The sequence below is a fragment of the Enterobacter sp. Li2LvB3 genome (genome assembly GCF_056156645.1).
This window is the reverse complement of the sequence record NZ_JBSICG010000008.1, coordinates 1-115,343: the sequence shown is the minus strand read 5'-3', so window position 1 is coordinate 115,343 and position 115,343 is coordinate 1. Positions and strand designations below refer to the sequence as shown.

The 115,343-nt window shown below is 54.0% G+C and carries 100 protein-coding genes, 1 pseudogene, 1 riboswitch and 1 other annotated feature (1 of these 103 running past the window's edge); of the genes and pseudogenes, 36 read left to right on the top strand and 65 right to left on the bottom strand.

Translation table 11 applies throughout. The features are described 5' to 3' along the window. The 22 genes from secA to leuO all read right to left on the bottom strand — a co-directional run. A protein-coding gene (gene secA, locus ACS603_RS08875; RefSeq protein ID WP_315687917.1) for a preprotein translocase subunit SecA crosses the window boundary here: on the bottom strand, nucleotides 1-2,545 show its 5' portion. 161 nt of this gene lie to the left of the window's left edge; the window shows 2,545 of its 2,706 coding nt (coding positions 1-2,545); it begins with the start codon at nucleotides 2,543-2,545; its stop codon lies off the left edge, out of view. Between the two features lie 60 nt (nucleotides 2,546-2,605). Continuing rightward, nucleotides 2,606-3,109 (bottom strand): secA translation cis-regulator SecM, encoded by a 504-nt coding sequence (gene secM, locus ACS603_RS08870; protein ID WP_182059583.1) that lies wholly within the window; start codon nucleotides 3,107-3,109, stop codon nucleotides 2,606-2,608. 277 nt (nucleotides 3,110-3,386) lie between these two features. Further along, a complete protein-coding gene (lpxC, locus tag ACS603_RS08865; RefSeq protein ID WP_182059582.1) occupies nucleotides 3,387-4,304 on the bottom strand; it encodes a UDP-3-O-acyl-N-acetylglucosamine deacetylase in 918 nt (305 codons plus the stop codon). 101 nt (nucleotides 4,305-4,405) lie between these two features. Further along, nucleotides 4,406-5,557 carry a cell division protein FtsZ gene (gene ftsZ / locus ACS603_RS08860; RefSeq protein WP_131633946.1) on the bottom strand — a complete coding sequence of 384 codons (1,152 nt, stop codon included), beginning with the start codon at nucleotides 5,555-5,557 and terminating at the stop codon, nucleotides 4,406-4,408. 63 nt (nucleotides 5,558-5,620) lie between these two features. Beyond that, complete coding sequence (gene ftsA / locus ACS603_RS08855) at nucleotides 5,621-6,877, bottom strand: cell division protein FtsA (RefSeq protein WP_010426970.1); 1,257 nt, start codon at nucleotides 6,875-6,877, stop codon at nucleotides 5,621-5,623. Next, entirely contained in the window at nucleotides 6,874-7,716 is an 843-nt protein-coding gene (ftsQ, locus tag ACS603_RS08850; RefSeq protein WP_182059581.1) for a cell division protein FtsQ, read from the bottom strand. The genes ftsA and ftsQ overlap by 4 nt, the downstream gene beginning before the upstream one ends. 1 nt (nucleotide 7,717) lies before the next feature. Further along, complete coding sequence (locus tag ACS603_RS08845; RefSeq protein WP_474944117.1) at nucleotides 7,718-8,638, bottom strand: D-alanine--D-alanine ligase; 921 nt, start codon at nucleotides 8,636-8,638, stop codon at nucleotides 7,718-7,720. Continuing rightward, nucleotides 8,631-10,106 carry a UDP-N-acetylmuramate--L-alanine ligase gene (murC, locus tag ACS603_RS08840; protein WP_474944116.1) on the bottom strand — a complete coding sequence of 492 codons (1,476 nt, stop codon included), beginning with the start codon at nucleotides 10,104-10,106 and terminating at the stop codon, nucleotides 8,631-8,633. Before murC ends, ACS603_RS08845 begins: the two co-directional genes overlap by 8 nt. Before the next feature lie 59 nt (nucleotides 10,107-10,165). After that, complete coding sequence (murG, locus tag ACS603_RS08835; protein WP_182059579.1) at nucleotides 10,166-11,230, bottom strand: undecaprenyldiphospho-muramoylpentapeptide beta-N-acetylglucosaminyltransferase; 1,065 nt, start codon at nucleotides 11,228-11,230, stop codon at nucleotides 10,166-10,168. Further along, nucleotides 11,227-12,471 carry a cell division protein FtsW gene (ftsW, locus tag ACS603_RS08830; protein ID WP_182059578.1) on the bottom strand — a complete coding sequence of 415 codons (1,245 nt, stop codon included), beginning with the start codon at nucleotides 12,469-12,471 and terminating at the stop codon, nucleotides 11,227-11,229. Before ftsW ends, murG begins: the two co-directional genes overlap by 4 nt. Then, a complete protein-coding gene (gene murD, locus ACS603_RS08825) occupies nucleotides 12,471-13,787 on the bottom strand; it encodes a UDP-N-acetylmuramoyl-L-alanine--D-glutamate ligase (RefSeq protein ID WP_474944115.1) in 1,317 nt (438 codons plus the stop codon). The genes ftsW and murD overlap by 1 nt, the downstream gene beginning before the upstream one ends. 2 nt (nucleotides 13,788-13,789) lie before the next feature. Next, entirely contained in the window at nucleotides 13,790-14,872 is a 1,083-nt protein-coding gene (gene mraY, locus ACS603_RS08820) for a phospho-N-acetylmuramoyl-pentapeptide-transferase (protein ID WP_008501985.1), read from the bottom strand. Next, nucleotides 14,866-16,224 (bottom strand): UDP-N-acetylmuramoyl-tripeptide--D-alanyl-D-alanine ligase, encoded by a 1,359-nt coding sequence (gene murF, locus ACS603_RS08815; RefSeq protein ID WP_474944114.1) that lies wholly within the window; start codon nucleotides 16,222-16,224, stop codon nucleotides 14,866-14,868. Before murF ends, mraY begins: the two co-directional genes overlap by 7 nt. Beyond that, complete coding sequence (gene murE / locus ACS603_RS08810) at nucleotides 16,221-17,708, bottom strand: UDP-N-acetylmuramoyl-L-alanyl-D-glutamate--2,6-diaminopimelate ligase (RefSeq protein WP_182059575.1); 1,488 nt, start codon at nucleotides 17,706-17,708, stop codon at nucleotides 16,221-16,223. The genes murF and murE overlap by 4 nt, the downstream gene beginning before the upstream one ends. Beyond that, nucleotides 17,695-19,461: a peptidoglycan glycosyltransferase FtsI gene (locus ACS603_RS08805; protein WP_182059574.1), complete on the bottom strand. Its 1,767-nt coding sequence runs from the start codon at nucleotides 19,459-19,461 to the stop codon at nucleotides 17,695-17,697. Before ACS603_RS08805 ends, murE begins: the two co-directional genes overlap by 14 nt. Nucleotides 19,462-19,476: 15 nt before the next feature. After that, a complete protein-coding gene (gene ftsL / locus ACS603_RS08800; RefSeq protein WP_182059573.1) occupies nucleotides 19,477-19,842 on the bottom strand; it encodes a cell division protein FtsL in 366 nt (121 codons plus the stop codon). Next, nucleotides 19,839-20,780 carry a 16S rRNA (cytosine(1402)-N(4))-methyltransferase RsmH gene (gene rsmH, locus ACS603_RS08795; RefSeq protein ID WP_182059572.1) on the bottom strand — a complete coding sequence of 314 codons (942 nt, stop codon included), beginning with the start codon at nucleotides 20,778-20,780 and terminating at the stop codon, nucleotides 19,839-19,841. Before rsmH ends, ftsL begins: the two co-directional genes overlap by 4 nt. Before the next feature lie 2 nt (nucleotides 20,781-20,782). Continuing rightward, nucleotides 20,783-21,241: a division/cell wall cluster transcriptional repressor MraZ gene (gene mraZ / locus ACS603_RS08790; protein WP_181622243.1), complete on the bottom strand. Its 459-nt coding sequence runs from the start codon at nucleotides 21,239-21,241 to the stop codon at nucleotides 20,783-20,785. Nucleotides 21,242-21,842: 601 nt separating this feature from the next. Continuing rightward, on the bottom strand, nucleotides 21,843-22,847 hold the full coding sequence (cra, locus tag ACS603_RS08785) for a catabolite repressor/activator (RefSeq protein WP_182059570.1): 1,005 nt from the start codon (nucleotides 22,845-22,847) through the stop codon (nucleotides 21,843-21,845). A gap of 179 nt (nucleotides 22,848-23,026) precedes the next feature. Continuing rightward, the gene (gene ilvN, locus ACS603_RS08780) at nucleotides 23,027-23,518 is read right to left on the bottom strand and encodes an acetolactate synthase small subunit (RefSeq protein WP_003856371.1); all 492 of its coding nucleotides are present in this window, start codon (nucleotides 23,516-23,518) and stop codon (nucleotides 23,027-23,029) included. Between the two features lies 1 nt (nucleotide 23,519). Further along, nucleotides 23,520-25,244, bottom strand: a complete 1,725-nt coding sequence (gene ilvI, locus ACS603_RS08775; RefSeq protein ID WP_182059569.1) for an acetolactate synthase 3 large subunit — start codon at nucleotides 25,242-25,244, stop codon at nucleotides 23,520-23,522. A gap of 377 nt (nucleotides 25,245-25,621) precedes the next feature. Next, complete coding sequence (gene leuO / locus ACS603_RS08770) at nucleotides 25,622-26,524, bottom strand: transcriptional regulator LeuO (protein ID WP_446492698.1); 903 nt, start codon at nucleotides 26,522-26,524, stop codon at nucleotides 25,622-25,624. 671 nt (nucleotides 26,525-27,195) lie between these two features. On the opposite strand from leuO, the gene leuL reads away from it, so the two are divergent. The 5 genes from leuL to leuD all read left to right on the top strand — a co-directional run bounded on the left by leuL (nucleotide 27,196) and on the right by leuD (nucleotide 32,055). Then, nucleotides 27,196-27,282: a leu operon leader peptide gene (leuL, locus tag ACS603_RS08765; protein ID WP_071530973.1), complete on the top strand. Its 87-nt coding sequence runs from the start codon at nucleotides 27,196-27,198 to the stop codon at nucleotides 27,280-27,282. A gap of 91 nt (nucleotides 27,283-27,373) precedes the next feature. Next, on the top strand, nucleotides 27,374-28,945 hold the full coding sequence (gene leuA / locus ACS603_RS08760) for a 2-isopropylmalate synthase (RefSeq protein ID WP_182059568.1): 1,572 nt from the start codon (nucleotides 27,374-27,376) through the stop codon (nucleotides 28,943-28,945). After that, entirely contained in the window at nucleotides 28,945-30,036 is a 1,092-nt protein-coding gene (gene leuB / locus ACS603_RS08755; protein WP_182059567.1) for a 3-isopropylmalate dehydrogenase, read from the top strand. Before leuA ends, leuB begins: the two co-directional genes overlap by 1 nt. Before the next feature lie 2 nt (nucleotides 30,037-30,038). After that, the gene (gene leuC, locus ACS603_RS08750; RefSeq protein WP_474944113.1) at nucleotides 30,039-31,439 is read left to right on the top strand and encodes a 3-isopropylmalate dehydratase large subunit; all 1,401 of its coding nucleotides are present in this window, start codon (nucleotides 30,039-30,041) and stop codon (nucleotides 31,437-31,439) included. A 10-nt stretch (nucleotides 31,440-31,449) separates the two neighbouring features. Then, nucleotides 31,450-32,055, top strand: coding sequence for a 3-isopropylmalate dehydratase small subunit (gene leuD, locus ACS603_RS08745; RefSeq protein ID WP_182059565.1), 606 nt, complete (start codon nucleotides 31,450-31,452; stop codon nucleotides 32,053-32,055). A gap of 91 nt (nucleotides 32,056-32,146) precedes the next feature. Here the strand turns inward: leuD and ACS603_RS08740 are convergent, their stop codons facing one another. The 3 genes from ACS603_RS08740 to sgrT all read right to left on the bottom strand — a co-directional run bounded on the left by ACS603_RS08740 (nucleotide 32,147) and on the right by sgrT (nucleotide 33,968). Beyond that, nucleotides 32,147-32,299 carry a Hok/Gef family protein gene (locus ACS603_RS08740; protein WP_182059564.1) on the bottom strand — a complete coding sequence of 51 codons (153 nt, stop codon included), beginning with the start codon at nucleotides 32,297-32,299 and terminating at the stop codon, nucleotides 32,147-32,149. A gap of 217 nt (nucleotides 32,300-32,516) precedes the next feature. Beyond that, nucleotides 32,517-33,695, bottom strand: coding sequence for a sugar efflux transporter (locus tag ACS603_RS08735; protein WP_182059563.1), 1,179 nt, complete (start codon nucleotides 33,693-33,695; stop codon nucleotides 32,517-32,519). A 120-nt stretch (nucleotides 33,696-33,815) separates the two neighbouring features. Continuing rightward, nucleotides 33,816-33,968 (bottom strand): glucose uptake inhibitor SgrT, encoded by a 153-nt coding sequence (sgrT, locus tag ACS603_RS08730; protein WP_014068881.1) that lies wholly within the window; start codon nucleotides 33,966-33,968, stop codon nucleotides 33,816-33,818. Between the two features lie 88 nt (nucleotides 33,969-34,056). Between sgrT and sgrR the strand changes: the two genes are divergently transcribed. The 4 genes from sgrR to thiQ all read left to right on the top strand — a co-directional run bounded on the left by sgrR (nucleotide 34,057) and on the right by thiQ (nucleotide 39,132). After that, nucleotides 34,057-35,712, top strand: a complete 1,656-nt coding sequence (gene sgrR / locus ACS603_RS08725) for an HTH-type transcriptional regulator SgrR (RefSeq protein ID WP_474944112.1) — start codon at nucleotides 34,057-34,059, stop codon at nucleotides 35,710-35,712. A gap of 36 nt (nucleotides 35,713-35,748) precedes the next feature. Then, nucleotides 35,749-35,849, top strand: a riboswitch (TPP riboswitch). A gap of 31 nt (nucleotides 35,850-35,880) precedes the next feature. Then, on the top strand, nucleotides 35,881-36,864 hold the full coding sequence (gene thiB, locus ACS603_RS08720; RefSeq protein ID WP_474944111.1) for a thiamine ABC transporter substrate binding subunit: 984 nt from the start codon (nucleotides 35,881-35,883) through the stop codon (nucleotides 36,862-36,864). Beyond that, nucleotides 36,840-38,450: a thiamine/thiamine pyrophosphate ABC transporter permease ThiP gene (gene thiP, locus ACS603_RS08715; protein WP_474944110.1), complete on the top strand. Its 1,611-nt coding sequence runs from the start codon at nucleotides 36,840-36,842 to the stop codon at nucleotides 38,448-38,450. Before thiB ends, thiP begins: the two co-directional genes overlap by 25 nt. Then, the gene (gene thiQ, locus ACS603_RS08710; RefSeq protein ID WP_182059559.1) at nucleotides 38,434-39,132 is read left to right on the top strand and encodes a thiamine ABC transporter ATP-binding protein ThiQ; all 699 of its coding nucleotides are present in this window, start codon (nucleotides 38,434-38,436) and stop codon (nucleotides 39,130-39,132) included. The genes thiP and thiQ overlap by 17 nt, the downstream gene beginning before the upstream one ends. Nucleotides 39,133-39,160: 28 nt before the next feature. Here thiQ and ACS603_RS08705 read toward each other — a convergent pair whose 3' ends face one another. After that, the gene (locus ACS603_RS08705; RefSeq protein WP_474944109.1) at nucleotides 39,161-39,928 is read right to left on the bottom strand and encodes a DedA family protein; all 768 of its coding nucleotides are present in this window, start codon (nucleotides 39,926-39,928) and stop codon (nucleotides 39,161-39,163) included. 128 nt (nucleotides 39,929-40,056) lie between these two features. Beyond that, nucleotides 40,057-40,902, bottom strand: a complete 846-nt coding sequence (gene araC / locus ACS603_RS08700) for an arabinose operon transcriptional regulator AraC (protein ID WP_182059557.1) — start codon at nucleotides 40,900-40,902, stop codon at nucleotides 40,057-40,059. Nucleotides 40,903-41,238: 336 nt separating this feature from the next. Between araC and araB the strand changes: the two genes are divergently transcribed. The 6 genes from araB (at nucleotide 41,239) to rluA (ending at nucleotide 51,347) form a co-directional block, all read left to right on the top strand. Beyond that, nucleotides 41,239-42,948, top strand: a complete 1,710-nt coding sequence (gene araB / locus ACS603_RS08695; RefSeq protein WP_474944108.1) for a ribulokinase — start codon at nucleotides 41,239-41,241, stop codon at nucleotides 42,946-42,948. 10 nt (nucleotides 42,949-42,958) lie between these two features. Continuing rightward, nucleotides 42,959-44,461, top strand: a complete 1,503-nt coding sequence (araA, locus tag ACS603_RS08690) for an L-arabinose isomerase (RefSeq protein WP_315687905.1) — start codon at nucleotides 42,959-42,961, stop codon at nucleotides 44,459-44,461. A gap of 52 nt (nucleotides 44,462-44,513) precedes the next feature. After that, complete coding sequence (gene araD / locus ACS603_RS08685; RefSeq protein WP_182059554.1) at nucleotides 44,514-45,209, top strand: L-ribulose-5-phosphate 4-epimerase; 696 nt, start codon at nucleotides 44,514-44,516, stop codon at nucleotides 45,207-45,209. 74 nt (nucleotides 45,210-45,283) lie between these two features. Next, entirely contained in the window at nucleotides 45,284-47,641 is a 2,358-nt protein-coding gene (gene polB / locus ACS603_RS08680; protein WP_474944107.1) for a DNA polymerase II, read from the top strand. 127 nt (nucleotides 47,642-47,768) lie between these two features. Continuing rightward, nucleotides 47,769-50,675: an RNA polymerase-associated protein RapA gene (rapA, locus tag ACS603_RS08675; RefSeq protein ID WP_182059552.1), complete on the top strand. Its 2,907-nt coding sequence runs from the start codon at nucleotides 47,769-47,771 to the stop codon at nucleotides 50,673-50,675. A gap of 12 nt (nucleotides 50,676-50,687) precedes the next feature. Continuing rightward, complete coding sequence (gene rluA / locus ACS603_RS08670; protein WP_014068869.1) at nucleotides 50,688-51,347, top strand: bifunctional tRNA pseudouridine(32) synthase/23S rRNA pseudouridine(746) synthase RluA; 660 nt, start codon at nucleotides 50,688-50,690, stop codon at nucleotides 51,345-51,347. A gap of 30 nt (nucleotides 51,348-51,377) precedes the next feature. Here the strand turns inward: rluA and djlA are convergent, their stop codons facing one another. Then, entirely contained in the window at nucleotides 51,378-52,199 is an 822-nt protein-coding gene (gene djlA / locus ACS603_RS08665) for a co-chaperone DjlA (protein WP_182059551.1), read from the bottom strand. 239 nt (nucleotides 52,200-52,438) lie between these two features. Here djlA and lptD point away from each other — a divergent pair, with 239 nt between their 5' ends. The 6 genes from lptD to apaH are packed head-to-tail and all read left to right on the top strand — an operon-like array spanning nucleotide 52,439 to nucleotide 59,192. Continuing rightward, complete coding sequence (gene lptD / locus ACS603_RS08660; RefSeq protein ID WP_474944106.1) at nucleotides 52,439-54,814, top strand: LPS assembly protein LptD; 2,376 nt, start codon at nucleotides 52,439-52,441, stop codon at nucleotides 54,812-54,814. A gap of 53 nt (nucleotides 54,815-54,867) precedes the next feature. Continuing rightward, the gene (gene surA / locus ACS603_RS08655) at nucleotides 54,868-56,154 is read left to right on the top strand and encodes a peptidylprolyl isomerase SurA (protein ID WP_474944105.1); all 1,287 of its coding nucleotides are present in this window, start codon (nucleotides 54,868-54,870) and stop codon (nucleotides 56,152-56,154) included. Continuing rightward, nucleotides 56,154-57,140, top strand: coding sequence for a 4-hydroxythreonine-4-phosphate dehydrogenase PdxA (gene pdxA / locus ACS603_RS08650; protein WP_315687901.1), 987 nt, complete (start codon nucleotides 56,154-56,156; stop codon nucleotides 57,138-57,140). The genes surA and pdxA overlap by 1 nt, the downstream gene beginning before the upstream one ends. After that, complete coding sequence (gene rsmA / locus ACS603_RS08645) at nucleotides 57,137-57,958, top strand: 16S rRNA (adenine(1518)-N(6)/adenine(1519)-N(6))-dimethyltransferase RsmA (RefSeq protein ID WP_166717860.1); 822 nt, start codon at nucleotides 57,137-57,139, stop codon at nucleotides 57,956-57,958. Before pdxA ends, rsmA begins: the two co-directional genes overlap by 4 nt. A 3-nt stretch (nucleotides 57,959-57,961) precedes the next feature. Further along, nucleotides 57,962-58,339, top strand: coding sequence for a Co2+/Mg2+ efflux protein ApaG (apaG, locus tag ACS603_RS08640; RefSeq protein ID WP_474944104.1), 378 nt, complete (start codon nucleotides 57,962-57,964; stop codon nucleotides 58,337-58,339). Nucleotides 58,340-58,343: 4 nt separating this feature from the next. After that, on the top strand, nucleotides 58,344-59,192 hold the full coding sequence (gene apaH / locus ACS603_RS08635) for a bis(5'-nucleosyl)-tetraphosphatase (symmetrical) ApaH (RefSeq protein WP_182059546.1): 849 nt from the start codon (nucleotides 58,344-58,346) through the stop codon (nucleotides 59,190-59,192). Between the two features lie 37 nt (nucleotides 59,193-59,229). Here the strand turns inward: apaH and folA are convergent, their stop codons facing one another. The 6 genes from folA to ACS603_RS08605 all read right to left on the bottom strand — a co-directional run bounded on the left by folA (nucleotide 59,230) and on the right by ACS603_RS08605 (nucleotide 65,759). After that, a complete protein-coding gene (folA, locus tag ACS603_RS08630) occupies nucleotides 59,230-59,709 on the bottom strand; it encodes a type 3 dihydrofolate reductase (RefSeq protein WP_008502023.1) in 480 nt (159 codons plus the stop codon). Nucleotides 59,710-59,823: 114 nt separating this feature from the next. Then, nucleotides 59,824-61,689, bottom strand: coding sequence for a glutathione-regulated potassium-efflux system protein KefC (gene kefC / locus ACS603_RS08625; RefSeq protein WP_182059544.1), 1,866 nt, complete (start codon nucleotides 61,687-61,689; stop codon nucleotides 59,824-59,826). Beyond that, a complete protein-coding gene (kefF, locus tag ACS603_RS08620) occupies nucleotides 61,682-62,212 on the bottom strand; it encodes a glutathione-regulated potassium-efflux system oxidoreductase KefF (RefSeq protein ID WP_014068860.1) in 531 nt (176 codons plus the stop codon). Before kefF ends, kefC begins: the two co-directional genes overlap by 8 nt. A gap of 96 nt (nucleotides 62,213-62,308) precedes the next feature. Then, nucleotides 62,309-63,613 (bottom strand): MFS transporter, encoded by a 1,305-nt coding sequence (locus tag ACS603_RS08615; protein ID WP_182059543.1) that lies wholly within the window; start codon nucleotides 63,611-63,613, stop codon nucleotides 62,309-62,311. A gap of 72 nt (nucleotides 63,614-63,685) precedes the next feature. Further along, nucleotides 63,686-64,633, bottom strand: a complete 948-nt coding sequence (locus ACS603_RS08610; protein WP_474944103.1) for a 2-hydroxyacid dehydrogenase — start codon at nucleotides 64,631-64,633, stop codon at nucleotides 63,686-63,688. A gap of 133 nt (nucleotides 64,634-64,766) precedes the next feature. Further along, complete coding sequence (locus ACS603_RS08605) at nucleotides 64,767-65,759, bottom strand: LacI family DNA-binding transcriptional regulator (RefSeq protein WP_182059541.1); 993 nt, start codon at nucleotides 65,757-65,759, stop codon at nucleotides 64,767-64,769. A gap of 244 nt (nucleotides 65,760-66,003) precedes the next feature. On the opposite strand from ACS603_RS08605, the gene idnO reads away from it, so the two are divergent. The 3 genes from idnO to ACS603_RS08590 are packed head-to-tail and all read left to right on the top strand — an operon-like array spanning nucleotide 66,004 to nucleotide 67,776. Continuing rightward, entirely contained in the window at nucleotides 66,004-66,768 is a 765-nt protein-coding gene (gene idnO, locus ACS603_RS08600) for a gluconate 5-dehydrogenase (protein ID WP_182059540.1), read from the top strand. Nucleotides 66,769-66,781: 13 nt separating this feature from the next. Beyond that, nucleotides 66,782-67,312, top strand: coding sequence for a gluconokinase (locus ACS603_RS08595; protein ID WP_474944102.1), 531 nt, complete (start codon nucleotides 66,782-66,784; stop codon nucleotides 67,310-67,312). Continuing rightward, nucleotides 67,309-67,776 (top strand): NanQ anomerase/TabA/YiaL family protein, encoded by a 468-nt coding sequence (locus ACS603_RS08590; protein WP_182059538.1) that lies wholly within the window; start codon nucleotides 67,309-67,311, stop codon nucleotides 67,774-67,776. Before ACS603_RS08595 ends, ACS603_RS08590 begins: the two co-directional genes overlap by 4 nt. Nucleotides 67,777-67,812: 36 nt before the next feature. Here the strand turns inward: ACS603_RS08590 and ACS603_RS08585 are convergent, their stop codons facing one another. The 10 genes and pseudogenes from ACS603_RS08585 to ACS603_RS08540 form a co-directional block, all read right to left on the bottom strand. Continuing rightward, the gene (locus ACS603_RS08585) at nucleotides 67,813-68,046 is read right to left on the bottom strand and encodes a YgdI/YgdR family lipoprotein (protein WP_182059537.1); all 234 of its coding nucleotides are present in this window, start codon (nucleotides 68,044-68,046) and stop codon (nucleotides 67,813-67,815) included. A gap of 139 nt (nucleotides 68,047-68,185) precedes the next feature. After that, a complete protein-coding gene (gene carB, locus ACS603_RS08580) occupies nucleotides 68,186-71,410 on the bottom strand; it encodes a carbamoyl-phosphate synthase large subunit (protein WP_182059536.1) in 3,225 nt (1,074 codons plus the stop codon). Nucleotides 71,411-71,428: 18 nt separating this feature from the next. Continuing rightward, entirely contained in the window at nucleotides 71,429-72,577 is a 1,149-nt protein-coding gene (gene carA, locus ACS603_RS08575; protein WP_474944101.1) for a glutamine-hydrolyzing carbamoyl-phosphate synthase small subunit, read from the bottom strand. A gap of 454 nt (nucleotides 72,578-73,031) precedes the next feature. Next, entirely contained in the window at nucleotides 73,032-73,853 is an 822-nt protein-coding gene (gene dapB, locus ACS603_RS08570; RefSeq protein ID WP_166717850.1) for a 4-hydroxy-tetrahydrodipicolinate reductase, read from the bottom strand. Nucleotides 73,854-74,058: 205 nt separating this feature from the next. After that, nucleotides 74,059-75,009, bottom strand: a complete 951-nt coding sequence (gene ispH / locus ACS603_RS08565) for a 4-hydroxy-3-methylbut-2-enyl diphosphate reductase (RefSeq protein ID WP_182059534.1) — start codon at nucleotides 75,007-75,009, stop codon at nucleotides 74,059-74,061. 1 nt (nucleotide 75,010) lies between these two features. Continuing rightward, the gene (fkpB, locus tag ACS603_RS08560; protein ID WP_014068848.1) at nucleotides 75,011-75,460 is read right to left on the bottom strand and encodes an FKBP-type peptidyl-prolyl cis-trans isomerase; all 450 of its coding nucleotides are present in this window, start codon (nucleotides 75,458-75,460) and stop codon (nucleotides 75,011-75,013) included. Between the two features lie 103 nt (nucleotides 75,461-75,563). Next, nucleotides 75,564-76,064, bottom strand: coding sequence for a signal peptidase II (gene lspA / locus ACS603_RS08555; RefSeq protein WP_182059533.1), 501 nt, complete (start codon nucleotides 76,062-76,064; stop codon nucleotides 75,564-75,566). Next, a complete protein-coding gene (ileS, locus tag ACS603_RS08550; protein ID WP_182059532.1) occupies nucleotides 76,064-78,880 on the bottom strand; it encodes an isoleucine--tRNA ligase in 2,817 nt (938 codons plus the stop codon). Before ileS ends, lspA begins: the two co-directional genes overlap by 1 nt. A 45-nt stretch (nucleotides 78,881-78,925) precedes the next feature. After that, nucleotides 78,926-79,852, bottom strand: a complete 927-nt coding sequence (gene ribF, locus ACS603_RS08545) for a bifunctional riboflavin kinase/FAD synthetase (RefSeq protein WP_315687883.1) — start codon at nucleotides 79,850-79,852, stop codon at nucleotides 78,926-78,928. Nucleotides 79,853-79,859: 7 nt separating this feature from the next. Then, a pseudogene (locus ACS603_RS08540) lies at nucleotides 79,860-80,078 on the bottom strand (DUF2575 domain-containing protein). A 101-nt stretch (nucleotides 80,079-80,179) separates the two neighbouring features. On the opposite strand from ACS603_RS08540, the gene rpsT reads away from it, so the two are divergent. After that, nucleotides 80,180-80,443 (top strand): 30S ribosomal protein S20, encoded by a 264-nt coding sequence (gene rpsT / locus ACS603_RS08535; protein ID WP_003856458.1) that lies wholly within the window; start codon nucleotides 80,180-80,182, stop codon nucleotides 80,441-80,443. A gap of 57 nt (nucleotides 80,444-80,500) precedes the next feature. On the opposite strand, the gene nhaR is transcribed toward rpsT, so the two are convergent. The 4 genes from nhaR to dnaK form a co-directional block, all read right to left on the bottom strand. Next, complete coding sequence (gene nhaR / locus ACS603_RS08530) at nucleotides 80,501-81,400, bottom strand: transcriptional activator NhaR (protein WP_182059530.1); 900 nt, start codon at nucleotides 81,398-81,400, stop codon at nucleotides 80,501-80,503. Nucleotides 81,401-81,458: 58 nt separating this feature from the next. Continuing rightward, nucleotides 81,459-82,634, bottom strand: coding sequence for a Na+/H+ antiporter NhaA (gene nhaA / locus ACS603_RS08525; RefSeq protein WP_182059529.1), 1,176 nt, complete (start codon nucleotides 82,632-82,634; stop codon nucleotides 81,459-81,461). 174 nt (nucleotides 82,635-82,808) lie between these two features. Continuing rightward, nucleotides 82,809-83,954: a molecular chaperone DnaJ gene (dnaJ, locus tag ACS603_RS08520; RefSeq protein WP_014068842.1), complete on the bottom strand. Its 1,146-nt coding sequence runs from the start codon at nucleotides 83,952-83,954 to the stop codon at nucleotides 82,809-82,811. Nucleotides 83,955-84,039: 85 nt separating this feature from the next. Continuing rightward, nucleotides 84,040-85,953: a molecular chaperone DnaK gene (gene dnaK / locus ACS603_RS08515; RefSeq protein WP_182059528.1), complete on the bottom strand. Its 1,914-nt coding sequence runs from the start codon at nucleotides 85,951-85,953 to the stop codon at nucleotides 84,040-84,042. A 296-nt stretch (nucleotides 85,954-86,249) separates the two neighbouring features. Here dnaK and satP point away from each other — a divergent pair, with 296 nt between their 5' ends. From satP to ACS603_RS08490, 5 genes are all read left to right on the top strand, one after another. Then, nucleotides 86,250-86,816, top strand: coding sequence for an acetate uptake transporter (gene satP / locus ACS603_RS08510; RefSeq protein WP_166717845.1), 567 nt, complete (start codon nucleotides 86,250-86,252; stop codon nucleotides 86,814-86,816). Between the two features lie 110 nt (nucleotides 86,817-86,926). Then, the gene (locus tag ACS603_RS08505) at nucleotides 86,927-88,186 is read left to right on the top strand and encodes a chloride channel protein (protein ID WP_474944100.1); all 1,260 of its coding nucleotides are present in this window, start codon (nucleotides 86,927-86,929) and stop codon (nucleotides 88,184-88,186) included. Nucleotides 88,187-88,367: 181 nt separating this feature from the next. After that, nucleotides 88,368-89,441 carry a FecCD family ABC transporter permease gene (locus ACS603_RS08500; protein ID WP_182059526.1) on the top strand — a complete coding sequence of 358 codons (1,074 nt, stop codon included), beginning with the start codon at nucleotides 88,368-88,370 and terminating at the stop codon, nucleotides 89,439-89,441. Beyond that, on the top strand, nucleotides 89,438-90,214 hold the full coding sequence (locus ACS603_RS08495; RefSeq protein WP_474944099.1) for an ABC transporter ATP-binding protein: 777 nt from the start codon (nucleotides 89,438-89,440) through the stop codon (nucleotides 90,212-90,214). Before ACS603_RS08500 ends, ACS603_RS08495 begins: the two co-directional genes overlap by 4 nt. Nucleotides 90,215-90,236: 22 nt before the next feature. Continuing rightward, nucleotides 90,237-91,370, top strand: coding sequence for an ABC transporter substrate-binding protein (locus ACS603_RS08490; protein WP_182059524.1), 1,134 nt, complete (start codon nucleotides 90,237-90,239; stop codon nucleotides 91,368-91,370). Here ACS603_RS08490 and ACS603_RS08485 read toward each other — a convergent pair. The 3 genes from ACS603_RS08485 to tal form a co-directional block, all read right to left on the bottom strand. After that, nucleotides 91,357-92,658, bottom strand: coding sequence for an MFS transporter (locus tag ACS603_RS08485; RefSeq protein ID WP_182059523.1), 1,302 nt, complete (start codon nucleotides 92,656-92,658; stop codon nucleotides 91,357-91,359). The genes ACS603_RS08490 and ACS603_RS08485 overlap by 14 nt on opposite strands. Before the next feature lie 122 nt (nucleotides 92,659-92,780). After that, on the bottom strand, nucleotides 92,781-93,368 hold the full coding sequence (gene mog, locus ACS603_RS08480) for a molybdopterin adenylyltransferase (protein WP_436354264.1): 588 nt from the start codon (nucleotides 93,366-93,368) through the stop codon (nucleotides 92,781-92,783). Nucleotides 93,369-93,478: 110 nt separating this feature from the next. Continuing rightward, nucleotides 93,479-94,432: a transaldolase gene (tal, locus tag ACS603_RS08475; RefSeq protein WP_182059521.1), complete on the bottom strand. Its 954-nt coding sequence runs from the start codon at nucleotides 94,430-94,432 to the stop codon at nucleotides 93,479-93,481. A 263-nt stretch (nucleotides 94,433-94,695) separates the two neighbouring features. Between tal and ACS603_RS08470 the strand changes: the two genes are divergently transcribed. Continuing rightward, nucleotides 94,696-96,126, top strand: coding sequence for an alanine/glycine:cation symporter family protein (locus ACS603_RS08470; protein WP_474944098.1), 1,431 nt, complete (start codon nucleotides 94,696-94,698; stop codon nucleotides 96,124-96,126). A 66-nt stretch (nucleotides 96,127-96,192) separates the two neighbouring features. Further along, nucleotides 96,193-96,966, top strand: a complete 774-nt coding sequence (gene yaaA / locus ACS603_RS08465; RefSeq protein ID WP_182059519.1) for a peroxide stress protein YaaA — start codon at nucleotides 96,193-96,195, stop codon at nucleotides 96,964-96,966. Nucleotides 96,967-97,000: 34 nt separating this feature from the next. On the opposite strand, the gene ACS603_RS08460 is transcribed toward yaaA, so the two are convergent. From ACS603_RS08460 to yjjY, 7 genes are all read right to left on the bottom strand, one after another. Next, nucleotides 97,001-97,315: a DUF2502 domain-containing protein gene (locus tag ACS603_RS08460; protein ID WP_182059518.1), complete on the bottom strand. Its 315-nt coding sequence runs from the start codon at nucleotides 97,313-97,315 to the stop codon at nucleotides 97,001-97,003. 293 nt (nucleotides 97,316-97,608) lie between these two features. After that, nucleotides 97,609-98,895 carry a threonine synthase gene (thrC, locus tag ACS603_RS08455; protein WP_446492129.1) on the bottom strand — a complete coding sequence of 429 codons (1,287 nt, stop codon included), beginning with the start codon at nucleotides 98,893-98,895 and terminating at the stop codon, nucleotides 97,609-97,611. A 3-nt stretch (nucleotides 98,896-98,898) separates the two neighbouring features. Next, entirely contained in the window at nucleotides 98,899-99,828 is a 930-nt protein-coding gene (gene thrB / locus ACS603_RS08450; protein ID WP_474944097.1) for a homoserine kinase, read from the bottom strand. A gap of 1 nt (nucleotide 99,829) precedes the next feature. Further along, entirely contained in the window at nucleotides 99,830-102,292 is a 2,463-nt protein-coding gene (gene thrA / locus ACS603_RS08445; protein ID WP_182059515.1) for a bifunctional aspartate kinase/homoserine dehydrogenase I, read from the bottom strand. A 24-nt stretch (nucleotides 102,293-102,316) separates the two neighbouring features. After that, nucleotides 102,317-102,434: a sequence feature (Thr leader region), on the bottom strand. Beyond that, a complete protein-coding gene (gene thrL, locus ACS603_RS08440; protein WP_015572623.1) occupies nucleotides 102,373-102,441 on the bottom strand; it encodes a thr operon leader peptide in 69 nt (22 codons plus the stop codon). (Overlaps the previous feature by 62 nt.) A 211-nt stretch (nucleotides 102,442-102,652) precedes the next feature. Next, the gene (locus ACS603_RS08435; protein WP_315687858.1) at nucleotides 102,653-103,339 is read right to left on the bottom strand and encodes a tRNA/rRNA methyltransferase; all 687 of its coding nucleotides are present in this window, start codon (nucleotides 103,337-103,339) and stop codon (nucleotides 102,653-102,655) included. 399 nt (nucleotides 103,340-103,738) lie between these two features. Continuing rightward, a complete protein-coding gene (yjjY, locus tag ACS603_RS08430) occupies nucleotides 103,739-103,879 on the bottom strand; it encodes a YjjY family protein (protein ID WP_001541509.1) in 141 nt (46 codons plus the stop codon). A gap of 95 nt (nucleotides 103,880-103,974) precedes the next feature. Here yjjY and arcA point away from each other — a divergent pair, with 95 nt between their 5' ends. After that, on the top strand, nucleotides 103,975-104,691 hold the full coding sequence (arcA, locus tag ACS603_RS08425) for a two-component system response regulator ArcA (protein ID WP_003856501.1): 717 nt from the start codon (nucleotides 103,975-103,977) through the stop codon (nucleotides 104,689-104,691). 47 nt (nucleotides 104,692-104,738) lie between these two features. Here arcA and creD read toward each other — a convergent pair whose 3' ends face one another. The 4 genes from creD to creA are packed head-to-tail and all read right to left on the bottom strand — an operon-like array spanning nucleotide 104,739 to nucleotide 108,746. After that, on the bottom strand, nucleotides 104,739-106,091 hold the full coding sequence (creD, locus tag ACS603_RS08420) for a cell envelope integrity protein CreD (RefSeq protein WP_474944096.1): 1,353 nt from the start codon (nucleotides 106,089-106,091) through the stop codon (nucleotides 104,739-104,741). A gap of 56 nt (nucleotides 106,092-106,147) precedes the next feature. Beyond that, nucleotides 106,148-107,572, bottom strand: coding sequence for a two-component system sensor histidine kinase CreC (gene creC, locus ACS603_RS08415; RefSeq protein ID WP_474944095.1), 1,425 nt, complete (start codon nucleotides 107,570-107,572; stop codon nucleotides 106,148-106,150). Next, nucleotides 107,572-108,261 carry a two-component system response regulator CreB gene (gene creB, locus ACS603_RS08410; protein ID WP_474944094.1) on the bottom strand — a complete coding sequence of 230 codons (690 nt, stop codon included), beginning with the start codon at nucleotides 108,259-108,261 and terminating at the stop codon, nucleotides 107,572-107,574. The genes creC and creB overlap by 1 nt, the downstream gene beginning before the upstream one ends. A 14-nt stretch (nucleotides 108,262-108,275) precedes the next feature. Further along, nucleotides 108,276-108,746 carry a protein CreA gene (creA, locus tag ACS603_RS08405; RefSeq protein ID WP_014068820.1) on the bottom strand — a complete coding sequence of 157 codons (471 nt, stop codon included), beginning with the start codon at nucleotides 108,744-108,746 and terminating at the stop codon, nucleotides 108,276-108,278. Nucleotides 108,747-108,957: 211 nt separating this feature from the next. Here creA and robA point away from each other — a divergent pair, with 211 nt between their 5' ends. After that, the gene (gene robA, locus ACS603_RS08400; RefSeq protein WP_182059510.1) at nucleotides 108,958-109,827 is read left to right on the top strand and encodes an MDR efflux pump AcrAB transcriptional activator RobA; all 870 of its coding nucleotides are present in this window, start codon (nucleotides 108,958-108,960) and stop codon (nucleotides 109,825-109,827) included. Here the strand turns inward: robA and gpmB are convergent. Beyond that, the gene (gpmB, locus tag ACS603_RS08395; protein ID WP_182059509.1) at nucleotides 109,824-110,471 is read right to left on the bottom strand and encodes a 2,3-diphosphoglycerate-dependent phosphoglycerate mutase GpmB; all 648 of its coding nucleotides are present in this window, start codon (nucleotides 110,469-110,471) and stop codon (nucleotides 109,824-109,826) included. The two genes, robA and gpmB, sit on opposite strands and share 4 nt — an antisense overlap. Nucleotides 110,472-110,520: 49 nt before the next feature. Between gpmB and yjjX the strand changes: the two genes are divergently transcribed. Further along, a complete protein-coding gene (yjjX, locus tag ACS603_RS08390; RefSeq protein ID WP_474944093.1) occupies nucleotides 110,521-111,036 on the top strand; it encodes an inosine/xanthosine triphosphatase in 516 nt (171 codons plus the stop codon). A 25-nt stretch (nucleotides 111,037-111,061) separates the two neighbouring features. Here yjjX and trpR read toward each other — a convergent pair whose 3' ends face one another. Both trpR and sltY read right to left on the bottom strand, forming a co-directional pair. Next, complete coding sequence (gene trpR / locus ACS603_RS08385) at nucleotides 111,062-111,391, bottom strand: trp operon repressor (RefSeq protein WP_182059507.1); 330 nt, start codon at nucleotides 111,389-111,391, stop codon at nucleotides 111,062-111,064. A gap of 55 nt (nucleotides 111,392-111,446) precedes the next feature. Beyond that, nucleotides 111,447-113,384, bottom strand: a complete 1,938-nt coding sequence (gene sltY, locus ACS603_RS08380) for a murein transglycosylase (RefSeq protein ID WP_474944092.1) — start codon at nucleotides 113,382-113,384, stop codon at nucleotides 111,447-111,449. Between the two features lie 227 nt (nucleotides 113,385-113,611). On the opposite strand from sltY, the gene ettA reads away from it, so the two are divergent. Continuing rightward, a complete protein-coding gene (ettA, locus tag ACS603_RS08375) occupies nucleotides 113,612-115,279 on the top strand; it encodes an energy-dependent translational throttle protein EttA (RefSeq protein WP_014068814.1) in 1,668 nt (555 codons plus the stop codon). Nucleotides 115,280-115,343: the final 64 nt, after the last annotated feature.

Sequence of the window (115,343 nt, the reverse complement as noted above, 5' to 3'; positions counted from 1 at the left end):
CAGCTTCTTCACGACGCTGCTGCTCCATCGCTTCTACTTCTTCCGGCATCCGCACCTGAACCTTGCTCAGGGTGCTAATCACTTCATATTTCAGTGACTCCAGCATGGAAGCAAACATGGCGAAGGATTCACGTTTGTATTCCTGTTTCGGATCCTTCTGCGCATAACCACGCAGGTGGATACCCTGGCGCAGATAATCCATCGCCGCCAGGTGCTCTTTCCACAGGGAGTCCAGCGTTTGCAGCATTACGCCTTTCTCAAAGTGACGCATCATCTCAGCGCCAACCACTTCTTCTTTACGTTTGTAAACATCCAGCGCGGTTTCGAAGATACGCTCGCGCAGGGTTTCTTCATGCAGTTCCGGCTCTTTGTCCAGCCACTCTTTGATTGGCAGTTCAAGGTCGAAGTCGTTTTTCAGACGTTCCTGCAAGCCTTCGATATCCCACATTTCTTCCAGAGACTGTGGAGGAATGTGGCCATCGATAGTCGCTTTGAACACATCTTCACGAATGCTGTTGATGGTTTCACTCACGTCGGACACGTCCAGCAGTTCGTTACGCTGGGTGTAAATAGCACGACGCTGATCGTTAGCCACATCATCATATTCCAGCAGTTGCTTACGAATATCGAAGTTACGGCTTTCAACTTTGCGCTGAGCGTTAGCAATCGCTTTAGTGACCCACGGGTGTTCAATCGCTTCGCCTGGCTTCATGCCCAGTTTACGCATCATGCCAGATACACGGTCAGAGGCGAAGATACGCATCAGCGCATCTTCCATAGACAGGTAGAAGCGGGAAGAACCGGCATCACCCTGACGACCCGCACGACCACGCAGCTGGTTATCGATACGACGAGATTCGTGACGTTCGGTACCAATGATGTGTAAACCACCGGAAGTCAGAACCGCGTCGTGACGCACCTGCCAGTCTGCCTTGATCTGAGCAATCTGTTCTGGCGTTGGGTTTTCCAGCTCAGCAACTTCTGCCTGCCAGCTACCACCGAGCATAATATCGGTACCACGACCCGCCATGTTGGTGGCGATGGTCACCGCCGCCGGGTAACCCGCCTGCGCAACGATATCTGCTTCTTTGGCGTGGAACTTGGCGTTCAGTACGTTGTGTTTAATACCCGCTTTGGTCAGCTCATTGGATACCACTTCGGATTTCTCGATGGAAATGGTACCCACCAGAACCGGCTGGCCGGCTGCGGTACGGTCACGAATATCTTCAATGATCGCCTGGATTTTTTCCGCTTCAGTCATGTAAACCAGGTCCGGCATATCCTTACGGATCATTGGACGGTTGGTTGGGACGACTACAGTATCCAGTTTGTAGATAGAGCTGAATTCAAACGCTTCGGTATCTGCGGTACCGGTCATCCCTGCCAGCTTCTCGTACAGACGGAAGTAGTTCTGGAAGGTGATAGATGCCAGCGTCTGGTTTTCATTTTGAATATCCACACCTTCTTTGGCTTCAACAGCCTGGTGCAGACCATCGGACCAGCGACGTCCCTGCATGGTACGACCGGTATGTTCATCAACGATGATAACTTCACCGTCTTTTACGATGTAATCCACGTCGCGGGTAAACAGTGCATGAGCACGCAGTGCCGCAGTCACGTGGTGCATCAGCATGATATTGCTCGGGGAGTACAGTGACTCGCCCTCTTCCATGATGCCCTGAGCAACCAGTAGCTCTTCAATTTGCACCAGGCCGCGCTCAGTCAGGTTAACCTGACGCGCTTTTTCATCCACGGAGAAGTGGCCTTCGCCCTGGAAAGTATCGGAGTCTTCTTTTTCCTGACGCAGCAAGTGCGGAATGATTTTGTCGACTTTACGGTACATCTCGGAGCTGTCTTCAGCCGGGCCAGAGATGATAAGCGGGGTTCGCGCTTCATCGATCAGAATGGAGTCCACCTCATCCACCAGCGCATAGTGCAGTTTACGCTGTACACGCTCTTCAGGGCTGAACGCCATATTGTCGCGCAGGTAGTCGAAGCCGTATTCGTTGTTGGTACCGTAGGTGATGTCCGCGTTATAGGCATCACGCTTGGCTGGTGCTGGCAGGCCGGACATGTTGATGCCCACGGTCATACCGAGGAATTCGAACAGTGGACGGTTGTTTTCGGCGTCACGCTGCGCCAGATAGTCGTTGACGGTAACAACGTGAACGCCTTTGCCAGACAGCGCGTTCAGGTAAGCAGGCAAGGTTGCGGTCAGGGTTTTACCTTCACCGGTACGCATTTCTGCGATGCAGCGTTCGTTCAGAACCATACCCCCCAGCAGCTGAACGTCGAAGTGGCGCATGCCAAACACACGCTTACTTGCTTCACGGACGACGGCAAAGGCTTCCGGGATCAGACTTTCTAAGGATTCGCCTTTTTCCAGACGCGCACGGAATTCCGTGGTTTTGGCTTTCAGCTCGTCATCGGAGAGCTTTTCCATCGCCGGTTCCATACCATTGATAACAGTGACAGCTTTGCGCATACGGCGCAGGGTACGATCGTTACGGCTACCGAAAACTTTGGTTAATAATTTGATTAGCATAATAAATTCTCAAACGCCCCATCGTGGGCAGATAAATTAAGGTATTGAAAAAGCGTTAATTTAGCTGAGGCGATGAGGCCCGGCACGGATACCCTGAACCTGGCTAATCCATGTTGAGACGATAAATGTCGCGGGAGGAACAAAACGGTTTTTTGTCTGCTGGCGAACGATAACTGGCGGCTGGCTGTCTTGCGTCAGCAGCGCATTGAGCGTGTTCAGCAGTGCGAGATGCTGGGCCTGAACCGGCAGCGTTTCTTCTGCCACAGGCATTGCCTGTGGCGCCATTGCAAACGAAAGATGACGGATAACCGTACGAATGGCGTGCTGATGCCAGTAATCAACCGAGAAATTTGGGCGGCGATTGGCTTCCAGCAACGCGAGGTTAGTAAAATTAACCCGCGTGGAGAGGTCATGTTTTGTGGTGGTGGTCTTTGTCGGAGTCGCCGCTTCAGCACTGTTGCTGAGCGCAGGCAAGCCGAGACTCGCCGCGACCATCCCTAATAAGAGATGCGGCCAGAAGTAGCGTCTGCCAAATTGTCGCCAGCGCGTCAGTATTCCGCTCACTTGCTCCACCACATAAGCCAGCCGTACAGGCTGAGTTCAGTTATTCTTTTTAGCGCCCAGATATTACCACTAAAGCCAAAGCACATCAGCAGGAATGACGTATTGCCGCGGGGAAAAACGGTCAAGAATGCAGCTAACGCACAGATTTTCAACGTATGGCAAAGGATTAAGCGGCTGGGGGCAAAATGAAGAAGGGTAAAAATAAAAACGACTGGTCTCCCTGGTCGGAGAGAGTACCAGGTTAACCAGTCGATTTTTTACGAAACGGCTTGAACCGTTACGCCAGAACCATGCTTGGTGCTTTGAACGCCAGAGGCAGTTCTGCGTCGTCTTTGAAGGTCACATATTCCCAGGCTTCCTGTTTTGCCAGGACTGCCTGCAACAGCTTGTTGTTCAGTGCATGACCGGATTTAAACGCGGTAAACGCACCAATGATGTTGTGACCACACATGAACAGGTCGCCAATTGCATCCAGCATTTTGTGACGAACGAATTCATCTTCAAAACGCAGACCGTCTTCGTTCAGTACGCGATAATCGTCAACAACGATGGCACAATCGAAGCTGCCGCCCAGGCACAGGCCGCGGGACTGCAAATATTCGATATCACGCATGAAGCCAAACGTGCGAGCACGACTGATCTGACGCATAAACGCATCAGCAGAGAAGTTCATCGCATAACGCTGAGTGCTTGCATCAATCGCCGGATGGTTAAAGTCGATGGTAAAGTCCAGCGAGAAACCATTGAACGGCTTGAATTCAGCCCATTTGTCGCCATCTTCGACACGAACGGTATCTTTGATGCGAACAAATTTCTTCGCGCAGTTCAGTTCTTCGATGCCGGCATCCAGCAGCAAATAAACGAACGGAGCAGCACTACCATCCATGATCGGGATTTCTGGCGCATCGACTTCAACAATGATGTTGTCGATACCCAGACCCGCCAGGGCGGCATTCAGGTGCTCTACGGTAGAAATCCGCACGTCATGCTCGTTCACCAGGCAAGTACAGAGCATAGTATCACGCACAGATTTGGCATCGGCCGGAAAATCTACCGGTGGATTCAAGTCGGTGCGACGATAGATGACCCCGGTATTGGCCGGCGCAGGGCGCAACGTCAGTGTGACTTTTTTGCCGGTATGTAAACCGACGCCAGTCGCCTGAACGATACGTTTAAGTGTCCTTTGTTTGATCATCGTATAATCTCGCCAAATTAACTATCCAACCGAGAGTGTATATCACTAACGGTGGGCCAGTTTAGCACAAAGAGCGAAAATCCCCAAATTCCAGCCAATTCCTAGTCAGCTTGCTTACGCAGGAACGCTGGGATATCCAGATAATCTGGTTCTTTCGCCGTTTGCGGAGTCGTGTCATTTACCACTTTCGCGGCCGGTTTCTGCTCTTGAGTCAGTGGAGCCATACCGTGCTGCTGGTAACGGTCCATCACTGGCTGCTGAGTCTGCTTGTTGGTCACCAGGGTAATCTCAGGACGCTTGTCCATACCGATACCGGTGGCAACAACAGTTACGCGCAGTTCGTCGTTCATTTCCGGGTCAAGGGAAGTACCGATTACCACAGTTGCGTTGTCAGAGGCGAACGCACGAATGGTATTACCCACCGTTTCGAACTCATCCAGACGCAGGTCAAAGCCAGCGGTAATGTTGACCAGCACGCCACGCGCACCAGACAGGTCGATATCTTCCAGCAGTGGAGAAGAGATAGCCATTTCAGCCGCTTCTTCTGCACGGTCTTCACCGCTCGCCACGCCAGAGCCCATCATCGCGTAGCCCATTTCGGACATCACGGTGCGAACGTCTGCAAAGTCAACGTTCATCAGACCAGGACGGGTAATCAGTTCAGCGATACCCTGAACCGCGCCTTTCAGCACGTCGTTTGCCGCGCCAAAAGCGTCCAGCAGGGAGATACCGCGACCCAGAACTTTCAACAGCTTGTCGTTCGGGATAGTGATCAGAGAGTCCACATGTTTGGACAGCTCAGTGATACCCTGCTCCGCGAATGCCATACGCTTCTTGCCTTCAAAATTGAAAGGCTTCGTCACGACAGCAACGGTCAGGATACCTAAATCTTTTGCCACTTCGGCAACAACAGGCGCCGCGCCGGTACCAGTACCACCGCCCATACCTGCTGCGATAAACACCATGTCTGCACCTTCCAGCGCAGCACGCAGTGCTTCACGATCTTCTTCAGCCGCGTTGCGACCAACTTCCGGGTTAGCCCCCGCACCCAGACCTTTGGTGATGCCACCACCGATCTGAATCGTCTGGCCTACAGCCGTCTTACGCAGTGCCTGTGCATCGGTGTTAACCGCAAAAAATTCAACGCCTTCGATACGCTCACGCACCATATGCTCTACAGCGTTACCGCCGCCACCACCGACGCCGATGACTTTAATCACCGCGTCGTTGGTCAGTTCCATAGGTTCAAACATAATTTCTCTCTCCGTTGTGCCTGTCGCCCGAGACCGCTAATTCTCTCCGGTCTCTTAAAAAAATTAAAACTCTTTTCGCAACCAGGTGTTGAGTCGTTTGACCCACGACCCCACTGATACGCGTTTTTCCACTTCCGCTTCACCACTCAAATGGGACTCTTTCCCGTAGTGCAGCAGGCCCACAGCCGTTGAATAGTACGGCTCCTGAGCGTAATCCGTTAAACCGGTGATATTCAGCGGTGCACCAATACGTACCTGGGTATGGAACACTCGCTGAGCGCAGGCCGCAAGACCTTCAATTTGCGCTGCTCCGCCGGTTAATACAATCCCCGCTGCAAGATGATGTTTAACACCCTGCTGGCGAAGCTGTTCCTGTAACTGCAAAATCTCTTCGTTGACCAGGTTGAGCAGCTCGGTATAACGCGGCTCAATGACCTCTGCCAACGTCTGGCGTTGCAGGCTACGCGGTGGACGACCACCTACGCTTGGCACTTCAACGCTCTCATCTTTGCCAACGATGGATCCCAGTGCACAGCCATGGCGCACTTTGATCGCCTCTGCATCGCTCGGCGGCGTACCAAAGGCATAAGCAATATCGCTGGTCACAACGTTCCCTGCGTAAGGGATCACTTTGGTGTGGCGCAGCGCGCCGCCGGTATAAACGGCCATGTCCATAGTACCACCACCAATATCGACCACACAGACGCCCAGTTCACGTTCGTCTTCGGTCAGCACGGAATAGCTTGCTGCCAGACCGGCGAAAATAAGTTGGTCAACTTTCAGGCCACAACGTTCAACGGCTTTAACGATGTTCTTCGCCATATCGTTGTGACATGTGATCAAGTGCACTTTTGCCTGCATTCGCACGCCGGAAAGACCGACGGGATTCTTGATCCCTTCCTGGTAGTCAATTGCATATTCCTGCGGGATGACGTGCAGCACGCGATGTTCATCGCGAACACGGACGGATTTCGCCGTATGCACGACGTTTTCAACGTCTTCCTGCGTCACTTCTTCTTCTGAGATAGGCACCATACCTATCTCGTTCTGGCAGCTGATGTGCTTACCAGAGAGGGCCAGATAGACAGATGAAATCTGGCAATCAGCCATCAATTCCGCCTGATCGATGGCGCGCTGTACGCACTTCACCACCGACTCAAGATCGTTTACCCCACCTTTATCCATACCACGGGACGGGCAGCTGCCCACGCCAATGATATTGACCATACCGTCGGGCAGAACTTCCCCTACTAAAGCGGCAACCTTCGCGGTGCCAATCTCCAGTCCAACTACCAGTTTTCTGTCCGTCGCCTTGATCATTGTTGTTCTGCCTGTACCTGTGCCTGATTCTGTTGCTGATTAGGTTCCTCGACCGGAGCCGGTACCCAACCGACTGCTGCGCCTGAGTCATAGCGCAAATCAACGTAGCTTATCCGTTTGCCGTCAGTCTGTGCCTGCTGCTGTAAAACCGGGTAAAGTTCTACAAAACGCGCCAGACGTTTCATCGTGTCGCCGCGGCCAAGGTTGAGCTTGATGCCGTTCGTTAACGTCAGTTGCCATGAACGACGCGCCGTCATTGCTGCATCTTTTAACGTAAACCGGTCCTTAGCCAGCACCTGCCCCATATCGCGAAAACCTTGCAAGACTTCGTTTTCACTGCCTTCCGGGCCATACAACATCGGTAAATTTTGCTTGTTGACACGATCGCCTGGGACGCTGAAGGAATTTCCATCTACGTCGACCATGTGCTGATCATTCCAACGCGCAATGGGCACATATTCAACCAGATGAATCTTCAATTCATCAGGCCATTGCTTTCTTACACTCGCCTGTTTTATCCACGGCAGACGTTCAATCTGGCTCTGGATAATATTAACGTCCTGAGTCATAAAGGTCCCAGGTGGGCCCAGTGCCAGAATCGACTGGCGAATATCGTCGTTACGCGTGTAGTGACGCTCACCCGTTACCGCCAGTTTCGACAGCGGTAAACGCTGCGCATCTTCCATCCAGCCCAGCACCATCCAGCCGCTGATAAACACGGTACACAGCACACCGAGCAGGAATATAATCCCTGCAAGACGCGTTCCATTACTCCGCCGGGAAGAAGAATATTCTTCTTCGTCATCGCGGTTGCGCGTGTTCAATGCAGCCTGAGACATATCAGCCCGCCTGGTCCAGAATACGTACGACTAATTGCGAGAAACTCATTCCCGCCTTACGCGCGGCCATCGGCACAAGGCTATGGCTGGTCATGCCAGGGGAGGTGTTTGCTTCCAGCAAGTAAAATTGCCCGTCGCTGTCGAGCATCACATCAATGCGTCCCCATCCCCGGCAGCCTAAAACATTCCAGGCTTTAAGCACCAGGGACTGTAAATCTGCTTCACGTTCAGCTTCAAGACCACTTGGGCAGAAATATTGCGTCTCATCAGAGAGATACTTCGCCTCATAATCATAGAAGGTTCCAGCAGGTTGGATACGAATTGACGGTAAAATTTCTTCACCAAGCATCGCAACGGTAAATTCCGGCCCGCTGAGCCATTTTTCTATCAGAACTTCTTCATCATGTTGAAATGCCAGCGCTAAAGCGGAAGATAAATCCTGCGCTTTGTCGACTTTCGACATCCCGACACTCGACCCTTCGCGGCTCGGCTTTACAATAACCGGTAACCCTAGTTCGGCAATGCGGGTATTAACGCTGTCTGACAGGCCCATTTCAAAATCACGACGCGTCAGCGCAACCCATGGCGCTACAGGAAGACCAGCTCCCTGCCACAGCAGTTTGCTGCGCAGTTTATCCATAGAAATCGCGGATGCCATCACGCCGCTACCGGTATACGGCATCCCGATTAAATCCAGAAGCCCTTGCAGGGTGCCGTCTTCGCCACCACGGCCATGCAACGCGATGAAGACTTTATCAAAGCCCATCGCTTTCAGTTGCGTCACATCCGTCTCTTTCGGATCGACCGGATGGGCATTGACGCCACCCTCACGCAGGCCCGCCAGTACGGCAGCGCCTGAATTCAGGGAGACTTCGCGCTCGGCGGAAGTGCCGCCAAACAGGACAGCAATCTTATCAGCCATGACGCTCGTCCTCCTGAGTTTGCGGCTTCAGTTTGATTTCAGCTAAGGTACGGGCGATTTTGCCGATATTTCCCGCGCCCTGAATCAGGATCAGATCATTACCCGTCAGAACCGGAGCCAAAATCTCCGCAGCCAGGGCAGGATCAGACACCAGAATAGGGTCAACTTTTCCGCGACCACGAATAGTGCGACACAATGAACGGCTGTCCGCACCCGGGATAGGCGTTTCGCCTGCGGAGTAAACATCCAGCATCAGCAGCGTATCTACCTGCGACAGCACGCTAGCGAAATCGTCATACAGATCGCGGGTACGCGTGAAGCGGTGCGGCTGGAAGATCATTACCAGATTCTTATCCGGCCAGCCCGCACGTGCTGCTTTGATGGTCGCGTCCACTTCCGTCGGATGATGCCCGTAATCATCCACCAGCATTGCAGAGCCTGTTTTACCGTTCACCTCTTCCAGCGGGAATTCACCCAGGAAGTCGAAACGGCGCCCGGTACCCTGGAAGCTCTCCAGCGCACGCAGGATTGCGTTGTCATCAATGCCTTCTTCAGTGGCTACCGCTACCGCTGCCGCCGCGTTCAGGGCGTTGTGGCGTCCTGGGGCATTGAGCGTAACGTGCAGCAGCTCTTTATCCTGACGCGCCAGAGTGAAATGCCCCTGGGCACCAATTTGCTTGTAATCTTCCACGCGAACATCAGCGTCTTCGCTGAAGCCATACGTGGTAATTTGACGACCCACACGCGGCAGCAACTCGCGAATAACCGGATCGTCAACACACATCACCGCACGGCCATAGAACGGCAGGTTGTGCAGGAAGTTGATAAAAGTCTGTTTTAAATTTTCGAAGTCGCCCTGGTAAGTATCCATGTGGTCAGCTTCGATGTTGGTGACAATCGCCACCATCGGCTGCAGGTGCAGGAACGATGCATCGCTTTCGTCTGCTTCAGCAATCAGGTAACGGCTGTGCCCCAGACGCGCATGTACACCGGCCGCTTTCACCAGACCACCGTTAACGAAGGTCGGATCAAGACCCGCTTCAGCATAAATACTGGAAACCATCGCCGTGGTGGTGGTTTTACCGTGTGTCCCGGCAATCGCAATACCGTGGCGGAAGCGCATTAACTCAGCCAGCATTTCCGCACGGCGGATCACCGGGATACGCGCTTCATGCGCGGCAACAATTTCCGGGTTATCCGCGGAGATTGCGCTGGACACCACAACAACGCTCGCATCGCGCACGTTTTCCGGGCGATGGTTGAAATAGATAGTCGCCCCAAGCGACGCCAGCTGCTGCGTAACAGGGTTTGGAGCCAGGTCGGAACCACTGATCTGGTAACCTTCGTTAGCTAACACTTCGGCAATACCGCCCATGCCAGCACCACCGATGCCAACGAAGTGAATGTGCCGGACGCGACGCATCTCGGGCACGATTGAACGCAGTTTCGCCAGTTGTTGTGTATTCATTCTCTAAACGCCATCGACTACTTCAAAAAAATCGTGCAGCGCAACACGCGCTGCGAGGGTTAAGCCTGAGCTGCCAGGCTCACTTCATTTGCCACCCGCTCCGTCGCATCGGGGATAGCGGTCGCGCGCGCGCGTTGTGCCATCTCCAGCAATGCGTCTCTGTTCCAGCCCGCCAGGGTGGTGGCGACCGCATCGGCGGTAAATTGTGGCTGCTCGAAAATTTTCGCGGCACCGGCTTTCTCAAGCGGTAACGCATTCCAGTACTGCTGCCTGTCTTTGTGCTGGAACGGCACAAACAGCGCTGGCAAACCCGCAGCGGCGATTTCACTCACGGTCAGCGCACCAGAGCGGCAGACAACGACATCAGCCCAGGCATAGGCTGCGGCCATGTCATCGATAAATTCGGTAACTTTATGCTGTGGCTGACCTGCGGCAACGTAATCCTGCTCTACGGTCTGCTGAGCGCCTTTTCCGCTCTGATGCCAGATAGTAACGGCATTACCCAGTTTTGCGGCAACCTGCGGCATCGTCTGGTTAAGAATGCGCGCGCCCTGGGAGCCGCCCACCACCAGCACACGTACCGGGCCTTCACGCCCAGTCAGGCGCGCATCGGGCAGCGGCAGAGCCAGCACATCGACGCGCACCGGGTTACCCACTACGTCAGCTTTCGGAAACGCGCCCGGAAATGCCTGCATCACTTTGGTGGCAATTTTTGCCAGCCATTTGTTGGTGAGCCCGGCAATCCCATTTTGTTCATGCAACACAACCGGGATACCCAGCGACCACGCAGCCAGCCCACCAGGACCAGAGACATAGCCGCCCATCCCCAGCACCACATCCGGCTTAAAGCGCTTCATAATGGTGCGGGCCTGACGCCAGGCGTTAAAAATCCGCACCGGCGCAAGAAGCTGAGCCTTAATGCCCTTGCCACGCAATCCTGAAATGCGGATGAAGTCGATCTCAATCCCGTGCTTCGGCACAAGGTCGGCTTCCATGCGGTCGGCGGTTCCAAGCCAGCGTACCTGCCAGCCCTGATCCATTAAATGGTGCGCAACCGCAAGCCCCGGGAACACATGTCCGCCGGTACCGCCTGCCATCACCATTAACCGCTTCGGTTGATTCATCGTGAACCTCGCGTAAACGCCTGGGCTTTTTCCAGACGCGTTTCATAATCTATGCGTAACAAAAACATGATGGCCGTCGACATGATTAACAGGCTGGAACCACCATAACTGATTAACGGCAACGTCAGGCCCTTGGTCGGCAGCATACCCGCTGCGGCCCCTACGTTTACCAGTGCCTGGAAGCTAAACCAAATACCAATTGAGCAGGCTAAGAAACCTGAGAAGCGGTGATCGATTTCCAGCGCTTTTCGGCCAATAGACATGGCACGGAAAGCGACGAAGAATACCATTAAAAGCGCGAGTACCACACCGATATAACCCAGTTCTTCCGCAATAATGGAGAAGATGAAGTCAGTATGCGCTTCGGGTAAATACTCCAGCTTTTGAACGGAATTACCCAGGCCTTGCCCCCAAACTTCACCACGGCCAAACGCCATCAGCGACTGGGTCAGCTGATAACCGCTGCCGAACGGGTCTTCCCACGGGTTCCAGAATGAGGTTACGCGGCGGATACGATAAGGCTCGGCGAGGATCAGCAGGACAACCGCAGAAATCCCCATGCCGATGATGGCGATGAACTGCCATAGCTTCGCTCCTGCCAGGAACAGCATCGCCAGCGTGGTGACAAACAGTACCACCACCGTACCGAGGTCTGGCTGTGCCAGCAGTAAAACCGCAAGAACCAGGATAACGCCCATTGGTTTTAAGAAGCCGCGCAGGTTATTACGCACTTCATCCACTTTACGGACCAGGTAGTTGGCCAGATAGCAGAACAGTGAAAGCTTAGTAAATTCAGCAGGCTGAATACGTAACGGGCCAAACGCAATCCAGCGTGATGCCCCGTTTACTGAGCTACCCACGACCAGTACGATCAGCAGCATAATGATCGAGGCGATCAACATTGCCGTGCTGTGGCGTTGCCAGAACTCCATCGGCAGACGTAAGGTCACCAGCGCCAGGCAGAACGCCAGAATGATGTACAGGCCATCACGCTTGGCAAACAGGAACGGATCGTTCGCCAGCCGCTGCCCCACGGGCATCGATGCTGACGTCACCATAATAAAACCGATCGCCGCCAGCCCCATGGTTAGCCAGAAGAGCGTGCGATCGTACATGATCAGGCTGTCGTTATCCTTCTGACGAGAGCCCATCACCCAGCCTTTAAGCGCCGCAAACAGCCACGCCAGGATCCCAAATCCTGGCAAGCGCGGCATTTTCAGGCGAGGGAGAGATAAACGCATCAGCCTAACTCCTTCGCCAGGCGGGTAAAGACATCACCACGCTGTTCGAAATTCTTAAACTGATCGAGGCTGGCACAGGCCGGAGAAAGCAGCACCATATCGCCCGGTTTCACGCGCGGAGCAATGAGACGCATTGCCTGTTCCATTGTCTCGGTCTGTTCAGCAATGTCCGGGCGCAGTTCAGCCAGTTCGCTACCGTCCCGGCCGAAGCAGTAAAGGCGAATATTATCACCTGAAAGATAACGCTTCAGCGAAGAGAAATCGGCCGATTTACCGTCTCCGCCAAGCAGCAGATGCAGCGTGCCATCAACGTGCAAACCGTTCAGCGCAGCTTCTGTGCTCCCAACGTTAGTGGCTTTGGAGTCGTTGATCCAGCGCACGCCATTATGCTCAAGCGCCAACTGGAAACGGTGCGCCAGGCCTGTGAAGGTGGTTAGCGCTTTCAGGCTGGAAGAGCGCGGTAAACCAACGGCGTCCGCCAGCGCCAGTGCTGCCAGCGCATTGGTGTAGTTGTGCTGACCGGAAAGTTTCATCTCTTTCACGTTCAACACTTTCTCACCTTTCACGCGCAGCCAGGTTTCGCCCAGCTGACGGTTCAGATGATAATCACCCATGGTGATACCAAAGCTGATGCAGCGCTCATCTGCACCCCGCACCGGCATCGTCAGTGCATCATCAGCATTGACGACGCACGCTTTGGCATTTTCATAAATGCGTAACTTAGCGGCACGGTACTGTTGCAGACCAAACGGATAGCGGTCCATATGATCTTCGGTCACGTTCAGGATGGTCGCAGCAGCAGCCTGGAGGCTCGAGGTGGTTTCCAGCTGGAAGCTGGAAAGTTCCAGAACATACAGCTCGCAGCCTCTATCCAGAAGCATCAGCGCAGGCAGGCCAATATTCCCACCAACGCCCACGTTCATGCCCGCCGCTTTCGCCATCTCGCCCACCAGCGTGGTCACGGTGCTTTTACCGTTAGAGCCGCTGATAGCAATAACAGGAGCCTGTGCCTCGCGGCAAAACAGCTCGATATCACCAACAATCTCAACACCCGCGTCGGCAGCAGCGCTCAGTGAAGGGTGCGCCAGCGCCATACCGGGACTTGCAACAATCAGATCGGCTGCCAGCAGCCAGTCATCATTCAGACCACCAAGGTGGCGTTCAACCTGTTCCGGCAGTTTGTCCAGACCCGGCGGAGAGACACGCGTATCCATCACGCGCGGCGTTACGCCACGTGCGAGGAAAAAGTCCACGCAGGAAAGGCCGGTAAGGCCCAACCCGATGATAACGACTTTTTTGCCCTGGTAATCTGCCATGATTAACGTACCTTCAGCGTTGCCAGGCCAATCAGCACCAGCATCAGCGAAATAATCCAGAAGCGCACAATGACGCGCGGCTCTGGCCAGCCTTTCAGTTCATAGTGGTGGTGGATCGGCGCCATACGGAAGATGCGTTGACCACGCAGCTTGAACGAACCGACCTGCAAAATCACCGACAGGGTTTCAACCACAAACACACCGCCCATGATAACCAGCAAGAACTCCTGACGCAGCAGCACGGCAATAATGCCCAGAGCACCGCCAAGCGCCAGAGAACCGACATCACCCATAAAGACCTGAGCCGGGTAGGTGTTAAACCACAAGAAGCCCAGACCCGCTCCGACAATCGCCGTACAGACGATCACCAGCTCACCCGCATGACGCAGATAAGGAATGTGCAGGTAGTTAGCAAAATTCATGTTACCGGTCGCCCACGCCACCAGCGCGAAACCGGCAGCCACGAAGACGGTTGGCATAATCGCCAGGCCGTCCAGGCCATCGGTCAGGTTAACGGCGTTACCGGTGCCAACAATTACGAAATACGCCAGCAGGATGTAGAACAGGCCCAGTTGCGGCATCACGTCTTTAAAGAACGGAACAACCAGCTCAGTGGCTGGCGTGTCTTTTCCTGCAAGGTACAGCGCAAAGGCCACGCCCAGCGCAATCACTGACATCCAGAAGTACTTCCAGCGGGCGATCAGGCCTTTAGTGTCTTTACGTACCACTTTGCGGTAGTCATCAACAAAGCCGATGATCCCGTACCCTACCAGCACGGTCAGAACACACCACACATACGGGTTAGACGGGTACGCCCACAGCAACACCGAAACCACAATGGCGGTCAGGATCATAATCCCGCCCATGGTTGGGGTGCCACGCTTGCTAAAGTGCGACTCCGGACCATCGTTACGTACGACCTGGCCGAAAGAGAGTTTTTGTAAACGGGCAATCATGCGCGGGCCCATCCACAATGAGATGAACAGCGCGGTCAGCAGGCTGACAATGGCGCGAAACGTCAGATAGGAAAAGACGTTAAAGCCTGAGTAATATTTGACCAAATGTTCGGCCAGCCAAACTAACATGTTCCGTTCTCCTGTAATGCGTGCACAACCTCTTCCATGGCGGCACTACGTGAACCTTTCACAAGCACTGTCACAATTTGTTTTTCTGCAATCAACGATTTAAGACGTTCAATCAGCGGCGTTTTATCGGCAAAATGTTCGCCCACGCCGCTGGCATGGCTAATCGCCTGGCTGAGTTTTCCTGCGCTCAACACGCAGTCAATGCCTGCCGCTTTCGCCGCTTCACCCACCTGAATGTGGCAGGCTTCACTTTCATCACCCAGCTCAGCCATATCGCCAACAACCAGCACACGATAGCCCGGCATCTCTGACAACACCTGGACCGCTGCGGTCATCGAACCCACGTTCGCGTTGTACGAGTCGTCCAGCAGCAGTTTGTTCTCAGCCAACTGGACAGGGAACAGACGTCCCGGCACGGCTTTCAGATTCGCCAGCCCGGTTTTAATCGCTTCGTGAGTTGCACCCACCGCCGTAGACAACGCGGCAGCGGCAAGCGCATTAGCGATGTTATGGCGACCCGGCAGCGGCAGCAGCACATCAATGCCGCCCGTAGGGGTATTGAGTGTGAACTCCGTACCATGCGAGGTCACATGGATATTCGTTGCGGTAAAATCACTGTTGGCTGCGTTCGGTGAGAAGCGCCAGGTTTTACGTGAACCAATAATGCTCTGCCAGTTCAGCCAGTCATTGTTATCTGCATTCATAATGGCAATGCCATCAGCCGGCAGACCGGTGTAGATCTCGCCTTTCGCTTTCGCGACACCTTCCAGAGAGCCAAAGCCTTCCAGGTGTGCAGCCGCCAGGTTATTGACCAGCGCTGCTTCCGGGCGAGTCAAACTCACGGTCCAGGCGATTTCGCCCTGGTGGTTTGCCCCTAACTCGATAACGGCAAATTCATGCTCTTTGGTCAGGCGAAGTAATGTCATCGGCACGCCAATGTCATTATTTAGATTGCCTGCCGTATAAAGCGTATTACCGCACTGGCTCAGGATGGCAGCCGTCATCTCTTTTACTGACGTTTTGCCAGAGGATCCCGTCAGCGCCACGATGCGAGCCGGGACCTGCTGACGAACCCATGCCGCCAGTTCGCCAAATGCCAGACGCGTATCACTCACCACAATCTGCGGCAGATCGGTATCCAGTTTGCGGCTCACCAGCAGCGCGCCGGCCCCACTCTCTTTTGCCTGTTCGGCAAAGTCGTGCGCGTCAAAACGTTCGCCCTTCAGCGCGACGAACAGGCAGCCGGAAGTTACCTTGCGGGTATCCGTTGTCACGGCATCAATGGTCAGATCCTGACCATGCAGCGTCCCTTGTAAGACCTGAGCGGCCTGGCTTAGCGTTATGCTAATCATGCCACCACTCCCAGTAGACGTGCTGCGGTCACGCGGTCTGAATAATCCAGACGACGAGCCCCGACAATCTGATAATCTTCATGGCCTTTACCGGCCAGCAGGACTACGTCGTTCTCATGGGCCTGCATAATCGTATTCGTCACCGCTTCGGCACGACCTTCAACAACACGTGCACGACCTGCATCCAGCATTCCGGCCAGAATGTCATTGATGATGGCGCGCGGCTCTTCAGTACGCGGGTTGTCATCGGTCACAACCGGAATATCCGCGAACTGTTCAGCAATGGCACCCATCAGCGGGCGTTTGCCTTTGTCACGATCGCCGCCACAGCCAAAGACGCACCAGAGTTTACCGGCACAGTGCAGACGGGCCGCTTCCAGCGCTTTTTCCAGCGCATCCGGCGTATGAGCATAATCCACGACCACGGTCGGTTTACCTGGCGCACTGAACACTTCCATGCGGCCGCAAACCGGTTGCAGACGTTCAGCAGTGTTCACCAGCTCTGCCAGCGGATAGCCCAGCGCCAGTAACGTTGCCAGTGCCAGCAACAAATTGCTGACGTTAAATGCCCCCATCAGGCGGCTTTCAATCTCACCGTCACCCCATGAAGAGGTAAAGCGAATGGTAGCCCCGCTGTCGTGATAGTTCACCTCAACCGCCTTCAGCCAGCGGCCGTGACAGTTAGGGTTGATATGATCTTCCATGGATACCGCAACCGCATCCGGCAGCTTAGCCAGCCAGCGGCGGCCCACTTCGTCATCGGCGTTGATGATCGCCTGCCCACAGTGATGCGTGGAGTAAAGCAGCCATTTTGCCGCTTCGTAATGCTCCATATCCCCGTGATAGTCGAGGTGATCGCGGCTCAGATTGGTAAACACGGAAGCGGCAAATTTCAGTGCCGCCACGCGGTGCTGTACCAGCCCGTGTGAGGAGACTTCCATTGCGGCAAACGTTGCGCCCTGCCCTGCCAGACCCGCCAGCACATGCTGCACGTCTACTGCAGAACCGGTGGTATTTTCCGTTGGGTTCACTTTGCCCAGCAGGCCATTGCCCACGGTACCCATCACCGCACCGGTTTCACCCAGCAGTTGCGCCCACTGCGCCATTAACTGCGTGGTCGTGGTTTTACCGTTAGTACCGGTCACGCCAATCAGGCGTAACTGGTCAGAAGGTTCATGATAGAAACGCCCTGCCAGTGCGGAAAGGCGTTCGCTTAACTGGCTGAGATAGATGACCGGCACACCATGCATTTCACGGATTTCACCGTCGGTTGCTTCATCTTTTGCCTCAGCAATAATGGCAGCTACACCTTGCGCAATCGCCTGCGGGATATATCGACGCCCGTCCGCCTGATGACCGACCACCGCTACAAAAAGATCGCCAGAAGCAGCCATACGGCTGTCCAGTACCATCTCCCGCAGTGCTCGCTCCGGTGCATTTGGCACCCACGGAGCGAGAAGGTCGCGCAAATTACGATCTGCCACCTGTACCCTCGCCTTGATTAATTACAAATTCACTTTTTTCGCCCGTCGCCAGCGCATCCGGTTCAATGTTCATGGTGCGTAACACGCCGCCCATGATAGCCCCGAACACAGGCGCGGAGACGGCGCCGCCGTAGTATTTACCCGCCTGTGGATCGTTAATGACGACCACCAGCGCAAAACGCGGATTGCTTGCAGGCGCTACGCCTGCGGTATAGGCAATGTATTTGTTGATATAACGGCCATCTGGCCCTACTTTTTTCGCCGTACCGGTTTTAATGGCGATGCGATAGCCTTTGATCGCCGCCTTCACGCCACCGCCACCAGGCAGTGCCACGCTTTCCATCATGTGAACAACGGTACGAACGATAGGTTCGGGGAAGATACGCTCACCCGGAACCGGTGGATCAACTTTGGTAATCGACAGCGGACGATAAACGCCATAGCTGCCAATCGTTGCGTAGACTCGCGCTAACTGTAACGGGGTTACCATTAGCCCGTAGCCGAAAGAGAAGGTGGCCCTCTCTATGTCAGACCACCGTTGTTTTTGAGGATATAAGCCACTGCGTTCTCCGACCAACCCCAAATTGGTCGCCTTTCCTAGCCCAAAACGTGAGTAAGTCTCTACTAACGCTGAGGACGGCATCGCTAACGCCAGTTTTGAAACACCGACGTTACTCGACTTCTGCAAAACCCCGGTCAGGGTCAATTCGCTGTAACGCGCCACGTCTTTGATTTCGTGACCGTTAATTCGGTAAGGGATCGTATTCAGAACCGTACTTTCATTCACGATGCCGCGCTGGAGCGCAGTCATCACTACCATGGGTTTGACTGTGGAACCTGGCTCGAATACGTCAGTGATCGCCCGGTTACGCATCGCATCTTTCGCGGTGCCAGTAAAGTTGTTCGGGTTATAGGACGGGCTATTCGCCATTGCCAGGACTTCGCCCGTGCTCACATCCACCAGCACGGCGCTTCCTGACTCTGCTTTGTTAAAGGCCACGGCGTTATTCAGTTCGCGATAAACCAGCGCCTGCAAACGCTCATCAATACTCAGCGCAAGGTTGTGCGCCGCCTGGCTGTCGGTTGAAGAGATGTCTTCAATAACGCGGCCGTAGCGGTCTTTACGCACAATACGCTCGCCTGGCTGACCGGTGAGCCATTTATCAAAGCTTTTTTCTACGCCCTCGATCCCCTGGCTATCGACGTTGGTGAAGCCGATGAGGTGAGCGGTTACTTCGCCGGAAGGATAATAACGACGTGATTCCTCACGCAGATGTATCCCCGGAAGCTTCAGTTTTCTGATGTAGTCGGCCATATCAGGGTTCACCTGACGCGCCAGATAGATAAAGCGTCCTTTCGGGTTTGCGTTAACACGTGACGCTAGCTGGTCCAGCGGCATTTTCAGCGCATCTGAAAGCGCTTTCCACCGGTTATCGAGCGTGATTCCGCCCGCGTCATGAAGCTCTTTAGGATCCGCCCAGATTGCCTTAACCGGCACGCTCACCGCCAGCGGACGGCCGGAGCGATCGGTAATCATCCCGCGAGAAGTCGAGACTTCCTGTACGCGCAGGGAACGCATATCCCCCTGGCGCACCAGCATGTCAGGCGCGACGATTTGTAGCCATGCTACACGCCCCAGCAGGAAAGTCAGCGCCAGTAAAATGCAGCCGCACAGCAACGCAAAACGCCAACTGATAAAGTTGGCCTGCTCTTCCTGACGTTTTGGTTTTTGCGTTTTTGCCGCTACTCTCATGCGTCGCGTTTTCCCTTATTTTTGTACTACGATATTTTCCTGAGAAGGATCAACATGCTGCAATTGCAGCTTTTCCGTTGCGATCCGTTCAACCCGGCTGTGATCGCCGAGCGCGTTTTCTTCAAGGATCAGATTTCGCCATTCAATATCCAGCGCATCGCGTTCCAGTACCATCTGCTCGCGTTGCGCCGTTAATAAACGGGTATGGTGGGCCGTTGTAACCACCGTTACAGCCGTCACAATGATGCAAATGAACAAGCAGAGTGGCAGCTTCCCAAACCGCAAAAGATCGTCGCCGATCACGCCAGGCAAGGCATGGCGCTCGTTGCTTCCTAACGATCCCTTAACTTTGCTTAGGGTCTCTGCCACTCTGCTGATCATGCGTTCGTCCTTTCTGCAACACGCAGCACTGAACTACGGGCACGTGGATTCTCTGCCACCTCTTCTTCGCCCGGCATCAACTTGCCTAATGCTCGCAACTGACGGCCACCCAGTTTCCTGAGTTGCTCTTCCGTCATCGGCAGGCCCGCTGGAACTTGTGGACCGCGGCTTTGCTCACGCATAAATCGCTTCACAATGCGATCTTCCAGCGAATGGAAGCTGATGATGGATAACCGCCCACCCGGGGCCAGCACGTCGAGCGAGCTTTTTAGCGCCAGCTCTATTTCCTCCAGTTCACTGTTTACCCAGATACGAACCGCCTGGAAGGTACGGGTCGCGGGATGTTTGTGTTTGTCCTTCACCGGAGTGGCTGCGGCGATGACTTCAGCCAGCTCTTTGGTGCGGGTCATAGGTTCAATACGGTTACGCTCAACAATGGCGCGCGCAATACGCTTGCCAAAACGCTCTTCGCCGAAGGTTTTTATCACCCAGGCGATATCCGCTTCGTCAGCAGTTTGTAGCCATTCAGCTGCAGATTGACCGCGAGTCGGGTCCATGCGCATGTCCAGCGGGCCATCACGCATAAAGGAGAAGCCACGCTCTGCGTCGTCAAGTTGAGGTGATGAAACGCCAAGATCGAGAAGAATTCCGTCGATCTTGCCCGTCAGTCCGCGCTCGGCCACGTAATCAGCAAGCGCAGAGAAAGGTCCATGCACGATGGAAAAGCGCGGGTCATCTATGGCCTGCGCAACGGCAATCGCCTGTGGATCGCGATCGATTGCCAGCAGGCGTCCTTCCGCTCCAAGTTGGGAGAGGATCAAACGCGAGTGACCACCGCGACCAAAAGTGCCATCAATGTAGATGCCGTCCGGACGAATGTTCAGGCCATTAACGGCCTCATCCAGCAACACCGTTGTATGTTTATAATTTTCCATCATATTTATAGAGACAAGTCCTGCAATCGTTCCGACAATGTTGCGGAATCAGATTGCTCAGCGTCGATATCTTCCTTGACCTGTTGATACCAGGTCGTTTCATCCCACAGTTCAAACTTGTTGAACTGGCCGACCAGCATCACTTCTTTTGTCAGACCGGCATGTTGCCGCAACACAGGCGCAATCAGTAATCGCCCCGCGTTATCCATCTGACACTCACTGGCATGTCCCAATAACAGCCGCTGCACGCGGCGTTCCTGCGGGTTCATGCTCGACAGTCGCGACAGCTTTTGCTCAATAATTTCCCATTCAGGCAAGGGGTAAAGCAGCAGGCAGGGGTGGTTGATGTCAATGGTGCAAACCATTTGACCTGAAGCGTTCTCAATCAGCTGGTCGCGGTATCGTGTTGGAACCGATAAACGCCCTTTGCTGTCGAGATTGACTAACGTTGCTCCACGGAACATGCCAGCCTCACCCCTCCTCACCACTTTAACCCACAAATTCCCACCTAAAGGAGTTTACGGAGCGAGGGAAAAGCTTGTCAAGCCAGGACTATCGCTATATTGGCCCGAAAGCCCTCGATTTGCAGATATATCCCGACCTGATTAATAACTGAACAACTGGCGAGGCAAAATTAACGTTATGAATATTTGTAAGAAAAAAACCGAATATGCACACTAGCGTTAAAAATCACTCAATATCATCGCAGGGAAATATAAAGTGTCAGTTTGCGACGCGGGCAGCATTTTAAGACATATTCTCAGGGGATAACAGCGCCAGATTCAACAAGGTGTCATGCGGGCGTGCAGGCAGGCTTACGGGCTGGTGTGCAGGCTGGAAAAACGTCTGATAATTCATCGCCCGAATGGCCTTTGTAACAAAATAATACAAAGCCAGCATTTAAAAAGCCTGGAAATGTTCTTTTAAAGGCAATTTAAAAGCCAAAATGAATTAAGAAAAATAGCAGGCTATGATTCCTAAGGAATTATCCTAAATTTTATCCGGGAATTATTCTTCTCATTAATTTGTCAAAAACGGGGCCGTTTTCACGGCCCGGCTAATTCATTAGTGACGACTCAGAATTCCACGACGATAGAGATTACGTTTGATTCGGGACAGACCTGGTTTCGGCTTACGTGGCTCATCAAGGCTTGCCAGGACTATCTCAAGTACGCGCTCTGCCACATCACGGTGGCGCTGAGCCACAGCAAGAACAGGACACTGAAGGAAGTCGAGAAGCTCGTTGTCACCAAAAGTCGCAATGGCCAGATCAGAAGGCAGCTTTCCGTCACGACGCAAGGTCACGTCCATCACACCCTGCAACAGCGCAAACGAGGTGGTGAACAGCGCTTGTGGCATCGGGTGCGTTTCGAGCCATTTTTCGAATAACTGGGCTGCTGCTTCGCGCTCATAGCTGTTGGCATAGAGGTAATGCACCTCGCGAGGGTCATCTTTCCAGGCTGTGCGGAACCCCTGCTCACGCAGGAAGCTCACTGAAAGCTCAGGTAAGGCACCCAGGTACAGCACAGTGTCGGCCGGAAAGGTGCGTAGCTCAGCAGCCAGCATTTCAGCATCGTCCTGATCAGCACCCACCACACTGGTGAAGTGTTCCCGGTCAAGCGCACGGTCAAGCGCGACGATGGGGAACGGATCATTTGCCCAGCGCTGATAGAATGGATGCTCTGGTGGTAAAGAAGTTGAGACGATGATCGCATCTACCTGCCGTTGCAGAAGGTGTTCAATGCAACGCATCTCGTTATCTGGCTGATCTTCCGAGCAGGCAATCAACAACTGATAACCACGCTGACGCGCCTGGCGTTCAAGGTAGTTGGCGATACGGGTATAGCTGGTGTTTTCCAGGTCTGGGATCACCAGGCCAATGGAGCGGGTGCGCCCGGCGCGTAGGCCGGCTGCGACAGCATTCGGATGGTAGTTATGTTCACGAACCACCGCCATAACTTTTTCAACGGTCTTATCGCTGACACGGTACTGCTTTGCTTTACCGTTAATCACATAGCTCGCCGTAGTTCGTGACACGCCGGCGAGCCGGGCGATTTCATCCAGTTTCACAATTGCCCCTTAAAAAAAGAAAAGAGTCCATGGCCCTGTCAAGGTTATGGTTAAATCTTTTAACATCTAAACGCAGAATAGCCCTCGCGGCAACCGCTTTTATCTGCGTTGGCGGTCGATTACGCAAAAAAAAGCCCGGCTTTGGTGACCGGGCAGAAAGAGGCGAACCTTTTTGACAACTAACGCATGATTTTGTCGCCGCGGGAAAGCCCCACGACGCCTGAGCGCGCTACCTCAACAATTTTTGCTACATCGCGAACGGACGCCAGGAAAGCATCCAGTTTATCGCTCGTTCCTGCAAGCTGAACCGTATATATAGAAGGTGTTACATCAATAATTTGCCCACGGAAGATGTCTGTATTGCGTTTGACCTCTTCGCGGCCGTAACCGCTAGCCTGAATTTTCACCAGCATAACTTCACGTTCAACATAGGCCCCTTGCCCCAACTCGCTCACTCGCAGCACATCAACCAGCTTATGCAGTTGCTTTTCGATCTGCTCCAGGACTTTGGCATCGCCAACGGTCTGGATAGTCATACGTGAAAGCGTTGGATCGTCGGTTGGCGCAACGGTGAGACTTTCAATGTTATAGCCGCGCTGCGCAAACAGCCCAATGACGCGAGACAATGCGCCCGACTCGTTTTCCAGTAATACAGATAATATCCGGCGCATATCAGGTTCTCTCCGTTTTGCTTAACCACATTTCATCCATACCGCCACCGCGAATGTGCATCGGGTAAACGTGCTCTGCACCGTCCACAACGACATCCACAAAAACAAGGCGGTTGTTTTTCACGTGCTCAAGCGCTTCGCCGAGTTTCGTTTCCAGCTCAGCCGGATCGGACACACGCATTCCAACATGGCCGTAAGCCTCGGCCAGGCGAACAAAGTCTGGCAGCGAGGTCATGTACGACTGAGAGTGACGGCCGGAATAGATCATATCCTGCCACTGTTTCACCATGCCGAGATAACCGTTGTTAAGGTTCAGCACCAGGACAGGAAGCTCATATTGCAGGGCGGTGGAGAGCTCCTGAATGTTCATCTGGATACTGCCATCGCCCGTCACGCAAATGACGGTTTCATTTGGCAGCGCCAGTTTCACCCCCAGCGCGGCGGGCAGGCCAAAGCCCATCGTCCCCAAACCGCCTGAGTTTATCCAGTGGCGCGGTTTGTCGAACGGGTAATAAAGCGCAGCAAACATCTGGTGTTGACCGACATCGGAGGTGACATACGCCTCGCCTTTCGTCAGTCGCCAAATCGTTTCGATAACCGCCTGCGGCTTAATGTTCTCACTGCGTGTGTCGTACTTCAGGCACTGACGCGCACGCCACTGCTCAATTTGCTGCCACCAGTCGCGGATGTCATCCAGGGGTTGCGTAGCCGTTTCTTGTGCCAGCAGTTCCAGCATTTGTTCCAGAACCTGACGCGCATCACCCACAATCGGCACATCTGCCGGAACCGTTTTAGAGATAGATGTTGGGTCAATGTCGATGTGCAGCACGGTCGCATTGGGGCAATATTTTGCCAGGTTATTCGTCGTACGGTCGTCAAATCGCACGCCAACGGCGAAGATGACATCGGAATTATGCATTGTCATGTTGGCTTCATACGTACCATGCATACCCAACATGCCGAGCGCCTGACGGTGCGTAGCAGGAAATGCCCCCAGCCCCATCAATGAAGAGGCCACCGGGAGATTTAATTTTTCAATCAACGCGCGGAGCTGCTCTTCACAGGCAGAGTTGACCGCACCGCCACCCACATAGACAACCGGCTTTTTCGCGGCAAGCAGCGTCTGTAAGGCACGCTTAATCTGGCCTTTGTGCCCCTGAGTGGTGGGATTGTAGGAACGCATACTGACGGAATCAGGCCAGACATAAGGCAGCTTGTTTGCCGGGTTCAGGATATCTTTTGGCAGGTCAACAACAACCGGGCCTGGGCGCCCGCTGGATGCCAACCAGAACGCTTTTTTCAGCACTCCGGGGATGTCTTCAGTCTGTTTAACCAGGAAACTGTGCTTAACGACAGGACGGGAGATCCCCACCATGTCGCACTCCTGAAAGGCATCATAACCAATCAGCGAGGTAGCAACCTGCCCGGAGAGGATCACCAGCGGGATAGAATCCATATACGCGGTGGCAATACCGGTGATGGCGTTGGTCGCCCCAGGGCCAGACGTCACCAGCACGACGCCCACTTCACCGGTTGCGCGTGCCAGTCCATCAGCCATGTGCACGGCGGCCTGTTCATGACGTACCAGCACATGGTCAATGCCACCCACCGTATGCAGCGCATCATAAATATCGAGGACAGCGCCCCCAGGATAGCCGAATACTTGCTTCACGCCCTGATCGATAAGCGATCGGACAACCATTTCCGCGCCAGACAACATCTCCATGCTTTGCCTCCAGGCTTTGTTATAGACAGACCGCAGAATTCATTTCCGCGCCGTCTTCTGACTGGGCTAGCCCAATCTTATATTTTGCAGAGTGTCATTTACCTTAACCGCTCGCTATGAGGCAGGCAATTACCAAACCGAGAGCCTCAAATGGAGATTAAAGCAGAAAAAACAGGCATTACGAGAGGATATGGTGAATTCATCTGGAATAAGTGAACACAATACTTATTCATCGTTTAAAAATGAACAGAATCAGGAATTCATCTATTTTTGAGAGCGTAACGGCATGTATGAAAAAATCGAACAGAACAAAACTCCATATAAACAAAATAAATCGGGATAAATCACATGCGAAATGATGATTTATCCCGATGAGCTTATCGGCGGCAAACGCTGATAAGCAACTCTTCCATCCACTGATGACCTTTATCCCGACCAGCAGCTTCATGCCATGAAAGGTAGCAAGTCCGGCTATTTAGTTTCAGCGGCAATGGCAGAATCTGAAGTTCAAGCTGCTCTGCAAATTCTTCCGCTAACCAGCGAGGAGCAATAGCAACCAGCTGTGTCTGAGAGACGATATTTAAAACGCTTACCATTGCCATTCCCTGATAGGCAACACATGCTTGCTTATCAACGGTGTCATACCACGGCTGGCTAAAAGAGGCATATCTGTCGAGGGAAACAACCGCGTGTTGTTCACTATAAACATCGGCTTCACGTAGTGGTGAATTCATTCGCGGGTGTTTTTTACAAGCGACTAACACCATTTCATCTTTAAACAGAGGAACACAGGAAAATTCAGGACGCCGAAATTCTTCATAACCCAGAACAAACTCAGTTTCCTGATAACGCAGCTGATGCTCGGTGTTTTGATTCAGTGATGATTTAAATGCCAGATGAATATTGGGTGCGATCTCTTCAACCTTATTGTATATCACCGATGTCAAATAATTATCTAACGGGCTACAGACACACAGGTTAAAAACGCGCTCACTGCTCAGGGGTTCAAACCCCGAACCTGGCAACTCATTCTGAACTAACTGGAGTGCCTGGCGAATAGAGCCAAACAGCTGATATGCTCGTGCAGTGGGCTGGATCCCTCTGCCGTAGCGAACAAAAAGTTCGTCGTTAAACATTACCTTAAGTCTGGCAACGGCATTACTTACCGCAGGCTGAGACATACCCAGAGAGCTAGCAGCCCGAGTGATATTCTGCTCCTGCATCACCGCATCAAATACGGTTAACAGATTGAGATCTACTGTGCGTAACTGAGGTTTCATCCCATCGTGAACTTGAGATTGTTTAATATTATTTTTTGACACTTTTAACTCCACTGTCACGCTAATATCCCTTAATCAAAATGTTGCAAGAACATCGAAAAATATGATTTACCATGCATATAGAACCAGCGAAAGAGAAATATTTAAAAATCAGAATAAATAAAGAATTCGCCATCACAAATGATTGTATTGGGTTCCCAATCCTGATGAGATAAAAATCAGTTCAATTGATACGAATAACATTAGGATTGAGATGAAACCATAAACCACACCAATAAACAATCACATCTCTGGTTAATGATGACTTAAGTATTATTAAACTATTAATCACCCCCACTAAAAAATGATTAACAACCTATCATCATCGCGTAAAACATCATCATTGAAGAATTATTTAACCCAATGAAACGAAAAGAATTTATGCTTAAAATTTGACAAAATAAATTATATGTTTAATTGCTACGAATTATTATTAAATCATTCGCCAAGCGAATACTCAGTCCAAAACAAGACAATTAACCTGGTCTGAAAAGAGAAAACCAGCACAATAAGCTAAAGTACACATTCTCTTTTACGCCTGGATCACTACCCTTTTTCCCTGTAAGGGGTTGACATGAATCGTCGTATCCAGTACCACTAAAGGCATATCGTTTTTATCTGGAGCACGATTCATGATTCGCACCATTCGTTTCACCGGTCTACTACTACTAAACGCATCCACTGTGCGCGGTAGACTGGCGGGCGAAATTCAGCGTTGAATCGTCACCAGTAATACAAGAAACCCGCGCCACTGCGCGGGTTTTTTTATGCTCGTAGCAAGGCGCCCTAAGACAGACAAGGACCTAACCCATGAGCCAGCAAGTCATTATTTTCGATACAACGTTGCGTGACGGTGAACAGGCATTACAGGCAAGCCTGAGTGTAAAAGAAAAACTCCAGATTGCGCTGGCCCTCGAACGTATGGGTGTTGACGTCATGGAGGTCGGTTTCCCTGTCTCTTCTCCAGGTGACTTCGAATCTGTACAAACCATCGCGCGCACCATCAAAAACAGCCGTGTGTGTGGCCTGGCGCGCTGCGTTGAGAAAGATATCGACGTAGCTGCCGAATCGCTGAAAGTGGCGGAAGCCTTCCGTATTCATACCTTTATTGCCACCTCGCCAATGCACATTGCCACCAAGTTGCGCAGCACGCTGGACGAGGTTATCGAACGCGCCGTGTACATGGTTAAACGTGCACGCAATTACACGGACGACGTTGAATTTTCCTGTGAAGATGCTGGACGTACGCCAATTGAAGACTTGGCACGCGTGGTTGAAGCGGCAATCAATGCCGGTGCCAGAACCATCAACATCCCGGACACCGTCGGCTACACCATGCCGTTTGAGTTCTCCAATATCATCACTGGCCTGTATGACCGCGTGCCAAACATTGATAAAGCGATTATCTCTGTCCATACACACGACGATTTAGGTCTGGCCGTCGGCAATGCCATTGCGGCCGTCCACGCCGGTGCGCGTCAGGTAGAAGGTGCGATGAACGGTATCGGCGAGCGTGCGGGTAACTGTTCGCTGGAAGAAGTGATCATGGCGATTAAAGTGCGCAAAGACATTATGAACGTGAACACGCGCATTAATCACAATGAAATCTGGCGCACCAGCCAGACCGTCAGCCAGATTTGCAACATGCCAATCCCGGCAAACAAAGCGATTGTGGGCACGGGCGCGTTCGCACACTCCTCCGGTATTCACCAGGATGGGGTCATCAAGAACCGCGAAAACTACGAAATCATGACCCCGGAATCCATCGGTCTGAACCAGGTACAGCTGAACCTGACTTCCCGCTCTGGCCGTGCGGCTGTGAAACACCGCATGGAAGAGATGGGTTACAAAGACAACGATTACAATATGGACCAGCTGTACGACGCATTCCTGAAGCTGGCAGACAAAAAAGGCCAGGTCTTCGATTACGATCTGGAAGCTCTGGCTTTCATCAACAAACAGCAGGAAGAGCCAGAGCATTTCCGCCTGGATTACTTCAGCGTGCAGTCCGGCTCCAGCGACATCGCAACGGCCTCCGTCAAACTGGCCTGCGGGGATGAAATCAAAGCCGAAGCCGCTAACGGCAACGGACCAGTTGATGCTATTTACCAGGCTATCAATCGCGTCACTGAATATGACGTCGAGTTGGTTAAATATGACCTGACGGCCAAAGGTCAGGGTAAAAATGCCCTGGGTCAGGTGGATATCGTTGTCACTTATAACGGACGTCGTTTCCACGGCGTAGGTCTGGCGACCGATATCGTTGAATCCTCCGCAAAAGCAATGGTTCACGTCCTGAACAACATCTGGCGTGCCGCTGAAGTCGAAAAAGAATTGCAACGTAAAGCTCAGAATAAAGAGAACAATAAGGAAACCGTGTAATGTCGAAGAATTACCATATTGCTGTGTTACCGGGTGATGGAATTGGCCCGGAAGTAATGGCACAGGCGCTGAAAGTACTGGAAGCCGTTCGTTCGCGTTTTGCGATGAAAATTTCCACCAGCCACTACGATGTAGGCGGCATTGCTATCGATAACCACGGCACGCCATTGCCAAAAGCAACCGTTGAAGGCTGCGAAAATGCAGATGCTGTACTGTTCGGCTCCGTTGGCGGCCCAAAATGGGAACACCTGCCACCGGCAGAGCAACCGGAGCGTGGCGCACTGCTGCCGCTGCGTAAGCATTTTAAGCTGTTCAGCAACCTGCGTCCGGCGAAGCTGTATCAGGGGCTGGAAGAGTTCTGCCCGCTGCGTGCTGACATCGCCGCTAATGGCTTCGACATTCTGTGCGTGCGTGAACTGACCGGCGGGATCTATTTTGGTCAGCCGAAAGGCCGTGAAGGCAGCGGTCAGCATGAGAAAGCCTTTGATACCGAGGTGTATCACCGTTTTGAAATTGAACGTATCGCCCATATCGCTTTTGAGTCCGCGCGCAAACGCCGTCATAAAGTGACCTCTATTGATAAAGCGAACGTGTTGCAGTCTTCTATTTTGTGGCGTGAAATCGTCAGCGAAATCGCAAAAGAGTACCCGGACGTTGAGCTGTCGCACATGTACATCGACAACGCCACTATGCAGTTGATCAAAGATCCTTCCCAGTTTGATGTGCTGCTGTGCTCCAACCTGTTCGGCGACATCCTGTCGGATGAGTGCGCGATGATCACCGGCTCTATGGGGATGTTGCCTTCCGCAAGCCTCAATGAAGAAGGCTTTGGTCTGTACGAACCGGCTGGCGGCTCTGCACCGGATATCGCAGGCAAAAACATCGCCAACCCTATTGCGCAGATCCTGTCTCTGGCATTACTGCTGCGTTACAGCCTGGATGCGGGCGATGCCGCAACAGCAATTGAAAACGCCATTAACCGTGCGTTGGAAGAAGGCGTCCGTACCGGTGATTTAGCACGTGGCACGGCGGCAGTCAGTACCGATGAAATGGGCGATATCATTGCCCGCTATGTCGCTGAAGGGGTGTAATCATGGCGAAGACGTTATACGAAAAGTTGTTTGATGCTCACGTGGTTTATGAGGCACCCAACGAAACACCACTGTTGTACATCGACCGTCATCTGGTGCACGAAGTGACCTCTCCGCAGGCCTTTGACGGCCTGCGCGCGCACAAGCGCCCGGTACGCCAGCCAGGTAAAACCTTCGCTACCATGGATCACAACGTTTCCACTCAGACCAAAGACATCAATGCGTCGGGTGAGATGGCGCGTATCCAGATGCAGGAACTGATTAAGAACTGCAACGAATTTGGTGTTGAGCTGTATGACCTGAACCACCCGTATCAGGGCATTGTGCACGTTATGGGGCCGGAACAGGGCATCACCCTGCCGGGTATGACCATTGTCTGTGGCGACTCCCATACCGCGACACACGGCGCATTTGGTGCACTGGCCTTCGGTATTGGTACGTCTGAAGTCGAACACGTGCTGGCCACGCAGACCCTGAAACAGGGCCGTGCCAAAACCATGAAGATTGAAGTGAAGGGTAAAGCCTCGCCAGGCATTACCGCTAAAGACATCGTGCTGGCCATTATCGGTAAAACCGGTAGCGCGGGCGGCACGGGCCACGTTGTCGAGTTCTGCGGCGACGCTATCCAGGCGTTAAGCATGGAAGGCCGTATGACCCTGTGCAATATGGCCATTGAGATGGGTGCCAAAGCCGGTCTGGTCGCGCCAGACGAAACCACCTTCAACTATGTGAAGGGTCGTTTGCACGCACCAAAAGATCAGGATTTTGCCAGTGCCGTTGAATACTGGAAAACCCTGAGCACCGACGACGGCGCAACCTTTGATACGGTTGTCACTCTCCAGGCAGAAGACATTGCTCCGCAGGTCACCTGGGGGACGAACCCAGGCCAGGTGATTTCCGTCAATGACACTATTCCTGACCCGGCATCGTTCGCCGACCCGGTTGAGCGCGCCAGCGCAGAAAAAGCACTGGCCTACATGGGGTTGAAACCCGGCGTCCCTCTGACAGACGTTGCAATCGACAAAGTGTTTATTGGCTCTTGCACCAACTCCCGTATTGAAGACTTGCGTGCAGCCGCTGAAATCGCCAAAGGCCGTAAAGTCGCGCCAGGCGTTCAGGCGCTGGTCGTGCCTGGTTCTGGCCCGGTTAAAGCCCAGGCAGAAGCAGAAGGCCTGGACAAAATCTTTATCGAAGCCGGTTTTGAGTGGCGCTTGCCGGGCTGCTCTATGTGCCTGGCGATGAACAACGACCGTCTGAATCCAGGCGAGCGCTGTGCTTCTACCAGTAACCGTAACTTTGAAGGCCGTCAGGGCCGTGGTGGGCGCACCCACCTGGTCAGCCCGGCTATGGCCGCCGCTGCAGCAGTTACCGGCCATTTCGCCGACATTCGCAGCCTGAAATAAGGAGACAATCATGGCAGAGAAATTTACCCAACATACGGGCCTGGTTGTCCCACTGGACGCGGCCAACGTCGATACTGACGCCATCATTCCTAAGCAGTTTTTACAGAAAGTGACTCGCACTGGTTTTGGCGCTCACCTGTTTAATGACTGGCGTTTTCTGGACGATAAAGGCGAAGTCCCTAACCCGGAATTCGTGCTGAACTTCCCGGAATATAAGGGTGCATCGATTCTTCTGGCCCGGGAAAACTTTGGCTGCGGTTCATCGCGTGAACACGCCCCCTGGGCGCTTACGGACTACGGCTTTAAGGTCGTTATCGCACCGAGCTTTGCCGATATCTTCTACGGCAACAGTTTTAACAACCAGTTGCTGCCTGTAACGCTCAGCGATGAGCAGGTTGATGAGTTGTTCAACCTGGTTCAGGCGAACCCAGGCATTTCATTTGAAGTGGATCTGGAAGCCGAAGTGGTTAAAGCTGGTGATAAAACCTACAGCTTTAGTATTGATACATTCCGTCGCCATTGTATGTTGAACGGCCTGGACAGTATTGGTCTGACGTTACAGCATGAAGACGCAATTTCCGCTTACGAGAAAAAACAGCCTGCGTTTATGCGTTAAAGGCAATGGCCCGCAGCGCGCGGGCCATTGATAAGGGTGCGTTGAGGCTCAACCACTCTGGAGAGGCGGGGAAGCATCCCCGCCAATACCGCTAACGCCTTGCTTCGTAAGCCAACACTGCCGCCAGCTCTGTTTTCTCCTGTCTGAAATGCAGCTCACACAGCGAGTCGCGCACCATCCAGGTGAAGATCAACAGCGTCGTACAGATCAGAAATAAGCTTAACAGCAGAGTACGTTTTGGCATTCCAGCCTCCTTATTGCTTTTCGGCAATGAAGAGACTAACCTCGCAATGTGGGTTGTGAAGTTAGCCTCCCCATCAGTTTTATTGATGTGGGACTCTCCACTGTTTGCCTCTTGCGAAAGCCTGAGGCAAACAGCCTCAAGCACCCGCCACGCACTCTATTCGCCTTATTAGCATCTGTCAGAAAGTCGTTTCATTTCATGAAGCCGCCTTCCAGAATCAGACATCCTTAACCCGGCATGTCAGCCCCAGCGTCACCACCGATATCGCAGCAATCATCCAGTACACCGCCCAATGCCCGTAGCTTTGCGAAAGCGCCCCCTGAATCACCCCTGCCAGAATCACACCGGTTGAAATACTGTTCGTAAACAACGTCGTAGCCGAACCCGCGCGCCCAGGCATTAAATCCTGGAACCAGAGCATCCCTATCCCGGCAACAATCCCGATGAACACGGCATTGAACAACTGCAACGCCAGCAGCGCCTCGCGCGAATGAAAGAAGATAAGCCCCAGATAGAACAACACCCCTGCCGCTACGGCAACAATCATCATCGGGCGTTTTCCGAAGCGCTTAACGTAGTAACCCGCCAGAATCATCGCCGGGATCTCAAGCCCTGCGGCCGTCCCCATCAGGATGCCCGCAAGTTTGTCCGGTAAACCCAGCTCACTACTGATCCACAAAGGCATATCGATGATGTACATGGTGTTGCAGGTCCACATCAGCGTGGAGGCGATAAACAGCATCCGGACATTTTTATCTTTCCAGCCGCTGACCTGAGCAACCAGTTTGTCTGGCGTTTGCTCAACCCTTGCAACCGAAGGCAGTGCAAAGGCAATCAGTACAAGGCTGATGGCAAAAATCCCTGCCGCAATCGAAAACATGACCGTAAAGCCATAACTCAGCGCCAGCATGAATGCCAGCGGCGGGCCAATAACCCACGCGAGAGAGAGCTGCGCACGCATTACCGAGCTGAACATCACCACTTCGCGGGCAGAACTGTCCGCATACTCACGGGCCAGCGCAAACAGCTGCGGCATGGCGGTATTGGCCAGCGCCGCCAGCAGCACGCCGCAGGTGAGCAGCGTCATATAGTGGCGATTAAAGGCAAACAGCAAGGCATTACCGATGGCCATGGCGCAACAAAAGAGGATCAATTTTCGGCGATCGCCCTGGCTGTCGGAACGCTTAGCAAGCCACAGGCTGACCAGGATCCCGGCAATGGCGTTGACGGTGTAAAACAGGCCAACCCAGAACGGCTGCGCCCCTACTTCGCGGCTGAGAAACAGGCTCAGCGTAGGCGCCTGGAGCGCCCCGGCCACACCCATCATAAAAGCCACCAGCATAAATGCGGCATACACGCCATTCAGGCGTCGCCCCATCGTCATCAACCAGAGCATACGCAAATCCTTGTGAAAGCAGTTTGAAATTGGGTGAAATAGTAAACGAAAAAAGCCAGCAAAAACATTTTGCTGGCGGGTGATTAGCACCAATACTCAGTCACACATGATCGAGGCGAGTTAGCGAGAAGAGGTCGATTTCGTAACATCCCACTGCATCAATTCTTCCAAAATTTTCAGTCGTTGCTCTGCACACTGGCGGGCCAGCCAGGACACTCCCTTTGTCGCTGAAAAGTACTGCTGATAAAACTGACGTGCGGTAGACCTCTTCATAATTTACCTCCTCGCTTCATCGGGAAGAATTATTGGCTTAATATAGGGATAAATAAATTGCTGATTTTTTGTCAGGAGTTCCCCTTTTATGCCTTCTGGTCGTCTGCAACAACAATTTATCCGCCTCTGGCAATGCTGCGAGGGGCAATCCCAGGACACCACGCTAAATGAGCTGGCCGATCTACTGAACTGCTCTCGCCGTCATATGCGTACCCTGCTCAACACCATGCAGCAACAGGGCTGGCTGAACTGGGAAGCAGAGGCCGGACGTGGCAAACGTTCACGCCTGAGCTTCCTCTACACCGGCCTTGCGCTGCAACAGCAGCGCGCAGAAGACCTGCTGGAGCAGGACCGGATCGATCAGCTGGTGCAACTGGTGGGCGATAAGGCTGCCGTACGTCAGATGCTGGTTTCACATCTCGGGCGGAGCTTTCGCCAGGGGCGGCATATTCTGCGGGTGCTCTACTATCGTCCAATGAAAAATCTGTTACCCGGCACGGCGTTACGGCGTTCAGAAACCCATATGGCGCGACAAATCTTCAGCGGCCTGACGCGCATAAATGAGGAAAACGGGGAACTGGAAGCGGATATCGCTCACCACTGGCAGCAACTTTCCCCTCTCCACTGGCGATTTTTTTTACGCCCCGGTATTCATTTCCACCACGGACGTGAGCTGGAAATGGCCGATGTTATCGCTTCGCTGGATCGCGCCCGTAAGCTTCCGCTCTACTCACACATCATCCACATCCATTCGCCGACCGCCTGGACGCTGGATATTGAGCTGTCGCAGCCAGACAAATGGCTCCCCTGGCTTCTGGGCTATGTGCCGTCGATGATCTTGCCCGGCGAATGGAGTTCCCTGAATAATTTTGCCAGCCAGCCGATTGGCACCGGGCCTTACGCCGTTTCACGCAACAATAATAACCAGCTTAAGATCCGCGCTTTTGATGACTATTTTGGCTACCGGGCGCTGATCGACGAAGTGAACGTCTGGGTATTGCCGGATATCAGCGAAGAGCTGAGCGTTGGCCTGACGCTCGAGGGCCCCACCACAGGTGAGAAAGCGGTCGAAAGCCGTCTTGAAGAGGGCTGCTACTATCTGCTGTTTGACAGCCGCACCCATCGCGGCGCAAATCAGGAGGTTCGTAAGTGGATAAGCCATGTACTCGCCCCATCTAACCTGATTTACCACGCGGAAGAACAGTATCAGACCTACTGGTTCCCGGCGTATGGGCTGCTGCCACGCTGGCACCACGCGCGTCCGGTGCCATGCGAAAAACCCGCTGGGCTAGAGTCCATCACCCTGACCTTCTACCGCGAACACGTAGAGCACCGCTTTATTGCCAGAATCATGGCGAAACTGCTGGCAACCGTTGGGGTGACGCTGGAGATCCAGGAGGTTGATTATGACGAGTGGCACCGCGGCGATGTGGTGAGTGACATCTGGCTGAACAGTGCTAACTTCACCCTGCCGCTCGATTTCTCGCTCTTTTCACACCTGTACGAGGTGCCGTTGATCCAGCACTGTATCGACCGGGACTGGCAGCAAGACGCCGCCCAGTGGCGCGCAGGCGAGATGAATCTGGCTTCGTGGTGCCAGCAATTACTGGCTCAGCAGGCCATTGTGCCGTTGATCCACCACTGGCTGATGATTCAGGGGCAACGCAGTATGCGCGGCTTACGCATGAACACACTGGGCTGGTTTGACTTTAAATCGGCCTGGTTTGCACCGCCTGAGCCATAACACTTTCGCAATATTCACCAAATCATTACAATACCGCCGTTCTCAACGGGGTGCTGCATCACTGATGTGCGCTGAGATAATACCCGTCGAACCTGATCCGGATAACGCCGGCGAAGGGATTTGAGGCTGTCGCTCAAAATCCTTTGCCACTCAACTATGAGGTGCAAAGTGTTAAAAAAAGTTCTTCCTCTGCTGGTGCTGATTGCACTGCCTGCTGCTGCTAAGCCTGTTCTGACAGTCTACACCTACGACTCTTTCTCGGCCGACTGGGGCCCGGGCCCGGTGGTAAAAAAAGCCTTTGAAGCCGACTGTAACTGCGAGCTGAAATTTGTCGCGCTGGAAGATGGCGTTTCGCTGCTTAACCGTCTGCGCATGGAAGGGAAAAACAGCAAAGCCGACGTGGTGCTTGGCCTTGATAACAACCTGCTGGACGCTGCCACACAAACTAAGCTGTTTGCCAAAAGCGGCGTGTCAACCGATGCCGTCAGCGTGCCTGGCGGCTGGAAAAACGACATCTTCGTTCCCTTTGATTACGGCTACTTTGCCTTTGTTTATGACAAAAACAAGCTGAAGAACCCGCCCAAAAGCCTGAAAGAGCTGGTTGAAAGCGATCAGAAATGGCGCGTGATTTACGAAGACCCGCGTACCAGTACCCCGGGTCTTGGCCTGCTGCTGTGGATGCAAAAAGTCTATGGCGATAAAGCGCCGGAAGCCTGGCAGAAGCTGGCTGCGAAAACCGTCACCGTCACGAAGGGCTGGAGTGAAGCCTATGGTCTGTTCCTGAAAGGGGAAAGCGACCTGGTGCTGAGCTACACCACTTCTCCGGCTTACCACATTATTGCCGAGAAGAAAGACAACTACGCGGCTGCAAACTTTGCAGAAGGCCACTACTTGCAGGTTGAAGTGGCTGCACGTACCGCCGCCAGCAAGCAGCCGGAGCTGGCAGAGAAGTTCCTGAAATTTATGGTTTCTCCTGCGTTCCAGAATGCTATCCCGACGGGCAACTGGATGTATCCGGTCACCAGCGTTGCGCTGCCGGCAGGCTTTGATCAGCTTTCTAAACCGCAAACCTCACTGGAGTTTACGCCGCAGCAGGTGGCTGCACAGCGCACAGCATGGGTAAGCGAATGGCAACGCGCCGTCAGCCGTTAATTGCAGGCTGGTTACTCCCCGGACTGCTCGCCGCCATCCTGATGGTTGCGGTAAGTCTGGGGGCATTTCTTGCGTTATGGTTAAACGCGCCAGAGAGCGATCTGCTCTCTCTCTGGCACGATAGCTATCTCTGGCACGTCATTCGTTTCTCTTTCTGGCAGGCGTTTCTCTCGGCGCTGCTGTCGGTTATTCCTGCCATTTTTCTGGCGCGAGCACTTTACCGAAGACGATTTCCTGGCAGACAGGCATTGTTGCGCCTGTGCGCCATGACGCTGATCCTGCCCGTGCTGGTTGCCGTTTTCGGTATTCTCAGCGTCTATGGCCGTCAGGGCTGGCTGGCCTCGCTCTTTACCCTGCTTGGCCTGGAGTGGACCTTCTCCCCTTATGGATTGAAAGGCATTCTGCTGGCGCACATTTTTTTCAACATGCCGATGGCCACGCGGCTCTTTTTACAGGCGCTGGAGAACATCCCCGGCGAACAGCGTCAGCTTGCTGCCCAGCTGGATATGCGCGGATGGTCGTTCTTCCGTTTCGTCGAATGGCCCTGGCTGCGTCGGCAAATTCCACCGGTCGCCGCCCTGATCTTTATGCTCTGCTTTGCCAGCTTCGCAACCGTGCTCTCGCTTGGCGGTGGCCCGCAGGCCACAACGATTGAGCTGGCTATCTATCAGGCCCTGAGCTACGACTACGATCCGGGGCGCGCGGCGCTACTGGCGATCGTACAGATGTTCTGCTGCCTGGTGCTGGTATTACTGAGCCAGCGTCTGAGTAAAGCCATCCCGCCTGGGGCGAATCAGATTTCAGGCTGGCGCGACCCGCAGGATAGCCTGCACAGCCGCCTCACCGATTTCGCACTCATTGCGCTGGCGCTCTTACTTCTGCTGCCGCCGCTTCTGGCGGTGGTGGTGGATGGCCTGAACCTGAATATCCTGTCCGTATTACGACAGCCCGTGCTCTGGCAGGTGACCTTTACCTCATTACGAATAGCGCTGGCGGCAGGGCTGCTGTGCGTTATCCTGACCATGATGTTGCTCTGGAGTAGCCGCGAGCTTTATGCCCGCCAGGCCCGTAAAGCCGGACAAGCCCTGGAACTGACCGGTATGCTGATTCTGGCGATGCCCGGTATTGTGCTGGCTACAGGTTTCTTTTTACTCTTCAACACCACCGTTGGCCTGCCCGCAAGCGCAGACGGCATTGTGATTTTCACCAACGCGCTGATGGCTATCCCCTACGCACTCAAAGTGCTGGAAAACCCCATGCGCGATATCAACAGTCGCTACAGTTTGTTGTGTCAGTCACTGGGAATGCAGGGCTGGCAGCGTCTGAAGGCCGTAGAACTCCGCGCACTGAAGCGTCCGCTGGCGCAGGCATTAGCCTTCGCCAGCGTATTGTCGATTGGTGATTTTGGCGTTGTGGCGTTATTTGGTAATGATGATTTCCGCACGCTACCGTTCTGGCTGTATCAGCAAATTGGCTCATATCGCAGTCAGGATGGCGCCGTGACGGCACTGTTACTTCTGCTGCTGTGCTTTGCCTTATTTACCGTTATCGAAAAACTCCCGGGGCGAGATGTTAAAACTGATTGATGTCACCTGGCTTTACCAGCATCTGCCAATGCGCTTCACCCTTTCCGCGCGTCAGGGTGAGATGATTGCCGTTCTTGGCCCAAGCGGAGCCGGAAAGAGTACGTTGCTTAATCTGGTTGCCGGTTTTCTGCAACCGGCAAGCGGGTCGATTCTCATTGAAGGTCAGGATCATACCTACACGCCGCCGGCACGACGCCCGGTGTCGATGTTGTTTCAGGAAAACAACCTGTTTACCCATCTGACGGTGTGGCAAAACATCGCGCTGGGGATGAACCCGGGGCTGAAACTCAACGCTGCACAGCGTCAGAAGCTGGACACCATTGCCGTGCAGATGGGCTTAACAGCATTTATCGACAGGCTGCCGGGCGAGCTGTCTGGCGGCCAGCGCCAGCGCGTTGCCCTGGCCCGTTGCCTGGTACGCGAACAGCCGGTGTTGCTGCTTGATGAACCGTTTTCGGCACTCGACCCGGCGCTGCGTCAGGAGATGCTCACCCTGGTGCAGGACGTCTGCAAACACCAGCAGCTCACCATGCTGATGGTTTCTCACAGCATCGAAGATGCCGCGCGCATTGCGCCGCGATCGGTGGTGATCGCGGAGGGACGTATTATGTGGGATGGCGAAACAGAAGCCCTGGTAAACGGAAAAGTCACCGCTTCAGAACTACTGGGAATAAAACCGTAGGCCGGGCAAACGCAGTGCCGCCCGGCAGTTAGCGGCTCACCACTTTCAGTAATATTTCCGCATAGACCGGCATCAGCGGATGGCGAATCAGTGCGACCAGCGCCACAACCGCAATGCCGAGCATCAGGGGAGACAGCCAGATTAACCGCTGGCGAGGAAGGTAGTGCGTCAAACGATCCACACCCGCTTTACCACTGCGCCACAGGCGCCAGCACAGCCAGACCGCCAGCCACAGCAGCAGCGCCGTTGCCAGCAACAGCCATTTGAATTGCCCGCTTTGCATATCAGCAGGAATATCAATCGCCGCGCCGGCCAGGATCCCCGGCAGGAAGTAAAACGGCGGCCAGAACACGCAGCCGATAATATTCGGCACCACGAATTTGGTCACGGGCAGATCCAGCATCCCGGCCACCATAGGCACTATCGGACGGGTTGGCCCGACAAAACGCCCGACCAGGATGGTGAACATACTGTGCTGATGCAGCGCCTGCTCGGTCTTATCCAGCAGCGCTTTATTCTTTTTCATGAACGACCAGCGATGCAGCGGCTTCTTAAAGCGCCAGCCCAGCCAGAAAGAGATCCAGTCCCCGAGCAAGCACCCCACAATCCCGGCCAGCCATGCCTGCCAGAAGTTGACCTCACCGCTACCGATTAACGCACCAAGCCCCGCCATCATCACGGTGCCAGGTAAAATCAGCCCGACAAGCGCCAGCGATTCCAGGAACGCCACCAGCGCAACGGCGATGAGCGAATACATAACGGACTGGGTAATAAAATGTTCCAGCAATGCCTGCATAACTATTCCGGTCAGAAAACGAAGCAGGGATTTTGCAAAGAGCCCCTCACCACGTCAAGACAACAATTGTCTGAATAGTTTACTGGCAGTCATCAAACTTCACCTGAACGTTTATCTTATTTTACGTTTCATTCACATCCGGCACGGAATTCACTCGGGCTTGCCCCGGTACATTTTTTAAAGACGCGCGAGAAATAGAGCTGATCTTCAAAGCCCACATTGCGCCCTACGGTGGCAATAGGCATCCGGGTTGTACTGAGCAACAGTTTAGCCTGACTGATACGTTGATCTTCGCGCCAGCTCAGCACGCTCACCCCAAGCTGCTGGCGGAACAGGTGTGATAATCGGGACGGCGACAGGCACACGTGTTGAGCAACGCTGGCAATATCAAACTGGCTGTCTGCAAGGTGATCGCTGATGTACTGACAGGCATCGCGTACGCGATTATCAAGTGGCGGGTTAAGCGATTCATTAATCGCTTCCATGCGTCGTAACAGCACCTGTTCCAGCAGGTTAATGGCCAGGAGTTCGGCGTAGCGCCCTCCGGCCTGCCCCGCATCAATAATCTGCGCAAACAGTTCCCGGAATAAGGACTGATGGACATCATCCGGGCGATAGAAACCGGTATGGGCAAAAATGGCAGGCCATGAGAGCCACTCCTGCCAGTACGCCCGCGGGCGGAAGTAAACCCACTGGTGATACCACTCTTTCGCATCAGGGTGACGTCCGTAGTGGTGGATCTCCCCCGGCGGGAACAACAGCATATCGCCAGGGCGGCAGATAAACTGCTGATCGTTATTTTTAATCACCCCTTCCCCCCGCACGGTGAGGTTCAAAATAAATCCTTTCATCCCCAGCGGTCGGTCAACGTAAAAATCGAGATAACCCTCGGCCTCGATAGGGGTCAGTCCCGCTACCAGATGGGCGTTAAACGAGTAGCCCGGCAGTAAGGGGTCGCTTTGCGTTTCGGCCATAGATTCAGTACTCCCAACGGTCTTTAAGGAAACCAATTGTCCATATCGATAAAAGCAGTATAAAAACGGCCCGTGAAAAGATCCAAAAAGCATCACACTTCTTTTACGTCCGCCCAATTTCAGCTTTTGCCCCTGATTTTTCCGTCGTCACGTGCGGATAAGCAGTAACAAAAGTGTCTATAAGTGCGGCAGAAATGTCCACATTGAATATTTGCACAGCGTCACACTTTCAATCGCAACAGCAATTTAGTCCATAAGATTAGCGGATCCTGCCTGACGATTTTTCCCCTCAATCTCTAATGTTCTTTCATACCTGTTTTTTGATGGAGCAACACCATGGCAATTGCGATTGGCCTCGATTTTGGCAGCGACTCGGTTCGTGCACTGGCAGTGGACTGTACGACTGGCCAGGAAATAGCAACCAGCGTTGAGTGGTACCCGCGCTGGCAAGAGGGGCGCTACTGCGATGCGCCAAACAACCAGTTCCGTCACCATCCACGTGACTACATCGAATCAATGGAAGCGGCGATCAAAACCGTGCTGGCCGAGCTGAGCGATGCTCAGCGCGCGCAAATTGTCGGTATTGGCGTCGACAGCACTGGCTCAACGCCAGCCCCGGTGGATGCTGAAGGCCGCGTACTGGCGCTGCGTCCTGAATTTGCCGACAACCCGAATGCCATGTTTGTGCTGTGGAAAGACCATACCGCCGTCGAAGAAGCCGAAGCCATCACCCGTCTGTGCCATCAGTCAGGTAAAACCGACTACTCGCGCTATATCGGCGGAATTTATTCGAGCGAATGGTTCTGGGCGAAGATTTTACACGTGACGCGTGCTGACCGTGCTGTCGCACAGGCTGCAGTGTCATGGATTGAGCTGTGTGATTGGGTTCCTGCCCTTCTGTCTGGCACAACGCGCCCGCAGGATATTCGCCGTGGCCGCTGTAGCGCCGGGCATAAATCACTGTGGCACGAAAGCTGGGGTGGCCTGCCGCCAGCGGCGTTCTTTGATGAACTCGATCCGGTCATCAACCAGAACCTGAAATACCCGTTGTTTACCGACACCTATACCGCCGATATCCCGGTGGGCACCCTCAGTGAAGAGTGGGCGAAGCGCCTGGGTCTGCCGCAAAACGTGGCAATTTCCGGCGGCGCATTTGACTGCCATATGGGCGCCGTGGGTGCAGGTGCGCAACCGAACACGCTGGTGAAAGTCATCGGCACATCGACCTGCGATATCCTGACTGCGGATAAAGCCAGCGTAGGCGATCGCGCAGTGAAAGGCATCTGCGGCCAGGTTGACGGCAGCGTAGTGCCTGATTTCATCGGCCTGGAGGCCGGTCAGTCTGCATTTGGAGATATCTACGCCTGGTTTGGTCGCGTGCTCGGCTGGCCACTGGATCAACTGGCTGCCACACACCCGGAACTGAAAGCACAGATTGCCGAAAGCAAAAAGCAACTGCTGCCACAACTCACCGACGCCTGGGCGAAAAATCCGTCCCTTGATCACCTTCCGGTGGTGCTCGACTGGTTTAACGGCCGCCGTACGCCGTTTGCCAACCAGCGCCTGAAAGGGGTGATTACCGATCTCAACCTGGCCACCGATGCCCCTGCTCTGTTTGGCGGCCTGATTGCGGCAACCGCTTTCGGTGCGCGCGCCATTATGGAATGTTTCACCGAGCAAGGTATCGACGTTAACAACGTGATGGCGCTGGGCGGTATTGCCCGTAAAAACCCGGTGATCATGCAGGCCTGCTGTGATGTCTTAAACCGTCCGCTGCAAATTGTGGCGTCCGATCAGTGCTGTGCCCTCGGCGCTGCGATTTTCGCCGCCGTGGCCGCAGGGGTTCACGCCGATATCCCGACTGCCCAGCAACATATGGCCAGCGCCGTCGAAAACACACTTCAACCGCGCGCCCAGCAGGCTCAACGCTTTGAACAACTTTATCAGCGCTACCAACAATGGGCGAAAAGCGCCGAACTCCACTATCTCCCTGTCGCCGCCCCGGCCAAACACACCGCGGACACTACGGCAACCCTGACACATTAAGGACACGATAATGACCATTTTTAATAATTATGAAGTGTGGTTTGTCATTGGCAGCCAGCATCTTTATGGGCCGGAAGCGCTGCAACAGGTAACGAAACACGCAGAACACGTGGTTAACGCGATGAACGCAGAGGCCAAACTGCCCTGCAAACTGGTGCTGAAACCACTGGGCACCACGCCAGATGAAATTACCAACATCTGCCGCGATGCAAACTACGACGACAAATGTGCCGGGATGGTGGTGTGGCTGCATACCTTCTCGCCAGCCAAAATGTGGATCAACGGCCTGGCTATCCTCAACAAACCACTGTTGCAGTTCCATACCCAGTACAACGCTTCCCTGCCGTGGGACAGCATTGATATGGACTTTATGAACCTGAACCAGACCGCACATGGCGGCCGCGAGTTCGGCTTCATTGGCGCGCGTATGCGCCAGCAACACGCGGTGGTAACCGGTCACTGGCAGGATCAGCACGCGCAAAAACGTATCGGCTCCTGGATGCGCCAGGCAGTCTCTAAACAAGATACCCGTCACCTGAAAGTGGTGCGTTTTGGCGACAACATGCGTGAAGTGGCCGTCACTGATGGTGATAAAGTCGCCGCACAGATCAAGTTTGGCTTCTCCGTGAATACCTGGGCGGTGGGTGACCTGGTGCAGGTTGTCAACGGAATCAGCGATGGCGACGTGAGCGCGCTGGTTGATGAATACGAAAGCAGCTATCGCCTGACGGCGGCAGCGCAAATCCACGGCGACAAACGCCAGAACGTGCTGGATGCAGCGCGCATTGAACTGGGGATGAAACGCTTCCTGGAACAAGGCGGCTTCCATGCCTTCACCACCACATTTGAAGATCTTCACGGCCTGAAACAACTGCCAGGTCTGGCTGTACAACGCCTGATGCAGCAGGGCTACGGCTTTGCTGGCGAAGGCGACTGGAAAACCGCCGCCCTGCTTCGCATCATGAAAGTGATGTCAACCGGTCTGCAGGGCGGCACCTCCTTTATGGAGGACTACACCTACCACTTCGAGAACGGCAACGATCTGGTGCTCGGCTCTCACATGCTGGAAGTGTGTCCTTCGATCGCCGTTGATGAGAAACCGATCCTCGACGTTCAGTACCTCGGCATCGGTGGCAAAGCCGATCCAGCACGCCTGATCTTCAACACCCGCACCGGTCCGGCCATTAACGCCAGCCTGATCGACCTGGGCGATCGTTTCCGTCTGCTGGTGAACTGCGTGGATGCCGTCGAAACACCACACTCGCTGCCAAAACTCCCGGTCGCCAACGCACTGTGGAAAGCACAGCCGGATCTGCCAACGGCGTCAGAGGCCTGGATCGTTGCCGGTGGTGCGCACCATACCGTGTTCAGCCATGCGCTGGATCTGAATGACATGCGCCAGTTCGCTGAACTGCACGACATCGAACTGACCGTTATCGATAACGACACCCGCCTGCCAGCGTTCAAAGACGCGCTGCGCTGGAACGAAGTGTATTACGGTTCAAAACGTTAACAGGGGAACCTTTGGCCTGCCGCAGGGCAGGCCTCTTTTCCTGGAGGATTGCATGTTAGAAGAACTCAAACGTCAGGTACTTGAAGCCAACCTGGCGCTGCCGAAACATAATCTTGTCACCCTGACCTGGGGTAACGTCAGCGCCGTTGACCGTGATAAAGGCGTGTTTGTTATCAAACCTTCCGGCGTTGATTACAGCGTGATGACGGCAGAGGATATGGTGGTGGTCAGTATTGCCACCGGTGAAGTGGTTGAAGGGAAGAAAAAGCCCTCTTCCGACACACCAACCCACCGCCTGTTGTACCAGTCATTCCCGACTATTGGCGGTATTGTGCACACCCATTCACGCCACGCCACTATCTGGGCACAGGCGGGTCAGTCCATCCCGGCAACCGGCACAACGCACGCAGATTACTTTTACGGTGCCATTCCCTGCACCCGGTTAATGACCGATGCAGAAATTAATGGTGAGTATGAGTGGGAAACCGGCAACGTTATCGTTGAAACCTTCGAAAAACAGGGAATCGATGCGGCACAGATGCCCGGCGTGCTAGTGCACTCCCACGGCCCGTTTGCCTGGGGCAAAAACGCCGAAGACGCGGTACATAACGCTATCGTTCTGGAAGAAGTCGCCTACATGGGGATCTTCTGTCGCCAGCTGGCACCGCAGTTGCCGGATATGCAGCAAACCCTGCTGGATAAACATTACCTGCGTAAGCACGGCGCGAAAGCCTATTACGGCCAATAAACTGTATATATACCCAGCACAAAACACGCAACCAGGCTATACTCACGCCTGGTTTTGTTTTATGGGATATCGGCGTGGCGCAGGCGCAAGAAGGCTTTTTACTGACCCGACACTGGCGGGATACACCTCAGGGGACGGAAGTTGAGTTCTGGCTGGCGACGGATAACGGCCCGCTGAACGTCACGCTGCCGCCGCAAGAGTCCGTAGCCTTTATCCCCGAACCCCACGTTGAAAAAGCCAGGCAACTGCTGCGAGGCGAAAACGGCTGGCGTCTCACCCCACTTGAACTCAAAGATTTCCACCGTCAGCCGGTTTACGGCCTTTATTGCCGCGCCCATCGTCAGCTGATGCGCTATGAAAAATTGCTGCGCGAGGCCGGTGTTACGCTATATGAAGCTGACGTTCGCCCGCCCGAACGCTTTCTGATGGAACGCTTTATTACCGCGCCGGTCTGGGTCGATGGCGCCCTGCAAGGCGACAGGCTGGTAAACGCCCGCCTGAAACCCAACCCGCACTATCGCCCGCCGCTCAAATGGGTGTCGCTGGATATCGAAACCACTCGTCATGGCGAACTGTACTGCATCGGCCTTGAAGGCTGCGGGCAGCGGGTTGTCTATATGCTCGGGCCGCCAAATGGCGATGCCTCCGCGCTGGATTTTCAGCTTGAGTACGTTAACAGCCGCCCTCAGCTGCTGGAAAAACTGAATCAGTGGTTTGCCGAGCACGACCCCGATGTGCTGATCGGCTGGAACGTGGTGCAGTTTGACCTGCGGGTGTTGCAAAAACACGCCGAACGCTACCGAACTCCGCTGATGCTGGGGCGTGGCAACACTGAAATCGAATGGCGCGAACATGGTTTTAAAAACGGCGTATTCTTCGCCCAGGCCAACGGACGCCTGATTATCGACGGCATCGAAGCCCTGAAATCCGCCTTCTGGAATTTCTCCTCTTTCTCGCTGGAATCGGTGGCGCAGGAGCTGCTCGGTGAAGGTAAATCCATCGATAACCCGTGGGACAGGATGGACGAGATTGACCGGCGCTTTAACGAAAACAAACCGGCGCTCGCCACCTACAACCTGAAAGATTGTAAGCTGGTCACGCAGATTTTCCACAAAACGGAGATCATGCCTTTCCTGCTGGAGCGCGCCACGGTGAACGGTCTGGCCGTCGACCGGCACGGCGGTTCGGTTGCGGCGTTTGGTCACCTCTATTTTCCCCGGATGCACCGGGCGGGCTATGTTGCGCCAAACCTCGGAGAGATCCCCCCACAGGCAAGCCCTGGCGGCTATGTGATGGATTCCCGACCGGGACTATACGACTCGGTGCTGGTGCTGGACTATAAAAGCCTGTACCCGTCCATTATCCGCACGTTTCTTATCGATCCTGTGGGGCTGGTCGAGGGCATGGCGCAACCGGATGAAGTGCACAGTACTGAAGGCTTTCTCGGAGCGCATTTCTCACGCGAGAACCACTGTCTGCCGGACATTGTGGGGCAAATCTGGCACGGGCGCGACGAGGCCAAACGCCATGGCAACAAACCCCTTTCCCAGGCGCTAAAAATCATCATGAATGCCTTTTATGGCGTACTGGGCACCAGCGCCTGCCGCTTCTTTGATCCCCGCCTGGCGTCGTCTATCACCATGCGCGGGCACGAAATTATGCGTCAGACCAAAGCGCTGATTGAATCCCGGGGGTATGACGTCATCTATGGCGATACTGACTCCACCTTCGTGTGGCTAAAAGGGGCACACTCAGAGGACGATGCCTCGCAGATTGGCAACGCGCTGGTCGCTTTCGTAAACGACTGGTGGCAAACCCATTTGCAAAAAGAGCGGTTAACCAGCGCGCTAGAGCTGGAATTTGAAACCCATTTCAGCCGTTTTTTGATGCCGACCATTCGCGGTACCGACCAGGGCAGCAAGAAGCGTTATGCGGGGTTGATCCAGGAAGGTGAAAAACAGCGCATGGTGTTTAAAGGGCTGGAGACAGTACGCACCGACTGGACGCCACTGGCGCAACAGTTCCAGCAAACGCTCTATCTGCGGGTGTTTCGCAATGAGCCCTATCAGGACTATGTGCGAGAAACGATAGCCCGTCTGATGGCCGGCGAGCTGGATGACCAGTTGGTGTATCGCAAGCGCCTGCGCCGCCCGCTGGCGGAGTATCAGCGTAACGTGCCGCCACATGTTCGTGCGGCGCGTCTGGCCGACGAAGAAAACGTCCGCCGCGGGCGTGCTCAGCAATATCAAAATCGGGGAACCATTAAATATGTCTGGACCACCAGCGGCCCTGAACCCGTGGATTATCAGCAATCGCCTCTTGACTACGACCATTACCTGACTCGTCAGCTTCAACCCGTTGCGGAAGGAATTTTGCCCTTTATCGACGACGATTTTGCTACACTAGTGACAGGGCAACTTGGCCTATTTTGACGCGTGACGAAATCGCTGCCATCCAGTACCATAGCGCCCTTTCCATTCCCGGACCCATTTTTCGATGACTGTCTTTTTGACGGTGGTCGAACTATTGCCTGCAATTAAAGATTAGAGCCGAACACATATGCCTTTTACACTTGGTCAACGCTGGATAAGCGATACAGAAAGCGAACTTGGATTGGGAACCGTGGTTGCAATAGATCCACGCATGGTCACCCTCCTCTTCCCTGCAACTGGTGAAAACCGCCTGTACGCTCGCAATGACTCCCCTGTTACCCGCGTGATGTTTAATCCGGGCGACACCGTTACCAGCCACGATGGCTGGCAGCTGAAGGTTGAAGACGTAAAAGAAGAGAATGGACTGCTCGCCTACATTGGCACCCGTCTGGACACTGACGAAGCCAATGTCATCCTGCGCGAAGTGCTGCTCGACAGCAAACTGGTCTTCAGTAAGCCACAAGACCGCCTGTTCGCCGGGCAAATCGACCGCATGGATCGCTTTTCACTGCGCTATCGCGCCCGTAAGTTCCAGAGTGAACAATACCGGATGCCGTGGAGCGGCCTGCGTGGCCAGCGCACCAGTCTTATCCCGCACCAGCTGAATATCGCCCATGACGTAGGTCGTCGTCATGCGCCGCGCGTACTGCTGGCAGATGAAGTCGGTCTGGGTAAAACCATTGAAGCCGGGATGATCCTGCATCAACAGCTGCTCTCTGGCGCAGCCGAGCGCGTGCTGATCGTCGTTCCTGAAACGCTGCAGCATCAGTGGCTGGTTGAGATGCTGCGCCGCTTTAACCTGCGTTTCTCGCTGTTCGACGACGAGCGCTATGCTGAAGCCCAGCATGATGCTGATAACCCGTTTGAAACTGAGCAACTGGTGATTTGCTCGCTGGACTTCGTGCGCCGCAGCAAGCAACGCCTTGAGCACCTGTGTGATGCCGAATGGGATCTGATGGTGGTCGATGAAGCGCACCACCTGGTCTGGAGCGAAGATGCACCAAGCCGTGAATATATGGCGATTGAACAGCTCGCCGAGCGCGTGCCTGGCGTGCTGCTGCTGACCGCAACGCCGGAACAGCTGGGCCTTGAAAGCCACTTTGCCCGTCTGCGTCTGCTCGATCCAAACCGTTTCCACGATTTCGAGCAGTTCGTTGAAGAACAGAAAAACTATCGCCCGGTCGCCGATGCCGTGGCGTTGCTGTTGGCTGGTAAACACCTTTCTAACGACGAGCTGAACACGCTGAGCGACCTGATTGGCGAGCAGGATATCGAACCACTGTTACAGGCCGCGAATAGCGACAGCGACAATGCCGGGTCGGCGCGTCAGGAATTGATCGACATGCTGATGGACCGCCACGGCACCAGCCGCGTGCTGTTCCGTAACACCCGTAACGGTGTGAAAGGGTTCCCGAAACGCGAACTGCATACCATCAAGCTGCCGCTGCCAACCCAGTACCAGACGGCTATCAAAGTGTCCGGAATTATGGGCGCGCGTAAAACTGCGGAAGAGCGCGCACGCGACATGCTCTACCCAGAACAGATCTACCAGGAATTTGAAGGCGATACCGGCACATGGTGGAACTTCGACCCGCGCGTTGAGTGGCTGATGGGGTATTTGACTGCGCACCGTTCGCAAAAGGTTCTGGTTATTTGCGCCAAAGCGGCAACCGCGCTCCAGCTGGAGCAAGTGCTGCGCGAGCGCGAAGGGATCCGGGCTGCGGTATTCCACGAAGGCATGTCCATCGTTGAGCGTGACCGTGCGGCAGCCTGGTTTGGCGAAGAGGACAGTGGCGCGCAGGTTCTGCTGTGTTCCGAAATCGGTTCTGAAGGCCGTAACTTCCAGTTCGCCAGCAGCCTGGTGATGTTCGATCTGCCGTTCAACCCGGATCTGCTGGAGCAGCGTATTGGCCGTCTGGATCGTATCGGCCAGGCGCACGATATTCAGATCCACGTCCCTTATCTGGAAAAAACCGCGCAGTCCGTACTGGTGCAGTGGTTCCACGAAGGTCTGGATGCCTTCGAGCATACCTGCCCGACGGGTCGTACCATTTACGATCAGGTTCATACCGATTTGATCGGTTATCTGGCCGCGCCAGAAGTGACGGAAGGTTTTGACGATCTGATCAAATCCTGCCGTGAAAAACATGACGCCCTGAAAGCCCAGCTGGAACAAGGCCGCGACCGTCTGCTGGAGATCCACTCCAACGGCGGCGAGAAAGCACAGGCTCTCGCTGAGAGTATCGAAGAGCAGGATGACGACACCAGCCTGATCAGCTTCTCCATGAACCTGTTCGACATCGTTGGGATCAACCAGGACGATCGCGGTGAGAACATGATCGTCCTGACGCCGTCCGATCACATGCTGGTCCCTGATTTCCCGGGTCTGCCGGAAGATGGCTGCACCATCACCTTTGAGCGTGATGTTGCCCTGTCCCGCGAAGATGCGCAGTTCATTACCTGGGAACACCCGCTTATCCGCAATGGTCTGGATCTGATCCTCTCTGGCGATACCGGCAGCAGCACTATTTCCTTGTTGAAAAACAAGGCGCTGCCAGTGGGTACACTGCTGGTAGAGCTTATCTACGTTGTTGAAGCGCAGGCGCCAAAACAGCTTCAGCTCACCCGCTTCCTGCCGCCAACGCCTGTGCGTCTGCTGCTGGACAAAAACGGCACCAACCTGGCCGCACAGGTCGAGTTCGAGAGCTTTAACCGCCAGTTGAGTGCAGTGAACCGCCATACCGGCAGCAAGCTGGTTAATGCGGTGCAGCAGGACGTGCACAGCATTCTGCAACTGGGTGAAAGCCAGATAGAGAAAGCGGCCAGAACGCTGATTGATGCTGCGCGCAGCGAAGCTGACGAAAAGCTGTCTGCTGAACTTTCCCGTCTGGAAGCACTGAAAGCGGTGAACCCAAACATCCGTGACGATGAACTTGCAGCGATTGAAAGCAACCGCCAGCAGGTCATGGAAAGCCTGGATCAGGCGAGCTGGCGTCTGGATGCCCTGCGTCTCATCGTTGTGACGCATCAGTAAACGGAGCGCAAAATGGTAATGGAGCCCTACAATCCACCAACGGAGCCCTGGCTGGTCATTCTGTATCAGGATGAACACATCATGGTGGTCAACAAGCCAAGCGGCTTGTTGTCCGTGCCGGGCCGTCTTGATGAGCACAAAGACAGCGTAATGACGCGTATCCAGCGTGATTATCCGCAGGCTGAGTCCGTACATCGTCTGGACATGGCAACCAGCGGCGTGATTGTGGTGGCGCTTAACAAGGAAGCGGAGCGCGAGTTAAAACGACAGTTCCGCGAGCGCGAGCCGAAAAAGCAGTACGTGGCGCGCGTCTGGGGTCACCCGGCGCAGGAAGAAGGACTGGTTGATTTACCGCTGATTTGCGACTGGCCGAACCGGCCAAAACAGAAAGTGTGTTATGAAACCGGCAAAGCCGCGCAAACCGAGTACGAAGTGCTGGAGTACGCGCCGGATAATACCGCGCGCGTCTTGTTAAAGCCGATTACCGGGCGCTCTCACCAGTTGCGCGTGCATATGCTCGCCATGGGACATCCGATTCTGGGTGACCGATTCTACGCGCCGCCAGAAGCGCTGGCGATGGCTCCACGTCTGCAACTCCATGCCCAGACGCTGACCATTACCCATCCGGTTTTCGGCAATGCCATGACGTTTAAAGCTCCGGTAGACTTCTAAAAAAATGGCCCGACACTGTCGGGCCATTTTTTATTTAAATCCTTTCTGCTCTTTAATGAGCTCGTACGCCTTCTGGATTTCCTGTGCTTTTTGCTTTGCCATCTCCATCATCTCTGGCGGCAGGCCTTTGGCGACCAGTTTATCCGGGTGGTGCTCACTCATCAGCTTGCGATACGCGCGTTTAATGGTCGTCGCGTCGTCCGTAGATTTCACGCCCAGCACGTTGCAGGCATCTTCAAGCGTTGGGCCGCGCTGCGCCTGTTGCCAGCCACCACCACCCGCGGACTGTTGCTGCTGATACCCCCCGCCAAACTGCGCACCACCCTGCATCATGCGCAGGAACTGGTCGAACTGAACGCGGGAAATCCCCAACTCTTCCGCAATGACATAAAGAACGTCACGCTCATTAGGATGCAGGGAGCCGTCAGCGAAGGCCGCCTGGATCTGGATCTCCAGAAACATCCGAATTAAATCAAAACGCCCGAAACAGATGCTGCGGAACTGACGCATTTTTTCGCGTAGCGGATAGTTGTCCGCCTTACCGACGCGAAACGCGTTTTGCGCCGCCAGGCGAGACTCACCGTGCAGACTCATGCGGTCCATAAACACGCTGGCTATCTGGATATCCGCTTCTGTCACACGCCCTTTTGATTTGGTTAAGTGACCCATAACCTCAAACGTGGTGGAGAAAAAGAGTGACTGGCGCTCGCGCTGGTTAGCAAACCAGGCCATTTTGCGGCTGCGCGCCTTATCAAACATATGACCAATAATGAGGCCGAGAACGATACCCCAGAACCCTGCGCCCATCATTATTGCGAACGCAACGCCGATTATTTTACCCCAATACTGCATATACTCCCCGAATAGTCATGTTCCTGGTTTGACGTAACTCCATCATTACAGTGGTCGAGCCACGGTCAATTGAGGGACATCGCCTATAATTTGCATTATCATACTCGTCATTCGATAGCGAGCCTAACACTCTGGCGCGCAAACGGGCAGGATTAACGCTGGTACTGCGCTGATGAGTAAGATAGTCTCTGAGCGTTTGTAAGCCGTAGCCACTGATGACGGAACAATAAATACAACGTATGAAAAAACGTATCCCCACCCTCCTGGCCACAATGATTGGCACCGCCCTGTATAGCCACCAGGGGCTGGCCGCCGATCTCGCCTCGCAGTGTATGCTTGGCGTCCCAAGTTATAATCGCCCACTGGTGAAGGGCGATACGAATAGCTTGCCGGTAACCATTACTGCCGACAGCTCAAAAGGTACTTACCCCGACAATGCCACGTTTACGGGCAATGTGGATATTAACCAGGGTAACAGCCGTTTGCAGGCAGATGAAGTGCAATTGCATCAGAAGCAGCCAGAAGGTGCGGCAGAGCCCGTACGTACGGTGGATGCACTGGGTAATGTGCACTACGACGACAATCAGGTCATCCTGAAAGGTCCGAAAGCCTGGTCAAACCTGAATACCAAAGATACTAACGTCTGGGAAGGTGACTACCAGATGGTAGGACGTCAGGGGCGTGGTGACGCAGACCTGATGAAACAGCGCGGCGAAAACCGCTACACCATTCTGGAAAACGGGTCCTTTACCTCGTGTCTGCCAGGTTCAAACACCTGGAGCGTTGTGGGCAGTGAAGTTATCCACGACCGCGAAGAGCAGGTTGCAGAGATCTGGAACGCACGTTTCAAACTCGGCCCGGTTCCTGTTTTCTATAGCCCATATCTGCAATTACCGGTTGGCGACAAACGCCGTTCAGGCTTCCTGATCCCGAATGCCAAATACAGCACCACGAACTACTTTGAGTTCTACCTGCCGTATTACTGGAACATTGCGCCAAACATGGACGCCACGATCACTCCGCACTATATCCACAAGCGCGGTAACATTCAGTGGCAGAACGAATTCCGTTATCTGACCCAGGCAGGCACAGGCCTGATGGAGTTTGATTACCTGCCGTCGGATAATGTCTACAAAGACGACAGTGTCAAAAACCCGTCGGGTGACGATCGCCACCGCTGGTTGTTCTACTGGCGTCATGCCGGGGTGATGGATCAGGTCTGGCGTTTCAACGTTGATTATACCAAGGTCAGCGACTCTTATTATTTCAACGACTTCGATTCCAAGTACGGTTCAAGTACCGATGGCTACGCAACGCAGAAATTCAGTGCGGGTTATGCCATTGAGAACTTCAACGCCACCGTATCGACTAAACAGTTCCAGGTATTCTCGAACCAGACAAACAGCACCTACGGCGCAGAGCCGCAGCTTGATGTTAACTGGTACCAGAACGACGTTGGGCCTTTCGATACCCACGTTTACGCCCAGGCTGTGCATTTCGTGAATACCAGTTCCAATATGCCGGAAGCCACGCGTGTTCACTTAGAGCCGACAGTCAGCCTGCCGTGGTCCAACGACTGGGCGAGCCTGAACACCGAAGCCAAGCTGATGGCGACCCACTATCAGCAGAAAAATATTGATGATTACAACACGAGCAATGGTACGCATCTTGAAGAGTCAGTAAACCGTACGCTGCCGCAATTCAAGATGGACGGTAAACTCATCTTCGAACGCGATATGAACCTGACGGAGGGTTACACCCAGACCCTCGAGCCGCGTATGCAGTATCTGTACGTGCCATATCGTGACCAAAGTAACATCAACAACTATGACTCCTCGCTGCTGCAATCTGACTACAGCGGCCTGTTCCGTGACCGTACCTATGGTGGTCTTGACCGTATCGCTTCGGCTAACCAGCTCACCACGGGTGTGACAACGCGTGTATATGATGACGCAGCAGTTGAACGTTTTAACGTTTCTGTTGGTCAAATCTACTATTTCACCGAGTCACGTACAGGAGATGCGCAAAACATTCAGTGGGAGAATAATGACAAAACTGGTTCTGTCGTCTGGGCTGGTGATACTTACTGGCGTATGACTGACCGCTGGGGCCTGCGCGGTGGTGTGCAGTATGATACCCGTCTGGATAATATCGCCAACAGTACTGCCACTATCGAGTACCGTCGTGATGAAGACCGACTGATTCAGCTGAACTATCGTTATGCCAGTCCTGAGTACATTCAGGCGACACTGCCGAAAAACAGCAGTGATACGACCTGGACTAAACCTCAGTATAAAGACGGTATTTCGCAGGTGGGTGCAGTCGCAAGCTGGCCTATCGCCGACCGCTGGTCTATTGTCGGGGCGTACTACTTCGATACCAATGCGAATAAAGCAGCAGACCAGATGTTAGGGCTGCAATACAACTCCTGCTGTTACGCACTGCGTGTCGGTTACGAACGCAAACTTAACGGTTGGGATACCAAAAATAATCAAAGCGAATACGATAACGTGTTTGGCTTCAATATCGAGTTGCGCGGCCTGAGCTCTAACTATGGCCTCGGCACACAGCAGATGCTGCGCTCGAACATTCTGCCGTACCGTACTTCTTTGTAATGTGCTTGATTTACCACGTAATCCGCTATGCGGTTAATTGAAATGGAAAAAGTATGAAGAACTGGAAAACGCTGCTGCTCGGTATCGCTATGGTTGCGAATACCAGCTTCGCAGCCCCCCAGGTTGTCGATAAAGTCGCTGCTGTGGTTAACAACGGCGTCGTGCTTGAAAGTGACGTTGACGGTTTGATGAAATCTGTGAAACTCAACTCGGGTGAAGCAGGTCAGCAGCTTCCTGATGATGCCACGCTGCGCCACCAGATCCTGGAACGTCTGATCATGGATCAGATTATCGTACAGATGGGTCAGAAAATGGGCGTGAAGATCACTGACGAGCAGCTCGATCAGGCGATTGCGAACATTGCTAAGCAGAACAACATGTCCATGGATCAGATGCGCAGTCGTCTGGCCTACGATGGTATTAACTACCCAACTTACCGTAACCAGATCCGCAAAGAGATGCTGATTTCGGAAGTGCGTAACAACGAAGTTCGCCGCCGCGTTACCATCCTGCCTCAGGAAGTGGATGCCCTGGCGAAGCAGGTTGGTAATCAGAACGATGCCAGCACCGAGCTGAACCTGAGCCACATCCTGATCCCACTGCCAGAAAACCCAACTTCCGATCAGGCAGCTGAAGCGGAAAGCCAGGCGCGTTCTATCGTTGAACAGGCACGTAACGGCGGTGATTTCGGTAAACTGGCGATCACTTATTCTGCCGACCAGCAGGCGCTGAAAGGCGGCCAGATGGGTTGGGGGCGTATTCAGGAACTGCCATCTATCTTTGCTCAGGCGCTGAGCACGGCGAAGAAAGGCGATATCATCGGTCCAATCCGTTCAGGTGTGGGTTTCCACATCCTGAAAGTTAACGATCTGCGTGGCCAGAGCCAGAGCCTTTCCGTAACGGAAGTGCACGCGCGCCATATTCTCCTGAAACCGTCACCGATCATGACCGACGATCAGGCTCGCGCAAAACTGGAACAAATCGCAGCAGATATTAAGAGCGGTAAAACCTCGTTTGCTAACGCGGCGAAAGAGTTCTCCCAGGATCCTGGCTCTGCTAACCAGGGCGGCGATCTTGGCTGGGCGGCTGCGGATATCTACGATCCTGCGTTCCGCGATGCGCTGATGAAGCTCAGCAAAGGCCAGATGAGCGCCCCTGTGCATTCATCCTTTGGCTGGCACCTGATCGAACTGCTGGATACCCGCAACGTGGATAAAACCGATGCGGCGCAGAAAGACAAAGCTTACCGTATGCTGTTTAACCGCAAATTCTCTGAAGAAGCGGCAACCTGGATGCAGGAACAACGCGCCAGCGCTTACGTGAAAATACTGAGCAACTAATGAAACAACATCGTGTTGTTATCACTCCCGGCGAACCCGCCGGGATTGGTCCCGACCTCGTCGTCCAGTTGGCTCAACGCAGTTGGCCGGTTGAACTGGTCGTCTGTGCTGATGCAACACTGTTACAAGACCGGGCAACATTGCTCGGTCTGCCTTTAACTCTGCTCCCCTACGTTGAAGGCCAACAGCCAGCACCGCAACAAGCCGGTACCTTAACCCTTCTTTCTGTTCCCCTTCGTACACCCGTTACCCCAGGCCAGCTCAGCACTGAAAACGGCCACTATGTTGTCGAGACGCTGGCACGTGCCTGTGATGGCTGCATGAAGGGTGAATTTGCCGCATTAATCACCGGCCCCGTGCACAAGGGTGTTATCAACGAAGCAGGTATTCCTTTTACCGGGCATACCGAGTTCTTCGAAGAGCGCTCGCACAGCTCAAAAGTGGTTATGATGCTGGCAACCGAAGAGATGCGGGTTGCACTGGTGACAACGCATCTGCCCATCAAGGCTATCCCTGACGCCATTACCCCTGAACTCTTACGCGAGATCATCGGGATTTTGCATCATGACCTGCAAACGAAATTTGGGATCAAACAGCCACACGTCCTGGTTTGCGGGCTAAATCCACATGCCGGAGAAGGTGGGCATATGGGCACGGAAGAGATAGACACTATCATTCCTGTGCTCGAAGAAATGCGTGCAAAAGGGATGAATCTTAGCGGGCCGTTGCCTGCGGATACCCTTTTTCAGCCCAAATACCTGGATAATGCCGATGCCGTGCTCGCGATGTACCACGATCAGGGCTTGCCCGTGCTAAAATACCAGGGCTTTGGCCGTGGCGTGAATATCACCCTCGGTTTACCCTTTATTCGAACGTCCGTTGACCACGGTACTGCGCTGGATCTGGCAGGCCAGGGAAAAGCGGATGTCGGCAGTTTTATTACGGCGCTTAATCTCGCCATCAAAATGATTGTTAATACTCAATGACTAATCGAGTCCATCAGGGCCACTTAGCCCGTAAACGCTTCGGGCAAAACTTTCTCAACGATCAGTTTGTGATCGAAAGTATCGTTTCTGCCATTAATCCGCAGAAAGGCCAGGCTATGGTCGAAATCGGCCCGGGCCTTGCCGCACTGACCGAACCAGTAGGCGAGCGTCTTGACGAACTGACCGTTATCGAACTTGACCGCGACCTGGCGGCACGTCTGCAAACGCACCCGTTCCTGGGGCCAAAGCTGACCATTTATCAGCAAGATGCCATGACCATGAACTTTGGCGAGCTGTCAGAAAAAATGGGGCAGCCGCTGCGCGTGTTTGGTAACCTGCCTTACAACATCTCTACGCCGTTGATGTTCCACCTGTTTAGCTATACTGATGCCATTGCCGACATGCACTTCATGTTGCAAAAAGAGGTTGTGAATCGTCTGGTTGCGGGGCCGAACAGTAAAGCGTATGGTCGTTTAAGCGTAATGGCACAATATTTCTGCAACGTGATCCCGGTGCTCGAAGTACCGCCATCCGCCTTTACGCCACCGCCGAAAGTGGATTCAGCAGTTGTACGCCTTGTCCCGCATAAAGTGAAACCGTATCCGGTCAAAGAGTTGCGCGTGCTGAGCCGTATTACCACTGAAGCTTTTAACCAGCGCCGTAAAACGATCCGTAACAGCCTGAGCAACTCGTTTAGCGTTGAGGTGTTAGCTGAGCTAGGGATCGACCCGGCAATGCGTGCGGAGAACATCTCCGTAGAGCAGTATTGCAAGCTGGCTAATTACATCAGCGAAAATGCCCCGCCGAAGGAGAGTTAAGCCATGATTGATTCGCCCCGCGTCTGTGTTCATGTACAAAGCGTCTATATCGAGTCCCAGTCCACACCGGATGAAGAGCGTTTTGTCTTTGCCTACACGGTAACCATTCGCAATCTGGGGCGGATGCCTGTGCAACTGCTTGGGCGCTACTGGCTTATCACTAACGGCAATGGCCGCAAAATCGAAGTCCAGGGCGAAGGTGTGGTGGGTGAACAACCGCACATCGATCCTGGCGAAGAGTATCAGTACACCAGTGGTGCGGTTATTGAAACACCGCTGGGTACCATGGAAGGCCATTACGAAATGGTCGACGCCGAGGGTAATGCCTTCCGCATTGCTATTCCTGTGTTCCGTCTTGCCGTTACAACACTCATTCACTAATCCAATGTCTACATATCTGATTGGCGACGTTCACGGTTGCTACGATGAACTGATCGCATTGTTAAAACAGGTCGACTTTACGCCTGGTCAGGACACACTCTGGCTAACGGGTGACCTGGTGGCACGCGGTCCTGGTTCACTTGACGTTCTGCGCTTTGTAAAATCTCTGGGCGACAATGTACGGATGGTGCTGGGCAACCACGATCTGCATCTTCTGGCGGTATATGCCGGGATCAGCCGTAATAAGCCGAAAGACAGGATTACCCCTCTGCTCGAGGCACCAGACGCCGATGACCTGATCAACTGGCTTCGTCGTCAGCCGCTGCTGCAAATCGATGAAGAGAAAAAACTGCTCATGGCGCACGCCGGGATAACCCCGCAATGGGATCTCGAAACGGCTAAAGCCTGTGCGCGCGACGTTGAAGCAGTGCTGGCAAGCGACTCGTATCCGTTCTTCCTTGATGCCATGTACGGCGATATGCCGAACCACTGGAGTGAAGATCTCAGCGGGCTGGCGCGTTTGCGTTTTATTACTAATGCCTTCACGCGTATGCGCTTCTGCTTCCCGAACGGGCAGCTGGATATGTACTCCAAAGAGACACCGGAGAGTGCGCCTGCGCCGCTCAAACCCTGGTTTGCCATTCCTGGACCGGTAACCAACGAGTACAGCGTGGTGTTCGGGCATTGGGCTTCACTTGAGGGTAAAGGCACGCCTGAAGGCGTCTACGGTCTGGATACGGGATGTTGCTGGGGCGGGGTGTTGACCTGTTTACGCTGGGAAGATAAAGCTTACTTTGTGCAGCCATCTAACCGACAGCGTGACTTAGGGGAAGATGAGGCCGTCGCCTCCTGAGGATAATTCCCTCTCCCGGTGGGAGAGGGAAAAACACTTAACGACGTTCCAGAATTTCGAAGCAGTAGCTGTGTGAGTTCTGCGCATCAGCGTCGTGGAATTCGCTGAACACGGATTCCCACTCGTCAGGATCGTAATCCGGGAAATGCGTATCCCCTTCCACTTCCGCATCAATATGCGTCAGATACAGCTTCTGCGCTTTTGGCAGGAACTGTTCGTACACACGACCGCCACCGATAACCATGATCTCTTCGGCGTTACCGCAGGCTGCAATGGCCTCGTCTACGGATTTCACCCATTCAACACGATCATCAGTGCCCGGCTGGCTACTGATAACGATATTCTTACGGCCAGGTAATGGACGACCAATCGACTCCCAGGTCAGGCGGCCCATCACTACCGGCTTGTTTAACGTAGTACGCTTAAACCATGCGAGATCGGCAGGCAGGTTCCACGGCATGGCGTTTTCCATACCGATAACGCGGTCTACCGCCAGCGCTGCAATCAGACTGATCATTGAAAATTTCCCGGATGCAAAAAATTGCCGCCACTATACGGAAAGCTTAATCTTTCGTCGACTGGCGGCAGGGTAAAGAAACAGAAATTTTTTAATATTGCTGGCAACACCACTTCACGCTGAAGGTTTACTCTCAGGTTCGTCTTCCGGGTTACCGGTATGTTTACCCTCTTCCGTTCCTTGCCAGCCATGACGCTGCACCAGCGACAGATGATTACGGTCTTCATTAATGATTTCCGTCAGCATCGCACTGGTGCGTTTAAAGACCGCCGCCCGCTCGGATGCCGTGCTGCCCGCCATTGCCACCATCTCTTCCACCATGTCGGTGTTGAAACGACGGAACAGGTCTGCACGCTCGCGGGCCTCATACGCCCCCAGTCCCAGGCTTTCCAGCGCCATTCGGCCAGATTTAAGTGCCCCTTCGAATGTTTCACGTTCCGGCGCTTCAACCCCTGCCTGGCGCAGCTGGATGTAATGATCCACATCGCGTGCACGCGAGATGATCGTCAGATTCGGGAAATGTTCTTTCACCAGCTCGACCATCTCCATGCTGGCCTGCGGATCGTCAATGGCGTTAATCAGCACTTCGGCCTTTGCCGCACCTGCGGACTCCAGCAGATCGACACGGGTCGCATCGCCGTAAAAGACTTTCATGTCGAATTTACGCAGAGTATCCACGTGGTCAGGATCGTGGTCGAGGATCACCATTTTCACCCCACTGGAAAGCAACAAACGACCGGTTATCTGCCCGAAACGCCCGAATCCGGCGATGATAACGCGCGGTTGTTCTTCATCTATTTCATCGGCTTCGCGCTCTTGCTCACTGCCTGATTTTTCCAGACGCGTCAGCACGACCAGCAGAACCGGCGTCGCCGCCATCGACAGTGCCACCGCAAGGGTTAACGCTTTCGCCCACTCCGGGTCGAGCACATTTGCCATTTGCGCGGCGCCAAAGACCACAAAGGCGAATTCACTTCCCTGCCCCAGCAGCACCGCAAACCAGCGACGCTGTTTATTCGGCACCTTCAGCGGGCGGGCAATCAGCCACAGCATCCCCATTTTGATAACCAGGAAGCCCACCAGCAGAAGGATTATCCGCAGCGGGTGCGTGGCCAGCGTGCCAAAGTCGATAGACATCCCCACGCCGATGAAAAAGAGCCCCAGTAACAGTCCTTTAAACGGCTCGATATCGCTTTCCAGTGCATGACGGTATTCAGAGCTTGCCAGCAGTACGCCCGCCAGGAATGCCCCCATCGCCATCGAGAGTCCGGCCTCTTCCAGCAGTAAACCGAAGCCAAATACCAGGAACAACGCCACGGCACTGAAGACTTCACGCAGGCCTGAACGGGCGACAAACCGCAGCAATGGACGCGTAACATAACGTCCTAACAAAATAACCAGCGCCAGCGCACCCACCACTTTTAACGCCGACAGCGCAAAGGCGCCGAGCGTCGTTGAAGAGCCGCTTGCCGCCAGTAGCGGGATCATCGCAACCAACGGAATGGCGGCAATATCCTGGAACAGCAGCACCGAAAACGCACTGCGGCCCATCTGAGAGACGGTCAGGTTACGTTCGTTCATCGCCTGCATGGCAATGGCAGTAGAAGAAAGCGCCAGCGTCATGCCGATAAGCTCGGCTACTTTCCAGTCCATGCCCAGCAAAATGCAGAAGCCGCCCAGCAGCACACCGCAGGCCACCATTTGTAACGCACCGCCGCCAAAGACCGAGGCGCGAAGCTTCCATAGCCGCTGGGGATCAAGCTCAAGGCCAATCACAAACAGCATCAGCACAACGCCAATCTCAGCGAAATGGAGAATCGCCTCGGCATCCGTGACCAGACGCAGGCCCCACGGCCCGATGACACACCCGGCAATCAGATAGCCAAGCACAGAACCCAGCCCCAGACGCACCGCTACCGGCACAATCAGTGCCGCCGCGCCAAGGTAAATCAGCGCCTGTATAAGCGTATGACTATCCATTGTGCGTCTCCTGCCACTCAATTAAGCGTTGTTTATAGTGACGCGCCTGCGCCTGTAACGTTTCATCGTCACACACAAAGGTGCAGTGCATCGCAAAAGGAGGCACCCAGTTGAGCCCGCAATAGAGCGCGGTTGCCTGTAAAGGCTGGGCCAGCACGTCAAATCCCGGGAAGGAGCCGATATCAAAGTGGCTTTCACCGCCGCCGGTGGTCACGGCCCACATCAGGCTTTTACCCTTCAGTGCCTTGCCGTTGTGACCATAGGCCCAGCCGTGAGAAAAGACCTTGTCGATCCACAGTTTAAGTAGCGGAGGGGTGCTGTACCACTGCATCGGATGCTGCCAGATAATCAGGTCAGCACGAGAGAGCGCCGCCTGTTCGGCGGCGATGTCGATATTAAAGTCGGGGTAGAGTTGATAAAGAGAGCGGATTTCCACTCCGTCGAGCGTCCCTGCCTGTTCAAGCATCCGTTTATTCGCATGAGAGTGCTGCGGATAAGGATGCGCATAAATTATCAGAATCATTTATTTGCCTGTCTTTACGCATATTGCCTTTCAGCAAGAGTGTAGACAGTTAATCGAACCGGTTACAATGATAACTGTTATTTATGTATCCAGCGCTCAGGCACTGCGCGGCTCTTTGCTGACGGCTTCATCCGCCACCTGTGTGGCAAGGTCGCATTTTTTCGGCAGCAGGAAGGTCATGGTTCCGGCTATCAACAGCGATCCGGCCAGTGCGCACACGGCAACATTTTGACCATATAGATACATCATCACCCCAACCAGATACGGACCACAGAATCCCCCGAGATTGCCCAGGCCGTTGATGACCCCACGGGCGCTACCGGCCACTTCAGGTGCGGCAATCCGCCCCGGCATGGACCAGAACGGGCTGGTCGCCGCTTTCAGGAAGAACCCGCAGATAACCAGCGCGATATAGGCGGCTACCACATGCTCACGCAGCACCACAGACGCAATCAGCGCAGCAGCGAAACAGTACAGTGAAAAGCGAACCCACAGGCGGCGTTTTCCGCTGCGGTCGCTGAAAAGTGAAATAACATAAATCCCGGCAAGCGTTGCCACGAACGGCAGAACCGCAAGGAACCCCACACTCGCCATGTTGCCACCCGTCAGCCCTTTAAGGATGGTCGGCAGCCAGAGGGTGTAGCCGTAATCACCGGTCTGGTAGAAGAAGTTAAGAATAACTAGTTTCATCAGACCCGGGTTTCGGAAGACATCCTTCACTGGTGCCTTGCTCACAGGTGCTTCGGCCAGTTTTGCCGCCCGTTCCGCCGCGAGGGTTTTCACCAGATACTCCCGTTCAGCCTGCGGTAACCAGCGTGCTTCTTCCGGGCGATCGCTAATCATAAACCACCACACTGCCAGTACTACCAGCGACAGCAGGCCTTCGATGATAAACAGCCAGCGCCAGTCGAGTGCGGCAATGATGGCGCCCGAAACGGGGGCGGTCAGCATCCCGCCCAGTGGCGCAAACATCATCACAAACGCGTTGGCGCGCCCGAGCTCTTTCTCAGGGAACCAGTTACTGACCATCGTCAGCACTACAGGCAGCATCCCACCTTCAGACACCCCCAAAATAAAGCGCAGTACCAGCAGCTGATATTCATGGGTGACAAAACCCGTTGCGACCGACACTATCGCCCATGCCACCAGCGACCAGGCAATAAAGCGCTTACCGCTGCCATTTACGGCAATCCGTCCCCCCGGTATTTGCAGGAATAGATAACCAATAAAAAATATACCGCTGGCAACACCCGCCATCTGGCTGGTAATACCTAAATCAGCTTCCATTCCTCCGGGCAGGGCGAAACTAATATTAACCCGATCCATAAACGAAATAATGCAGGCAATTAATACCGGCGTAATAATACGCAACCAACGGGTGCTGGGAATGTTATCGTTCATATTTCGTACTCTCTATGCAGAGGTTATTGTTGTCATTACATGAGAACCAGGTACAGAGATAAAACGTGAGTATTAATTAATCGCGTTAGGTAATTTTGTACCCGCAAAATAAGCCGTCACGTTGGCAAATACCACGTCACTCATTTTTTGGCGGGTTTCATGAGTGGCACTGGCGATATGCGGTTGCAAAACTACATTCTCTAGTGCGATCAGTTCAGCCGGGACATGCGGCTCATCTTCAAAAACATCCAGAGCAGCCCCGGCGATAACACCGTTTTGTAACGCCTTAATCAGCGCCTGCTCATCCACCAGCGAGCCACGAGCGATGTTGATCAACCATGCGTGTGTCGGCATCACATTCAGTACCGGGGCATCGATGATCCCCCGGTTAGCCTCGCCACCGGATGCGGCAATCACCAGGAAGTCGCTCTGATGCGCCAGGGTATGCAGGTCCGCGCACCACTGATACCCAAGCCCCTCGACAGGTTTACGGTCGTGGTACAGCACCTGCATATCAAAACCCGCGGCACGGCGGGCAATGGCCTGGCCGATATTCCCCATCCCCAGCAGGCCAATCCGCTTGCCACTCACCTGGGTTGCCAGCGGCAGGCCACCGTTAAGCCAGCGCCCTTCCCGGACAAAACGATCGCCCTGACACAGCTGGCGTGCGCCACTGAGCAACAGCCCCATTGCCAGATCGGCGACATCATTAGTTAACACGCCAGACGTTATCGAGACGGCAATCTGGCGGGAGCGCACATAGTCCAGATCCACCGCATCGGTCCCCACGCCAAAGATAGCCACCAGCCCCACGTGCGGCAGCAGCTCCAGAACGCTGTTTTGCACCCCCACGTCGCCCCGCGTAACCACGGCGGCAATGTTCTCCCCCTGTTCACGCAGCAACGCGATGGGATCATCTTGTTCATACAGGCGAAACAGCGGGAACTCAGCGGCAAGCTGGGCTTGCAGGCTATCAATAACGGGAGCCACCAGAAGGACGGCGCGAGAAAGAGTATTCATGGGATCACCTGTTTGAAGTTCATAACGACAGTGGTCACTATCAAACGGGTTTTTTGTAGGGTTTTTTGCGATCTTCGTCACGCTGAATCGTGTTAAAAAGCGCTGTTACAGGCTCCGTGATCGGTAAGACAAATTAGATGGTTTCGCCCATCGACAGGCGGTAGTGCAGATCGACCTTCTCGATAGTCGGTAGCCCTTTGATTTTCTTGATCAGGATTTCAGTGGCGACTTTGCCCATTTCAGCGCGCGGCGTCAGCACGCTTGCCAGACGCGGGGAGACAACCTGGCCTATCTCCAGCCCGTGAAAACCGGCGATTGCCAGCGTCTGCGGGACGCGAATACCCGATGCCAGGCACTCCTGTAACACGCCAACGGCGAGGTCGTCGTTGGTACACAGAATACCGTCCATATCGGCGTACATCTGGCGCGCCAGCGTCATCATGCCCGTCCCGATAGAGACAGACGAAACCTTGTTGGGCGCAATGCGCCCTACCCTCAGGCCTGCCGCTTCCATCGCCTCGCAATACCCCGCGTAACGCTGTTCATCACGAACGTCCGACATCGATCCAAAATAGACGATGTGCCGCTTTCCGCTTGCCAGCAGCATGTTGGTCATATCCAGGCCCGCTTTGAAATTGTCAAAACCCACGTTGATGCGCCCGGGGTTTTCCGACAGACCCATCACTTCCGCAACGGGGATTTTCGCGGCGTTGAGGTACTTTTCTGCCCGCAGGGTATGCACTGACTCGGTCAATAACAGGCCTTTGACATTAAACGCCAGCACTGCCGCGATCTGCTCTTCTTCACGCTGGCGGTCGTAGTCGTAGTTCACCACCAGCGTCTGATAGCCGTGCGCCGCCGTAACCGACTCAATACCGGCTAACAGATCGGCAAATATTTGATTATGGAAAGAAGGAATGAGTACGCCAATGCGCGGCACCACGGTACTGCTCATGGCAGGATTATCCGGATCTGGCTCGTAACCAATTTCGGCAATCACGCTGGCAATACGCTCGGCGGTTTCGGGTTTCACTTTATCTGGCGTGCGTAAATAGCGGCTGACGGTCATCTTCGTTACGCCAGCCAGCTCAGCGATATCATTAAGCGTAATACGTTGTGCCTTCATCAGTTAACCCGTCAATAACCGCTACCACATCAGGCCATTATGCCTGCCAGAGCAGGAAAAGAGAATCGCGCGAGGCTGCTATCACCCTCTCCTGGCGCGGGATTTACCGCCCCGCCTCACGTTTAACGTAACCCCTTTTCGTAACACGACTTGAAGTGATCTTCATCACAGTTTCACCTGCCGAAAATCCGTGAGATAGAACCCACAACGTTTTCCGTTTTCAGCCGTTAATCAGGATATAAAGATGAAAGATCTTTTCAGCTTACAAGGTAAACGCATTTTAATTACAGGCGCAGGTCAGGGAATTGGCTTTGTGATGGCTCAGGGCCTGGCGCAATATGGCGCAGAAATTATCATTAATGATATTTCTGAAACCCGGGCGAACGATGCGGTCATGAAATTACGCGATGAAGGCGCGACGGCATATCCTGCCGTATTTAATGTCACGGATGCGGACTGCGTAGAAAATGCCATTAGCCAGATTGAAAAAGAAATAGGTGCCATCGACGTATTATTTAATAACGCCGGTATTCAGCGCCGCCATCCTTTTACTGAATTCCCGGTTCAGGAATGGAATGACGTTATTTCCGTGAATCAGACGGCGGTATTTTTAGTGTCGCAGGCCGTTGCTAAACGGATGATCACCCGCCAGCAGGGCAAAATCGTCAACATCTGCTCCATGCAAAGTGAGCTGGGTCGCGACACCATCACCCCTTACGCCGCTGCTAAAGGGGCGGTCAAAATGCTGACGCGCGGTATGTGCGTTGAGCTGGCGCGCCATAACATTCAGGTTAACGGTATCGCGCCAGGCTACTTCAAAACGGCGATGACGCAGACGCTGGTCGATGATAAAGCTTTTACCGACTGGCTGTGCAAACGTACTCCGGCGGCGCGCTGGGGCAATCCGCAGGAGCTGGTTGGCGCAGCGGTGTTTCTCTCTTCCAGTGCCTCTAACTTCGTCAACGGCCATCTGTTGTTCGTAGATGGCGGCATGTTGGTAGCAGTGTGAATCCGGAGGCGCTATGACGGGGCAATGTATCATCCTGATGGGCGTTTCTGGCACCGGGAAAACAACGGTAGGACACGCTATCGCGCAGCAGATGGGGGCAAAATTCATCGATGGCGATGACCTTCACCCACGGCAGAATATTGTCAAAATGGCGGCCAGTCAGCCGCTTGATGATAACGATCGTCAGCCGTGGCTGGAGCGTATTTCTGACGTTATTTTTAGCCTTGAGCAGAAGAATGAATCCGGCGTGCTGGTCTGTTCCGCGCTCAAAAAGCGCTATCGCGACCAGCTGCGTAAAGGAAGTAACAAAGTTCGCTTTCTCTGGCTGACGGGCGATTACGACTGCATTCTGGCCCGAATGCAGCAACGCAAAGGGCATTTTATGCCAGAAGCATTACTGCGCAGCCAGTTTGCCGCGCTGGAAGCCCCCGACAGCAGCGAAACCGATATTGTCGCCATTGATATCGCCCCGACGGTGGAACAGATCGTGGCGAACGCCTTAACGTTACTCGAACAAGCGCACTCCAGGGAGGTGCTGGCATGATTATCGATACCTTAGCCGCAGCGGCTAAAAATGCACTCTATCCGCCGGTTATCCGTACCGCGTTACAGGCAGTTATCGCTCAGGATCCGCGCAGCCTGCCTGCGGGTAAATATACCGTTGATGGCGATAATATCTTTTTTACCGTCGTCGAAGGCGAAACGCGCCCGCTGGCCGAACAGCGCCCGGAGTACCATCATCAGTACATTGATATTCATATCGTTCTGACAGGGGAAGAGATTATTGGCGCAGGTAATAAGGGACTGACCATCACATCCGATGGCCCGTTTAGTACGGCTCACGACATTGGTTTTTGCGAACACATCAGCAGTGAATCGCTGATCCATCTCCATCCTTTTGAGCTGGCTATCCTGTTCCCGGGCGAGTTACACCGTCCGATGAGTGCCCTTGATGCTGGCGCACCGCTGCGCAAGATTGTTGTCAAAATCAATAACGACCTGCTCTAAAGCACAACGCTGGCCCTCACGGGCCAGCGTCATCAATCAGTTATCCAGCTCATCCATCGATTTCACCTGGTCACGATTAATCTGCTCCGTTTTACCGGTTTCAGCATTTTTGTAAGACACCATACCGGTATCTTCATCGACCTGCGGTTTCCCGTCAGTGACGATGGTTTTGCCATCGGTGGTTTTTAATGCCTGATTAGAGGAACAGCCCGCGACGGTGAACAGCGCTGCGGCAGCAAAGACAGAAGTGATAAGTAATTTATTTTGCATGGTGTTTTCCCCTGCATTCAGTTGGATTTCGTTATCGACCTAACCATTTTAGGCTAACTGACTGAAAGAGGATGGAAAACCAGAAGGTTCTGAAGGTGGGGATAATGCCCGGCCGCGGAATGCCGCCGGGCATTTTTACTTACTTGTTAATCTGCGCGTGCATTTCCTGCACCGAAATCACCTTCTCGGTCGCATCCGCGTTCAGCGCCATAGCTGTTGCGAAACCGCCGTTCAGGGTGGTGTCGTAGTGCACCTTGTATTGCAGCGCGCTGCGGCGAATCAGCTTAGAGTCTTCAATCGCCTGGCGGCCCGCCGTGGTGTTGATGATGTAGGTGTATTCGCCATTCTTGATACGGTCCTGAATGTGCGGACGACCTTCATGCACCTTGTTCACCAGACGTGGATTGATACCCGCTTCACCCAGCACAATCGCCGTGCCGTGGGTTGCATCCAGCTCGAAGCCCTGTTTCAGCAGCTTGGCGGCCAGGTCAACCACGCGCTCTTTATCACCTTCGCGCACAGAGAGCAGCGCACGGCCTGATTTTCTCATGGTGGAGCTACTGCCCAGTTGCGCTTTCGCGAACGCTTCTGCGAAGGTGCGGCCCACGCCCATCACTTCCCCGGTAGAGCGCATTTCTGGCCCTAACAGTGGGTCAACGCCCGGGAATTTGTTGAACGGCAGTACCACTTCTTTCACCGAGTAGTACGGTGGAATGATTTCTTTCGTCACGCCCTGCTGAGCCAGCGTCTGGCCTGCCATCACGCGCGCCGCCACTTTCGCCAGCGGAACGCCGGTCGCTTTGGAGACGAACGGTACGGTACGTGCCGCACGCGGGTTCACTTCAATCAGGTACACTTCGTTGTTTTTTACAGCGAACTGGACGTTCATCAGACCACGAACCTGCAACTCGAAGGCCAGTTTCTGCACCTGCTGGCGCATCACGTCCTGAATTTCCTGGCTCAGCGTATACGCTGGCAGAGAACATGCAGAGTCACCGGAGTGCACGCCCGCCTGTTCGATGTGCTCCATGATGCCGCCAATCAGCACCATTTCGCCGTCGCAGATGGCGTCCACGTCCACTTCTACAGCATCGTCCAGGAAGCGGTCGAGCAGCACTGGCGCATCGTTAGAGACGCTTACCGCAGTCTGGAAGTAGCGACGCAGGTCGGCTTCGTCGTAGACGATTTCCATTGCGCGGCCACCGAGTACGTAGGAAGGACGCACCACCAGCGGATAACCGATATCTTTTGCCTTCTCAACGGCCATCTCAATCGCGGTGACGGTGGCGTTTGCCGGTTGTTTCAGCTTCAGACGGTCAACCGCCTGCTGGAAACGCTCACGGTCTTCGGCACGGTCAATCGCATCCGGGCTTGTCCCGATAACCGGTACACCGGCTGCTTCCAGCGCACGCGCCAGTTTCAGCGGGGTCTGGCCGCCGTACTGCACGATGACGCCTTTCGGCTTCTCGATACGTACGATTTCCAGCACGTCTTCCAGCGTTACCGGCTCAAAGTACAGACGGTCAGAAGTGTCGTAGTCAGTCGATACGGTTTCTGGGTTACAGTTAACCATGATGGTTTCGTAACCGTCTTCACGCAGCGCCAGAGAGGCGTGTACGCAGCAGTAATCGAACTCGATGCCCTGGCCGATACGGTTTGGCCCGCCGCCCAGTACCATAATCTTGTCGCGGTCGACAGACGGGTTCGCTTCGCACTCATCTTCATACGTGGAGTACATGTACGCGGTGTCGGTCGCAAACTCTGCTGCACAGGTATCTACACGTTTGTAAACCGGGTGCAGGTTGTACTGGTCACGCAGCTTGCGGATTTCCGCTTCGCGTACGCCCGCCAGTTTTGCCAGACGCGCATCGGCAAAGCCTTTACGCTTCAGCACGCGCAGGAAATCAGCGTCAAGGCCGGTGATGCCCAGCTCCGCCACTTGCTCTTCCAGACGAACCAGCTCTTCAATCTGCACCAGGAACCAGCGGTCGATGTTGGTCAGGTTGAACACGCCATCTACGGACAGACCAGCACGGAAGGCATCGGCGATGTACCAGATACGCTCTGCGCCTGCATCTTTCAGCTCGCGGCGAATTTTGGTCAGCGCTTCCGGGTCATCCAGGCTCACTTTCGGGTCAAAACCGGTCGCGCCCACTTCCAGGCCACGCAGCGCTTTCTGCATGGATTCCTGCTGGGTGCGGCCAATTGCCATCACTTCGCCCACGGATTTCATCTGGGTTGTCAGACGGTCGTTTGCGCCAGCAAATTTCTCGAAGTTGAAGCGAGGGATTTTCGTCACAACGTAGTCGATAGACGGTTCGAAGGACGCAGGGGTGCGGCCGCCGGTGATGTCGTTCATCAGCTCGTCGAGGGTGTAACCCACCGCCAGTTTCGCGGCGATTTTGGCAATCGGGAAGCCGGTTGCTTTTGAAGCCAGCGCTGAGGAACGGGATACACGCGGGTTCATTTCGATAACAATCAGGCGGCCGGTTTTCGGGTTCACCGAGAACTGAACGTTAGAACCACCGGTTTCAACGCCGATTTCACGCAGTACCGCCATCGAGGCGTTACGCATGATTTGATACTCTTTATCGGTCAGCGTCTGGGCTGGCGCTACCGTGATAGAGTCGCCGGTGTGAATACCCATCGCATCGAAGTTTTCGATGGAGCAGACGATGATGCAGTTGTCGTTTTTATCACGCACCACTTCCATCTCGTACTCTTTCCAGCCAATCAGCGATTCATCAATCAGCAGCTCTTTGGTTGGGGAGAGGTCCAGACCACGTTCGCAAATCTCTTCGAACTCTTCACGGTTGTAAGCGATACCGCCGCCGGTGCCGCCCATGGTGAAGGAAGGACGGATGATGCACGGATAACCTACGTCGGCCGCAACAGCCAGCGCTTCTTCCATATTGTGTGCAATACCGGAACGCGCGGTGTCGAGGCCGATTTTTTTCATCGCCACGTCGAAGCGACGACGGTCTTCTGCTTTATCAATCGCATCGGCGGTGGCACCAATCATGGTCACACCAAACTCTGCCAGCACGCCCTGACGCTCAAGCTCCAGCGCACAGTTCAGTGCAGTCTGGCCGCCCATCGTTGGCAGCACCGCATCCGGGCGCTCTTTTTCGATGATTTTGCGAACCACTTCCCAGTGAATCGGCTCGATGTAAGTTGCATCAGCCATTTCCGGGTCGGTCATGATGGTTGCCGGGTTAGAGTTCACCAGAATGACGCGGTAGCCCTCTTCACGCAGCGCTTTACACGCCTGCGCACCGGAGTAGTCGAATTCACAGGCCTGGCCGATAACGATCGGGCCAGCGCCAAGGATCAGGATGCTTTTTATGTCTGTACGTTTTGGCATTGTCTTCTCGGCTCCTGATTATTTAGCGGTCTTACGGTAAAGCTCAATAAGTTCGATGAAGTGATCGAACAGCGGCGCAGCATCGTGTGGGCCAGGGCTGGCTTCCGGGTGACCCTGGAAGCTAAACGCAGGCTTATCGGTACGGTGGATACCTTGCAGGGTGCCATCGAACAGCGATTTGTGCGTTACGCGAAGGCTGGCAGGCATGGAAGCCTCATCCACCGCGAAGCCGTGGTTCTGCGCCGTAATCATTACGGTGTTGTTGTCGATATCTTTCACCGGGTGGTTACCACCGTGGTGACCGAACTTCATCTTAACGGTGTTCGCACCGCTCGCCAGTGCCAGCAACTGATGGCCGAGGCAGATGCCGAAGACCGGGATATCGGTTTCCAGGAAGGACTTAATCGCGTCGATAGCGTAATCGCACGGCGCCGGGTCACCTGGGCCGTTTGAGAGGAAGATACCGTCCGGGTTCATCTTCAACACGTCTTCAGCCGAGGTTTTCGCCGGAACCACGGTCAGGCGGCAGCCACGGTCAACCAACATGCGCAGGATATTGCGCTTGGCACCGAAATCGTATGCAACAACGTGGAACGGCAGCTCGCTTTCTGATTTCGCTTCCGGCAGGTCGCCTTCCAGCATCCAGCTCCCCTGCGTCCAGCTGTAGGCTTCGGCTGTCGTCACTTCTTTCGCCAGGTCCATACCGTTCAGACCCGGGAAGGCTTTCGCTTTTTCAAGCGCCAGTGCCGCATCCAGGTTATCACCTGCGATGATGCAGCCGTTCTGTGCACCCTTCTCGCGCAGCAGACGCGTTAACTTACGGGTATCGATATCGGCAATCGCCACGATGTTATGGCGTTTCAGGTAAGAAGAGAGGTCTTCAGTATTGCGGAAGTTGCTGGCAATCAGCGGCAGGTCACGAATGACCAGGCCTTGCGCATGTACCTGAGAGGATTCTTCGTCAGCAGCATTGGTGCCGACATTGCCGATATGAGGATAAGTAAGAGTAACGATTTGGCGAGAATAGGAAGGATCAGTGAGGATTTCTTGATAACCGGTCATTGAAGTATTGAAAACGACTTCCCCAACCGCCGAACCCGTTGCCCCTATGGCCCGACCGATAAACTGGGTTCCGTCTTCCAGAACCAATAGCGCTGACTTAATCAAAACACCCTCCAGAGAATATTCACTCACTTTATTTGCATATTAATTCATAACCACGTCATGAAGCAATGCAAATGTGTTGCCAGCGGATTTTTGGCAAACGGCGGCATTTTGGGTATTCAGAGGGTGAAAGTCAACTTAAAACGGATATTTTGTTTATTCTTTTGCAAGCCTGGTGGCGGGAATGTGCTTTAAGCGACAAAAAGATCAAGTAAATCACATCGGAAAACGCTTGCGCGGCAAGTTTAATGGAAATCTGCGTCCTGACACAATAAAAAGTAGACCAGATGGTCAAAATTTACATTACCGCAACACAAAACCAGAGGAAGACTGCAATATTTAAGCGCTTTGACAGTAAAAATATGAAAGATAGATAAAATAAAAGGGCAATAAATTATTGCCCTATGCAATCAATACATTACGACTGCAATAACCACATCACGATGGGTAATAAATCTTACAAATTGTTAAGATCGAGCACATCTCTCATATCAAAAAGACCATTATCCTTGCCTTTTAACCACAAAGCAGAACGCACGGCACCATTTGCAAAGGTCATACGGCTGGAGGCTTTATGCGTAATCTCCACACGTTCGCCAATATCGGCGAACATCGCTGTATGTTCGCCGACGATGTCGCCTGCACGGACGGTTGCAAAACCAATCGTGCCCGGAACACGTTCGCCGGTGTGTCCTTCGCGGGTATACACCGCGCAGTCTTTCAAATCTTTATCCAGTGCATGAGCAATCGCTTCGCCCATCGCCAGCGCCGTGCCCGATGGCGCATCGACTTTATAGCGGTGGTGAGCTTCGACAATCTCAATGTCGGTGTAGTCACCCATCACTTTCGCGGCCTTCTCCAGCAGCTTCAGCATGACGTTTACGCCCACGCTGAAGTTAGCGGCGAAGACAATCGCAATCTCATTTGACGCATCCTGGATGGCCTGTTTACCGGCATCATCAAAACCGGTGGTACCAATCACCATGCCTTTACCGTGCTGGCGGCAAAACGCCAGGTGGTTCAGCGTCCCTTCCGGGCGCGTGAAATCGATGAACACATCAAAGTCATCTTTTACGGCATCCAGGCTGCTCTGTACGCTAACGCCCGTCTTGCCTGCGCCTGCCAGCTCACCGGCATCGGTTCCCAGAAGCGATGAACCTTCACGCTCCAGCGCCGCGCCAAGTGCCACGCCATCCATCTGTAGTGCCGCCTGAATCAGCTGGCGACCCATACGTCCACCCGCGCCCGCAATAGCGACACGGATCTGTGCATCATGCATAGTTATTCTCTTACGTTAAAATGATGTAAACCGTTTTCAGATTAACCAGCCTGAGTGAAGGCTGCCAACTGAAAACACCGATAATTAGAATTTAACGTGAAACCGACTTAAATATCAGTAAAAGACATGATTAAGTCATCACGATAAAAGATTGGCAAAAAAAAAGGCCAGCACAGGAGGTGCTGGCCTTTTATCTGAAAAGGGATTATTCCACTTCGCGTGCATCGATACGCAGTTCTTTCGGGACTTCGAAAACGATGTTCTCTTCGCGTCCTTCCAGCGGTATCGCTTCGCCACCACCCAGCTCCTGCAAGCGGGCAATCACGTTCTGAACCAGAATATCCGGTGCAGATGCCCCGGCAGTGACGCCGACGCAGGCGGCGCTTTTAACCCACGCTTCCTGAATGTCCGTTGCATCATCAATCAGGAATGCCGCTTTCCCCATACGCTGCGCAAGCTCAGCCAGACGGTTGGAGTTAGAAGAGTTCTTCGAGCCAACAACCAGCACTACATCCGCCTGTTCAGCCAGGGCGCGTACGGCTTCCTGACGGTTAGTGGTGGCGTAGCAGATATCATCTTTACGCGGCCCAACGATTTTCGGGAAACGCTGACGAAGCGCATCAATCACATCAGAGGTGTCATCCACAGAGAGCGTAGTCTGAGTCATAAACGACAGACGGGCTTCGTTTTTCACGTCCAGGGTAAACACATCTTCCGGTGATTCGACCAGGTACATGCCCCCTTCCGGGTTGCTGTACTGCCCCATGGTGCCTTCGACTTCCGGATGGCCTGCATGGCCAATCAGGATCGACTCTTCACCGCGACGGCTGGCGCGTGCCACTTCCATATGCACTTTCGTCACTAACGGACAAGTGGCATCGAAGACGGTTAAATCACGGCTTTTCGCTTCGTTACGTACCGCCTGAGACACCCCATGCGCAGAGAAAATCAGGATCGCGCCGTCCGGCACTTCACTGATCTGTTCAATAAAGATAGCGCCACGCTCGCGCAGGCTATCCACCACGTAACGGTTGTGCACCACTTCATGACGCACATAAATTGGCGCGCCGTAGATTTCCAGCGCGTTTTCAACAATGCTGATAGCGCGGTCTACACCGGCGCAAAAGCCGCGCGGGTTAGCCAACAGGATCTGCATTTCAGGCCTCCAGTGCCGGATCAATCTCCAGCACTTCAATATCAAAATGGACGGTACGCCCGGCAAGCGGATGGTTGAAATCTACGGTGATGGAGTCGCCGTTAATTTCGCGGATCACGCCAGGCATTTCGCTGCCATCCATAGCGGTAAAGAGCATAATCGCCCCGATCTCAGGCTCACCCGCATCCATGAACTCACGACGCGAGAAATACTGAATCAGGTCCGGGCTTGGCACACCAAACGCCGCATCTGGCTCCAGCGCAAACGCCTTTTTCTCGCCCTCTTTCAGACCCAGAAGCTGTTGTTCAAGACCTTCGGAGAGTGTGGTATCACCCAGACGGAACAGGGCTGGTTTACCATTGTTGCGGGTGGATTCAGCCGTGGAGCCATCATCCAGTTTCAGCGTGAAGTGAACGAGGACTGCGCTGTTGCTCTGTACGGATTTAGACATGCAAATTGCTCGCTTGTTTTTGGTGCCTGTTGCCCGGTGGCGCTGCGCTTACCGGGCCTACATTACCGTAGGCCGGTGCAAGCGAAGCGCCGCCCGGCGGGGTTTAAGCCTGCTTCTTCGCGGCTGCGTTCGGCAAGAAGCCTTCCAGCACGATTAACGCCGCACCGATACAAATTGCGCTATCGGCCAGATTAAAGGTTGCGAAGTGCCAGTCGCCGACGTAGAAGTCGATCATATCGACCACAAAGCCGTGCCACAGGCGATCAAACAGGTTACCTAACGCACCACCAATGATCAGCGCGTAGGCGATGTTATTCAGTTTTTGCGTTGCCTTCGAACGGTACATCAGCACCGCCAGAATCACGCAGATACCGATAGCGATACCCGCGAAGAACCAGCGCTGCCAGCCACCGCTGTCAGCAAGGAAACTAAACGCCGCGCCGTAGTTACGCGCGTAATGCAGATTAAGGGACGGGAACAGCGACACCGTATCCCCCAGAGCAAAGTTCTGGAGGATCAGGAACTTGCTGCCCAGATCAATAATCAGCACGACCACAACCAGCCACAGCCAGCGCAGTCCTGTTGAACAGAGAGATTTACTCATCAGGCAAACTTACGTTTCTCGCCGTCACCGGCGACGTTGCTTACACAGCGTCCGCAGATCTCTGCGTGTTCCGCCACCTGGCCGACATCAGTGGTGTAATGCCAGCAACGCGGGCATTTATCACCTTCGGCTTTGCTCAGTGCGACTTTCAGCCCTTTGAGCAGTTCGCTCTGCTGGGCATCAGCAGAAGCGTCGGCATAATCCGCAACTTTCGCACCCGAGGTCAACAGGACAAATCGCAATTCATCGCCCAGCGCCGTCAGTTTCGCCGCCAGCTCAGGTTCTGCGTACAGGGTCACTGCTGCTTCCAGAGAGCCACCGACTTTCTTGTCAGCACGCGCCTGTTCGATAACCTTGTTCACTTCGCCACGCACTTTCAGCAGCTCGTCCCAGAAGGCATCGTTCATTGCTTCAGTAGCGGAGAGATCGAACAGACCTTCGTACCACTCGCCGGTGAAGACATACTTCTCACGGTCGCCTGGCAGGTAGCCCCAGATTTCATCTGCGGTGAAGGACATGATCGGCGCCATCCAGCGCACCAGCGCTTCTGCGATGTGATACAGCGCAGTCTGGCAGCTACGACGCGCCACGCTGTCTGCTTTCGCGGTGTACTGACGGTCTTTGATGATGTCGAGGTAGAACGAGCCCATTTCGATGGAGCAGAAACGCATCAGGCGCTGCACCACTTCGTGGAAGTCGTAAGACTCATAGGCTTTCAGGATATCGTCCTGTGCCGCTTTCGCGCAGCCTACCGCCCAGCGATCCAGAACGACCATCTCTTCCGGTTTCACCATGTCTTTCACTGGATCAAAACCATTCAGGTTCGCCAGCAGGAAGCGCGCGGTGTTACGGATACGACGATAGCTGTCGGCTGCGCGTTTGAGGATCTCGTCAGACACCGCCATTTCGCCGGTGTAATCGGTAGATGCCACCCACAGACGCAGAATGTCCGCACCCAGTTTGTTCATCACATCCTGAGGAGAAACGGTGTTACCGATAGATTTGGACATCTTGCGTCCCTGACCATCCACGGTGAAGCCGTGGGTCAGTACCTGACGGTATGGCGCTTTGCCTTTCATGGCGGTGGAGATCATCAGAGATGACATGAACCAGCCACGGTGCTGGTCAGAACCTTCCAGATACATGTCGGCAGCGTGACCGGTAAATTCCGGGCGCACGTCAACGACGGAAGAGTGGGTAGAACCGGAGTCGAACCACACGTCCAGGGTATCTGGCACTTTCTCGTAGTTGTCAGCGTCTGCGCCCAGGATGTCGCGGGAGTCGAGATCCCACCACGCCTGAATGCCGTCAGCTTCAACACGCTTCGCCACTTCTTCCATCAGTTCCAGAGTGTTCGGGTGCAGCTCTTGCGTCTCTTTATGCACGAACAGAGACATCGGCACGCCCCAGGTACGCTGACGGGAGATACACCAGTCAGGACGGTTAGCCACCATGGATTCGATACGCGCCTGACCCCAGTCCGGGATCCACTGCACGCCTTTGATCTCTTGCAGGGACTGCGCACGCAGGCCTTTCTGATCCATGCTGACGAACCACTGTGGGGTCGCACGGAAGATGATTGGTGACTTGTGACGCCAGCAGCATGGATAGCTGTGCTGCATTTTCTCTACGTGCAGCAGCGCGCCGCGGTCACGCAGCATATCAACGATGATGTCGTTCGCTTTGAAGACGTTAATACCGTCCAGCGCCGGGTAGGTGCCAGGCAGGTATGAGCCGTCCGGGCCAACCGGGTTAGCGATTTCAAGACCGTATTTCAGGCTGATATTGTAATCGTCCGGGCCGTGGCCACCGGCGGTATGCACCGCACCGGTACCCGCTTCCAGCGTGACGTGGTCGCCCAGGATAGCCGGAACGTCGAAGTCGAGGAACGGATGTTTGAAGCGCATCAGTTCCAGCGCGTCGCCTTTCACGGTGCCCAGCACGGTGTAGTCGGTGATGTGCGCGCGTTTCAGCACGCTTTCAACCAGATCTTTCGCCAGGATAACCGCCTGACCTTCAACCTGCACCAGCGCATACTCGAACTCGCCAGACAGGGAGATCGCACGGTTGGCAGGCAGGGTCCACGGGGTGGTAGTCCAGATAACCAGCGATACTGGGCCGTTTACAGAAGTCACGCCAAATTTGGCTTTCACCGCTTCCTGATCGACGGCATGGAACGCCACGTCGATAGACGGAGAGGTTTTGTCGTAATACTCAACTTCCGCTTCTGCCAGCGCAGAACGGCAGTCAACGCACCAGTGCACCGGCTTCGCGCCTTTGTGCAGGTGGCCGTTGCCGATGATTTTGCCCAGCGCGCGGATGATGTTGGCTTCGGTTTTGAAGTCCATGGTCAGATACGGGTGCGACCAGTCGCCCAGCACGCCCAGACGGATGAAGTCAGCACGCTGGCCGTCAACCTGAGTGGCAGCGTATTCGCGGCATTTCGCGCGGAATTCTGCGGCGGTGAACTTCTCGCCCGGCTTACCGAATTCCTGCTCCACTTTCAGCTCGATTGGCAGACCGTGGCAATCCCAGCCCGGAACGTAAGGCGAGTCAAAACCCGTGAGGCCTTTGGACTTCACGATAATGTCTTTCAGAATCTTGTTTACAGAGTGACCAATATGAATGCTGCCATTCGCATATGGAGGGCCATCATGCAGAATGAAGGTTTTTTTGCCTTTTTTGGCTGCACGAATGATGCCGTACAGGTCATCATCGGTCCAACGCGCCAGCATTCCCGGTTCACGCTTGGCGAGATCGCCGCGCATCGGGAACCCTGTTTCCGGCAAATTCAGGGTTGATTTATAGTCACTCATCAGATTCTCGGTTCCGTATTTATCACGTAGGCATTTAAGCCGGGTTCAAAGCCCAAAAAACTCGCGGGCCGTTAATTCATCTCGCGCTATTTGCGCCTTAAGTTCGTCCAGCGAAGCAAATCGCTGCTCATTGCGTATTTTTTTACGCAGTATTACATCTATATGGCGACCGTAGAGGTCCATTACAACGTCCAGCAGGTGCACTTCAAGCTGCTGTCGCACGCCGGCAACCGTTGGACGCGTGCCAATGTTGGCCACACCGAAATACGGCTTTTCGCCCAGTCCGGCCACTTCCACCGCGTAGACCCCTTTTACCGGGGAAACCTGACGACGCAGCGGGATGTTCGCCGTCGGGAAACCAATAGTGCGGCCCAGGGCATCGCCATGTACCACGCGCCCGGAAATGGTGAAAGGGTGTCCAAGCAGGTTTTCCGCCGTATCCAGATCATCATCCGCCAGTGCCTGGCGCACCGCCGTGCTGCTGACCCGAACGCCGCCCTCGCAGAAGGTCATGGCGCTGGTGACGTCAAAACCGTACTCCAGGCCAGCCTTCTGTAATAACAAGAAATCGCCCTGACGACCAGCGCCAAAGCGGAAATCATCACCTACTGCGAGAAACTGTACGCCAAGACGCTTAACTAACAGCTCACCGACAAAATTTTGTGCTGTCAGCGCTGCAAAGCGACGATCGAATCGTACACACAGCACGTAGTCCACACCGCACTCGGCAAGGTAGCGCAATTTCTCGCGTAGCCGGGTAAGGCGCGCAGGCGACTTCTCGCCCGCAAACAGCTCCAGCGGCTGTGGCTCAAAAATCATGACCACAACGGGCAGGCCACGCGCCTCCCCCTCTTTACGCAATCCTTGTAACAGCGCCTGATGCCCACGATGCACGCCGTCGAAATTACCAATGGTCAGAACGCACCCGTGCGGGGCTTTACTAAGATTATGTATGCCGCGTATCAGCTTCATGACTGGCTCAAGACAGTGAAAATCGCCAAAGTATACCTTGTACAGCGGTTAAGGTTAACCGGCGATTGTTCACGCAAAACAGAAAGCCGTAATGATTTCATCATGCTGACCTTTCGGAGTGAAAAAATCTGCCCGCGAACTGCGATTTTTGTGCCGAAAAGCTGTATTCACGACAGACAAGCTGGTAGAATCCTGCGCCATCACTACGTAACGTAGCGTCGCTCATAAACGACGCTTATTTGCACAAATCCATTGACAAAAGAAGGCAAAGAGGGCATATTCCTCGGCCTTTGAATTGTCCACATAGATCATATTTGGGAGTTGGACTTGGCTAATATCAAATCAGCTAAGAAACGTGCTGTACAGTCTGAAAAGGCTCGTAAGCACAACGCAAGCCGTCGCTCTATGATGCGTACTTTCATCAAGAAAGTATACGCAGCTATCGAAGCTGGCGACAAAGCTGCAGCGCAGAACGCATTTAACGAAATGCAACCAATCGTGGATCGTCAGGCTGCTAAAGGTCTGATCCACAAAAACAAAGCAGCGCGTCATAAAGCAAACCTGACCGCGCAGATCAACAAACTGGCTTAATCGCCGCTTGTTGTTGCTTGTTTAAAGAACCCGCTTAACGCGGGTTTTTTTATGTCTTCAGATTGCCGGTGGCATGAACAATGCCGAGTAGTCCCGATTACAAATGCGCTGCACCGCCGGATGCTGGATCATCCTTTCGGCAAAGATCGCGTGATACTCTTCCATCACATTATCCACTCGACCAATCTCCGTAATCTTGTTATCCGAGTAGAGATCGTGCGCATAAAGCGTTGGCGCAACAAAGATAGCGTTATGCGCTTCGCCAAAGGCTTTCATCAGTGCGGCATCATCAAACTCACCGAGGATCTCCACATTCAGCCCCTGGGAGTTAAACCAGTTTTGCAGCTTACGTCCGAGCATGGAACGTCTGCCTGGTACCAGCAAACGACGCTCTTCCAGACAGGCCGGGAACGGTTTTTCCGGCGGCGGGTTGATGCACCAGAAGCTCACGCCGCATTCGCCAATCTTCACCGAGAACAACCCTTCCTGCTGCGTTGAATCAATCGGGCAGTCCGAAATAATCATATCCAGCTTATGCTGGCTCAGTTGCTCCAGCAGCATCTCGTGGGTGGATTCAAAGCAGCGCAGGTGGATCTGTTCATCTTCCACCACCGCAGCATCCAGCACACCACTCACCAGCCGTTTTGACAGGGCATCCGCCACTCCCACATCAAAGAGCAAGTTCGACTCTTTGCGGTAGTTGACGATATCCAGCATCTCCTGGCTTAAGGTGAACATCTTGTCGGCGTAGCGGAAAACCAGCTCGCCCAGTTCACTTGGCTCGATACCGCGACCTTTACGCTTAAACAGCTTGCCCTGCAAACGCTCTTCCAGTGCTTTGATCTGTCCGGTAATGGTTTGTGGCGTCAGATACAGCGCCTCTGCCGCGCCAACCACCGAGCCCTCTTTGTAGACGTGCCAGAAATAGTAAAGATGGTTGTAATTGATATGAGACATCGCGTCTTCTCTCCCTGATTGTGTATCGGGAGAAGGCTGCCCTTCTCCCGGTTTCCTGTTATGCCTGAACAACCTGTCCGGGCAATTTCACCTTCAACAAGGTATAACCGATAACCGCAGCCAGTAATGACCCAATCAGGATGCCCAGTTTTGCCCAGATGATAAGCTCAGGCGCATGTGTGCCAAAGGCCAGCGTCGAGATAAAGATAGACATCGTAAAGCCGATTCCGCACAGCACACCCACCGCCATGATCTGCTTAAACGTCGTACCTTGTGGCAATGATGCCAACTTCAGTTTCAGTGCCAGCCAACAGAACAGGCTGATCCCCAGTGGCTTACCGACAAACAGCCCGGCAATTACCCCGAGTGGCAGCATAGAGGTCAATCCATCCATCGTGACCCCTTCCAGAGAAACGCCAGCGTTAGCAAAGGCAAACAGCGGCAGGATCATAAAGGCGACCCACGGGTGAAGCACATGCTCCAGCTGTTTTGCCGGTGATTTGCCATCCTGCGGCTTCAGTGGCACCAGGAAGCCGACGATCACCCCTGCCAGTGTGGCGTGCACGCCGGATTTTAGCACCGCCGTCCAGAGCACTATCCCCACCAGCACATAGATGCCGATACGGCGCACGTTGCAGATATTCAGCAACGCCAGTACCGCAATGGCCCCTGCGGCCACACTCAGCGACAGAATTGACAGTTCGCTGGTGTAGAACAGCGCGATAATCACGATGGCACCGAGGTCATCAATAATCGCCAGCGCCATCAGGAATATTTTCAGTGCCACGGGAACGCGGCTACCCAGCAGCGCCAGCACCCCAAGCGCAAAGGCGATATCCGTTGCTGCCGGAATAGCCCATCCGTGTCGCGCCATCGGATCTTGCCAGGTAAACGCCAGGAAGAGCAGCGCCGGAACAACCATGCCACCAAGCGCGGCAATCACCGGAAACGCCGCGCGCTGACGACTGGCAAGCGAGCCGAGCACCATCTCACGTTTAACCTCTAACCCTACCAGCAGGAAAAACACCGCCATCAGCGCATCATTGATCCACAGCAGCATGTTTTTATTAATTTCCAGCACGCCGACCCGTAACTCGACCGGTGTTTCCAGAAATGCATGATAGAGCTCACGTGTTGCCCCCAGGTTGGCCAACACCATGGCCGCCACAGCGGCAATAATCAAAATGATGCCGCCAGACGCCTCATTGCTAAAGAAACGGTGTAGTAATTTCACTTAAATTCTCTCTTTTACGACAATACCTCGATAAAACCATAATACCAAGCCTAACAACTCGGCAAAAACAGATTAATGTTGAGTATTAATTCGTTTTTTCCGAAACATACCCACAAATAGAAAAAGCCCGGAATCGCTTCCAGGCTTTTTAGAATGTCGCGTTACTGTCGAGTGTTAGCGGGTCAAATCATCGAAGAATTTTTTGACACCATCGAAGAAGCTTTTGGAGCGTGGGCTGTTTTTCTCGCCCGTTGGGCCGCCAAAGCTTTCCTGCAACTCTTTTAGCAACTGTTTCTGCTTGTCGTTCAGCCCGACCGGTGTTTCTACCACCACGCGGCACAGCAGGTCGCCCTGAGCACCACCGCGAACCGATTTAACGCCCTTACCGCGCATCCGGAACAGTTTGCCGGTCTGCGTCTCACCAGGCACTTTCAGGTTTACACGACCATCCAGCGTAGGCACTTCGATTTCACCACCGAGTGCTGCCATCGCAAAGTTGATCGGCACTTCACAGTACAGGTTGTTCCCTTCACGCTCAAAGATAGCGTGCTGTTTCACCTGAACCTGAACGTACAGATCGCCTGCTGGTGCACCGTGCTCGCCCGCTTCGCCTTCACCGGTCAGACGAATACGGTCGCCTGTATCAACACCGGCCGGGATTTTAACGGACAGGGTTTTGGTTTTCTCTACGCGACCGTGACCATGACATTTGTTGCACGGATCTTTAATCAGCGTACCGCGACCATGACAATGTGGACAGGCCTGCTGTACCGCGAAGAAGCCCTGACGCATCTGCACCTGGCCGGAGCCGTGACAGGTTGGACAGGTCTGTGGCTGAGTTCCCGCCTTCGCGCCGCTGCCGTGGCAAATGTCACACTCTTCCAGCGTCGGGATACGGATCTCTTTGGTCACACCGCGAACGGCTTCTTCCAGCGTCAGATCCATGTTGTAGCGCAGATCCGCACCACGGGCCGCGCGTTGACGACCACGGCCACCGCCAAAGATGTCGCCGAATACGTCGCCGAAGATATCGCTGAAATCAGCGCCGCCGCCAAAGCCGCCGCCACCGAATCCACCGCCGCCCATGCCACCCTGCTCAAAGGCTGCGTGACCGTACTGATCGTAGGCCGCACGTTTTTGTGCATCGGTCAGGATTTCGTAGGCTTCTTTGATCTCTTTAAATTTGGCTTCAGCCTCTTTATCACCCTGATTGCGATCCGGGTGATATTTCATGGCCAGACGCTTATACGCCTTTTTGATTTCACGCTCTTCCGCTGTTTTGGAAACGCCTAAAATCTCGTAATAGTCTTGCTTTGCCATCTTTATTTATCTGCCCCTAACATGCGTGCACGGGCGGAGAGGAAACCTCTTCGCCCGTGCCAGTAATTACCCGTTCAAAGGGCGATTATTTTTTGTCTTTCACTTCTTCGAACTCCGCATCGACAACGTCGTCGTCTTTCGCATTGTTCGCAGAAGCATCGCTACCCGCCTGCTGTTGCGCGTGCTGCTGCTGTGCGATTTCCATCAGCTTCTGAGAAGCCTGTGCCAGCTCTTGCATCTTCGCTTCGATGTCCGCTTTGTCTTCGCCTTTCAGAGAAGTTTCCAGCGCACTCAGTGCAGCTTCGATAGCCGTTTTGTCTTCAGCTGGCAGTTTATCGCCTGCTTCTTCAACCTGCTTACGGGTGCTGTGCAGCAGATGGTCACCCTGGTTACGGGTCTGAACCAGCTCTTCGAATTTACGGTCGGATTCAGCATTAGCTTCAGCATCGCGAACCATTTTTTCGATTTCTGCTTCGTTCAGGCCAGAAGATGCCTTGATGGTGATCTTCTGCTCTTTACCGCTGTTTTTGTCTTTTGCAGACACGTGCAGGATACCGTCGGCATCGATATCAAAGGTAACTTCGATCTGCGGCATTCCGCGTGGTGCCGGGCTGATACCATCCAGGTTGAACTGACCCAGAGACTTGTTATCAGACGCACGCTTACGCTCACCCTGAATCACATGGATGGTTACCGCAGACTGGTTGTCTTCAGCGGTAGAGAACACCTGGCTGTGTTTCGTTGGGATGGTGGTGTTTTTGTTGATGAGCGCAGTCATCACACCGCCCATGGTTTCGATACCCAGAGACAGCGGGGTAACGTCCAGCAGCAGTACGTCTTTAACTTCACCGGTCAGCACGCCGCCCTGAACCGCTGCACCGATAGCAACGGCTTCGTCCGGGTTAACGTCTTTACGTGGCTCTTTACCAAAGAACTCAGCCACTTTCTTCTGAACCATTGGCATACGCGTCTGACCACCTACCAGGATAACGTCCTGGATGTCGGACACAGACAGGCCAGCATCTTGCAGTGCAACTTTCAGTGGCTCGATAGAACGGTTCACCAGGTCTTCTACCAGGCTTTCCAGTTTCGCACGGGTCACTTTGATGTTCATGTGTTTTGGACCTGACGCATCTGCAGTGATGTACGGCAGGTTTACGTCGGTCTGCTGAGCGGAAGAGAGTTCAATCTTCGCTTTCTCAGCGGCTTCTTTCAGGCGCTGCATTGCCAGCGGATCGTTACGCAGGTCAATACCCTGATCTTTCTTAAACTCGTCAACGAGGTAGTTGATCATACGGCTATCGAAGTCTTCACCACCCAGGTGGGTATCACCATTGGTTGCCAGAACTTCAAAGGTTTTTTCGCCGTCAACTTCGTCGATTTCGATAATAGAGATATCGAAGGTACCACCACCCAGGTCGTAAACCGCGATAGTACGGTTGCCAACTTCTTTATCCAGACCGTAGGCCAGTGCCGCTGCGGTTGGTTCGTTGATGATACGTTTTACTTCCAGACCTGCGATACGGCCAGCATCTTTGGTTGCCTGACGCTGAGCATCGTTGAAGTATGCAGGAACGGTGATAACAGCTTCAGTTACCGGCTCACCCAGGTAATCTTCCGCGGTTTTCTTCATTTTTTTCAGCACTTCAGCAGAGATCTGCGGTGGTGCCATTTTCTGACCTTTAACATCAATCCATGCATCACCGTTGTCAGCACCGATGATTTTGTACGGCATGATGGCTTCATCACGCTGTACTTCTTCGTCCTGGAAGCGGCGGCCAATCAGGCGTTTAATCGCAAACAGAGTGTTTTGCGGGTTTGTCACTGCCTGACGTTTAGCCGGCTGACCAACCAGAGTTTCACCATCCTGGGTATAAGCAATAATAGAAGGCGTGGTGCGATCGCCCTCGGCGTTCTCCAGCACGCGTGCAGTAGTGCCATCCATAATCGCTACACAAGAGTTGGTAGTACCCAGGTCGATACCAATAATTTTACCCATCTAAACGTCTCCACTAAAAATTCAGTCAACATGTGGTTGTGTACCTGTAATAAGGGCAGAACGTGCTTTTTCAACTGCCCAGATTTGATTTTTTTCAGGTCCACACACTGCGGTTGCTTACAAGATGGGGTCGCAACGGCATCCATCAAGGGGGAAGGATAAAAAAATTTTTAATTTCACCCTGATTAGATCATAGACGGCATCGATTGCGCCCATTATGATGCCGCGCCCCGTCTGGGAGAATTGACGCGGGTTTAACCATTTCACCATATTAATGATGATTTTTTTGAGGACTTATGGGCAACACTAAGTTGGCTAATCCGGCTCCGCTGGGCCTGATGGGTTTTGGCATGACCACCATCCTGCTGAACCTGCACAACATCGGGATGTTCCCGATGGATGGCATTATCCTGGCGATGGGCATTTTCTACGGCGGTATCGCACAAATCTTCGCGGGCCTGCTGGAATATAAAAAAGGCAATACCTTCGGTTTAACCGCCTTTACCTCTTACGGTTCTTTCTGGCTGACCCTGGTCGCCATTCTGCTGATGCCTAAAATGGGCCTGGCAGATGCCGCTAACGCACACTTCCTGGGCGTCTATCTGGGCCTGTGGGGCGTCTTCACCCTGTTCATGTTCTTCGGCACCCTGAAGGCTAACCGCGCGCTCCAGTTCGTCTTCCTGAGCCTGACCGTGCTGTTCGCCCTGCTGGCGATTGGTCACCTGGTGGACAACGAAGGCATCGTTCACGTTGCTGGCTGGATTGGCCTGGTGTGTGGCGCAAGCGCTATCTACCTGGCAATGGGCGAAGTACTGAACGAACAGTTTGGTCGTACCGTTCTGCCGATTGGTGAAAAACACTGATCCCCCTTTCGTGCCCGCCCTGCGGGCACGAAATCCCCGCTCCGATTGATTTTCCGTTAAAGTACGTTGTGAAATGATGGGCTTACCGCCTTTCATAAAGACAACGCATCATGACAACCCTTCCAACCCGAACTTACTGGCTGCAACGCTGGACCGCTCTTATTCTCACTGGCGTCCTGGCAGGTCTTGGCGGGATGCTGCTCGCTCTGCTGCTTCACGAAATTCAGCACCTGGCCTACGGCTACAGCCGCGACAGCCTGACTGGCCCACAGACCTTTTTACAGGGTGTGACCGATGCCAGCGCCCGCCGCCGGTTTATTGTAATTCTGAGCGCAGGCATTGTTGCCGGGTGCGGGTGGTGGTTGCTTGGTCGCTATGGCCAAAAACGTGTGAGCATCAGTGCCGCGGTAAAAGATCCCGGTAAACCCATGCCTGGCATCACCACCTTAATTCACGCCCTGCTGCAAATCATCACCGTAGCGATGGGCTCCCCGCTTGGACGAGAAGTTGCGCCACGCGAAGTGGGTTCACTCTTTGCGGGCGGCGTGGCACGTTATCTGCGTCTCACCGCCACCGATATTCAGCTGATGATTGCCTGCGGTGCCGGAGCCGGGCTTGCAGCGGTGTACAATGTCCCGCTGGCGGGCGCCGTATTTACCCTTGAAGTCCTGCTGGTCAGCTTTAGCTGGGACACCGCGATCGCGGCATTAGTCACATCAGCCCTGGCGGCCTGGATTGCCACCCTTGGGCTTGGCGATGAACATCAGTATCGCTTCACCACTGAACTTGCCTCGACCTCGCTGGTTTTCTGGGGCGCACTGTCCGGCCCGGTCATGGGGGCTGCGGCCTTTCTTTTCCGCCGCCTCACACAGCGGGCGCGCAGCAAAGTGCGCAGTAACTGGCAAATGCCCGTTTTCAGCCTGGTCGCCTTTGCTGCACTGGGCGCATTATCAATCTGGTTCCCGCAGTTGCCCGGCAACGGAAAAGGCCCGACGCAGTTAACCCTCGATGGCAGCGTTACGCTGCAACTGGCGCTGGCGATTGTGTGCATCAAAATATTTGTTATCTGGGCGGTATTACGTGGCGGTGCCGAAGGGGGGTTACTGACGCCTGGCCTGACGATTGGCGCCCTACTCGGTTCGCTGCTGTTTATTGTGTTGGGCGGGCTGTTTCCGGGCAGTGATATGGCCGGTTTTGCGCTGACCGGCGCGGCAGGGTTCCTGTCTGCCTCCATGCAAATGCCCGTAACGGCCATTACGCTAATGATGGAGTTTACCCGGATGGATCATAGTTTTTTAGTTCCGCTCGCGCTCTGTGTAACAGGCGCATACATGACCAGCAGGCAACTTGAGCGCTGGCAAAAGGGTTGATTTTTTAATCACAAAAGAAACGATTATTAAACGGAATTCGAATAACCGCTTCATTTAATTGATAAGCATTATCATTGCGATTAGTGTTGCCTGGCAGATCCCGGATATTGGATATCAGGCAGCACCCGAAAGGAACGTTAGAGGGATAAAACGATTCTGTTGTGTTGCATAAGGTTATCTGATGAATTCCAGCCTTACCGCCAGCAATCAGTCTGGCGAAACTACTGTCGCGTTACATTACCGTAAAATTCTCGTCAGACGCTTCGCGCTGGCAGGCGTTCTGTTCGCCCTCATTGTTTGCTCGCTGCTCCTTGATTTCACCATCGGGCCGTCTGGCATCTCCGTTTCTACGCTCTGGCACACGCTGGTCAATTCCGCCGCCGCCGATGCCGGCACACGCGTCATCGTCTGGGACATTCGCCTGCCGTTTGCCCTGATGGCTATCGCGGTGGGCATGGCGCTTGGGCTTGCGGGTGCGGAAATGCAAACCATCCTGAATAACCCGCTCGCCAGCCCGTTTACGCTTGGCGTCTCTTCTGCCGCGTCATTTGGTGCCGCGCTGGCGATTGTGCTGGGTCTGGGTATTCCGGGTATTGCCGATAAGTGGTTTATTCCCGCCAATGCCTTTGTCTTTGCGCTGCTTGCCTGTTTTATTCTCGATGGCATCAGCCGCTGGACGCGGGTGGCGACCTCCGGCGTGGTGTTGTTTGGCATCGCGCTGGTGTTTACGTTTAACGCCCTGATTTCGATCCTGCAATTTGTGGCCAGCGAAGACACCCTGCAAGGGCTGGTCTTCTGGACGATGGGCAGCCTGGCCCGCGCCTCCTGGGATAAGCTCGCAATTCTCGGCGTGGCGCTGGTGATTATTGTGCCGTTGTCGCTGAAAAATGCCTGGAAACTTACCGCCCTGCGTCTGGGTGAAGATCGCGCTGTCAGCTTCGGTATCAACGTGAAAAAGTTGCGCATGGCAACGTTGTTACGCATCAGCATTATCTCTGCCTTAACAGTAGCCTTCGTGGGGCCTGTCGGTTTTATCGGCCTGGTTGCACCGCATATCTCGCGCATGATGTTTGGTGAAGATCACCGGTTTTACCTGCCCGGCAGTATGCTGATTGGCGCGCTGGTGCTCTCTCTGGCGTCAGTATTTTCCAAGAACATCGTTCCCGGCGTCATCATCCCTGTAGGCATTGTGACCTCACTGGTTGGCGTGCCGTTCTTCCTTAGCATCATTATTCGTAACCGGGGGAACGTATGACCGACGGCCTTCGCGTACTCGACCTGCACACGGGTTATCGCAAGAAAAAGATCATTGAGGGGTTAACGACTCCGCTACTGCCTCGCGGAAAAATCACCGCCCTGCTGGGGCCAAACGGCTCAGGAAAGTCAACGCTGCTGCGCGCACTGGCAGACTTAAACCCCGCCCTGGGGAAACTGCTGCTCAACGGCGAAGATTTGATGACGCTGCCATCGGCAAAGCGGGCGCAAAAGGTGGTTTACCTACCGCAGTCTTTACCTCAGGGCGTGCATCTTCACGCCCTGGAGTCGGTGATAGTGGCGAAACGGGCAAGCGGTAATAGCGCGGGCCATAAGGTTGAGCAGGAAGCCTATTCCATTCTCGACAAGCTGGGTGTCGCACATCTGGCAATGAGCTTTCTCGACCAGCTTTCCGGCGGGCAAAAACAGCTGATTGGCCTGGCCCAGTCATTGATCCGCGAGCCGGATTTACTGTTGCTGGATGAACCCTTAAGTGCGCTGGACCTTAACTACCAGTTTCATGTGATGGATATCGTTGCCCGGGAAACGCGGCAACGCAATATCGTCACGGTTGTGGTTATCCACGACATCAATATTGCGCTGCGCCACGCCGAATACGCCCTGATGCTCAAAAGCGGCGAGCTGATTGCCAGTGGCGTGCCTGGCGACGTGGTCACGCCTGCCAGCCTGGCACGCGTGTATGGCGTGGATGGCCGGGTTGAATACTGTTCCCGTGGGCTACCGCATGTGGTGGTCGACGGATTAACGCCATAAGAAAAAAGAAGACGGGGAAAACATGACGCTAAAAAAAATTATCGCTGCCGCAGGTGGTCTGGCACTTTTGCTTTCGCCACTGCTCGCCCAGGCGCAGAACTGGCCGGTGACGGTAAAGGATCTTGATAACCGCTCAGTGACCATTGAGCACGAGCCGCAGCGCATCATTTTGCAGGATGGCCGCGATATCTTCACCCTTGCCCTGCTGGAGCGCGACAACCCGTTCGCCAAAGTGGTGGCGTGGAACAACCTGCCGAAAAAACAGGACACCGAAACCTGGAACGTGCTGAAGCGTAAATGGCCACAAGCAGAAAAGATCCTCGACATGAAGTTTTCCGACCAGGGAAATGTGGATCTGGAAACGGTGATCTCCCGTCAGCCTGACCTGATGATCGCCCAGCTTCGTGCTAAACCGTCGCTGGTGCAAACCGGTGTGCTGGCCAAACTTGAGGCACTGCATATCCCGGTGGTCTTCGTCGACTATGAACTGCATCCGGTACAGAACACCCTGCCAAGCATTGCCTTACTGGGCAAGGTCATGGGCCAGACTGACCGCGCGCAGGCGTATATCGATTTCTATCAGCAGCGCCTGGATACGATCCACCAGCGTCTGGCCGACGTCAGCAAAAAACCGCTGGTGTTTATCGAGCCAATTGCCGGTGTCGGTGGCCTGGATAATGGCTGCTGCTTCACTCATGCGCGCAACGGCTGGGGTGGGCTGGTTGAAGCCGCTGGCGGCACGAACATTGGCTCGCAGCTGTTGCCAGGGGCTACCGGTAATATCTCCGTGGAAAAAATTATCTCCCTGAACCCGGATTACTACCTGATGACCGGCTCTAAACGTCCGGGTAAAGGCACCGCGATTATCCCGTTTGGCTATAACGTGGATCAAAATGCAGTACAAACCGCGTTCAACGCATTGCTTTCCCGCCAGGGGGTAAACAGCATTCCCGCCGTAGTCGAGGGGCATACCGGGGCGTTGTATCATCACTTTTACAACAACCCCTATAACATCATCGCGCTCGAAATTTTGAGTAAGATGTTCTATCCCACGCGATTTGCAGACGTGGATCCGCTGGCGGATTACCACGCCCTGATTTACAACTTCACCCATATTCCAGATGACAACATCATCCTGAGCGTTAGCCCTCGTTAACAGGCGTATGCGCCATCAGCGGATGGCGCCCGCCGCGTAACCAGAATCCAATTCCCAGCCCCAGCAGCGACAGCGCCAGCACATACCAGGCAGGTGCCATCGGCGAGACACCCATCAGCACCGTCACGGCAATGGGTGTCAACCCGCCGAAGATGGCATAAGAAACGTTATACGAGAATGAAATGCCGGTGAAGCGCACTTCCGGCGGGAAGGCGCGCACCATCACGTACGGCACGGCACCGACCACGCCAACACATAAGCCCACCACGCCGTACAGCAGGAACAGCTGCTCAGGATGGCTTCCCGCAAGATGGTAGAACGCCCAGCTTGACGCGGCCAGCAGCAGACTACCAACGATAAAGGTCAGGCTGGCACCCATACGGTCAACGGCAAGCCCGGCAGCGAGACAGCCGAAACAGAGCATAATGGTGGCGATACTGTTCGCCTGAAGCGTTACCGCAGGCGCAAAGCCGTACTGTTTTTGCAGCCAGACCGGAGACATCAAAATCACCACCACAATGCCCGCCGACAGCAGCCAGGTCAGCAGCATCGACACCACAACCGCTTTCTTATGACGCACCACCACCGCTTTCACCGGCAGCTCCTGCGCCAGCGTTTTACGCTGCTGCATTTCGAGGAAGATAGGAGTTTCCTGCAACCAGCGGCGCAGATACATCGCCACCAGACCAAAGGCCCCGCCCAGCAGGAACGGAATACGCCAGCCCCAGTCGTGAACGGACTGCTGCGTCATGCTGGTGTTGATAATCGTCGCGACAACCGAACCCAGCAGTATCCCTACGGTCAACCCTGCGGTTAACGTCCCGCAGGCAATACCGATACGACGCGCCGGAACATGCTCTGCCACAAACACCCACGCGCCAGGCACTTCACCGCCAATTGCGGCACCCTGAAGAATACGCATCAGCAACAGCAGCAGAGGGGCAACGAGGCCCATAGAGGCATAAGTTGGCAGCAGGCCGATGGCAAGCGTAGGTACGGCCATCAGCAGAATGCTGAGCGTAAACATCTTCTTACGTCCGACCAGATCGCCAAAGTGTGCCATCACAATGCCGCCCAACGGACGTGCAAGATACCCGGCCGCAAAAATGCCAAAGGTTTGCACCTGGCGCAGCCATTCAGGAATATCTGCCGGGAAGAACAGCTCCCCCACCACGGCGGCGAAGAAGACAAAGATGATGAAATCATAAAACTCCAGCGCCCCGCCAAGTGCAGCAAGGGTGAGCGTTTTATAATCCTGTCGATTCAGAGGTCGGGTGTAATGTGACATAGCGCGCCATGTATTCAGAGTAGTGGATTTATATTTACGGCGATCGTAAAGAAAAAATTACTATACCGTAAATCAATCTGCACGCTATCCTGGCTGTAGCTAATGTCACATATTTGTTAATTTCAGGAGATTGTTTCGCGACGCGCGCTTTTAGGGCGAAATGCTGCTACAACCTTGGCATCCGTTTCCACATAAGGGCCATCCAGTAGCTGTATACAATACGGTACACTTGCAAAGATCCCATGCACGACCACGCTGCCATCTTCTGCTTTTACCCCTTCCAGCGTCTCTTTGATCGACTTCGGCTGGCCCGGCAGGTTCAGGATCAACGCCTGTTTGCGGATCACCCCCACCTGGCGCGAAAGGATCGCCGTTGGCACAAAGTGCAGGCTTATCTGGCGCATTTGCTCACCGAAGCCCGGCATTTCACGGTCGGCAATCGCCAGAGTGGCATCCGGGGTAACGTCACGGCGCGCAGGGCCAGTACCGCCTGTGGTCAGAACCAGGTGGCAGCTCATCTCATCCACCAGCTCGCACAGCGTCTGCTCAATGATCGCCTGTTCGTCAGGGATCAAACGGGTCTGGATTTCAAACGGGGTAGTCAGCGCACTGCCCAGCCACTCTTCCAGAGCGGGGATGCCTTTGTCCTGATAAACACCGCTGGAGGCGCGGTCAGAAATCGACACTAAGCCGATGCGTAAGGTATTCATAGCCATTCCATTCAAAAAGTACTGATTAAAGGGAATGATACACGCAGAGGGGAATTTCAGACAGCGTACGAAAGAAGTAGCGTGACCGGGAGCCCGGCCACGCAGAATGATTACAGCAGGTCGCCGATCATTTTTTCCAGTTTACCCTGGTCAACAGCAAACTTACGGATACCGTCCGCCAGTTTGTCTACCGCCATTGGATCCTGGTTGTGCTGCCACAGGAACTCAGATTCAGTGATGCGCTCTGGGCGTGCTTTCACTTCACCGGTGTAGGACAGTTTACGTTCCAGTGCGCCTTCGCTCTCTGCCAGCTCTTTCAGCAGCGCAGGTGCGATAGTCAGGCGGTCACAGCCAGCCAGCTCAATGATTTCACCGACGTTACGGAAGCTTGCGCCCATAACAACAGTCTCATAGCCGTGCTGTTTGTAGTATTCGTAGATTTCAGTCACGGAAACCACGCCTGGATCTTCAGCTGGTGCGTACTCTTTCTTGTCGGTGTTGGCTTTGTACCAGTCCAGAATACGGCCCACGAACGGAGAAATCAGGTACACGCCCGCTTCAGCACATGCACGAGCTTGCGCGAAGGAGAACAGCAGCGTCAGGTTACAGTTGATGCCTTCTTTTTCCAGCTGCTCAGCAGCGCGGATGCCCTGCCAGGTAGAAGCCAGTTTGATCAGGATACGGTCGTTGCTGATGCCAGCATCGTTGTACATTTTGATCAGGCGTTTTGCTTTTGCGATTGACGCTTCGGTGTCGTAGGACAGACGCGCATCAACTTCAGTAGAGATACGACCCGGAACCAGTTTCAGAATTTCCAGACCGATGTTTACAGCCAGTTTGTCAGTTGCATCCACAACCTGCTGCGCGCGATCGTTGCTCTGGCCTTTCGCCCAGGTCACAGCGTCGTCGATCAGTTTGCGATACTCAGGGATCTGCGCGGCGTTAAGGATCAGAGAAGGGTTGGTTGTGGCATCCTGCGGCTGGTACAACTTCATTGCCGCGATATCTCCGGTGTCAGCTACGACAGTAGTGAACTGACGAAGGGAGGTCAATTTATCCGTCATGATAGTGTTTCTCTTTTAACGTGCCCTGGATAATTCACACTACCGACAGCTTGCCAGCAGCGGAAAAATGACAGGTTTACTTGTTAGGGGGATGTAACCGGTCTGCCTCTGATGATAACACGGTGGAAAGGTAGCGCAACCGCAGACAGTGCGCTTAGCCATAGTATGATAAACTCTGAATATTAACAGCGTGCTAAGTAACAGCATGGTCAATCAGTGGTAGCGCTTACATATTCACATTGGCATCAACAAGAGGGACGTTAATGCCTGATTTCCTGTCATTTATCAACGAAGTCCTCTGGGGTTCAATAATGATATATCTGCTGCTGGGAGCAGGTATATGGTTCACGCTGCGCAGCGGTTTTATCCAGTTTCGCTATATTCGCAAGTTTGGCAAAAGTCTGAAAAACAGTATTACCCCGCAACCGGGGGGATTAACGTCGTTCCAGGCGCTATGTACAAGCCTTGCGGCTCGGGTTGGCAGCGGCAACCTGGCGGGTGTGGCGCTGGCGATTAGCGCAGGCGGCCCCGGCGCGGTGTTCTGGATGTGGGTCACGGCGATTATCGGAATGGCGACCTCTTTTGCCGAATGCTCCCTCGCCCAACTCTACAAAGAGAAGGACAAAAGCGGCCAGTTTCGTGGCGGCCCGGCGTGGTATATGGCCCGTGGACTGGGAATGCGCTGGATGGGCGTGCTGTTTTCTGTCTTTTTACTCATCGCCTACGGGCTGATTTTCAACACCGTGCAGGCTAACTCTGTGGCCCATGCGCTACGTTACGCCTTCCAGTGCCCCGAATGGCTAACCGGCGCGACACTGGCGATTTTCATTTTGCTGGCCACCGTCACCGGCCTGAAGGGTGTTGCGCGTCTGATGCAATGGCTGGTGCCGATAATGGCGCTTCTGTGGGTAGCGGCAAGCCTGTTCGTGACGGCCACGCACATCAGCATAGTGCCAAAAGTGATTACGACTATTTTCCAGAGTGCCTTCGGCTGGCGGGAAGCGGCCTCTGGCGCTCTGGGCTATACCATCAGCCAGGCACTGACGGCAGGTTTTCAGCGAGGGATGTTCTCGAACGAAGCCGGTATGGGTTCAACGCCGAATGCCGCCGCCGCCGCCGCGTCCTGGCCTCCTCACCCCGCTGCGCAAGGTATCGTGCAGATGATTGGCGTGCTTACGGATACCATTATTATTTGCTCTGCCAGCGCCATGATTATACTGCTGTCAGGCCCAATGCTGCACACTCCCGGGACGGCGGGCATTCAGCTGGTTCAGCAGGCGCTGGTGAATCTTTCTGGCAGTTGGGGAGCGGGTTTTGTCTCGGTTATCGTGACCCTGTTCGCCTTCAGCTCGATAGTCGTCAATTACCTCTATGCAGAGAACAACCTCATATTCCTCGGGCATGACTCGCGGCGCACCCTGTGGTTGCTGCGTATCAGTGTGGTGCTGATGGTGATGGCGGGCTCTTTGCTCAGCCTGCCGCTGGTCTGGCAACTGGCCGATGTCATTATGGCACTGATGGCTATCACTAACCTGACGGCCATTTTGCTGCTCTCTCCGGTGGTTACCCTTATCGCCCGCGATTACCTTCGCCAGCGCAAACTTGGCATTCAGCCGGTGTTTGATGCCTCGCGCTACCCCGAAATTGAAGCGCAAATCGCCCCCGGCAGTTGGGATGATTTGCCCCGGCAATAACAGCTATCGATCAATTCAGGGCGATTTTTTGCTAAAGTCGCTCTAAATTTCCTGCAAGGACTGGATATGCTGATTCTGATTTCACCTGCAAAAACGCTCGATTACCAGAGCCCTCTTGCCACCGAGCGTTATACCCAGCCCGAACTGCTGGACTATTCGCAACAGCTGATTCATGAGGCGCGTAAACTCTCTGCGCCACAAATTGCCACGCTGATGAGCATCAGCGACAAACTCGCCGATCTGAACGCCACGCGTTTTCACGAATGGCACCCGGATTTCACCCCGACAAATGCGCGCCAGGCGCTTCTGGCCTTCAAGGGTGATGTCTATACCGGTTTACAGGCGGAAGAGTTTAGCGAAGCCGATTTCGATTTTGCCCAGCAGCACCTGCGTATGCTCTCTGGCCTGTATGGCGTACTGCGCCCGCTGGATCTGATGCAGCCGTATCGCCTGGAGATGGGTATCCGCCTGGGAAATGCCAAAGGTAAAGACCTGTACCATTTCTGGGGCGATATCATTACCGACAAACTGAATGCGGCGTTACACGCACAGGGCGATAACATCGTTATCAACCTGGCCTCCGATGAGTACTACAAATCGGTGAAACCGAAAAAGCTGGATGCCCAAATCATCAAGCCTGTCTTCCTGGATGAGAAAAACGGTAAGTTTAAAGTGATCAGCTTCTACGCCAAGAAAGCGCGCGGGTTGATGAGCCGCTTTATCATTCAAAACCGCCTGACAAAACCTGAACAACTCACCGGGTTTAACAGCGAAGGTTATTTCTTTGACGAAGAGGCATCGGGGAAAGGCGAGATAGTGTTTAAACGCCACGAGCAGTGAAGCAAAACCCCCGCCAGATGGCGGGGGTTTTTAATTAGTGGTGCTTCCACTCTGGCCCTGGGCCGCGATCGTCGTGGCGGTCGTCATGACGATCGTCGTGACGGTCGCGGTGATCATCATGACTGCGATGCTCATCATGCGGACGCCAGTGGTTATCACGCCAGTCGTAGTGCGCTCTCCACCAGTCATGGTCGCGCCAATGGCCGCCATCCCAGTATTGTCCGTTGTTATCCTGATCGCCAATTTGCAGTTTTACCGCAGGCACGAGTGTGATTTCAGCTGCCTGTACTGCCATGGGAGCAACCAGCATCAGTGAAAGCGCGATGAGTGCAGGTTTCAGTTTAGACATAGGTGACTCCTTATTATTCTTGCCCAACGTGGGCCGATGTAAGGAGATTACGTGAGGGGAACCGGGGTTGTTATTCTCTGCAATCCTAATCTCTGAGCGACCGCATTTAGTGGGAATTCCTGCATTATTACTGCTTATTTTCTCCTTAATTTCTCCATAAAAAAGCCGGGTGGAGGCTTAGCTCACCCGGCCTCGGTTCAGTGCTGCTGTTGCCGGGTGGCGCTGCGCTTACCCGGCCTACGTTCAGAGCCGTTGTAGGCCCGGTAAGGCGTAGCCGCCACCGGGCAACACAATCATGCGCGGGTCATCATCAACTTACGCAGCGCAGCAAAATCTGCCGGCAGCTCGTGAGACAGCAGCGGCAAATCGGCGCGATCTGCCAGCTCTTTTGGCAGCGGCAGTGTTTCACCCAGAATCGCTTCCACGCTCTCTTTAAACTTCGCCGGATGCGCCGTGCCCAGGAACAGGCCATATTCGCCCGGGTTCAGCTGGTCGCGCAGCGCACGGTAAGCGATGGCAGCGTGCGGCTCAGAGATATACCCCACCGCTTTCAGCTCACGCATGGTGTCTTTGGTGGTTTCATCCGTCACCGCGGCATAGCCGAGATCGCCAAGACGCCACACTTTACGGCGGAACAGCTCTTCAACACGCGGCCAGTTGTTTGGCTGGCTAACGTCCATGGCGTTAGAAAGCGTAGCCTGGGTCGCGTTTGGTGCCCATTTCCCGTCTTTCAGGAAGCGCGGTACGGTGTCGTTCGCGTTGGTCGCAGCGATAAAGCGCTTCACCGGCAGGCCCAGAGATTTCGCCAGCAGGCCGGCTGTCAGGTCACCGAAGTTACCGCTTGGGACAGAGATAACCAGCTGGTTACGGGCTTCCTGCGGCAGTTGCGCGACGGCTTCAAAGTAGTAACAAATCTGCGCCAGCAGGCGGCTGATGTTGATGGAGTTCGCCGAGTTCAGACCCAGCGCCACTTTCAGCTCTTCATCATCGAAGGCTTGTTTAACCAGCGCCTGACAGGCATCAAAATCACCGTCAATCGCCACCGTTTCAATGTTACCGCCAAGGGTACAGAACAGTTTTTCCTGAAGCGGGCTGATTTTGCCCTTCGGATAAAGGATGACGACGCGGACATTTTTTAGGCCATAGAACGCATGGGCCACAGCAGCGCCCGTATCGCCAGAGGTCGCGGTCAGAATGGTCACCGGTTTGTCACCGCTGATGTGAGTCAGCATCTGCGCCATAAAACGACCGCCGAAGTCTTTAAAGGCCAGGGTCGGGCCGTGGAACAGCTCAAGGCAGCCCACGTCAGGCTCAACGTGATTGACCGGTGCCGGGAAGGCGAACGCCGCACGCACGCGCTCTTCCAGCAATTCTTGTGGGATTTCGTCGCCGATAAACGCAGACAGAATTTTGGCGCTGCGGGTGACAAAATCTTGTTTCAGCAGTTCATCGATATCGGTCAAAGGAAATTCAGGCAGGTCGTGGGGGAAAAACAGCCCCTGGTTTTTGCCCAGCCCCTGCGTTACCGCCTGCGCGAAGCTGACCTGCTCGTTATGATCTTTAAGGTTGTAGAGTTTCATTATTTATCCCAGTACTCGTGCGCCAGCCGTGTCCAGACGGCAAATATGAACAAAGCCTTCCTGATTTTGCAGGTAGTGTTTAGAGAGCCAGTCCGCCACGCGCTGCGCGGTGTCTGGGTTATCGCATAATGCGAACAGCGTCGGGCCAGAGCCGGAAATACCGCACGCCTGCGCGCCGATATCCAGCGATGCCTGGCGCGCTTCGTTAAAGCCAGGCAGCAGTTTGGTGCGATACGGTTCGGCGATCACATCTTTCATCAATTTTGCCGCAAGCTGTGGCTGACGGGTGTAGCAGGCATGAATAAAGCCCGCCAGATGACGCCCGTGAGCGATACAGTCCTGACGACGATACTGTGCCGGCAGGATCGCGCGTGCTTCTGCGGTCGAGACTTTAATCCCCGGATAAGCCAGTACCCACAGCCATTCATCAAACCCTGGCACCTGCTGACTGATGATGCCATTTTCTTCAATCATCAGCTGCATTCCACCAAGGAAACACGGCGCAACGTTATCATAATGGATGCTGCCGGAAATACGCCCTTCCAGCTCGCCCATTAACCCCAGCAGGCGATTATTGTTCAGCGGCTTGCCGCAGTGTTCATTCATGGCCACCAGCGCTGCCACCACCGAGCACGCGCTCGAGCCCAGCCCGGAGCCAATCGGCATACTTTTTTCCAGCGTCATGGCGACCGGCACGTTTTTGCCGATCTCCTGACAGAATCTTTCCCAGCACTGATAAACGATGTTTTCGCGCGGGTCGGCCGGAAGCTTGCTGGCAAAACGGCCCACGTTATTCAGGCTAAAACTGCCAGCCGTTTCAACCGTCACCGTATCGCCCAGCAGCGAGCCATCAACCGGCGTTACCGCCGCACCCAGCACATCAAATCCGACGCTCATATTGGCGCTGGAAGCCGGGGCATAAACTTTCACCATGTTAAACTCCTAACTTCCATGACAGGGTACGAAGCAGGTCGGCAAATACACCCGCAGCTGTGACATCGTTCCCCGCGCCATAACCGCGAAGCACCAACGGTAATGGCTGATAATAGTGGCTGTAAAACGCCAGGGCGTTCTCGCCGTTTTTGACTTTGAACAGCGGATCGTTGCCATCCACTTCAGCAATCTTCACACGGCAAACGCCGTCATCCTCAATGTTGCCAACATAGCGCAATACCTTACCTTCATCACGGGCTTTCGCAACACGTGCAGCAAATGCATCGTCAAGCTGCGGCAGACGGGCCATAAAGGTGCTGACATCGCCGCTGTCATCAAACTCTGCCGGCAACACCGGTTCAATCACGATATCCGAAAGCTCCAGCTCGCGTCCGGTTTCACGCGCCAGGATCAGCAGCTTACGCGCCACGTCCATCCCGGAAAGATCATCGCGTGGATCCGGCTCGGTGTAGCCCAACTCACGTGCCGCACGCGTCGCTTCCGACAAGCTCATCCCTTCATCCAGCTTACCGAAGATAAACGACAACGAGCCAGAAAGAATGCCAGAGAAACGTTGCAGTTCATCACCGGCGTTCAGCAAGTTTTGCAGGTTCTCGATAACCGGCAGCCCTGCGCCAACGTTGGTGTCGTAAAGGAACTTACGGCGTGATTTGCTCGCCGCCAGACGCAGCTGATGGTAATAATTCATTGACGAGGTGTTGGCCTTTTTGTTCGGCGTTACCACGTGGAACCCTTCTCGCAGGAAGTCAGCGTATTGATCCGCTACGGCCTGGTTAGAGGTACAGTCAACAATCACCGGGTTTAACAGGTGATACTCTTTCACCAGACGGATAAGCCGCCCCAGGTTGAAAGGCTCTTTCGCATCACTCAGCTCCCCCTGCCAGTTTTCCAGATTCAGGCCGTGGACGTTGGTCAGCAGCGCTTTCGAGTTCGCGATACCGCACACGCGCAAATCAATATGCTTCTTCTTTAGCCATGCCTGCTGGCGCTTTACCTGCTCCAGCAGCGCGCCGCCGACACCGCCCACGCCAATCAGGAACAGCTCAATCACCTGGTCGGTGTTGAACAACATCTGGTGGACAACGCGAACGCCGGTGGTGGCGTCATCATTATCAACCACCACGGAGATGGAACGCTCGGACGAGCCCTGGGCAATCGCCACGATGTTGATATTGGCGCGCGCCAGCGCCGCAAAGAATTTGGCAGAAATACCGCGCAGGGTGCGCATCCCGTCACCCACCACGGAGATGATCGCCAGACGCTCCTGAATGGACAGCGGCTCCAGCAACTCTTCTTTCAGCTCCAGATAGAATTCGTCTTCCAGCGCACGACGAGCGCGCAGGCAGTCGCCCTGAGGTACGCAGAAGCTGATGCTGTACTCGGAAGATGATTGGGTGATCAGCACAACGGAAATGCCATTGCGGGACATTGCCGCGAACACACGGGCCGCCATGCCAACCATGCCTTTCATGCCCGGGCCAGACACGCTAAACATCGCCATGTTATTCAGATTAGAAATGCCTTTCACCGGCAGGCCGTCTTCATCAGTGCTGGCGCCAATCAGTGTGCCTGGCGCTTGCGGATTACCGGTATTTTTAATCAGGCAAGGGATCTGGAACTGGGCAATCGGAGAGATGGTACGTGGGTGAAGCACTTTAGCGCCGAAGTAAGACAGCTCCATGGCTTCCTGATACGACATCGATTTCAACAACCTGGCATCAGGGACCTGGCGCGGGTCGCAGGTATACACGCCGTCGACGTCAGTCCAGATTTCGCAACAGTCGGCGCGTAAACAGGCTGCCAGCACGGCAGCAGAGTAGTCCGAGCCGTTACGCCCCAGAACCACCAGCTCGCCCTTCTCGTTCCCGGCGGTAAAGCCGGCCATCAGGATCATGTGGTCAGACGGAATTTTGCTCGCGGCAATACGGCGGGTAGATTCGGCAATATCAACAGTCGATTCGAGGTAATGACCTACTGCCAGCAGTTTTTCGACCGGGTCGATAACGGTGACGTTATGACCACGCGCTTCCAGCAGGCCCGCCATGATGGCGATGGAGAGCTTCTCACCGCGGCAGATCAACGCCGCATTGATGCCATCCGGGCACTGACCCAGCAGGCTGATACCGTGCAGGACGTGTTTGATCTGGGCAAATTCATGTTCGACAAAGGCTTTCAGCTGCGCGAGCGGGAAGCCAGGCTGAGCATCTGCCAGCCCCTGAAGCAGCTCGGCGAAGATCCGCTCTGCGTCACTTATGTTCGGGAGTGCATCCTGGCCACCGATGGTTTTTTCAATCATCGCCACCAGGTGATTCGTGATTTTCGCCGGGGCAGAGAGCACGGTTGCTACCTGCCCCTGCCTGGCGTTGCTTTCCAGGATATCGGCAACACGCAGAAAACGTTCTGCATTTGCCACTGATGTACCGCCGAACTTCAACACTCGCATGGAATTACCTCATGATCTTTAGCCGAAAAAAAAGCCCGCACTGTTTAGGTGCGGGCTTTTTTCTGTTTTTCCTGTACGCGTCAGCCCGCATCGTTACCTGTGGTAATGATGATGGTTGTGGTAATAGTAGTGATGCTGATGCGTTTCATGGATGTTGTGTACTCTGTAATTATTATCTGTCTGTGCTGTATTCTTTTAGGGTTAAAGGATCGGGCACCTTAAGTCAATGAATTTTTAATTTGATCACAATTCGGGACACTCTCATCTCCCGCTGCTTGCAGATTTATTTTCATCCGAATCACCCAAACACAACCCATGATATTAGTCAATTTCGCCATATTGAAAACTTATGGCAGTATTTTACTCGGTCAATTTTTTTTCAATGTCGTGCAGTAATCGGTGCAACATTGCCGTGTCTCGCTGCTCAAGACGCCCCAGGCGCTGATGCAACCAGTCAGCCATTTTTTGATCGTCAGCCACGTCCAGCGCCGTTAACAAATTCTGCAAACGGGCGCGTAACGCCACCAGCTGATTTTCATCTGTGCCCGTTATCTGAGCAGGAGTGGTTTGCATTAAGGATGCTAATTGATAGCAGTAGACCATCACCGCCTGCCCTAAATTCAACGATGGATAATCGGCAACCATAGGAACGCCGGTCAGGACATCGGCCAGCTCCAGCTCTTCGTTGGTTAATCCCGAATCTTCACGACCAAATACCAGCGCCGCTTTCGTCAGCCATTCGCTTTTTTCAGCCAGTAATGGCACCAGTTCGGCAGGTGTCGCGTAGTAATGGAACTTCGCCCGGCTGCGCGCGGTGGTCGCAACGGTAAAGGAAATGTCGTGCAGCGCATCCGCCAGCGTGTCGTAAGTCGTTATATTATCGATGATATCGCCTGAACCATGTGCGACCCAGCGCGTTGCGGGCTCCAGGTGCGTCGTGCTGTCCACGATACGCAAATCGGTAAAACCCATGGTCTTCATGGCACGCGCCGCAGCGCCTATATTTTCTGCTCTTGCTGGAGCTACCAGCACAATCGAAAGATGCATTTATGCTCTCTTTTTAATCAGTTAGCGGGTAAAAATGTGATGCACTTCAACATATTACGCAGCACGAATTTACAAATTTGCAACACAAATCACCGAAATAGCGTTTCTTAACAAATTAAAATCGCTAAACTATTTTGTGACTGAACAATCAGTTAGAATGTTAACAGAACCCTCTTATCCTTATGTTTTGTAATGATAATGGCCGTGTGAATACCCTTTAATGATTGGATTCGTGTTGTTTATCAATCAATGTCCGCAACTAGTTGGTTTATTGAAAAATTGTGACAAAGGCTAGCATTCAGATACGATGATTTCATCAAACTGTTAACGTGCTACAATTGAACTTGATATATGTCAACGAAGCGTAGTTTTATTGGGTGTCCGGTGTCACTTAGCCTGTTATGTTGCTGTTAAAATGGTTAGGATGACAGCCGTTTTTGACACTGTCGGGTCCAAAGGGAAAGTACCCACGACCAAGCTAATGATGTTGTTGACGTTGATGGAAAGTGCATCAAGAACGCAATTACGTACTTTAGTCACGTTAGGCCGGTCATGTTAATTTGCGACATGCATCAGGCAGGTCAGGGACTTTTGTACTTCCTGTTTCGATTTAGTTGGCAATTTAGGTAGCAAACATGCAGACCCCGCACATTCTTATCGTTGAAGACGAGTTGGTAACACGCAACACGTTAAAGAGCATTTTCGAAGCAGAAGGCTACGATGTCTTTGAAGCGACCGATGGCGCAGAGATGCATCAGATCCTTTCTGAAAATGATATCAATCTGGTCATTATGGATATCAACCTGCCGGGCAAAAACGGCCTTCTTCTGGCGCGCGAACTGCGTGAACAGGCGAACGTTGCGTTGATGTTCCTGACAGGCCGTGACAACGAAGTTGATAAAATTCTTGGCCTGGAAATCGGTGCGGATGACTATATCACCAAGCCGTTTAATCCTCGCGAGTTAACCATTCGTGCACGCAACCTGCTGTCCCGCACCATGAACCTGGGTACGGTCAGTGAAGAGCGTCGTAGCGTAGACAGCTACAAATTTAATGGCTGGGAACTCGATATCAACAGCCGTTCACTGATTAGCCCGAACGGTGAGCAGTACAAGCTGCCGCGCAGTGAATTCCGCGCCATGCTGCACTTCTGCGAAAACCCAGGCAAGATCCAGTCCCGTGCTGAGCTGCTGAAGAAAATGACTGGTCGCGAGCTGAAGCCTCATGACCGTACCGTCGATGTGACTATCCGTCGTATTCGTAAACACTTCGAATCAACGCCAGATACACCGGAAATCATCGCCACCATCCATGGCGAAGGCTATCGCTTCTGTGGTGACTTGCAGGAGTGATCCTGTACATAACGCATTAAAAAACGGCGCTTAACGCGCCGTTTTTTTTATTTCCAGATTCGCATTTCTTCATCATCCGGCTCTACGGGCGACTTTGGACGCTTAGGCTGAGAGAGCGAGTACCAGTCGAAGTGGCGCGTCAGGTACATCACTGCAAACAGCGCGAGCGCCAGAACCGCAGACCCCAGCAGCAGCGCGCTGTCCTCTGAACGCAGCAGGAACCACATCACCATATCCAGCCCCAGCAATGCCAGGACAAACATGCCACTTCTCTGCCAGCTTTTCAGTACCGCCTGCAAATACATCCCGTTCATCGCCGCGCCAACCAGGCTTGCAATAATCCATGCGGGGGCAAACCCAACATGCTCAGACAACGCAAGCAGCACCAGATAGAACAGCACCAGTGAGAGCCCCACCAGCAGGTACTGCATCGGATGCAGACGCAGTCCGGTTAAGGTTTCGAAGACAAAGAAGGCCATAAACGTCAGCACAATCAGTAAAATAGCGTACTTCACGGCGCGGTCGGTCAATTGGTATTGATCCGCAGGCGTGGCAACCGTGACGCTGAAGGCCGGAATGTCGCGCCATTCTGGTGACGGTTGTCCGCTAAACCAGCTCTCCATATTGTTTGCAAACCAGCTGCTCTGCCAGTTCGCCTGGAAACCCGTTTCGCTAATCTTGTGCTTAACTGGCAGGTAATCACCCATAAATCCCGGATGCGGCCAGTTGCTGTTGAGCGTCAATTCACTGTTACGACCTACCGGTACCACGGCAAAACTGCCGGTGCCTGCCAGATTCAGCGACATCTCCAGCGTAAAGGTTTTCGCTTCCAGCGCTTTATCCGTCAGTGGTATATGGATACCGGAAAGTGCCCCGTAAGCGCCCGAACCCGGCTCGACGTTCAGCGTCTCACCGTTAATTTTTGACACACTCACCGTACCAATTCCGCGAGAATCGCCAACCCCGACCACGATAAATGGCTGTCCGAGGGTCATGGTTTCCCCTTTCAGCTGCGCCATTTTTTCTGTTGAGAATTGCGCTTTGATTTTCAGATCCGTATTCCAGATCTGCCCGTCATAAATGCCAATGCTCCGGGACTCAACGTGCTGATTGCCTTCAACAAGCAGGGACTCCGGCAAAATGAAATGCTGATAACTTTTCTTGTATTCAACCCGCTTCTCATCTTCTATCTTGTAAAAAACCTCCGTTACCGGAATGGCAATCAGCGGGCCAACCAGTTTTTGTGGTCCGCTGGTGCTTTGGCGAAGGGTATTTTCAACGTCATTGCGGTAGCTCTCGCGCTCCGAAATCAGGTTGCTGACCATAAACAGCGGAACTAACAGCAGCAGGATGCACCCCAGCAGGGTGCTTACTTTCCAGAACAGGGGGGATTTCATCATTACGTCTCCTTTGTGATGAAGAGAGCGTAACGAGGTTATGTGGGGCCAGTTTGAAGCTATGTGAAGTGAGGGTGAAGTGTCAGCGTTGCGATAGCGCCTCCCTCTTCCCGATTGTGCAACGTTATCTCTCCCTGATGCAGACGAGCCACCTCCTGAACAAATGCCAGCCCCAGCCCGCTACTCTTCAGCCCGTTGTCACGCGGCAGTGAATAGAAGCGTTCAAAAACGCGCGCCAGCGCATAGTCCGGGATCCCGTTCCCGCTATCGGTCACGATGAGCTGCACCTGCTTTTGTGCTTCGCGCGCAATAAGACTAATGACGCCACCCGGCGGTGTAAAATCGATAGCGTTATCCAGTAAATTGCCCAGCGCCTGTTCGAGCAAATCCGGTTCGCCCGCGACACTGAGGGAAGTGTTGTCACAGATAAGCGTAATATTTTTCGCCGCCAGCAGTGCAGTGCGCGTGTCAGCCAGGCGTATAAACAGCGTATCAACACTGACACTCACCGGCACAATCTCCACCCGGTTTTCAAGCCGCGCCTGCGTGAGCAGCTTTTCAACCAGCGACTGCATACGCGCGTTTTGCACCAGGATATTGTCAATAAACCGCGCGGCCACCTGTGGCGGCGGTTGCTCTGCGAGAATTTCTGCCGCCCCACGAATGGCGGCAATCGGGCTTTTCAGCTCGTGAGTAAGCGCATGGACATAGCGTTCAATGTAGTTTTTCCCCTCCAGACGAATGCGCATATTTTCCAGCGCCTGCGCCAGCTTGCGCAGTTCACTGCTGCCCGGATTGGGTAACGGCAGCGGCGCATCGGTGGTCACCGAGTCAGCATAGCGTGACAAGGTGCCGATCGAACGGTTAATCCACCATGCCACCGCCAGACCAATCAGCAACGCAATGCCGAGCAGCGCACCACCCGCCCACAGTATCCGCCGTTCACTACGGTGGATCACGGGAGCCATTGCCATATTCGGTTTCCCGACCGAGAGCACGCCGATAATTTTACCCTGATCCCTGACCGGTGCGGCAACGTACATCACCGTACTCTCCGAGTCGTCTGGGTGACTCTGGGTACTGCGCGCTCCGTATTCGCCACGAAGTGTCAGCCAGACGTCGTTCCAGCGGGAATAATCTTGCCCTACGGCCAGACCGGCGGAATCAAACACCACCCTGCCCTGCGCGTCGGTCATGTAGACATGATATTCGTTGCGGACTTTGTGAATGCCGCCAATGTTGGCCCGAAAAGGCCGCTGATGCAGCTGTGAAAACGCCTGCGCCAGTTTTCCCTGCTGCGCATCACCCGAGAGCAAATCATCCCGCCCAACTTCGGCCAGCAGCGTCGCGGTATCGATCAGCGTGCCTTCCGTTGCCCTGCGCACGCCGGGCTTCACTTCCTGGACGAAGATCGACAGCACGAACCATGCGGCGATGGCGACGATCAGGAAATACCCAAGCAGCAGTCGCATTCCAATACGCATCAATAAAGCCCCAGACTGTAGCCCATTCCGCGATGGGTGCTGATGGGCGAAAGCGCGTCATTCACCGCCCGCAGCTTGGCACGCAGGGTTTTGATGTGGGTGTCTACGGTACGATCAAAACTGTCGCCGTCATCACCCCAGACTTTATCCATGAGCTGTTGGCGCGAAAACACGCGTCCCGGTGCCTGCAACAGCGTTTTGAGCAGCAGGAATTCATAGCGGGTCAGCAGCAAAGGCTCTCCGCACCAGGTGATTTGGGCCGCAGGCTCGTTCAGCTCGAACTGCCCGATTCGGACGATTTCAGAGGGCACGGCGGATTTTTGCATCCGTCGCAGGATAGTCCTTACCCGGGCGCAGACTTCACGCGGCGAGAACGGTTTAGCAACGTAGTCATCCGCGCCCATTTCCAGGCCGAGCAGTTTGTCCACTTCATCACTGCGTGCCGTCAGAAACAGCACCGGCAGCGACGGATGCAGCGCCAGTAGCTGGCGACACAGTTCAAAGCCGCTGATATCCGTCAGACCGACGTCCAGAATAGCCAGCGCGGGAACCTGCCGCCGCGCCTCTTCCAGCACCGGTAAACCGCGCTCAAACGCTTTCACCGCAAATCCTTCCTGCTGGAGCATGTAGATAAGCGTATCGGCGATGCTGATTTCGTCTTCAACCAGCCAGACCACAGGTTGTTGCATGATTCATCCCTGAATTAGTGCCACGGCATAATCGGCACTGCGCTCAGCGCATTTTTCGGCGACCCTTCCACCACTTTGTCGGAGTACGCCAGGTACGCCAGCGTGTTGCGTTTGGCATCATAAAAACGCACGACTTGCAGCTTTTTGAACACCAGAGACGTGCGTTTCTGGAACACCACATCCCCCTGCGCTTTGCCATTTTTGATTTTATCACTCAGCTCGACCGGGCCAACCTGCTGACACGAAATAGCCGCATCAGAAGTATCTTCAGCCAGCCCCAGGCCACCTTTGATACCGCCCGTTTTCGCCCGACTGATATAGCAGGTGACGTTTTTCACGTCAGGATCATCGAAGGCTTCAACCACGATTTTGTGGTCAGGACCGAACATTTTGAACACCGTATCGACAGAACCAATCTGTTCTGCCTGGGCCACACGGCCCACCATCAGCAAGGCGGCGGTTAAGATCAATGTCTTGTATTTCATATTGTTACCATTCTTTAAAATTACGCTGAGCGATTATTCAACAGGTTAGATAAAAATGCAGCAAGATCACAGGATTAGAATATATTCGCCCATAATGTGCGGCAAAAAGCATTAATGAGCAAAAAAAACACTGAATGCTAAAACATCAAAAAATGCTATTATCCGCTAACCTGTTATCAGGCACCTGCTGTTTTAAGGATGAGGATAGTATATGGATCAGGCTGGAATTATTCGCGATCTGCTTACCTGGCTGGAAGGTCATCTCGACCAGCCTTTGTCACTGGATAATGTGGCGGCAAAAGCAGGCTATTCCAAGTGGCATCTGCAAAGGATGTTCAAGGATGTCACCGGTCATGCTATCGGTGCTTATATTCGCGCACGTCGTCTGTCAAAGTCTGCTGTCGCACTGCGTCTTACCGCGCGGCCGATTCTGGATATTGCACTGCAATATCGCTTTGATTCACAGCAAACCTTCACCCGCGCCTTTAAAAAGCAGTTCTCGTTAACGCCAGCGCTCTATCGCCGCTCGCCTGACTGGAGCTCTTTTGGTATGCGTCCGCCGCTGCGTCTGGGCGAGTTCGCCATGCCTAAATATGAAATCATTACGCTACCTGAAACCCATCTGATTGGGACGACACAAAGCTACTCCTGTTCGCTGGAGCAGATTTCCGAGTTCCGTCACCAGATGCGCGTACAGTTCTGGCGCGATTTCCTGAGCCATGCGCCCGCCATTCCTCCACTGCTGTATGGCCTGAACGAAACGCATCCAAGCCTGGAAAAAGACGACGAGCAGGAAGTGTTCTACACCACAGCGTTAACGCCGGATATGGCCAATGGCTACATCCAGGGCTCTAAACCCGTGGTGCTGGAAGGTGGCGAGTACGTTATGTTCACGTATGAAGGTCTGGGGACGGGCGTTCAGGAATTTATCCTGACCGTTTACGGCACCTGTATGCCAATGCTGAATCTGAATCGTCGTAAAGGTCAGGACATTGAGCGTTACTACCCGGCAAGTGATGTGAAACCGGAAGAACGCCCAATCAATCTGCGGATGGAATTCTTAATCCCTATCAGGCACTAACGCTGTAATTCATCCAGCGCAGGGGCATCGAGATGCGAAATATCCCCTGCCATCTCCACAATCCAGCCAGACGCCAGCCACTGACTTTCCTGATAATCGATACGGGAAATAGAGCAGTTACGCAGGCGCAAACGGCGCTCTGCGTAAGCAGGCAAGCCCAGAATCGTACTCACCAGGCAGCCCAGCGCGATACCGTGGCTTACCAGCAACGGACGGCTTCCGGCAGGGAGCTTCAGACACTCAGCCAGCGCGGCATGAATACGCACGCTCAGCTCCTGCATCGATTCACCATCAGGAATTCGACCATCTTCAGTACCGTTAACAAGCGTACGACGCCAGCCTTCCTCTTTTTCAGTCAGAGAATCGATATGGCGCTTTTCCAGCACGCCCATATTCAGCTCACGCAGGCGCGGCTCGAGGGCAACGTCGCAGCCGCAGGCATCAGCGATAATACGCGCGGTCTGTTGCGTGCGACCTAAGTCGCTTGCGATAACGTGAGTAATGCCCAGCGTTTTGGCGCGTTCCGCTACCTGCCACGCCTGTTGCACACCCTTTTCGGTGAGAGGACTGTCTGACTGGCCTTGAATACGTCGCTCGGCGTTCCACTGCGTTTCACCGTGGCGAACAAGGTATACCTGTAACATGCTTTTTTTCCGTTATACTGCGATGAGTTTTTTTGAATCGAGCTTAATTATGCACCATGTTGTCTCTGCTACCACTAATCCTGCCAAAATTCAGGCAATTCTAAGGGCATTTGAAGAGATCTTCGGCGAAGGATCCTGCCATATTGACGCCGTATCCGTCGAGAGTGGTGTACCTGAACAACCGTTTGGAAGCGAGGAAACGCGCGCTGGCGCACGAAATCGTGTTGCCAATGCAAAGACAGCTTGCCCTGAGGCAGACTTTTGGGTCGCGATTGAAGCGGGCATCGACGAAGGCGCAACATTCAGCTGGGTTGTTATCGAAAACCGGGAATTGAGTGGCGAAGCGCGCTCGGCCACACTGCCATTACCGGCCATTATTCTGGATAAAGTGCGCGCGGGTGAAGCGCTCGGGCCGGTGATGTCACAGTACACCGGCATCGATGAGATTGGTCGTAAGGAAGGGGCAATTGGCGTCTTTACCGCTGGCACCCTGACGCGTTCAAGCGTGTACCATCAGGCAGTGATCCTGGCGTTAAGCCCGTTTCATAACGCGATATATCGTTGAATTTGTAGGCCGGATGGCGAAGCCATCATCCGGCGTTTTTCAACAATACTGCTTCAAGCCACTGACGCAGTTCAACCGGCGCAGACTTCAGGCTGTTTGAGCCGCGAGTGATCGTCGCGATACCTGCGCCCAGCTCGTTTTTCAGTTCGCGCTGGCTCATTTCGCCCCGCAGTAACTCTTCGATAATGCGTACGCGCGTGCCCAGAGCTTCACGCTCGTCGGGCGTCAGCATCAGCTGTAACAACGGTAAGTGCAGATCCTCTACATAAGACTGCCGGAGCAACTCCACAAAACGAAGCCACTCCTGGTTGCGTTGTTCGGCCATCGCCGATGAATAAGGGGAATGCTGGGTCATGTTATGCCGCCTGTTGTACTCATTAACGAGTACAGCATAACACAACCCATGCCGATCAGTAACGTCTCTGCCACTCAGCGTCGCTCATCAAGGTATCTTTCTGTCCCATGAAGTAACGATAGTAGGCATCATAAGCCAGGACGTTCTTCACATATCCGCGGGTTTCAGAGAACGGAATACTCTCGACAAACGCCACGGCATCAATACGACCAGCGCTGTTACCAAGCCAGGTACGCACACGCCCAGGCCCGGCGTTATACGCCGCTGAAGAGAAGATACGGTTGTTACCAAACTGCTGATAAACATACTGCAAATAGCTGGTACCGATATTGATGTTGGTATCCGGGTCAAGCAGTTGTGCAGGATTGCTGTAACCTGGAATATTGAACATCTTCACGGTGTGCGCGGCCGTGCCCGGCATAATTTGCATTAGCCCACTTGCCCCAACCGGGGAGCGCACTTTCGGGTTCCAGGCGCTCTCCTGACGTGCAATCGCCATGGCGTAGCTTTGCGGGATATCTTTGCCGCTGGTATAGCGATCGAACAGATCTTTATAAGCCAGCGGGAAACGCTCTTCGAGATGATCCCACAGTTTACCGGCGATCGTCGCCTGCACGCTCAGATCCCACCAGTGATTATCAAAGGCATAGCGGGCCAGTTGCGCTTTTTCGTCCGTCGTGCGGCTGGTGACCAGGTTCGCCCACTCGCTGCGCGCGGTGTTATCCATATTCCAGTACATCAGCTCACGTACGCGTGCCATTTCTGGCCCCTGAATCAGCGTCGCACTGGGATTACCCGGCGCTTTGTCGATACGGAAGGTGTACTCTTCACCCAGACGCTGTGCCGCAGCCATCGGGTAGAAGCCGCGCTGCTGCATCAGAGAGTGGAGGATCTCTTTTGCTTCATCATCACGCCCACGCTCCAGCAGCAGGTCAGCTTGCCAGTAGCGCCATTCATCTTTCTCTTTTGCATCCATTGGCAGACGGGCAAGCCAGGTATTTAGCCCGCGGCGGTCGCCGCTACCCAACGCCATCCGCACGCGGCGCTCCACCAGCGAGGTTGAGTTCGAGCGCATCACCGCGTCATCACGCCAACGCGCCTGATCGTCAGTGACATCCGTCCCCATCAATCGCCACGCCACGATATCGCGCAGCGCCTGGGTTTGCTCTTCATTAAGCTGCTGCGCCTGCACCAGCTGTGGGATCATCAGCCGCGCGTTTTCCACATCGTCACGCGCCACGCTGGTAAAGGCCTCTTCCGCCATCTCGCGGGTAAAATTGGTAGCACCGGTGGTACGGGCAAAGGTCATTACCGAATTAGGATTGTTCGCAAGACCGATAACCGCAGAAGAGATGGTCTGGTAGTCCGACGGCATTTGCCCGGCAAGCGTCGTGACCAGACGCGTGTTACCGGCCTTCATCGCCAGACGAATACGTTCAAGATAGGCCAGCGGATCTTGTTTGCCGGATGCGCGCCAGGCGCCAAAGAGGGAATCACAGGCATTAGGCTGGTTTTTCCCGGTCAGCCACAGATCTTTTGCCCCTGCCCAGGCTTCATCCTGCTGCCCTGTGGCCCATTTTGCGTAGTAGAAGTTACACTGCGCTTCTGTGGTATTCGGTTTTTCCGGGCTGAACGCTAACAACCCACGCCAGTCTTCACGGCGCGCGAGTTCGTTCACAAAACGAGACTGTAAGGTGCGCGCCGGCGGCAATGTTGGGTTCGCCTGAATAAAGTTATTCACGGCAACCGTCGGTTGATTCATGAGATCGTCCGTAATCTGGCGATACTCCAGATACGGATACAGCGGATAATCTTTGAGTGTTGGCATCAGGGCCTGCACAGTATCCATCTGCTTGTTGTCCCACGCCTGCTTGATTTGCGCGTAGCGGTTACGTTGTTCATCCAGTGAATCGGCATGTACCGCCTGGCTTACCGCCATCACGCATACGCTGGCAGCCAGCAGACGCCAGACCACCTGTTTGGCTTTTTCCACAAGCTCTTCCTCATTGTTTTTTCGTCAATTGCAGCGTCTTGCCACGTCAAAGTCTAATCAACTTATGCTAACCAGGCATCCGGCAACGCGCCACGTCATGGACACTTTTTTACCTTTCTTGCGCGTTTTAACACTCCTGACGTTCCTGGCTGTGATTAGACCGGGAAAAAGGCTACACTTCGCAGCTGAAACCTATTTTCATTACGATAAAAGAGGCGAAGTCCAACGTGGCTCAATTCGTTTATACCATGCATCGTGTCGGCAAAGTTGTCCCGCCGAAACGTCATATTCTTAAAAATATCTCGCTGAGCTTCTTCCCGGGCGCAAAAATCGGTGTTCTGGGTCTCAACGGTGCCGGTAAGTCCACCCTGCTGCGCATCATGGCCGGCATCGATACAGACATCGAAGGTGAAGCCCGTCCGCAGCCTGGCATCAAAATCGGCTACCTGCCGCAGGAACCTCAGCTGAACACGGAACACACTGTCCGTGAATCCGTTGAAGAAGCGGTATCCGAAGTGGTTAACGCACTGAAAGGTCTGGACGAGGTGTACGCTAAATACGCTGAACCGGATGCAGATTTCGATAAGCTGGCCGCACAGCAAGGTAAGTTTGAAGAGATTATCCAGGCACACGACGGCCACAACCTGAACGTGCAGCTGGAACGTGCCGCGGATGCACTGCGTCTGCCAGACTGGGATGCGAAAATCGCGAACCTGTCCGGTGGTGAACGCCGCCGCGTGGCGCTGTGCCGCCTGCTGCTGGAAAAACCAGACATGCTGCTGCTCGACGAACCTACCAACCACCTGGATGCAGAATCCGTGGCATGGCTGGAACGCTTCCTGCACGACTTCGAAGGCACCGTTGTGGCGATTACCCACGACCGTTACTTCCTCGACAACGTGGCAGGCTGGATCCTGGAGCTGGACCGCGGTGAAGGTATTCCGTGGGAAGGTAACTACTCTTCCTGGCTGGAGCAGAAAGATCAGCGTCTGGCGCAGGAAGCTTCGGCTGAAGCGGCGCGTCGCAAGTCTATCGAGAAAGAGCTGGAATGGGTCCGTCAGGGCGCAAAAGGCCGTCAGTCTAAGGGCAAAGCCCGTCTGGCACGCTTCGAAGAGCTGAACAACACCGAATACCAGAAACGTAACGAAACCAACGAACTGTTTATTCCGCCTGGAGCACGTCTGGGGGATAAAGTGGTTGAAGTCAGCAACCTGCGTAAGTCTTACGGCGACCGCCTGCTGATTGATGACCTGACCTTCTCCGTACCGAAAGGCGCTATCGTGGGCATTATCGGTCCGAACGGCGCGGGTAAATCCACCCTGTTCCGCATGATGTCGGGTCAGGAACAGCCAGACAGCGGTTCTATCACCCTGGGTGATACCGTGAAGCTGGCCTCTGTTGACCAGTTCCGTGACGCGATGGATAACAGCAAAACCGTGTGGGAAGAAGTGTCCGGCGGTCTGGATATCATGCGTATCGGTAACACCGAGATGCCAAGCCGCGCCTATGTTGGCCGCTTTAACTTCAAAGGCACCGACCAGGGTAAACGCGTAGGTGAGCTGTCCGGTGGTGAGCGTGGTCGTCTGCATCTGGCAAAACTGTTGCAGGTTGGCGGCAACGTTCTGCTGCTCGATGAACCAACCAACGACCTCGACATCGAAACCCTGCGCGCGCTGGAAAACGCCCTGCTGGAGTTCCCGGGTTGTGCCATGGTTATCTCGCACGACCGTTGGTTCCTTGACCGTATTGCGACCCACATTCTGGATTACCAGGATGAAGGTAAAGTGGAGTTCTTTGAAGGTAACTTCACCGAATACGAAGAGTACAAGAAACGCACGCTGGGCGCAGACGCGCTGGAGCCGAAGCGTATTAAGTACAAGCGTATTGCAAAATAAAAGCAAAACGGCGACCTCGGTTGCCGTTTTTTATGTTTGTTCCCTCTCCCTGTGGGCTGAGGGT

Coding starts and splice junctions, on each gene's coding strand:
- lpxC (WP_182059582.1), bottom strand. CDS start 4,304: ATGATCAAACAAAGGACACTTAAACGTATCGTTCAGGCGACTGGCGTC.
- ftsZ (WP_131633946.1), bottom strand. CDS start 5,557: ATGTTTGAACCTATGGAACTGACCAACGACGCGGTGATTAAAGTCATC.
- ftsA (WP_010426970.1), bottom strand. CDS start 6,877: ATGATCAAGGCGACGGACAGAAAACTGGTAGTTGGACTGGAGATTGGC.
- ftsQ (WP_182059581.1), bottom strand. CDS start 7,716: ATGTCTCAGGCTGCATTGAACACGCGCAACCGCGATGACGAAGAAGAA.
- ACS603_RS08845 (WP_474944117.1), bottom strand. CDS start 8,638: ATGGCTGATAAGATTGCTGTCCTGTTTGGCGGCACTTCCGCCGAGCGC.
- murC (WP_474944116.1), bottom strand. CDS start 10,106: ATGAATACACAACAACTGGCGAAACTGCGTTCAATCGTGCCCGAGATG.
- murG (WP_182059579.1), bottom strand. CDS start 11,230: ATGAATCAACCGAAGCGGTTAATGGTGATGGCAGGCGGTACCGGCGGA.
- ftsW (WP_182059578.1), bottom strand. CDS start 12,471: ATGCGTTTATCTCTCCCTCGCCTGAAAATGCCGCGCTTGCCAGGATTT.
- murD (WP_474944115.1), bottom strand. CDS start 13,787: ATGGCAGATTACCAGGGCAAAAAAGTCGTTATCATCGGGTTGGGCCTT.
- mraY (WP_008501985.1), bottom strand. CDS start 14,872: ATGTTAGTTTGGCTGGCCGAACATTTGGTCAAATATTACTCAGGCTTT.
- murF (WP_474944114.1), bottom strand. CDS start 16,224: ATGATTAGCATAACGCTAAGCCAGGCCGCTCAGGTCTTACAAGGGACG.
- ACS603_RS08805 (WP_182059574.1), bottom strand. CDS start 19,461: ATGAGAGTAGCGGCAAAAACGCAAAAACCAAAACGTCAGGAAGAGCAG.
- ftsL (WP_182059573.1), bottom strand. CDS start 19,842: ATGATCAGCAGAGTGGCAGAGACCCTAAGCAAAGTTAAGGGATCGTTA.
- rsmH (WP_182059572.1), bottom strand. CDS start 20,780: ATGATGGAAAATTATAAACATACAACGGTGTTGCTGGATGAGGCCGTT.
- mraZ (WP_181622243.1), bottom strand. CDS start 21,241: ATGTTCCGTGGAGCAACGTTAGTCAATCTCGACAGCAAAGGGCGTTTA.
- ilvN (WP_003856371.1), bottom strand. CDS start 23,518: ATGCGCCGGATATTATCTGTATTACTGGAAAACGAGTCGGGCGCATTG.
- ilvI (WP_182059569.1), bottom strand. CDS start 25,244: ATGGAGATGTTGTCTGGCGCGGAAATGGTTGTCCGATCGCTTATCGAT.
- leuO (WP_446492698.1), bottom strand. CDS start 26,524: ATGAAACCTCAGTTACGCACAGTAGATCTCAATCTGTTAACCGTATTT.
- leuL (WP_071530973.1), top strand. CDS start 27,196: ATGATTCGCACCATTCGTTTCACCGGTCTACTACTACTAAACGCATCC.
- leuA (WP_182059568.1), top strand. CDS start 27,374: ATGAGCCAGCAAGTCATTATTTTCGATACAACGTTGCGTGACGGTGAA.
- leuB (WP_182059567.1), top strand. CDS start 28,945: ATGTCGAAGAATTACCATATTGCTGTGTTACCGGGTGATGGAATTGGC.
- leuC (WP_474944113.1), top strand. CDS start 30,039: ATGGCGAAGACGTTATACGAAAAGTTGTTTGATGCTCACGTGGTTTAT.
- leuD (WP_182059565.1), top strand. CDS start 31,450: ATGGCAGAGAAATTTACCCAACATACGGGCCTGGTTGTCCCACTGGAC.
- ACS603_RS08740 (WP_182059564.1), bottom strand. CDS start 32,299: ATGCCAAAACGTACTCTGCTGTTAAGCTTATTTCTGATCTGTACGACG.
- ACS603_RS08735 (WP_182059563.1), bottom strand. CDS start 33,695: ATGCTCTGGTTGATGACGATGGGGCGACGCCTGAATGGCGTGTATGCC.
- sgrT (WP_014068881.1), bottom strand. CDS start 33,968: ATGAAGAGGTCTACCGCACGTCAGTTTTATCAGCAGTACTTTTCAGCG.
- sgrR (WP_474944112.1), top strand. CDS start 34,057: ATGCCTTCTGGTCGTCTGCAACAACAATTTATCCGCCTCTGGCAATGC.
- thiP (WP_474944110.1), top strand. CDS start 36,840: ATGGCAACGCGCCGTCAGCCGTTAATTGCAGGCTGGTTACTCCCCGGA.
- thiQ (WP_182059559.1), top strand. CDS start 38,434: ATGTTAAAACTGATTGATGTCACCTGGCTTTACCAGCATCTGCCAATG.
- ACS603_RS08705 (WP_474944109.1), bottom strand. CDS start 39,928: ATGCAGGCATTGCTGGAACATTTTATTACCCAGTCCGTTATGTATTCG.
- araC (WP_182059557.1), bottom strand. CDS start 40,902: ATGGCCGAAACGCAAAGCGACCCCTTACTGCCGGGCTACTCGTTTAAC.
- araB (WP_474944108.1), top strand. CDS start 41,239: ATGGCAATTGCGATTGGCCTCGATTTTGGCAGCGACTCGGTTCGTGCA.
- araA (WP_315687905.1), top strand. CDS start 42,959: ATGACCATTTTTAATAATTATGAAGTGTGGTTTGTCATTGGCAGCCAG.
- araD (WP_182059554.1), top strand. CDS start 44,514: ATGTTAGAAGAACTCAAACGTCAGGTACTTGAAGCCAACCTGGCGCTG.
- rapA (WP_182059552.1), top strand. CDS start 47,769: ATGCCTTTTACACTTGGTCAACGCTGGATAAGCGATACAGAAAGCGAA.
- rluA (WP_014068869.1), top strand. CDS start 50,688: ATGGTAATGGAGCCCTACAATCCACCAACGGAGCCCTGGCTGGTCATT.
- djlA (WP_182059551.1), bottom strand. CDS start 52,199: ATGCAGTATTGGGGTAAAATAATCGGCGTTGCGTTCGCAATAATGATG.
- lptD (WP_474944106.1), top strand. CDS start 52,439: ATGAAAAAACGTATCCCCACCCTCCTGGCCACAATGATTGGCACCGCC.
- surA (WP_474944105.1), top strand. CDS start 54,868: ATGAAGAACTGGAAAACGCTGCTGCTCGGTATCGCTATGGTTGCGAAT.
- pdxA (WP_315687901.1), top strand. CDS start 56,154: ATGAAACAACATCGTGTTGTTATCACTCCCGGCGAACCCGCCGGGATT.
- rsmA (WP_166717860.1), top strand. CDS start 57,137: ATGACTAATCGAGTCCATCAGGGCCACTTAGCCCGTAAACGCTTCGGG.
- apaG (WP_474944104.1), top strand. CDS start 57,962: ATGATTGATTCGCCCCGCGTCTGTGTTCATGTACAAAGCGTCTATATC.
- apaH (WP_182059546.1), top strand. CDS start 58,344: ATGTCTACATATCTGATTGGCGACGTTCACGGTTGCTACGATGAACTG.
- folA (WP_008502023.1), bottom strand. CDS start 59,709: ATGATCAGTCTGATTGCAGCGCTGGCGGTAGACCGCGTTATCGGTATG.
- kefC (WP_182059544.1), bottom strand. CDS start 61,689: ATGGATAGTCATACGCTTATACAGGCGCTGATTTACCTTGGCGCGGCG.
- kefF (WP_014068860.1), bottom strand. CDS start 62,212: ATGATTCTGATAATTTATGCGCATCCTTATCCGCAGCACTCTCATGCG.
- ACS603_RS08615 (WP_182059543.1), bottom strand. CDS start 63,613: ATGAACGATAACATTCCCAGCACCCGTTGGTTGCGTATTATTACGCCG.
- ACS603_RS08610 (WP_474944103.1), bottom strand. CDS start 64,633: ATGAATACTCTTTCTCGCGCCGTCCTTCTGGTGGCTCCCGTTATTGAT.
- ACS603_RS08605 (WP_182059541.1), bottom strand. CDS start 65,759: ATGAAGGCACAACGTATTACGCTTAATGATATCGCTGAGCTGGCTGGC.
- idnO (WP_182059540.1), top strand. CDS start 66,004: ATGAAAGATCTTTTCAGCTTACAAGGTAAACGCATTTTAATTACAGGC.
- ACS603_RS08595 (WP_474944102.1), top strand. CDS start 66,782: ATGACGGGGCAATGTATCATCCTGATGGGCGTTTCTGGCACCGGGAAA.
- ACS603_RS08590 (WP_182059538.1), top strand. CDS start 67,309: ATGATTATCGATACCTTAGCCGCAGCGGCTAAAAATGCACTCTATCCG.
- ACS603_RS08585 (WP_182059537.1), bottom strand. CDS start 68,046: ATGCAAAATAAATTACTTATCACTTCTGTCTTTGCTGCCGCAGCGCTG.
- carB (WP_182059536.1), bottom strand. CDS start 71,410: ATGCCAAAACGTACAGACATAAAAAGCATCCTGATCCTTGGCGCTGGC.
- dapB (WP_166717850.1), bottom strand. CDS start 73,853: ATGCATGATGCACAGATCCGTGTCGCTATTGCGGGCGCGGGTGGACGT.
- ispH (WP_182059534.1), bottom strand. CDS start 75,009: ATGCAGATCCTGTTGGCTAACCCGCGCGGCTTTTGCGCCGGTGTAGAC.
- fkpB (WP_014068848.1), bottom strand. CDS start 75,460: ATGTCTAAATCCGTACAGAGCAACAGCGCAGTCCTCGTTCACTTCACG.
- lspA (WP_182059533.1), bottom strand. CDS start 76,064: ATGAGTAAATCTCTCTGTTCAACAGGACTGCGCTGGCTGTGGCTGGTT.
- ileS (WP_182059532.1), bottom strand. CDS start 78,880: ATGAGTGACTATAAATCAACCCTGAATTTGCCGGAAACAGGGTTCCCG.
- ribF (WP_315687883.1), bottom strand. CDS start 79,852: ATGAAGCTGATACGCGGCATACATAATCTTAGTAAAGCCCCGCACGGG.
- nhaR (WP_182059530.1), bottom strand. CDS start 81,400: ATGTCTCATATCAATTACAACCATCTTTACTATTTCTGGCACGTCTAC.
- dnaJ (WP_014068842.1), bottom strand. CDS start 83,954: ATGGCAAAGCAAGACTATTACGAGATTTTAGGCGTTTCCAAAACAGCG.
- dnaK (WP_182059528.1), bottom strand. CDS start 85,953: ATGGGTAAAATTATTGGTATCGACCTGGGTACTACCAACTCTTGTGTA.
- satP (WP_166717845.1), top strand. CDS start 86,250: ATGGGCAACACTAAGTTGGCTAATCCGGCTCCGCTGGGCCTGATGGGT.
- ACS603_RS08505 (WP_474944100.1), top strand. CDS start 86,927: ATGACAACCCTTCCAACCCGAACTTACTGGCTGCAACGCTGGACCGCT.
- ACS603_RS08500 (WP_182059526.1), top strand. CDS start 88,368: ATGAATTCCAGCCTTACCGCCAGCAATCAGTCTGGCGAAACTACTGTC.
- ACS603_RS08495 (WP_474944099.1), top strand. CDS start 89,438: ATGACCGACGGCCTTCGCGTACTCGACCTGCACACGGGTTATCGCAAG.
- ACS603_RS08490 (WP_182059524.1), top strand. CDS start 90,237: ATGACGCTAAAAAAAATTATCGCTGCCGCAGGTGGTCTGGCACTTTTG.
- ACS603_RS08485 (WP_182059523.1), bottom strand. CDS start 92,658: ATGTCACATTACACCCGACCTCTGAATCGACAGGATTATAAAACGCTC.
- mog (WP_436354264.1), bottom strand. CDS start 93,368: ATGAATACCTTACGCATCGGCTTAGTGTCGATTTCTGACCGCGCCTCC.
- tal (WP_182059521.1), bottom strand. CDS start 94,432: ATGACGGATAAATTGACCTCCCTTCGTCAGTTCACTACTGTCGTAGCT.
- ACS603_RS08470 (WP_474944098.1), top strand. CDS start 94,696: ATGCCTGATTTCCTGTCATTTATCAACGAAGTCCTCTGGGGTTCAATA.
- yaaA (WP_182059519.1), top strand. CDS start 96,193: ATGCTGATTCTGATTTCACCTGCAAAAACGCTCGATTACCAGAGCCCT.
- ACS603_RS08460 (WP_182059518.1), bottom strand. CDS start 97,315: ATGTCTAAACTGAAACCTGCACTCATCGCGCTTTCACTGATGCTGGTT.
- thrC (WP_446492129.1), bottom strand. CDS start 98,895: ATGAAACTCTACAACCTTAAAGATCATAACGAGCAGGTCAGCTTCGCG.
- thrB (WP_474944097.1), bottom strand. CDS start 99,828: ATGGTGAAAGTTTATGCCCCGGCTTCCAGCGCCAATATGAGCGTCGGA.
- thrA (WP_182059515.1), bottom strand. CDS start 102,292: ATGCGAGTGTTGAAGTTCGGCGGTACATCAGTGGCAAATGCAGAACGT.
- ACS603_RS08435 (WP_315687858.1), bottom strand. CDS start 103,339: ATGCATCTTTCGATTGTGCTGGTAGCTCCAGCAAGAGCAGAAAATATA.
- arcA (WP_003856501.1), top strand. CDS start 103,975: ATGCAGACCCCGCACATTCTTATCGTTGAAGACGAGTTGGTAACACGC.
- creD (WP_474944096.1), bottom strand. CDS start 106,091: ATGATGAAATCCCCCCTGTTCTGGAAAGTAAGCACCCTGCTGGGGTGC.
- creC (WP_474944095.1), bottom strand. CDS start 107,572: ATGCGTATTGGAATGCGACTGCTGCTTGGGTATTTCCTGATCGTCGCC.
- creB (WP_474944094.1), bottom strand. CDS start 108,261: ATGCAACAACCTGTGGTCTGGCTGGTTGAAGACGAAATCAGCATCGCC.
- creA (WP_014068820.1), bottom strand. CDS start 108,746: ATGAAATACAAGACATTGATCTTAACCGCCGCCTTGCTGATGGTGGGC.
- robA (WP_182059510.1), top strand. CDS start 108,958: ATGGATCAGGCTGGAATTATTCGCGATCTGCTTACCTGGCTGGAAGGT.
- gpmB (WP_182059509.1), bottom strand. CDS start 110,471: ATGTTACAGGTATACCTTGTTCGCCACGGTGAAACGCAGTGGAACGCC.
- yjjX (WP_474944093.1), top strand. CDS start 110,521: ATGCACCATGTTGTCTCTGCTACCACTAATCCTGCCAAAATTCAGGCA.
- trpR (WP_182059507.1), bottom strand. CDS start 111,391: ATGACCCAGCATTCCCCTTATTCATCGGCGATGGCCGAACAACGCAAC.